This is a genomic window from Mesorhizobium sp. WSM4871 (assembly GCF_055811295.1).
In genome coordinates, this window is the sequence record NZ_JBVVPU010000017.1 from 1 (window position 1) to 114110 (window position 114110).

The following is a 114110-nucleotide window of genomic DNA, read 5'->3' on the forward strand; positions in this document are numbered from 1 at the left end:
CCGCATGCGGAACTGACGAAACTCAAGGACCTGACGCTCGTGCCCGGCATGCCGGCCGAAGCGATGGTCCAGACGGGCGAGCGTACGGCGCTTTCCTATCTTGTGAAGCCGCTGGCCGACCAAATCAGTCGCGCATTCCGCGAGGAATAGAAAATAGGCATTTTCGCCGCTGAACTCTCTATTTTGCCAAACGTTGAATCGGGATGCCGTCCAGTTATCCGAGTTCTCGGCGACCTCAGGTCATTGCTGGTGATGTGAAACGGGCGTACGCTCCCGCCCATTGGTCACTTTCAGTTTAACGAGCCGATCATTGGCCGTCGAGTCAAAGCTGCGGACTCATGGCCGGCGTCCTCACCTGCGTTAACAGCATGCAAGCCGGCGGGAGGAGACGGAGAATACTCGGCCCAGGTGCGATATGCAGCCCAGCGCACTCCTTCGTCTCGCCGTGGCTTGCTTCTCCGGGCCGGACGCAATGACTCGTTTTGGCGACAAGAAGCAAACCCTCTTCCGAGCCCTGGATCCACGCACCAAATCCTTCTGCAGCGGTGGCCTCGTTCGTCAGCGATCCAACAAAGGTGCTCACGTCTTAGCTCCGCATGGGCCGTGCGGCAGGCCGCGAATCGGTTGCCACAGTACCGGCCCATTCAGACGTCCCCTCCAGCGGATGCGCAACAGGCTGGCGTGAGAGATCTCGAGAAACCCGGCAACCGCCTGCGTTTTGCCGACGGGCTGAGGCTTTCCGATGCGCGACAATGGCCACGTTGCGAGGCGAAGGATCCGATCCATACGCGTATCGGTCACCGTCACGATCCGGGTGAGATTGTTGGCCAAGCCGAATTCGATCATGCCGGCGAAGAGCTCGTAGGTTGCTTGGGCAAGGCCGCCTGCCGCCTTGGGCGTTGATGGGGGCAAATCGAGCCCGAAACGGCTGCTTTCCCATATGTCAGGACTCGCGGGCTGGGCGCGGTCCGCATCGACTATCCATGGTATGGATGCGCTCATCGAAACAAACTATTTGATCAACCTTCCGGGATCTCGCATTGACAAGAGCCCGGACACGCACCGAGAACCCGTTGCCTTTGTCGCTTGAAAAAGGACCCGAAAGGGAAAATCTTTGAATGAGCTCAGACGTGCGCTGGAAATTGTTCTGGGAATGAGTTGCAGAAGGTCAACGATTTCGAACGCCGACCTCTCTTTCACGCAGCTGAATTAGCGGAGACAGCCCATGTTTCCGCCCATCATTGCCCTCGCTGGTCGGCAAGGTTTTCCCGACTGACCGGGGCCGGACGCCGGAGCTGCTCTTTCACTCGCAGCCGCGACACTGCAAAATTGCCAGTCACGTTTGCCGCTTAATCGTTCAACGGATAAGACGGGAGGCGCCAGCTTGGCCGGCCTACTGTCGGCATTTTCACCGCGTCACATCTACCGGAGGTTTGGGGGTTTCGTGGTCCCCTGGTCAGCATGCTTATGAGCGTTGTTGAATGTCGCGAATGTGGTCTCGACAAAGTGCGGCGCTGTCCAGTCAAAGTCCGCTGCAAGTTCGACATCACGCCCGATCTCGTGATTGCCGAGGTAGACGCCTTGATGAATTATTGTAAGGGGCGCGACAAACTTATTGTGGCTCCCGGGTGTGCGGCCAGCACGACCGTCGCGCGCGAGGAGGCAGCTTAGTGCGCGTGTCGTGACGCGGCCGCTCGATTCAGGTCATCTTGTGGAGCGCCAACCATACGGGTCGCGGCAGCGATCGCCTGTCGACGGCGGTGTTTGATATCCGGCACCCTCAGCCGACTGGCGATGGCTTGGACATAGCCATAGCCCCACGCCCAGCCCAAGAGGAATGCTGTAGCGAAAGCGGTTCGTGGCGCTGAACGTCTTCCTTGGGCGATCAGATATTCCGGCGCTGCAGGCCTGAAAGAGTTCGAGCGAATCGATGTTTCCGAAGCCCGACCCACAGGATGAACCCGCCCCGCGGATCGGTGACCTTTGTGCTTTGCGCGATCCGCCCGCGCGCTTCGTTGAACCGGAGAGCGAGTGTGAGGCGCTGAGCATCTAGCAGCGACCGAGACGTGCCGAGCTGTTGCGCGGAGTGGCCATGCGGGATGGCTCCTGCAACCAGAGGCTTGCTGCGTCATTGAAACGTATCCCTATCCACAGCGTGGATGCGTCTTATCGAAACAAATAATTTTATCAATCTTCCGGAATGTCGCATTGACGACAGCACCTCACACACACCGATCACCCGCTACCCTTCGTGTGACGACTGCGAAAGAAGAGCCCGAAAGGAGAAAATCTTTCCATGAGCTCAGACGTGCGATGGAAGTTGTGCTGGGAAATGAGTTGCAGCTGGCCGACCATTTCGAACTCTCCGACTTCTTCCGAAAGCCGAGATTTTTGACGACGGTCCACTTTGCACATTCGAGATGCTGCTGGCGCAAAATCGGGTGCCGGCAACGTTCTTCGTCATCGATGCCTACGCCGCAGACCAACCGGAACTCATCCGGTCTCTATAATGCGATTGGTGTTGGCGAGTGGCACAAGCCTGGTCAGGGACGATTTTCGCGACGTGACTGGCAGAGGCATGGCGCCGCGCCCACGTCAAAAGGCATTACTATGGAAAGGAACAGAATGGCTGATCAACTCGCAACGGAAATCATTGCCATGATCAAGAACCGAGTCGAATCGGAGAGCGGCGAGGGAAAGAGTGTGTCCATCATCGGCGAAATAACGACTGCCACGGAACTGACCTCACTCGGAGTCGATTCGCTGGGTCTGGCGGATCTCCTCTGGGATGTGGAGCAAGCCTACGGCATCAAGATCGACATGAACTCGGCCGACGCCTGGTCGAATCTCAAGAGTGTCGGCGACATGGTGGAAGCCGTCCGCGTTTTGCTCGCGAAGGAGGTCTGACTTGGACAGGCGAGTCGTCATTACTGGGATGGGCGGGCTTTGCGGCCTAGGCAACGACGCCGCCTCTATCTGGAAAGAGATGCGCGAAGGCCGCTCCGCCATCCGCCCGATGGTAACTTCCGAGATTCATGAGCTGAAGGGCACTGTCGGTACCGAGATCAAGGAGCTGCCCAACCACGACATCGGCCGCAACCAGCTCGTCTCGATGGACCGCCTCAGCTTGCTCGCTGTGCTTGCAGCGCGCGAAGCCATGCAACACGCCGGACTTTCCTGCGATGAGGGAAATCCGTATCGCTTCGGCGCGACAGTGGGCGTCTGCGGCTGGGGCTGGGGAACGGTCGAAGAAACCTACCGCGCCCTCCTTTTGGGCGGCGCGAAGCGTGCTGGCATTTACAGTGCACCAAAGGGGTTGCCGAGCGCCGCTGCCAGCCAGGTCAGCATGAGCCTCGGCCTGCGCGGCCCGGTCTTTGGCATCGCCTCCGCATGCGCATCGGGCAACCATGCGATTGCGTCGGCGGCTGATCAGATCAGGCTCGGCCGGGCCGACGTGATGCTTGCCGGAGGTGCCGAAGCGCCACTCGTATGGGTTCAGCTGAAGGCATGGGAAGCAATGCGCGCGCTCGCTCCGGATACGTGCCGGCCTTTCTCCGCCGATAGGAAGGGAGTGGTGCTAGGCGAGGGTGCGGGCATGGCCGTGCTAGAAAGCTATGAGCATGCCGCGGCACGCGGTGCCACGATGCTTGCCGAGATCGCAGGCATCGGCCTTTCCGGCGATGCCTTCCACATCGTCGCGCCGTCTATCGAGGGGCCGGAGGCCGCGATGCGCGCTTGCCTTGCCGACGCCGGACTGAATACCGAGGACGTGGACTACCTCAACGCCCACGGCACCGGCACTAAGGCCAACGATCAGACCGAGACAGCGGCGATCAAGCGCGTCTTCGGACACTATGCCTATTCGATGTCTGTCTCGTCCACCAAGTCCATGCACGCGCATTGCCTCGGCGCAGCGAGCGCACTTGAAATGATCGCCTCCGTGATGGCGATCCAGGAGGGCGTCGTGCCGCCGACCGCCAATTATCGCGAGCCAGACCCCGATTGCGATCTCGACGTCACGCCCAATGTGGCGCGCGAGCGCAAGGTGCGCGTGGCACTGAGCAACGCCTTTGCCATGGGCGGCATGAACGCAGTTCTGGCGTTCAAGCAGGTGTAGAAGCCATGCGAGATGCCTCCAGCAACAATATCTTTCGTGTCAAAATGCCTGCCGGATCACGATTGTGAAGGACGTGCCCTTGGACCGCCTCGGTGAATGCGCCAAGTGACAGCGGAAGCTGACGAGCGAGGCCCCGTTTTTGTTAAAATTCTCAACTGTTGAGGCGGCGGGGACCTGCCGCTGCCCGGAAGGTTAAGCGAGGCCCTTCGGGTTCGGCTAGAGGGTCTGTCCAAAGCTATACCCGATAATGTCTGGAAGGCGCAGGGCCGCCGGTGACCGCCTCCGTGCGAAGCCGGTCCTTAGAGAGGGAATCGATAACAATGTTCGATCTGACTGGCCGCAACGCGCTCATCACCGGAGCAAGCGGTGGAATCGGCGAGGCCGTGGCGCGGGCGCTGCACGCGCAGGGCGCAAACGTCGGCCTGCACGGCACCCGTGTCGAAAAGCTCGAGGCGTTGGCTGCCGAGCTTGGCGGGAGGACAAGACTGTTTCCGGCGAACCTCTCAAACCGCGACGAGGTGAAGGCGCTGGGCGCAAAGGCGGAAGCCGAACTCGAAGGCGTCGACATACTGGTCAACAATGCCGGCATCACCAAGGACGGGCTTTTTATCCGCATGTCGGACGCGGATTGGGACGCGGTACTCGAGGTCAACCTGACCGCCGTGGTCCGGCTCACCCGCGAACTGACCCATTCGATGATGCGCCGCCGCAACGGCCGCATCATCAACATCACCTCCGTGTCCGGCGTAACCGGCAATCCCGGCCAGGCGAACTATTGCGCCTCAAAGGCTGGCATGATCGGCATGTCGAAATCGCTGGCGCAGGAGATCGCGACTCGCGGCATGACTGTGAACTGCGTGGCGCCAGGCTTTATCGAATCGGCCATGACCGACAAGCTGAAGGACAAGCAGAAAGAAGAGATTATGGCCGCCATTCCGGCCAGGCGCATGGGCACCGGCGCGGAAGTCGCCGCGGCTGTCGTCTACCTGGCCTCGAACGAGGCCGCCTACATCACCGGCCAGACCATTCATGTGAACGGCGGCATGGCAATGATTTAGCCTAAAACGTTCAGTGCGCCCGACGAGGCGTATCAACGGTGGATGAAGGTTCCCGCCCAGATAGCAGTCGGTTGGTCTAGCAACGCAACTGACGAGCGGCTCGGTCGGGCAACTGGCCGGGTCGAAGCCTCGTCATAAAGGCCGCCTTGGGCGGAGGTTTAGATCAAGCTCTTTGAGCGCCTGGCTTTTCCTATTCATAGCGTGGATGCATTCATCGAAACAAACGATTTTGCCAATTCTGCAGAACGGCATAGCAAGATCAAGGATCTAAGCCAAAAGGTACTTATGGATGTTTGTATTGGCTCCGAGCAGCAATTTCTGGTGCATCGCCTCCCGGTGTGCTCCGAACACAACGAAGTCGCATGTTCATTGCGGCTAGTTTCTTCAATGATCTGCGCAAGCTACATCGAGCCGGCATGATACGACAGCGTCCTTAAGGTAGGGCTTACCTCAATCAAACAGCAACAAAGATGAGGTCTTTCATGTGCTCTGACGTGCAGTGGAGGTTGTGCTGGGAAAATGAGTTACAACAGGCCGAACATGTCGAACTCTCCGAATTCTTCCTGAAGACCTATGGACCGACTGGGGCCTTCAACGCAAAACCATTCGAAGGCGGCCGTAGCTGGGCCGGTGCGAGGCCAGAACTCCGCGCAATCAGCTACGATGCGCATGGCGTAGCGGCTCATATCGGCATACTACGCCGCTTCATCAAGGTTGACGAGGTCGAACTCCTAGTGGCCGACCTGGGCTTGTACGGGGTGCGTCCGGATCTTGAGGGACAAGGGATCAGTCATTCAATGCGCGTTGTGTATCCAGTGTTGCGGCAGCTTGGGGTTCCATTCGCTTTCGGCACCGTTCGGCACGCGATGCGGAATCATTTTGAGAGGTTCTGCAGAGACGGCCTGGCGGCGATTGTGTCGGGCGTTCGCGTGCGGTCCACTCTCGCAGATGTATACCTCGACCTACCCCCCACATGCGTCGAGGACGTGCTCGTCGTGGTTGTGCCGATTGAACGCTCGATGAGCGAGTGGCCGTCCGGCACCCTGATCGTTCGGAACGGCCCAGAGCTATGAAACATCTTGAAGTGCTGGGTGATCGCGCCGAGGGCACCAGAGCGGCGGGGTTTTTGCAGAGCTACTCGGATTGCATAGGCGTTCCCATTCACGTTAGCTGTGGGTAATTAAGGCTGAAATAACATGCATAGTCTGCGCATCTAAATCGATCCGAGCGCGATTTCCGCGCGCACGGACGTGCCGGACCTGAATCGCCGTCCCCTGAAATCGACAAGGCGTCGGCTATCCCAAAAACAGTGCTTGACGTTGCGTAAGGCCCCGTGTTTTCAGATACGCGGGAACGACTTCCAGTCTCACCCAAGGCAACGAAATAGGGGCAGCAATGGTGGCTGGCGAACCTAATGACGTGCGCGTCAAGCGTTGCGGTGGGGGATGGATCGTTCATACTGTCCAGGACGGCAAACTGACAGTTCTTCGGTTCAAGACGCAGTCTCCCGCCGAAAATTTCGCCGATGCCCAACGAACCAGGCTCGGCCTTGCTGCCAAGCCACCGATCGACCGGCGCTGATATGTGACCGGATTGGGCGTTGGATGGCTGGTGAGGGCTTGGCGCCGGCGGGATACACTTTGCCGAAGGCCCGCTTCAATGGTGCGTTTTGATTCGGACACTCAGACATGCAAACCGCTGTTCGCGGGCACGAAGGCCCGCCGTACCGAAGGCGCAGTGGGCATGGGGGTTTCGAAGCTCGAGTCTTAGACGCTCTTCAGTGCCCAGCAAGTTGCAACGGGGCGAAGAGGCTCGCACATCTATCGAGCGCGGCTCACGCCCCGGAGACCAGGGCAGGAATGACCAAAGGCTCATTCGCCTCGTCAAGAATGGAGAAACTGTAACGGCCGTCTGTGTCGACATCGACTGAGTAGCTCAGGCGGTCGAGTATGTGGTTATCCTGGTCAAACGTGACGATCCGCGGCTTCAGCGAGGTGATATGCGCTTCGTCCAGGTAGATGGAGTTGCAGACAATGATCTGGTCGTCGGGCTGACAGGTGCGAGCCGCCGCTCCGTTGAGGATGCAGCACCGTGAACCGCGCTCGCCGAGGATGACATAGGTCGAGATCCGCGCTCCGGAATTCTTATTCCATATCTCCACGAATTCCATCGGCAGGATCCCGGCTGCCTCGCAGTGGTCGGGGTCGAGCGTTATCGAACCATGGTAGTTGAGGTTCGCTTCGGTGACGTGGATGCCGTGCAGCTTGCCGGCCACTATTTTTCGCATTGGTTCTGTTGTCCTCATCATCATACAAGGTGAATCTTGGTAACTGGTTCGCGCGGCTAAATCCCGAAGACGAGAGCGCCTCCGCTGAGACCCGCACCTGCCGCTGCCAGAAGGATTTTCTCGCCCTGTTGGAACGGCTCCGCCTGATGGGCCAGAGAGAGCGACAGCGGGATCGTCCCGGCGGAAGAGTTGCCATACTCGGCGATCGTCTTGACGATCGCGTCATCCGCGATGCCGAGGTTTCTCCCGACGGCATCGAAAATGCGGGCATTGGCCTGGTGCGGCACAAACCGATCGATGTTCTGTGGCTGCATGCGGGCAGCAGTGAGCGCTTCCTGCGAGCAGGCAGTCATCATGTCCACGGCCTTGGCAAATACTTCGCGGCCGTCGGTGATCGTCATCCGGGTCTGCTCGAGGTCGAGGTCGCCATGGAACGGAGTGTTGCTTCCGCCGGCGGGAATCTGGATCAGCCCGTAGCGCGAGCCGTCCGAATCCACCGAAGCGCCGAGAATGCCCCGATCCGGGTCATCGCATGGACCAATCACCACGGCGCCGGCGGCATCAGCAAACAGCACGGCGCTGGCACGCTCGGCCGGATTGATGCGACGGCTGAGGATGTTGGCGGCAATGACAAGGCTCGCCTTGCCATGCAGGCGGGTGAAGCCGTCGGCGAACATCAGTGCATAGATGAAGCCGGCGCAGGCGCCGGTCAAGTCGATCGCACCGGCACGGCCCAGTCCCAGTCTATGTCCAACCAGCGGCGCGCTTGGTGGAAGGAGGTGATCGGGCGTCGAGGTGGCGAGCAACAGCAAGCCGATGTCGCTGCGGTCGATGCCGGCGTTCGCCAGCGCCATGTCGCCTGCATGCGCGGCAAGGCCCGACAGCGTGTCTTCGTCGTTTGCCCAGAAGCGCGACCGTATCCCGGTGCGTCGCTCGATCCAGCCGGGCTCGAGCCTGAGACGATTTTCGATTTCCGGATTCTCCACCTTGCGCGAGGGCGCATGATGACCAAATCCGAGAACGCACGACGACCTGCTCATGATCTCGAACCGAAACGTTCGCCGGCCTCCTCGATGGCGTCATAGAGCCCGTCCAGTTCCTCGCCGGTGATGCAATAGGGTGGCAGAAGATAGAGGACATTACCGAGTGGGCGCACGAGCAGACCGCGCTCGAGGAAGAACGCGCGCAGCTTCGGCCCGATCTCGGCCAGGTAGCCGGCAGATCCGGCGCGCAGGTCGAGGGCCGCGATCGTGCCGGTCGCCCGGCTGTCGGCGAAGTAGGGACTGTCGCCAAAGCGCCGAAGTCCGGCGGCCTGTCTCGCGCTCAGGGCCGCGATGCGCTCAGTCACCGGCTCGTCACGCCAGATCTCGACATTGGCGAGTGCCGCCGCGCAGGCAATCGGATTGGCGGTGTAGGAGCTCGAGTGGAAAAAGGTCTTCTGCCGATCCTCGGAATAATGGGCCTGGAAGATGGGGTCGGTGGCGAGCGTGACGGCCAGCGGGATGGCACCACCGGTCAAGCCTTTCGAGGTGCACAGGATATCTGGAGAGATGTTCGCCTGCTCGCAGGCGAATATGGTTCCGGTGCGCCCCCAGCCGGTCATCACCTCGTCGGCGATCAGCAGCGTGCCGGAGGCCTCAGTGATCTTCTTCAATTCGGTGACAACCGAGGCCGGATACATCAGCATGCCGCCTGCGCCAAGCACCAGCGGCTCTACGATCAGCGCGGCGGCGCGCCGGTCGCGGCTCACCGCCTCGAACCGATCCAGCGTGTCCTGCTCGCGGCCGACGGCCGGGAAGGGGATGGTGTCGACCTCGAACAGCAAAGGCTCGTAGGCGGCGTTGAACACGCCACGGGCGCCGACGCTCATCGTGCCGATGGTGTCGCCGTGGTAGCTGTGCTCCATGACGACGATGCGCGAACGCGGTGCACCGATGTTGCGGAAATAGCCGAGCGCCATCTTCAGCGCGACCTCGACGGAGGTCGAGCCGCTGTCGGAATAGAACACCCGGTCGAGGCCGGCGGGAGCGAGGCCGACAAGCGCCTCGGCGAGCCGTTCGGCCGGCTCGTGAGTGAAGCCCGCAAAGATGATCTGGTCGAGGCTCGACGCGGTCGCCTCGATGGCCTTCATGATGCGGGGATGGCGATGGCCATGGGTGACGACCCACCAGGATGAAATCGCGTCCAGGATGCGCGTGCCGTCGGCCTTGTGGAGATAGGCGCCTTCCGTCCGCACGATCTCGGGGATCGCGGGCTCAAGGGCGTGCTGGGTGAACGGATGCCAGACTCTAGACTGCGACATCAGTCGCCTCCGGCAATCAGGGTAGGGTCGAAACCGGCAACCATCGCATCTCTCAGCGTTTCACCCGTCAGCGGATTGAGGTGCGGCAGCCTGCCAAGCTGCGGCATGCCGCCGAATTCCACGATTGTACTTTGTGTCTCAGCCACCTCTTCGCCGATGAAGGCTATGCCGATGAGCGGGATGGAGCGGGCCCGCAGAGCCTCGATCGACAGCAGGGTATGGTTGATGGTGCCGAGCGCGGTGCGGGCGCAAAGGATGACCGGCAGCTGCCATTGCGCGAATATATCGATGAACCTTGTCCGCCGGTTGAGCGGCACCATCACCCCACCCGCGCCCTCGATGATCAGCGGTCCCGGCACGGCGGGAACCGAGAGGTCAGCCGCCTCGATCGAGACGCCGTCGATTTCGGCCGAACGATGCGGTGACAGCGGCATCCTCAGACGGTAAACTTCCGGCAGGACGCGCCCGGCCGGTAGACCGGAAAGCCGGGCAACGACCTCGCTGTCAGTCTCCTCGTCGAGGCCCGATTGCACGGGCTTCCAGTAAAAGCCGTCGAGCAGGCCGGCGAGCCCGGCCGAGAACACTGTCTTGCCGATTCCGGTGTCTGTTCCGGTGACGACGATGCGTTTGGTCATGCCGGGGCCAACACCTCGACGAGCGCCTCGACCATGGCGGAAATGTCGGCTTCGTCGACGTTGAGCGTCAGGGAAATGCGCAGGCGCGACGTGCCCTCGGGGACCGTCGGCGGACGAATGCCGCGAATGTCGAAACCGCGCGCCTGGAGCGCCGCCGCCACCGCCATGGTGCGTCTGTTGTCGCCGATGGCAAAGGGCTGAATCTGCGAGCCGCTGGGTGCCACGCCGCAGCGCTCGGCCAATTGCCGGCCGGCGGAGGCAACGCGTTCGTGCAGTTGAACGCGGCGCATGGGCTCATCAGACAGCATGGCAAGCGCTTCGCGTACCGCCACTGCCATCAGCGGCGACGGCGCGGTGGCGTAGATGAATGGCCGGCACCGGTTGACGAGATAGTCGCACAGCGTTCGCGGTCCGGTGACGAGCGCGCCCGACGCGCCGAGCGCCTTGCCGCATGTGTGGAGCGCGATGATGTTGTCGCGGCCCTCGAAAGCGGCGGCCAGTCCGCGGCCGTCCGGTCCCCAGACGCCGGTGGCATGCGCCTCGTCGACGACGATGAATGCCTCGTGCCGATCGGCAAGCGCGACGAGGCTCTCGATCGGCGCGCGGTCGCCATCCATGCTGTAAAGGCTTTCGACCGCGATCCAGACGCGCCCCACGCCGCCTTCAGCGCGCCAGCGGGTGATCGCATCCTCGACAGCGTCGACGTTGTTGTGCGCGGCCAGCCCGAACTCAGCGCGCCCAGCCTGTGCGCCCTCATGCATGCTGGCATGGGCGAGTTCGTCGAGGACCAAAAGGTCGCCCTTCTGCGGCAGTGCGGTCAGGAGAGCGAAGTTGGCGATGTAGCCGCTGCCGAAGAACAGCGCGCGATCGGCCCCGAAAAACGCCGCCGCGTCCGCCTCCAGCTGCTCATGTTCCGGCGCGTTGCCGCGCAACAGCCGCGACCCTGTGGCGCCGACCGGTGTTCCCCGGGCAATCGCCGCCGCAACCGCTTCGCCAAGTCTTTTGGAGGCGGCAAGTCCGAGATAGTCGTTCGACGAGAAGTCGAGGCCGGCGCGCGGCGCAAGCGTCCGCAGCCGGTCCTTGCGCGCCAGTCCGCGCAAGGATGCCTCATACCGGGCAAGCGGTGCCTCGTTCATTGCGTGCCGATTTCCATCGGCTCGATGCCAAGACGCTGCAATAAAAGAGTATCCTTGCCTTCGCCCGGATTGTCCGCCGTTAGCAGCGTGTCGCCGACGAAGATCGAGTTGGCGCCGGCAAGGAAGCACAGCGCCTGCATCTCGTCGGTCATAGCGGTGCGGCCGGCGGAAAGGCGGACGTGCGATTTCGGCATCATGATGCGGGCCAGCGCGATCACGCGCACGAATTCAATCGGCTCGATGGGTTTAGCCTCGGCCAGCGGAGTGCCCTCGATCGGGATCAGCATGTTGATCGGAACGCTTTCGGGATGCTCCGGCAGATTGGCCAGCGTCACCAGCATGTCGATCCGGTCCAGCGGCTCTTCACCCATGCCGACAATGCCGCCGCAACAGACCTTGATGCCGCTGTCGCGGACATTGGCGAGCGTATCGAGACGCTCGGAAAACGTGCGGGTCGAGATGATCTCTGAGTAGTAGCGCTCGGAGGTGTCGATGTTGTGGTTATAGTAGTCGAGACCGGCCTCTTTCAGGCGAGCGGCCTGCTCGAGATCGAGCATGCCCAGCGTCATGCAGGTCTCCATGCCGAGCGCCTTGACGCCCTCGACCATCGCCACCACGGCATCCATGTCGCGCGGCTTGGGGTTTCGCCAGGCAGCGCCCATGCAATAGCGGGTGGCGCCGGCATCGCGCGCCTTGGTCGCCTCGGCGATGACGCGCCGGACCTCCATCAGCTTCGACGTCTTCAACCCGCTTTCGTGATGCGCCGACTGGCTGCAATAACCGCAATCCTCCGGGCAGCCGCCTGTCTTGATGCTGAGAAGGCGGCTGAGCTGGACCTTATTGGGATCGAAATTCTCGCGGTGGACCGTCTGAGCCCGAAAAAGCAGGTCGTTGAAGGGCAGGTCGTAGACCGCCTGAGCTTCCGCTCGCGTCCAGGGGGGAAGCGCCCATCCGATTGGATCCGAGGTCAGGTCTGGGCTGAGTTCGTTCATAACGGTCTTGTTCTCCATAATCTTCCGTCCTTGACCGGGAGCGTTGCAGTGGATGCTGAAGACAAGGCGCATGCCCAGCGGGAAGTCTTCTATCGAAATGCGATTGGTGGCGCGCTCGAGCGGACTCTCCAACTGCTGCCCGCAGGCTCAACTCACGTCATCCGCGGGGATTACAGTTTCCATTGTTTGGCTCTGAGCACAGGAATGCTCCTTTCTGATCGCGTCGCAGGATTCGGTGAACGCGACGTCCAGCAGATAACCGAGAAGTTCCAGCCCATGAGAGGCCGCCAACTGGCGCATCTCGTCGAGTCGGCAGATGATGACGCCAAGGGCTTCAACGCGTCCTTCTGTACCTTGCTGGTCCGTCGATCCCGCCTCCGTCGTTGAAGCGTGTCGCTTGGCACCGTGCAGGCTTGCATCGGCTGTTGGTGGAACCGGGGACGTGCTGACGCAAGTTAGCCTGCGACCAAAGGAGTTCCTGCGATCCCGGTTCATGTCCTCTCCCTCAGTTCAGATGTCTGTTGCAATTTCGGTCGGCCGGCATGTCGAGACCGATGTCGAGAATGGGCGCGCTGTGGGTAAGCCAGCCGACCGATATGAGGTCGACGCCGGTCGCCGCAATTGCCGCGGCGCTCGCCCGCGTTACCCGGCCTGAAGCCTCCGTGATCGCACGGCCCCCGACCATAGCCACTGCCTGCGCAAGGTCCTCGACTGACATGTTGTCGAGGAGCACGGCGTCGACGCCCGCTGCAAGCGCTATCTCCAACTGATCCAGCCTGTCCACCTCGACCTCGATCTTGACCATGTGACCTATGGCGCTACGCGCCCGCTCGATTGCGGTGCGGATATCGCCGGCAATGGCGATGTGGTTGTCCTTGATCAGCACGGCGTCGTCGAGCGCGAAGCGGTGATTGGCCCCGCCGCCCGCTCGTACCGCATATTTTTCCAGGACACGCAGGCCGGGCGTCGTTTTGCGTGTGCACACGATCTTTGCGTTATGGCCGCGCACCGCGTTTACGAGCGTAGCCGTTGCCGTTGCGATGCCGCTCAGCTTGCACAAGAAATTGAGCGCCGTCCGTTCGGCCGTCAGCAGGCTGCGCGCCGGCCCGTTTACGATCGCGATGGTCTGGCCGGTCGAAATCTTGCCGCCCTCAGGACACCGCAGCTGGATACTGATCCCGGGATCGACCAGCAGGAAGGCAAACATCACCAAGTCGAGCCCGGCAACAACGCCCGCTTGGCGCGCGTTCAGCGAAAGCGTGGCTTTGCAATCGGCGGGGATGATTGCATCGCTCGTGATGTCGCCGGCTCTGCCTAAATCTTCCAGAAGGGCATTTCGTACGATCGGCTCCATGATGATCTGGGGAAGTGGTGCAAGTGAAGTCATATCAACGGCTCCGTTCGGATGCTTGCCATCTGAGCGTGACGGCATTCTCAAAAGCTGTGCAGAGCGTCAGTCGTGAGGGGCAGGCGGCAGCATCGCGCCCGGGGAAATCGGATCGGTAATGCGAACCCCGGCTCTCCTCGCGCCGAAGGGCTGAGATCGCCATCAACAATGCCACCAGGGCCGGATCGGCCGCGGCCGTCTCGCCAACGGCCAATGGCAGCAGTGTCGTGATTGTTTCGCGCAGCCTCTTGCCGTTGCGGACTATCCCGAGTGCATCGGAAGCGACCTGGCGTATAGATGACGGGTTCGGTCGCGCGGGCACTATCTCGGGAAGCCTGGGCCATTGCCACCCCGCGCAAGTGCCAGCGACGCTTGCCGCCACCCAAGCCGATGTTGCGACCGCTTCGGAGAGCGAGTTGCTGGCCAGCCTGTTGGCGCCATGCAATCCGGTACGGGCGACCTCGCCGCACGCCCATAAGCCAGTCACGGAGCTCCGCCCCTCGGCGTCAACGGCCACTCCGCCCATGTGATAATGTGCCGCCGGACGCACGGGGATTGGCTCCAGGGCGGGATCGATACCGGCCTGCTTGCAAACAGCGTCGATTGCTGGAAAGCGTTTTGCGAATTTCGGCCCGAGGCATTGTCGTGCATCGAGATACACACGATGCCCGGCGGCGAGCTGATCGGAGATCGCCCTCGCGACCACATCGCGCGACGCGAGTTCTGCCCCGGGCGTGTCTGCCAGGAAGCGATGGCCGTGCTCATCGATCAGCACCGCGCCTTCGCCGCGCACCGCTTCGCTGACAAGCGGCATTGGCCGGCGCGGACCATCGAACGCGGTCGGGTGGAACTGCACAAATTCGAGATCGGCGAGCTCCGCTCCAGCACAGGCCGCAAGCGCAAGACCGTGGCCGAATGAGGAGAGCGGGTTTGTTGTGTCGCAAAAGAGACCACCTATACCACCGGTGGCCAGCACCACACGGCGCGAGGGCAATGCGAACACGCCGCCGTGCAGAACAGCCAGCAAGCCCACAATGCTGCCCTGGGCGACAACCAGGCGAAGCGCTGTCATGCCTTCCATGATCGTGATCGAACGGGTTCGCCGCGCCACGCCGAGCAGCACCCGAAACAACTCGCGGCCGGTTGCGTCGCCGGCGGCGTGGACGATCCGGCGACGTGAATGCGCCGCTTCCAGGCCGAGCCGCAGCCTCCCGTCTAGCGAGCGGTCGAAGGGAGCACCAAGACGAATGAGGTTCTCGACGGCTTGAGGTGCGGCCTCAATCACCCGCCTGGCCATTTGTTCGTCGCAGTGTCCGTCCCCGGCAGCAAGCGTATCGGCGAGGTGGAGTTCCGAGTTATCGTCCTCGCCGAGGCTGGCTGCGAGCCCGCCCTGGGCGAGCGTGCTGGAGGCTTCGGTCCCGAGCGGAGTTCTGGAGAGAAGAACTACCGGTTGTGGCGCCAGATGCAGCGCCGTGAGAAGGCCGGCGAGGCCAGCGCCGACAATGACCGGCGCCCCGCCAATGTCAATGTCCTGCGTCATACGAAGAGCATGCGCTCGACAGCCCAGCGGGCCCGGTCAGCAACACGCGGGTCGATCGTGACGACGTGGCGGTTCTCCTCGAGCGCGGTCCGGATATTACGAAGCGTGATCCGCTTCATGTGCGGGCACAGATTGCATGGGCGCACGAAATCCACGTCCGGATGCTCGACCGCGACGTTGTCGCTCATGGAACATTCCGTCATCAGCATCACACGCGCCGGCTTATGCCGGGCGACATAATCGGACATCGCTGCTGTCGAGCCGGCGAAATCGGCTTCCGCGACCACTTCGGGCGGACATTCGGGATGGGCAAGTACACTGATGCCGGGATGGGCCTCACGCAGCTCGCGGATGTCGGCCGCTGTGAAGCGCTCATGCACCTCGCAGCGCCCCTTCCAGGCAATGATCTCGACCTTGGTCTGCGCCGCGATGTTCTTCGCCAGATATTCATCGGGCAGCATAATCACACGCGGCGCGCCAAGCGATTTTACGACTGCAAGCGCGTTGCCTGAGGTACAGCAAATGTCTGACTCGGCTTTCACCGCGGCGGAGGTGTTGACGTAGGTGACGACCGGAACGGACGGATAGCGCTGCCGCATCAGGCGTACGTCTTCGGCCGTGATCGAGTCGGCAAGTGAGCAACCGGCCTCGAGGTCCGGTATGAGCACTGTCTTGTCGGAATTGAGCAGCTTGGCTGTTTCCGCCATGAAATGCACGCCAGCCAGAACGATGATATCGGCATCGACCGTCATTGCCTTTCGGGCCAACGCCAGGCTGTCGCCGACGATGTCAGCCACGCAGTGAAAAATCTCCGGCGTCTGATAATTATGCGCCAGTATGACCGCGTTGCGCTGTCGCTTCAGTTTCAGGATAGCGTCGATGTCCTCGACGAAGAGTGGCCACTCGATTGGTGGGATAACGCGCCGAACGCGGTCGTATAGTGAGGCGCTCGAAGGCAGGACGGCGCTCATCGAGCCTCCAGTTATAGTCAACGCGATTATAAGGCCTATATAATCGTTGTGACTATAAGTGGTGTCAAGCCCGTGCGAGCGGCAATTTTGTGCCGGCCACAGGCCTCTCGTCTAGAATAGCATGGTGGAAGCGGTAGAGCTGCGCCGGCCGGCCGCCGGTCTCGGCGGTCGTCGCCCCGGTCTTCTCAACCAGCTCCTGCTGCTCTATGAGCCGGCGAAAGTTCGGCTTGTTGATGAGCCTGCCGGAGAGCGCCTCCACGGTTCTTTGTAGCTGTAAAAGCGTGAAGAGCGGCGGCATCAGTTCGAACACAACAGGCCGGTATTTGATCTTGGAGCGCAGCCGCGCAATAGCCGTGGCCAGAATGCGGCGATGATCGGCGCTCATCGATCTGCCCGGCACCGGAGCGAGGATGGCCGAATCTCCGCCGCGTTTTGCTTCCTCTACCAGGGCGGCCTCATACAGCAGCTCATAGCGCTGCAGCGCGAGCTCTTCGTTCCATGCCCGGTCGTCCAAGGCAAAGGCGACCGCCGCTCGCCGGCGGCGATCGAAGCGCGTCGCGCCGTCGTCCGCGCCGTCCGCCCATTCGATAAGGCGCGGCCACAGTTCTTCCAGCATCGAAGGCCTGCCGGAGCGATGATCCTCCCAGGGGAAATAGTCGTACCAGCTGGCCCAGCTGCGCCTGCCCGAGGCGCCCGCATCGTCTTCGCGGGTGAGTGCGAGATAGCTAATCGAGATCACGCGTTCGTTGGCGCCGATCCGATCGCGATCGGCGAAGGTGTAGAGCTGCTCGATATAACCGAGAGGCTGACCGGTCTGCAGTTCCACCCATGCCCTGAGGCCCGACTGGAGCGAACGATGAGCGAGCTCAAACGGGCCCGAGGGAAGGGTGTCCCCCTGTTCGATGGTCAGAACACAAGGTCCTGCGTCGTTCACGGCAACGACGACTGCGATGAGGTCCGCGTTGACGTCGTTGGTCTTGCCTGTGACTCTGCCTTTCCTTGGTCCCTTTGCCTGATCCATAGTTCCTGACCTACTTGGCAGAGCTCCGCCTGTCTAAACCGATTTAGTTCTGTTCTTTATCATACCACCCGTCGCGTCAACACCACGCGCTCTGGCGATTTTACCTCTTCGCACCTCGACAAAAATATGCCAAACGCGACACTGGCCGGGGTGACGTTGGGTGAGGAGAGACGTGGATTGAGCGCCGCTGGTGTCGTCAAGGCGATCACGCCGCCGAACATCCGTGCGCGAAAGGGCAGCACGCCGCTGGTCTGCCTGACGGCCTACACCACGCCGGTCGCAAGGTTGGTTGACGGCCACTGCGACATCGTTCTTGTCGGCGACAGCGTCGGCATGGTTCTCCACGGCCTTCCCTCCACGCTCGGTGTCACGCTCGATATGATGATCATGCACGCCAAGGCGGTTCGGCGGGGAATGGAGCGGGCGCTCCTGGTCGTCGACATGCCGTTCGGCTCGTACGAAGAAAGCCTAGAGCAGGCCTTCCGCAATTCCGCGCGCCTTATGGCGGAGACCGGATGCGCTGCGGTCAAGCTCGAGGGCGGCGCGACGACCGCCGAGACGATCCGCTTCCTCACAGCGCGCGGAATCCCGGTCATGGCGCATGTCGGCCTGACGCCGCAGGCGGTCAACGTGTTTGGCGGATATCGCGTGCAGGGCAGGGGCGAGGATGCCGAGCGCATTTGGCGCGATGCTCTTGCGGTTAGCGAGGCTGGCGCCTTTTCCGTCGTACTGGAAAAAGTGCCCGAACCGCTCGCCCGCCGCATCACCGAGGAAATCCCAATCCCGACGATCGGCATCGGCGCCTCCGCGGCCTGCGACGGGCAGATCCTGGTCGTCGACGACATGCTGGGCCTGTTCGGCGACTTCCGGCCGAAATTCGTCAAGCGCTATGTCGAACTGGGAGAGGTCGCTTCGGCAGCGATCGAGGCCTACGCGTGCGACGTGAAGGAGCGCCGGTTTCCGGCGGCCGAACATGTCTTCGGCGATGAACCGAAAGCCATCAAAGGAGGAGAAGCGACATGAGCACACGGGTCGTCCGGACCGCCACCGAGTCGCGCAAATCCGTGGCGGCATGGCAGGCTGGGCATGAAGGTCGCGCCCTTGCATGAAGGCCCTCTCAGCCTGGTGCGCGCCGCACTTCAACGCGCCGACCGGGTGATCCTTACCTCTTCGCGAAGCAGTTCAACGACCGCCGCCGACGTTGCCGCCTATCCACCCACGGAGCATGAGGATGCTGCCAAGCTGCTAGGCGCCGGATGCTTTACGCGCCGCAAGAGAGATGTATCTCGAGTGGTTGCCACCGCTGTCGCGGTGAGCGGGGTGAGCGAAGGCTGTGCGTCGCGTTCGGCGACGGCGTGGCGCGATTGGTGACGAAGCTCTTTTCCAGACCGCTGCTGGTCCGGCCTTCTTGGCGAGAAAGATTTCCAGCAGTTGAAACTCGTGCGCCGTTCTGCCCGCTTTCTCGAGATCATCGCCTTTCCGAAAAGGCGCAAAGCCATGGATGGGCGATCGCAATTCTCAGCTGCCGGCCGCGCAGCGCGTGGCGATCCCCCAAAGCGAAATACTGTTAAAGCGGCCGAGAGGCTGGCCAAGGCACTGCGAGAGGCGACGCCATCCTAGCCGCCGGCTACAGAGAAGTCGAATATCTCGGACTACGGGCCGACGATGATCCCGATCTGTTTTTACGGACCAGCCGACCGAGCTGCAACTACAGCATGTCCTGTGATGATGACTCGATGGTCATGTGACAGTTGCTTTGGTGCTGATTCAAAATCCTTGAACGGAGGTGAGCAGTCGGTGCGGATCAGCCAAAGCGCCTTGAGCGCCTGCCTTCGCGGGTCCGGCGAAGCTTGTGTTGCTGGACGAGACCGACCTCTCATGCGACGCAGAATGACGGCGAGCGCGCGGGCAACAGCAACAAAGGCCGGAGGCATACTGCGCAGTTGGCGACGTTCATGCCCCACGCTCTGAGGCCCGACCCTTTCTTGCTGAGCACGAGCAGCGAATAAGCCGCCTCGGAGAGCCGTGCTGGCCAGTTGGTCACTGCATCGGCCCAATGGCCCTTTGGCTACAAGCTGGCAGTCCTGCGCGGGCATCGCCAACGTCCTCGTCCAGCGGCTTCGCGCGTCGAATGTCGCCAAGTGCAGGCCGCCGCGGTCCCGCCCGTCACTGAAGGCAGCAGGGCGAAGAGCACGTGAAAACATCCATCCGGCAAATGCATTCATAACGGCAAACGATTACCGCAATGGCTCGGTGAGCGGTATACGAAGTGCTTCGTCGCGGCAGCATCGGGAGACTGCAATGAGAAAGCTTATCCTGCAGCTAAAACAGTTTCTTAGGGGTCAACCAACTCCCGAAGCAATCGAAAATGAGCGGCACGATGTGAGCGTGGGACCTGACCGCAGTGACAGAACCGACGCTTGTCGAGGCGACTCTCAATCTTTAGCCCGCGAGGGCGATCACCGACCCTACGGTGATAAGGCATGCACGAACTCTCCGGTGACAGAAGCCGCGACAAACCGCACGTTTTTGGGGAAAACAATAACATGCTCTGCGGATTCGGCGAACGGCAGCAAGGATTACCTGACCGCGGGCGTTGACTCACGTTTCCAGGATCCGACGAACGATTTCGATCCGAGATTAGGGTGGAGGCCGCACGTCATCGCTCTCGTTGATATCGAACGCAATAGCTTCATCTTTCAGACGGTGGGGTACTACAGGGACGGTTCCAACGCGAACTCCGTCGACAACGCCGGCGCACTGCCCGGCTACCCGGCGAACTGGTTTTACACAGGCAAATCCTCATTGCACTAGTTCGCAGAGCCGATCGACAGGACCGACAGAGCGACCATAACGGTGCTGCGTTCCCAACCAACTTGATCGGGCGGCCGTGCGGGCCGTTCTTGGCGCCGGTAGGGGGCTGGACCGCCTCGCGGAGGTCCGTGCCGAATGAACCAACCCTTGATTTGACCCAGCTATTCGCCTCGCTCGCTCTGTCGCGCGGCCGCCACATATCGAAAGTTCGACAGCTCGTTCAGAGACACTTGATCTCGATACCGTATTTCCTCAGCGCGTAGCCAATCTGGCGCGGCGTCAATCCAAGCAGGCGCGCTGCCTTTGCCTGTACCCAGCCGGATCTTTCCATCGCCGCGATGAGACGCTCGCGATCGGTCATCTTCCCGTCGCTCACGAGGCCTATCCGATCAGGCGCTGGCAGTGCCTGCTCGCTGTCAACAGGCGGGGTCGCAACGGCGGCCGATGCAAAGGCACCAGATGATTTCATGGCCGGGTTTAGTGGCGATGGTGCGATCGCCTCGAATTTCGGCGAAGTCTCCTTAGACGCGTGCTTCCATAACATCGCGGAAAGGCATCGGCCGTGTGAGCAGTCAAAGTCGTTTCTGACGATTGGCGTTCCCGCTGCGAGGGTCGCTGTCCGCTGCACGCAATTTTCAAGCTCGCGGACATTTCCGGGAAAAGCACAGTTCATCAGCACTTCAGTCGCACTCGCATCGAAGACCATCGTACGGCCGTTCTCGCTGTTGAAATTCTTGAGAAACTCAGCGGCAAGGAGCGGAATATCACCGCGCCTTTCGCGCAATGGCGGCACCAGCAAGGGAACAACGCTGATGCGGTAATAAAGGTCGGCGCGAAACTCGTTCCTTGCAACCGCGTCTTCCAGATTCCTGTTCGTGGCGGCAATCACGCGAACGTCGACCTTAATCGTCTGGTTGCTGCCGACGCGCTCGAACTCCTGCTCCTGCAGCACGCGCAGCAGCTTTGCCTGGAACGAGGCCGAAATCTCACCGATCTCGTCCAGAAACAACGTCCCCTTGTCGGCGAGCTCAAAGCGCCCCTTGCGCGTGTTGAATGCACTGGTAAAGGCACCCTTTTCGTGACCGAACAGTTCGGATTCCAAGACCGTCTCAGGGAGCGCTGCGCAATTGAGCTTGATGAACGGCCGCTTGGCGCGCCCCGACAGCTCGTGAACGGCCTTGGCGACCAGCTCCTTGCCGGTCCCGGATTCGCCGCGCAGCAAAACGGTGCTGTTGGACCTGGCCACTAACGCGACCTTCTCGAGCAGCCCGCGCAGCGCCGGGCTGTCGCCAATGATCCCCTTAACATGAGCCCTCTTGCCCTCATGGCCAGGCTGCTCGAGTTCGCCGAATTGCTTTTGCATCCGGATTCTCTCGGCCATCAGTCGCTCGGGGTCGGACGCGAACATGCGATGCAGCTTCACTGTCTGCCCAACCAGATTGGCGATTGTGGTGAGGAGGCGGAGGTCGTGATCGAGAAGGGAACCTGATTTGTTGTCCAGGATGCGGTCGATGGTCAGCGTGCCCACGACGTTCGCATCGACGCGAATGGGTACGCCGATGAACGACACATTCATGTTGTCGGACACCCCGAGCACGTCCTTGTCGGCGGCGTTAAAGGCCGGATCCAACGCTATGTTCTCGGCGACGAGTGCCATGCCCGTCGTTATGATCTGGTCGATCGCCGTCCGTGGCAGATGCTTCCGGTAGCGCACATCGCTGTCTTCGCTCCAGCCGGCGCCGACGGTCATGTCCGGTATGCCGGCACCGCCGCAGAGCGAGATGATGCCGTGCCGCACCTGCACCAACGATGGCAGGAGATCGACGACGTTGGCCAACGTGGCTTCCAGTCCAGACGGAGCGGTGAGCGCTTTTGACGTTTCAAAGATGTCCAGAGCCCTCTCGTGCAACGGCACAACAGGGACCACGTCATTCATCTCGGACTTTGAATTGGGCCTTTTCATTTTTCGAAGCGATATGCAGCGTGACGAGATCCGCCTGGCACTTTGCTCGGAGTTGCGAGCATCGTGTTGCATGTGATCATCCATCTCGCGCCATGAAATCGATGCCCGAGGCAAGTGCGCCGGTCGTCCAGCGCGTGGATGTCCATGGCGAATCGCATTCGTCGGCGTCTTCGCTCCGCAGGCCGCCGCACAATCGACGAGTTTGCTTGCCTTGATCTGGCACGCCGGGATTCATTGAAGCACAAAAAGGCGTTGATGGAGACAGTCATAACGATTGGTCCGCCAGCGAGACGGACGTCTGCAGCGGGTTTTTCGCGAGTAAGGAGATTGCCGTCGGGATGATAGTTAATGTCGCTGCCAGTCAGGCCCGGGCCGCGGGCAAGTGCGGCCTTGGCAAGTTGGGGCGGCGCTATGCGGTCGATCGCAAAGCGGAGCGATGCTCGACGCATGGCTTTCCTTTCTCTTCCATGAAGTGCGGGTCATCGTTCTCGGCTGACTGGATTCCGCCGCGCAGCAATCATTCTTTGTTAAACGAGACCGGAATGAGGGAGTTGAGTCAACCAAACTCCCGCTGCTTTTCTTTCATCGACGAAAGGAAATTAGGCCTCTCATGATAGTATTTTATCAGTTTTTCAGATGTTTTCGGGCAGATAGATTTCGAACGGCAGAAAAGTCTGCCCAAGCGTCTCCGAAGTGCCGACCTTGATGGCCTTGGCCATTAGCGTCATCAGTTCCTGGCAAAGCAGGCGCTGGGGTGTGGCGACCGACATCGTGATCATGCCATCTGCGAGTGCTGCCCGCGACTCCGGCGTGATCTCATTAACGATCGCGACGAGACCCCGGCTTTCGCCTTCTTCACGGAGCGCGGAAATCGCTCCCTCCATACCTCCGCCGGCCACATAAAAGCCGGTGAGTTCGGGTTCCCGTTGCATGAGGTCCAGCGTGACCTCGTAGGTGATCTGCCGTGCCTCAAGGTTCACGAGCGGATCGAGCAGCTCGAATGTCGGTGCATTCTCACGGAAATAGGAGCGAAAGCCGGCCTCCCGCAGCTCCTGCCCCTGAAAACGGTGGCTGCCGACAAAAACCGCCACCTTTCCCGGCCTTCTTGCGATCTTTGAAAACATCCACGCTGTCGTCCGCCCGACCTTGCGGTTATCGAGGCCGATATAGCCCTCACGAACACCTTCCGCGAAATCGGAAAGCAGCGAGAAAACGGGGATGCCTTTCGCCTTGAGTTCTTGGACGGCTGCCGTGATCGCCGGATGGTCCGGCGCCACCATGGCGATCGCGTGGCAGCGCGCGCCGAATTCCTTGAGCAGTGGAATAAGGTCGCACGGCATGTGCGACGGCGCGAATTCGATGAGCGAAGTGCCATGGAAGCAATTCGCCGCGTTGACCGCCGCTTCGACCTCACGCGCTAATCCTTGGTAGAAGTGGTGAGCCGGTTTTCTCAGGATGAAGCCAAGCCGATATTGCGGCAGGTCCCGCTGCAGGCGCTGCTTGATGAGACCTGCGGCGTGATATCCGATGGCCTGTGCCGCCGCTAAGACCCGCCGCGCAGTCTCCTCCCGCACCGGATGACGGGCATTCAGAACTCGGTCAACGGTGGCAACACTGACCCCGGCTTCCCGGGCGATATCAGCAATTATGGGTCGCTTCGCCATTGTCCGACTCTGATCAAAACGACATCAGGAAGAAACCCGGTAAAGGTAAGATTCAGTAAAATCTGTCATTCCTGCATTGATCCTGTTCGCTAGCGGAATTCTTGTCGTGGCGTGGCGCGAGGGAGCAGCCGAAACGTAGAACCCACGCGCCATCCGATCGTCTTCGACATCATCGATGCCCATAGATCATTGATTCCTCTATGCCAAGGTCGCTTTCGTTGCGTAGAGCGTTGGCGAATTGTTCAGCCGTGCCGACGAGAGTTGACCGCGGCGGCCTCCGATCGAGCTCCGCGCCCGGTTCACGAACCTTCGCAATCTTCGGAAGCATTAAGCGGTTCATCGATGGCTTGTGTGTCGTGACCGGTGCGAGTCCTTCGCAAGGCGCACATGATTTCGCACCCACCGCATTTCGGGATTCTTGATTTCATCGGCCCGCGAGGTTCTGTTTGGAACCCGCGGCTCGATTGTCCGGCGTTTGCGACCAGCCAGGCGCTTCAATCGGTAGCGATGCTGCCGACTCGCCCGGCGCGGGCACTATCAGTGGCTGGCCGGTTGATGTCTCGGCAGGCTGGTGGCCGCAGAAGGCAGCTTCCAATTGCGCCTGGTCCAATTCGCCTTCCCAGCGGGCGACGACGAGCGATGCCACCGCGTTACCGACCAAATTCGTGAGTGCCCTGCATTCCGACATGAAGCGGTCGACGCCAAGGATCAGCGCCATTCCAGCAACGGGAACAGCCGGCACTACCGAGAGCGTAGCGGCCAACGTGACGAAGCCGGCACCTGTGACACCTGCTGCACCCTTCGAGGAAAGCATCGCGACGAGCAACAGGAGGACCTGATCGCTAACTGACAAATCCGTATTCGTCGCCTGCGCGATGAAAAGGGCCGCAAGGGTCATGTAGATATTGGTGCCATCCAGATTGAAGGAATATCCGGTCGGGATGACCAGGCCCACGACCGAGCGCTTGGCGCCGGCCTTCTCCATTTTCTCCATGAGAGAGGGCAGCGCGGCCTCGGAGGAGGACGTTCCGAGGACCAGCAGCAGCTCTTCCTTGATGTAGCGGATAAGAGAAAAGATCGAGAAGCCATTGTAACGACAGACTGCGCCGAGAACCCCGAACACGAAGAGGAAGGCCGTGAGATAGAAGGTCCCGACCAGCATCGCAAGGTTGGCCACCGAGCCGATGCCATATTTGCCTATCGTGAAGGCCATTGCTCCGAAAGCGCCGAACGGCGCGGCTTTCATCAGGATGCTGACCAATTTGAAAACCGGTGCAGTGAGGTCCTGAAGGAAGGAAAGAACCGATTTGCCCGATTCTGCGACCATCGCCAGCGAGATGCCGAAGAGGACGGAGAAGAACAATACCTGTAGAATGTCGCCTTCCACAAAGGCGCCGACAATCGTGGTCGGGATCATGTTCATCAGGAAGCCGGTCACGGACTGCTCATGGGCCTTTGAGGCATAGCCACTGACGGCCTGGACGTCGAGCGAGATCGGATCGATGTTGAGGCCGGCGCCAGGCTGAATGACATTGCCGACGATGAGGCCGACGATAAGTGCGAGCGTCGAGAAGGTGAAGAAATAGACCATCGCCTTGCCGGCAACACGGCCGACCTTCTGAAGATCGCTCATGCCGGCAATTCCAGTCGCCACAGTCAGAAAAATGACGGGCGCGATGATCATCTTGACTAGCTTGATGAAGGCATCGCCGAGGGGCTTCAGGTTTTCTCCGATTTGCGGATAAAAATGGCCAACTGCAACTCCGAGGATGATTGCGACAAGCACCTGCACGTAAGGCTTGCCACAAAGGGTTTTGCGGGGTGCGCGTTTTGCGCTGGGGGGCAGTGGGGCCAACATGTAAGTTTTCTCTCCCTGACCGGGTCGGGCGGGCTCTTCCTCCCCGCGGCTTCTCCCATCGCGGCGCTCCGGTCAAACGCTGCTGCGATGTTGGTCGCAAGAGCCGTGCCAAGCCAAGAAACGCGGAATTCGTAGGAGTCTCGGGTATTTGCTACAATTTGCGCAGTTAGATTGTGTGGTTTTCCGCACTGATCGCTTTCCCTTCTGGCGGAACCCCGCACTATGGTTCGTCAATGATCGGTCTGAAGAATGCGATGGCAGAAGAAGACATAGGCAACGGCGCCTTCCAGCGCGCCCCATGGGTCTTCCCTGGCAGATGGCTGGCGGTCGATCTGTCTGGCTTGCGGTTTTGCTTGCAATTCTTGGTGCAGCGCTCTGTTTAGTGGTCTTTGCAACGGGCCGCATCGCCGGCACCAGAGCACAGTATGCCCTACGCGACCGTGCTCTTGCCGCGTTCCCACTTGCGGCCGACAGTTTGAAAGGGGAGGTCGAGAAGCAGCGAGTGATTCCGCTCGTCCTGCACCGAGGCCATGGCGGACGACGCGGCTATGCAATACGCGCTCGGCACGGTTAGCGCACGGCCGGGGCTCTATCTGTCGAGCCGGGTCGATGGATCGGAGGGGCCGGGCGGCCCGGCAGCGGCAGAAAGTGCTTGTGTTCCTGAATGCGGAACTGGAGCATCGCGTTGAACTGCGCACTGCGGAGCTCCAACGCTCGAACGAAGCGCTCGCCGGTGAGATCGCCGAGCGAGAGAACGCAGAGGCAAGAGTGCGCGCCTGCGCAATGAACTCGCCCAGGCGAACCGCTTGTCAATCTCGGGACAGAGAACAGCCGGGGTCACCCACGAGGTCAACCAGCTGATCGCCGCAATCCGCACCCATGCTGAAAATGCCGCGCGTCTTCTTGGGGCCGGCCGGTCGCAAGGTACCGGCGAGAATCTGACCTCGATAGCCGCCATGACCGGCAGGATCGGCACGATCACCGAAACGCTAAGGTCCTTCTCCCGCCGCGCCAGTGGATCGATGGAACCGATACTGGCGGAAGACGTGATCGACGACGCCCTGTCGCTTCTTTCAGTCCGAATTCGCGATTCCGGGGTGACGATAGAACGAAAGCGGATTGATCCATCTCCAATTGTCATGGCAAACCGCATGCGACTGGAGCAGATCCTCGTCAACCTTCTCCAGACCGTGCTTGACGCTCTGAAGGATCAACCGGAGCCCCGGGTCGAGATAGCGTTCGCCGATAACGGGGAAATGGTCGCTATTTCCGATCGGGACAACGGCCTCGGCCTTGCCCCCCAAGATTCGCAGGAGCCTCTTCATGCCGTTCATCACCAACAAGGAAAAGGGTCCCGTCTTGGCCTGGTCATTTCGGAGGAGATCGCACGTGAGCTCGGCGGCTCGTTGCGGCATGATGATGCCGGCCAGGAGAGAGGGAGTTCCTTCACGGTCGAGCTGAGGCGCGCGGCATGAATGCTGAAACAGGACCGGTCATTTTTATTGACGATAATGAGGATCTGCTCCGCGCAGCCACGCAGATGCTGAAGCTTGCCTCCTTCTCACCGAGCGTGTTCGGTTCGGCCGAGGCCGCGCTCGCCAGTATCGACGAGAACTTCGATGGCCCTGTTGTGAGTGACATCCGCATGCCCGGACTGAACGGCCTTCAGCTCTTCGAGCGAGTGAAGGCGATCGACCCGGACATTCCGGTTGTTCTCATCACCGGGCATGGCGACGTCGAGCTAGCCGTTGCCGCGGTCAAGAACGGCGCCTACGATTTTATCTCAAAGCCTTATGCGAACGACCGGCTTCTAGTGACGCTGCATCGCGCTTCGGAAAAACGGCGCCTGGTCCTGGAAAACAGACGTCTTAGGGATGCAGTTGTCCGATCTGCGGGCGATATCCCGCTGATCGGGGAGGCACCGACCATGATTCGACTACGCGAAACTCTCCGTCAGATCGCCGATACCGATGTGGATGTCCTTGTGGAAGGCGAGACGGGCACGGGTAAGGAGGTGGTCGCGGATCTGCTTCACCGCTGGAGCAAACGACGCACGAAGCCCTTCGTTGCCCTGAATTGTGGAGCGCTGCCCGAAAGCGTCATCGATAGCGAACTTTTCGGGCACGAGGCAGGCGCCTTTACTGGCGCGCAGAGGCGCAGGACCGGTCGCATCGAGCATTCGAACGGAGGGACGCTCTTCCTCGACGAAATCAAGTCGATGCCGCCAGCACTCCAGGTGAAGCTTCTGAGGGTGCTTGAGACCCGGCAGATCACGCCGCTCGGCACGAACGAAACCCGCAGCATCGACCTTCGTATCGTGTCGGCTACGAAGGCCGATCTCGGCGACCCGGCCGCCCGCGGAGATTTCCGGGAAGACCTTTATTTCCGGCTGAATGTGGTGACGCTCCGCATCCCGGCGCTTCGTGAAAGGCGCGAAGACATCCCGATACTCTTTGGACATTTCCTGGAACGCGCCGCCAAACGTTTCGGCAGGCCAGTTCCCGACACAAGCGCTGGCGTGCGCGATCGCCTCATGAGCTACAATTGGCCCGGCAATGTCCGTGAACTCGTGCATTTCGCCGATCGCGTTGCATTGGGACTTGAAGAGGTAGACACGCCCATTGCGCCCGGTCGAAAGGAACAAGCGGTATCAAACCTCCCGTTGTCCGAAAAAATTAGCCTTTATGAAGCGACCGTCATCCGGGATGCCTTGCAGGAATGCGGCGGCGACGTGAAGCGGACGATCGAAATCCTGGGAGTGCCGCGCAAGACCTTTTACGACAAGCTAAAACGACATGGGATAGACGCGGCCGATTATCGAAGAAATGCCAGTGTCTGAAGCCTTCTTGCTCGGGTACCTGGAAAGGCTGCGATGATGTGTTGGGTCCAGTGCATCGGAATTGCTAAAGTGGAATGATTTAGCTGCGGTCTCAATCTGGTTGACGAAGACGTTTCGCCATTCTTGCAAAGTGACGGTTTCGAGAATCGAGCGATGGCGTCGCAGAACGGCATTGACAGTTTGGCGGCGGCGTCGCGCAGAGGTGGCTCGAGCCGGCGAGCGAGAACAACGGGTGTTGCGGCTGCGGGTTCCGCAGGACCGAGCCGGCCTCTTCTCCACCGAGTGCTCGAGCGCTACCAACGTTCGGAGCGCGCCTTGGTGGCCACCTAGCGGAGGTGTATGTGCAGGGCGTGTCGACCAGGAAGGTCAAGGCGATCACGGCTGGCTGTGCGGCCATGCGTTCTCGGCCATCAACAAGCGGCTGGACGAGAGCCTGAAGCCCTTTGTCGAGCGCCCGTTTCGCGAGCTGCTTGCTTACCTCATCCTCGACGCCCTCTGCGAGAGGCACTTATCCATAGCGTGGATGCTCGCGATCTAAACAATCAATTTTACCAATCCGGGCGTGTCGTTCATAGATCGCCACGTGACATGCACCGCCGCTGCTTCTATCGCGTGAGGTGCACAAAAGAACCCGAAAAGAGGAAGTCTTCGCATGCGCTCTGGCGTGGGTCGAGGTTGTGCTGGGAAAATGAGTTGCAGCTTGCCGATCACCCGAAATCTCTGAGTTTTTGAGAAAGACCTACGACCCGACCGGGGTGTTCACGCAAAACCATTCGAGGGCTCTCGAAGCTGGCCGCTGCTAGGCCTGAGGTCCAGTGAAACGATGCTCGCGGATCTGCTCATCTCAACGACGCCGGCAGATCAGGCGTGAAGTTCTCGAAAAGGAGCAGCGGCAATTGCGGAAGCAGCGCCGCGTTCGGTTGCATCACATAGATGCTGATCGCATCCATCAAGACTTCGGTCAAGCGCTAAAGCATAGCAGTCAATACTAATATGGCCGTGGCCCGGCTCATGACCGTGATGCGAAGCTTATTCCCATGAAATTGGCAACGACCACGATCACCGGTGGCTGGTCTGTGTGTGGGGCCAGACATATTCAAGCCCATTAATGCTTGTGGTGTTCTGAAAAGAGGCAATGTAGATGCTTATCGACAGTTCAAGGAAGGATCGTTTCGTTGTTTCTCGACGGCGCACCGGTTTCGGTGATTGCCTGTGGTCCCTCGCGTCGGCTTGGGACTACGCACATCGAACGGGGCGAGCTTTAGCAATAGATTGGCGCGGCTCTTGTTACCTTGACAACCCTTTTTCGAATGCCTTTGCGGTTTTCTTCAAGCCAATTGAGGATATCGGTGGTGTACCGGTCATTTGCGATGACCAGATTAACAACGTCTCATTCCCTGGCCCCTTTTTCCCGTCGTGGTGGAACAAGCCATCCATCGACTGCGTGTACCGTCCGGATGAACAGATTTTCCAAGAACGTGACGAGCTAATCGATCTTTTACAGGCCCAAGATGATTGTGAAGCCGACACGGTAGTGTGTGATGCTTGCTTGATGTGGCGCTGCGATGAGAAGGCAGAGCGAACCATATTTCGAAGCATCACACCGAGGTTCGAAATTGAGAATCGCATTGAAGCGCTCTACCACGAACACTTTGACGGGTACAGCATTATTGGAGTCCATGTCCGCCACGGTAACGGCGAGGATATTATGGATCATGCACCTTTCTGGGCTGATCCGAAGGTTGCCTTGGAGCAGGTATGTACTGCCATTCGTATGGCCAAAGCGCAACCGCATCCGAGACCTGTAAGGGTGTTCTTGTGTTCGGACAGCGCCCAGGTTGTTGATCACTTGTCGGGCGTATTTCCCGAACTTTTCACCGTTCCAAAACGCTTCCAGGCGGATCAGTCCGGCCCCTTACACAGTGCAGCACTGGGCACCGACGGGGGTTTTTCCGCTCTCGTTGAAATGTATCTCCTCGGCAGGTGCGACACTGTAATTCGCTTTCCTCCGACTAGCGCCTTCACCCGCTATGCCCGCCTCTTCGTGCCACGCATTATTGAATTCGATTTGAATGACCCGCGTCGTTTGATCTTGATTGATAATTCTTCCGAACGCCCCCCGGCACCATGAAAGGGTTGGCATCCCACTCGAACTCTCCCTTGCCTTCGCGCAGAGGCCCCGTTGCCCTGCCCAAAGCGCCCCCTTTTCGCCACGCAATCCCGCCGCAGGCGAGCATCTTCTTGGGCGCGTCAAAATCAAAAAGGATTCAAGCTTGTCGCAGAGAAAAGTCGCTTTAATCACCGGGATTACGGGGCAAGACGGTTCCTACCTCGCAGAATTGCTTTTGGAAAAGGGCTATTCTGTGCATGGGATAAAAAGACGATCGTCTCTTTTTAATACGGGCCGTATCGACCATCTCTATCATGACCCTCATGAAAGTGGCGTTGATCTTACCCTTCACCACGGGGACTTGACAGATTCGTCCAGCCTTACGCGCGTCATACAACTGGTGCAGCCGAACGAAATTTACAATTTGGCAGCTCAGAGCCACGTGGCAGTCTCCTTTGAAGAACCAGAATACACCGCGAACTCCGATGCCTTGGGTGCGCTGCGTATCCTCGAGGCAATTCGGATCTTGGGGCTCGTCGAGCATACGCGCTACTACCAAGCCTCGACGTCTGAGCTCTACGGGCTGGTGCGGGAAACGCCACAGACCGAGACGACACCTTTCTACCCCCGATCACCCTACGCTGTTGCCAAATTGTATGCTCACTGGATCACCGTAAACTATCGAGAAGCTTACAATTTGTATGCGTGTAACGGCATTTTATTCAATCATGAGTCACCCGCGCGCGGAGAAACATTCGTAACACGCAAAATCACGCGCGCCCTGGCTCGGATCAAGCTTGGAATGCAGCAGACTCTATTCTTGGGCAACCTTAATGCGCGTCGCGATTGGGGGCACGCTCGAGACTACGTCCAGATGCAGTGGTTGATGCTGCAGCAGGAGCAACCTGAAGACTTTGTGATCGCTAGCGGTGAGCAACATTCGGTGCGCGAATTCGTCAACGTCGCGGCCGCTGAACTCGGCATCGGTGTTCGTTGGGTGGGGGAAGGGGTCGACGAAGAGGGGTACGATGCAAAGACGGGAGCTCTGATCGTAAAAGTAGATCCCCGTTATTTTCGTCCTGCCGAGGTCGAGACACTTCTCGGCGATGCCCGCAAGGCCAAAGAAAAACTTGGGTGGGAGCCCAAGATATCCTTCATCGAATTGGTTAGGGAGATGGTTCGGGAGGATTTGCACATGGCAGAGCGTGACGCAGTGCTGATGAAGCAGGGTTATTATTCACACAGTCCACAAGAGTTATGCTGACAACGGCCGCGCCATGCTGACTTATTGTCAGTGCCATGGTGGCCTTCTTACGGAGCGTCCAGAGCGTTATCAATGGAAAACAAAAAGATGAAGAAAGTCTACGTGGCAGGTCATCGCGGCCTTGTGGGATCCGCCACCATGAGAGCCCTCGAGGCGTTAGGATCCTATGAGATAATAACACGCACTCACGACGAACTGGATCTATTTGATCGGAGCGAGACGCGCAGCTTCTTCATGTCGCGGCGACCTGATTACGTCGTTATGTGCGCCGCGAAGGTTGGTGGTATACTGGCGAACGCTACCTCCCCTGTCGATTTCCTTCACAACAACCTCGCGATTCAAGTCAGTGTTTTTGATGCCGCTTACGCGTCCGGCGTCGAACGGATGATTTTTCTTGGCTCCTCGTGTATCTATCCACGCGACTGTCCACAGCCGATACGGGAGGAATACCTTCTCACCGGTCCGCTTGAAGCGACAAATCGTCCCTACGCTTTGGCAAAGATCGCCGGTGTTGAATCATGCTGGTCTTTCAACCGGCAGTACAAGGCGCGCTATCTCGCGTTGATGCCGACCAACTTATATGGTCCGGGCGATAATTATCACCCCGAAAATTGTCACGTTCTGCCTGCTCTGATACGCCGTTTTCATCAAGCTAAAGTAAACGGCGACACCTCGGTGGGGGTCTGGGGATCCGGAAAGCCTCGGCGAGAGTTTATGTATTCGTCGGATCTAGGTGATGCCATAGCGTTCCTGCTTGGCCTGCCAGATTCGGATTTTGACGCCTTGACAGCCGCCGACACTGCGCCCCTGATTAATGTTGGCGTTGGTGAGGATGTCACAATTCGCGAGGCAGCGGAACTCGTCAAGGCGGCAGTCTGCTGGGAGGGCAATCTGGTATTCGACTCGACGAAGCCAGACGGTACTCCGCGCAAGTTACTGGACGTAACGCGCTTGCGTAACCTTGGCTGGAAAGCCAAGACGTCTCTTGGTGCCGGGTTGCAAGCTACGTATGAGGATTTTCTTCGCCTTCATGGGGCTTGATGTGGATGCGTGCATCTTGGTTGGACTGCATGTCCGACCTGGTGCAAGCTTATTCAGTCAGGCGAAACAGAAGAGAGGGACACATACTCGGCAGGCATGCGCCATGATGCGGCCGTTTACAACCCATGCAGCAGCGGGTCTCGTTGAAGACGAAGCGGCTTGCCCTGTACCAACCGTTCGAGAGCGTCTGCAGAGCGCCAAGCTCGATTGGCATCGGCCCCAACGCGCTCATGATCATCGTGCCGCGCACGGCTTTTGCCTTTTGCCGCCAAGTGAAGCCGATCATCTGCGAGCGCTCGCCGCGACAATATTCCATTATGCGCATTCCGCATCGCCGACCTTGGTGCGGCCGGCGGGCGATGCTCCGCTCGGCGGGTTAGAGCCAGGTGCTGGCTCGAAACAGCAGCGCCTCTCGGAGTTGTTGAAAACCCCGCAAGTGAATTGCCCGTTTTCCTTTCGGCAATCGCTGTTGAGACGTCTGGGAATGACTCAAACGATTGCCCTTTTGGCTTCATGCAATGTCTCGCCCAATCCGACGAGACGGGCCGCGGCTTGACCCGTCGGCATGTCAATGACCGTGATTGCGCTTGCTGCAAGGAAGCGGCGCTCGTTCTTGGTCAGCGTCGCTGTATCCATTGCCGCAAAATGTGGGCCATTGGAGCGCTTCATGATCTGTCGGGCATAGGTGCGCAGCATCTGATCGTTGAAGCGGCAGCCGAGGAAGAAAAGACCACGGCTGGCTCGCCGTTCCTTCACAAGGTCAGGGATCGGCGTCTGGATATCGATTTCGCTCAGCACTTCGACATAGTCGGAATCTGCGACGAGGAAGTTTGCGGCCGGCCTGGCGCCGCCGTGGGGGGCGTAAAGAACCGTCTTCGCCGTCGGTGCGGATTCGAGTAATATCCCGGACAAATCGTAGGCTTTCGTCCAAATGTCGCCGGTCTCGTGCGCCCGTGGGACGCCTTGTATTTCAACGACGTCCGTTCGGCGGGCCTGTATTAGGGCCGCGCGCATGGCACCGTCGTACCAGCTGTCGATGATCACGGAGAGCGGCAGCGTTGCAAGCCAGGCATGGAAGACGGTCGGCAGCACCGGGACGGCGAATATTTCGGCCATCCAAACTTTAAGCGTGCGGCGGTGCCGGCGCTGTTCGATATACTGCGCAACCGACCACATGTTGGTGCGAATCTTCGAAGGGGCCGGCGTGCGCTTGTGGAGCGCTGCGGCAACGGCTTCGGGGGTATTCGGTACGAGCGGTTCGGCGGAGCTGGTCTCAAGCAGACCCGGCCCGAGATAGGGAATTACGTGATCGGCCGCGAGCGCTGCCTTCAAAAGGTCAAGTTGCCTTTCAGCAAAACTGTCCCGAATAACGACGAGGTGGCCCGAGGTCATCGTGTTCATGCTCGTATCCCTTTGCCGCTCTCTTTGTGTCAACCCGAAGATCAGCTCTCGTCGGGAATCTTCCTTGCCTCGACGGTGATCGGCAAAGGCGTTTCCCGCGGAAGGTCGGGCAGGACTAACCGCCAGCCATTCTTCAGCGTCACGACCCCGCCCCATAAGTGTTCGTTGTCGGCCTTGATGATCGGCTCTTCGAGATCCTTTTTGGGAACATACGCCGACAAGCCATCACCGGTCCTGCGGATCATTACCTTCATCCGGCCGTTCCTTCGTTAAAACCAGCACCGATTTCGGCACTGCAAGGAGTCCGAGCCGTCTCAAGGCTCATGAGTTCACGGGCACGCATGCCGACGACGGTGCCGCGATCGATCCATTCGACTGCATAGATGTAGAACTGCTGGAGAAAGGTGCCGATGTCGCGCACATAGCCCTCGTCGCCTTTGCGCACCAGGTTTTCACCGATCTCCTTGCCAGGATAGGTGCCGTCATTTTTTATATGGCGTGTGGCGCGGACCCGCTCACCCGGCGCGAATCGCGGAGGTGTACGGATTTCGATGTCCTGTTCGCGTTCGAGGCCCATGGCCGTTCCTTTCTCCCGTCTGCAGCTTTCCAACAGGAGGTCAATGATTCTGATGAGGCGCCTCGACCGTGTCGGTAGCCGAAATGGAGGTCAGGCGGGGACGCAAGTCTTCGACACCGGACACACCGAGGCGCATTGCTGCGTTTCGAAGGTGCCCTCGCATTCGGTGCACTTTTTCGGATCGATCACATAGGTCTCGCCCTTGAACTTGATCGCGCCGGAAGGGCATTCGAACTCGCAGGCGCCGCACTGGGTACATTGGGAAGCTATGATCTTAAAGGCCATTTTCATCTCCGGTTCGGTTAGAATGAGGCGGCTCAGGCCGTCGCAGCCAGTGGCTCGCTCCCAAACTCGGCGGCGTAAAGCGCGCCGATCGCGGTCTCGATGTAGTCATAGCCGTAAGCATCCGTTGCTCGGATCCCACTTTCCTTGAGTCGATCCTCGGGGCTATTTCCAATTCTCGCGCACAGCACGATGTCTACGCCTTCGAGCGTAGAGATGACGCCGTCGAGGCTCTTGTCCTCGGCCCGGCCGCCGAGGCAATACTGCTCGACTTTGCGATGACCCACGAAGCCGATCCCTTTCGGCGAGGCCTCATAAATCTGGAACTCCTTCGCATGGCCGAAATGCTCGTTGATGCGACCGCCTCCCTTGGTCGCCACCGCGACCAGAAGCGATTTGCCGGAGCCTGCGGTCTTGACCCTCCCGAGCGCCTCGCTCTTGGCCGCCATGCGATCGCCCCGCTCGCGCGCGACCACTGCCCGGTAGGTCTCGCGCTTGCTGGCGTCGTACGTGACCTTGTCGGGAAGCCGGTCGAGGGTGAATTCCTTGCCGCGATCCTCACCGAGCAGCCCGACAGCATCGGCCCGGCACTGCCGGCAATGGCGCATCAACTTGGCGCCGCCTTCGAGACGATCCTGAAGGGCCTTCAGCTCCATTGCCTTGGGGCCGCGCTGCCCGCTCAGGCCGTAATGCGTACCGTGCGCCGGGTCGGAAATCAGCGGCATGACATTGTGCAGGAACGCGCCGCGCTCCTTGACCCATTTATTCACCTCGATCAGGTGCTCATCGTTTACGCCGGGGATCATTACCGAGTTGATCTTGGTGAGGATGCCGCGCGCCGTCAGCATCTCCAGCCCCGACATCTGTCGTTCGTGCAGGATCGTGGCTGCCTCAACGCCCGTATAACGGCGGTTGTCATAGAAGATCCACGGATAGATCTCGGCACCGATCCGCGGATCGACCATGTTGATGGTGATCGTCACGTGATCGACATTCATTTCGGCAAGCTCGGCGACGCGGTCTGGCAGCGCGAGACCGTTGGTTGAGATGCACAGCTTGATGTCGGCGATTTCCTTGGCGACCCGTTCGAATGTGGCCTTTGTGTTCTTCCAGTCGTAACAGGCATCGCCCGGTCCGGCGATGCCAAGCACGGAAAGCTGCGGCACTTGGTTGGCAACCTCGATCGCCTTGCGCAGCGCCTGGTCGGGCGTCAGTCTTTCCGAGACGACCCCAGGCCGGCTTTCGTTGGCGCAGTCATATTTGCGATTGCAGTAGTTGCATTGAATATTGCAGGCCGGGGCGACCGCCACATGCATGCGCGCGAAGTAGTGGTGCGCTTCCTCTGAAAAGCAGGGATGATCCTTGATCTTCTCCCAGACAGCCGAGTCCATCTCGTGCGGCTTTGCGGAGGAGCCGCAGGATGAAGATGCGCAGCCACCGGATTTCGCTCTCGCCGGCGACTGATCGAAGACTGTCGTGCCGGAAAGGCCCTGTAGCGAAATCATCGGTGCAGACATCGAACGGCTCCGTGCGTGGTGTGAACATCGCACTTCAGAGCGCAAGAGATATGCCAACTCGAAAAGTGGTCTTTATCGTTATGTTGGCTTTTGCGTCGTGCCTTTTGTGTCCAATTGTGTCTGTTTCCTGCGACACATCTTGTCAGGTCGCCGACAACGTCAAAAAAGGTACCGTCTTGTCTCAGTTATGCCCAGTGCGGGAAGCAACCGCGCAACCACGTTCGATGTCATCAGGGACGTTTAGAACTTCTTCACTCCGATACGATGCCGGCGCAAAGCATAGCCGACCTGCCGCGGCGTGAGACCGAGAACACGAGCCGCCTTGGCCTGTACCCAGCCGGCCCTCTCCATCGCATCAATCAGCCGGTCGCGTTCCGTCAGACGCGGGTTCATTGCAGGACAAACGGGATGGTGGGGGTCGCAGGTCTCGCCGGGCGATGCCTCATTCTGTGAGGCGCCGACCCGCATGGGAGACGGCCGCGATCCAGCCGGCATCACATTGGCACGTGGGAACTCGTCGACGGCATAGCCGCCATGCGAACGGCCGACTCCTTTCCACAGAAGCGCAGACAAGCACTGGCTGTTCTTGCAGGCGAAATCCGACGCAGTTATTGTCGTTGAACGCGCAAGTGTGGCCGTCCGTCTCACACAATTCTCCAACTCACGCACGTTGCCAGGGAAATAGCATTGCGACATTAGGTCAAGCGCCGACGGCGTGAATGCAAGATCGCGATGGTTCTCCTTGTTGAATCGCTCGAGGAGAGCTTTCGCAAGGCGTGGAATATCGCCCGGCCGTTCTCTGAGGGGAGGCAGGACTATTGGCACCACATTGATGCGGTAATAAAGGTCAGCCCTGAACTCTCCATTCCGGACAGCCGTCTCGAGGTCCTTGTTGGTGGCGCATATGAGCCGCACGTCAACTTTGAGGGTCCTGGTGCCGCCCACTCGCTCCAGTTCTCCTTCCTGCAAGACGCGCAACAGCTTGGCTTGAAAGGCAGGCGAAATCTCGCCGATTTCATCAAGCAGCAGGGTTCCGCCATTCGCCAATTCGAACCGGCCAGCGCGCTGCAGGATAGCCCCGGTGAAGGCGCCTTTCTCGTGGCCAAAGAGCTCTGATTCCAAAACGCTTTCGGGCAGTGCGGCGCAGTTCAATTTGACGAAGGATTTGTCCTTCCGATGTGAAAGCTTATGGATAGCCTGTGCAAAGAACTCCTTGCCGGTACCGCTTTCGCCTCGCAGAAGCACGGTGGAATTGGTCCTGGCCACGACCGAGACGATATCGAGGACTTGCTTGAGGGCGGGACTTTCTCCGATAATTCCGTCGATCTTGACATGCGGATGTCGGGCCGGATGGGTCCTGTCCTCGTCGAGCGACTGCTCTGGTCTCGGTTGCTTTTCCACAAGTCGCTGACGACATGTGCTCAAAGTGCGATGGAGGCGGATGGTCCGGCCGACCAGATTGGCGACCATGGCCAGGAAGCTTAAGTCCTCCTCGTAGTGGAACCTGGTGGTACCGTTCCTGACGCGGTCGATCGACAGCGTCCCGAAGATCTTTTCCTCAGCCTTTAGCGGGACACCGATAAAGGCAGTTGCGATCGTGCCGCTGTTCGATCGAGGATCAGCCTGAAATAGCTCGGACGTGCTTGTGTCTTGTATGACGATCGGCAATCCGGTAGCGACGATTTTGTCTATTACGGCCTGGGGAATGACGCTGCCGGCGGCTGATTGAGGCACAGTGCCGCCGGTAGTTGCGCTAATCTGCGGCTCTCCTTCAGCGTCCAGGACGACGATTGCGCCATGACGCATTTGCACAAACGAGGAGAGGATATTCGCGACATTGGCAAGCGTAATCTCCAGCTGGGCCGGGGCAGTCAGAATCTTCGATATCTCGTAGATTCCCCTGAGCAAGCTGTCCGCATTGCTCACCGCTTCGACCGCAGGTTCGGGCGGGGTGTTCCGAGATGCGATTTCACCGACCTGATCTGGAAGCATGTGAGCCATGCAAACACCTCAAGGATTGTCCAAGGTGCTCCGCCCAAGCCCTTTTTTTGTATTTTGAGTTCCAGAAACTTTTTTTCAGCTTTTCGGTAATTGTGAACACTATTGACGGTATTAACCGCAATTGCGAGCCTCTCATTTCTCGCTCTGCGCCAGTCATCCGAACTTGAAGAGAACGCCGAAGCCGCCGCGCGGGTAATTCCACACGATCTCACCGCTGGCCTCGCACAGCACGCGACAGGTGCCGCATTCCATGCAGCCGTCGGGAGTGGTCTCCACCTGTCCCTTGTCGTTCAACTCATAGCACTTAGCCGGGCAGATGTGTGTCAGCGCGAGCAGGTTCGCGCTCGGCCTCTCGTGCGGTCGCACTTTGATATGCGGGCGGCCCGGATCGACCAAATAACGGTTCTGATAAAGCTTCTCCTCGACGCGTAACTTCGTCACGGCCATCGTCATTCTGTTTCTCCTTCAGCGCCACGCCAGTGCCAGGCGGACCACATCGCTGATCAGCCCCCAGCGCGAACGCGCCTTGATGAAGGCAGCAGTGGTCGCCTTTTCCTTCTCGATTTTCGGGGTTCCGTCGACCCGCATGAAGTTCTGCGCGGCCTGCGACATCAACTGCGGGTAAGTCATGAAGAAATTGCGGGAATTGGTGTGTATCAGGTCCGGCATGTCCTTATATTTCATCAAGTCTTTGACTACGAAGGACTTGTCCAACATGGTCTTGTAAAGGGCGAGATTCCTCCTGATCATCGGCTGGTTGCGGCCCTTGATCTCAATGATTGCCTCGCCCGCGATGCGACCTGAAGTCATGGCCAGGTTCGAACCCTCGCGGTGAATGGCGTTGTTCAGTTGGGCGGCATCGCCGACCGCGACCCAACCGTCACCGAAGAGCTGCGGAATGGCCTTGTAGCCACCTTCGGGAATGAGATGCGCGGAATACTCCTTGACTTCCGAGCCCGCGATCAGCGGCCGAATCGAAGGATGGTGCTTAAAGGCGTCGAGGAGGACGTAAGGGCTCTCCCTTGTCTGGGCGAAATCGGAGACGAGGCAGCCAATGCCGAGAGAGATCGACTCCTTGTTGGTGTAGAGGAATGCAAGTCCGGCCATGCTGCGAGAGATCGTGCCCGCCGCTTCGATCACGCAGCCTTCGTCGCCCTGGAGGCCGAACCGCTGCTCAATGACCTCGTCGGGTAGGAAATGCATTTCCTTGACAGCGAGCGCCACGCTTTCTGGCTTCGGCATCTTGCGCAGGCCGGCCCGTGTACCGAGCAGTCCGTTGACACCTTCTGCGAGCACGACGACGTTCGCATAGATCGGCCCGCCAGCCCGGTCGGTGCGCACGCCGATCACCTTACCTTTGGCATTGCGGACGAGTTCGGTCACCGTCGTCTCGCACAGAACCGTCGCGCCGGCCTCGCGCACCTTGCGCGAAAACCACTTGTCGAATTGGGCACGGATGATGGTGTAGCGATTGGGCCTCGCCTCGTTGAAATCATCCGATCGATACTGCATCCCGGTGTGGGAGGTGTCGTCCATCACCCAGAATCGCTGCTCGACCAGATGCCGCTCGAGAGGCGCATCATTCCGGAAATCCGGGATGATTTGCTCCAACATGTCGGCATACATGATGGCGCCCTGGACATTCTTGGAGCCCGGATACTCGCCGCGCTCTAACTGCAGCACTGCCAGGCCCTGGCTTGCCATAGTATAGGCGGCCGCGTTTCCGGACATACCGGCCCCGACGACGATGGCGTCGAATTCTTCCTCGATCATGGCCGTCTCCCTTAGCTCGCAAGCTTGTCGTGACTGTGCGGCGACAGCCGCCGGGTGAAGGCGTCCGTCAATGCCGGCAGGAAACGGATCGCATCAGTGACGATGCCGAGGTGGGCAAAGTCGAAGATCGGGGCGTTCGGGTCGGTGTTGATGGCTACGACCAAATCAGACCCCTCCACGCCAACCCGATGCTGAATGGCGCCGGAAATCCCGGCCGCTATGTAAAGCTTTGGCCGGATGGTCTTGCCCGTTTGGCCAACCTGCCGATCAGCCGGCATCCAGCCCTTCTGGACCAGCGGGCGCGAACAGCCATATTCGGCGCCGATTGCCCGCGCTAGATTCTTCACAAGCTGCAAATTTTCCGCCGAGCCGAGGCCCAGGCCTCCGGCAACCACGATGTCGGCGTAGGCGAGATTTGCCTTTGCCGATTGGCGATCGAGGTTGAAGCCAAGGACTTTGGTGATGATCTCTTCCTCGGTCATCGACAGCTTGTGCCGGATGACACGCCCAACCGGCTTATCCGCCCGCGGTGGCATGGCCATAACTCTGGGTCGTACGGTGGCCATCTGCGGCCGGTAGTTGAGCGTATAGATCGTGCATAGCAAGGAACCGCCGAAAGTCGGACGGGTCGCGGCGAGCGAACCGTCCACATCCACATCGAGTTCGGTACAGTCGGCAGTAAGCCCTGTCAGCAAGGTCGTCGCTACTGAGCCAGCGAGATCCCTGCCGAGCGTGGTCGCACCGAGAAGCAGGATCTCCGGTTTGTGGGTATTGACCAGATCCGTCATCGCCTTGGTGAAAGGCTCGTTGCGATAGTCGGCAAGCAGCGGTGCTTCGACAAGGTAGACAAGGTCGGCGCCGTAAGCGAAGGCCTCGGCAACGGCATGCTGGGTGGCCTCACCCGGCGGTCCGAGCACGATGCCCGCAAGCTGGATGCCAAGCTTGTCGGCGAGCTTGCGGCCTTCGCCAAGCAGTTCGAAGGACACGGGATGGACCTCGCCGCGTTCCAGTTCGATGAAAACCCAGACGTGCCGATAGTCCCTAAAGTGCTCAGGCAATTCCCTCTTGATGCCGGCACGGCCGGCGGAAGGAGGGGCTTCGCGGTTCGCGTTCGACATCGTCTCTCCTTGCCGTCCCGTCACTGGCCGCCGTCAAAGGCGAGTTCGTGTTCGAGCGCTGGCTGGCGGGTGAAGATTGCGGCGATCAGTTCGTCAGCGGCGTCATGCTGTGTCTTGTCGGTCATGTCGATTTGCGTCGCCTTTTCCGCCCGCGTCGTAGGGGCGAAAACGCGCTTGACGACCGTCGGCGAGCCGCGCAGGCCGCATTTGTTGAGGTCCTCAATGCCAGCTTCGGCCGCGCTCCACTTCACGATCTGGCTACGCGCGGCGCGCATGGCGTCGTCGAGCGAGCCCCTGCGGATTTCGTTGGTGCCTTCCAGCATTGTGATGAGGCAAGGCAGTCTGCTTTTCAGCATCTGCGTACCGCCTTCGGAACGGCGGTTGACGGTGATCTCGCGCGCATCGAGATCGATAGAGGCGATCTTCGCCACATAGGTGAACTGCAACAGGCCGAGGCGCTTGGCGATGCCGGGCCCGACTTGGGCGGTATCGCCGTCAATCGTCTGCTTGCCGGCGAAGACGATGTCCGGCGCGCCGAAGGTCTCGCCAATTCTCACGATTGCCCGAGAAAGCGCGAAGGAGGTCGCTAAAGTATCGGAGCCGGCAAAACAGCGGTCGGTCAACAGGACCGCGCGGTCGGCGCCATAGGTGAGCGCCTTGCGCAGCGCATCTTCTGCCATCGGCGGACCCATCGTAAGCACGGTGACCTCGCCGCCATGGGCGCCGCGCAATCTAAGTGCCTCTTCGAGGGCGAACAGGTCGTAAGGGTTGATGATGGTCGGTACGCCCTGGCGCATGATCGTGTTCGTCACCGGGTGGACACGTATCTGCGCGGAGTCCGGCACCTGCTTGATACAGATTACAATGTGCATTGCATCTCTCTCGGCTCCAATCCGCAAGCGCCCGTGGCGTTCATCTCCTTCTCAGCATCATTCGTGCCAACCCTCTTGCGTTGCTCTGTTCCCTTTGACATGGGGTTGTTTTCTTCCGAAGGTGCCGTCGTGATGACCGGACTTGTCGGCTTTTCGACATTGTCGCGTCGCAACCGTGTCGCGCTCAGTCTGTCTCGAACCGCCTCAGGATCGAATCGAACGGGACAAAGGTGTGGTCCCGAACGGCCGGTTTGTCCGGATCGTGCTCTTTGAGCACCTTGAAGACCCGGTGCGTGAGGGGCGAGGATGTCGCGAAATCCTCATAGGCGCGTTCCAACGTCGCACGCGCCCGCGCGGCGATCACCCCGTCGGGAAGGCCGGCGAAATCCTCTTCAGCGAGGTATTGGCCCATGCGCTTCATGATATGCAGGCGTGAGACATTGAGCACCTTCGGATCATAAGAGATGCCAAGGACTGCGAAGAACTCCTCCGCAGCCGACAGGCTCATCAGCCGGGCGAGGATGTCGGTGACATCGATGGCACAGCTTTCAGCGAAACAACTGCGCATTGCATCCTCCTTGGCCCGAAACGGTGCTCGGGGGTTGCGTCGTCGCCCGGAGCTGGAGCTGATTGAAGTCCTTTCGCCTGGCTGGCGAAGACGGGGAAAGGTCATGCAGCTTCTTAACGATCCCGGGCATGACCTCGAGCACCCGGTCGACGTCCTCCTCGCCGTTGTTGCGCGAAAAGGAGAAACGGATTGCGCCGTGTGCCGCGCTATTGGGGATATTCATCGCCACCAAGACATGGCTCGGCTCCAGCGAGCCGGAGGCGCAAGCAGAGCCGGAGGAGCAGGCGATGCCCTCGCGATTGAGGAAATGCAGTATGCCCTCACCTTCGATATGTCCAAAGGCGATGTTTGCGGTGTTCGGCAACCGCTTTAGTAGGTCGCCGGCCACGAAGGCGTGTGGGATGCGCTGGAGAAGTTCTTTCTCCAAGCGGTCGCGCAACGCCTTTACCCGTGTGTTCGCGTCGTCCATGAATTTCAAGGCAAGTTCGGCTGCCATGCCGAGACCGACGATGCCTGGCGTATTCTCCGTGCCCGCGCGGCGGTTGCCCTCCTGGCGCCCCCCCTTGATCAGCGGACAGAAGCGCACGCCGCGCTTTGCATAAAGTGCGCCGACCCCTTTCGGTCCGTGTAATTTGTGACCGGAGAGAGACAGCATATCGATTGCCGTCGATTTCAAGTCGATCGCAAGCTTGCCGACCGCTTGCACCGCGTCGGTATGGAAAAGGGCGCCGACTTCCTTGGCCAACTCAGCAAGCTCGGGCACCGGGAAGATCGTTCCGGTCTCGTTGTTCGCCGACATGATCGAGACGATCGCCACGCGCGGGGTGAGGGCGGCCTTATAGGTGTCGAGGTCGATCCTGCCGTGGCGATCCACCGGGATCCTATGCACCTTTATGCCGCGCGCCTTTTCAAGGTGGGCGCAAAGCGTCAGCACGGCCGAATGCTCGACTGCGGAAGTCACGATCTCAGTGCGCTCAGGCATCACCTCGAGCGCCGAAAGGATCGCCGTGTTGTCGCTTTCCGTCCCGCCCGAGGTGAAGGTGATTTCGTCGTCGAACTCCGCGCCGATCAGCGTTTGCACCTGCAGGCGCGTCTTTCTCACCGCCGCCCCGGCGGAAGCGCCAAAATCGTGGTTCGACGACGGGTTGCCGTAATGGTCCGTAAAAAACGGCAGCATCGCTTGAACGACTTCAGGATCGACCCGTGTCGTTGCGTTGTTGTCCAGATAAACAGGCCTCATGGATGTGATCCTTCTCCTGAGCGCAATCACGCAAAAGCGCACGCCCGGTCTGTCATGATGATGGCTAGCCAAAGGAGTTGCCGCGGCCACATTCGGCCCGCGCTTCTTGGACCCAGCGCGGCCGCTCGCCTCGACTTGATGCGCCAGCCTTGCGCCGGCCCGGGAAAGCGCGGTCTTTAGGCCACGGCGTTTTCGGTGCGCTGGATCATGGACTGTTTCTCCTTCAGGCCGGGGCGCGTTCTCGAACAGCTACGCATGGACCGTGCCAAAGAAGGAAATCATTTCAAAACAACAGATGTCTTCAACACTGCTATGTCGCATGTCCGACATCGGCCTGAATTGTTCAACGCGGAACGCCGTTGAATCGGCGTGAATTCCGCTTCGCGTGAGGAGCAATCCTACGTCGTTCGCCCAGGGTGCCCGCGCGATCGATGCGTCCTGTCGGGTTTGTCGGGTTCGCGACGCGGCACTGTTCCGCCCCGTTGCCTGCTGAGATCTCGTTTGTCATTGAGGAATATGCAGAAAATCCTTCTGAGCGTCTTCTGTGCCTTTGGCACGGCTATTGCGGTTCTATCCTCGTAAGAGCGGCGCGTGCTCGCAGCCGATATTCATCTCGCGGGTGACATCGCGATCGATGGAACGAAGGAAAGAAAGAAAGCAACATGCCAGGTCCAGATCAGCTACCCGCATTCCGCATGTTTTCGTCCTCACGCAGACCTTCCATTTCAGCTTTCTTGAGACCGAGCGTCCTGCTGCGCTCGTACAAAGCCAAGCGTCGTTTTCACATCGATCTGCGCGGCGCCGCCTTTCGCGACGTTTTCGCCTTCACCATGCGCCACTGGAGCAGGCAGCCGGTCCGGCTCGCGATCATTATGATCGCGGTGCTTGTCGCAACGCTCCTTGACGTCCTGACGCCGTTCTATTCCGGACGGCTCGTAGACGCGGTCGCCCAAGGGGCGGCAGCAGAGGCCGTCGTGTGGGATGCGGCTCTTGCGGCCTTTTCAATGTTGATTGCTCTCACACTCGGCGCCGTCGTCTTGCGCAACGTCGCCTTCATTGCCGTCAATGACTTCATTCTGAAGATGATGTCGGACATCGCCTGCGACGCGTTCCATCGCGTCCAGCGCTTTTCGACCAATTGGCATGCGAAAACCTTCGCCGGCTCGACGGTGCGCAAGATCACGCGCGGCATGTGGGCGCTCTGCCTCCTCAACGACACGATGCTTTTTGCGTTGTTCCCCTCGCTCATCATGCTCGTAGGGTCGAGCGTCCTGCTCGGCTGGTATTGGCCAATGATGGGGCTGATCATCGCCTGCGGCTCGGTTGGCTATGTGGCGCTGATCATTATCCTGTCGCTTGGCTATGTGGCGCCAGCGGCAAGCCTTGCCAACGACTGGGATACGAGGCTTGGGGGCTCGCTTGCTGACGCGATCAGCTGTAACGCCGTGGTCAAAGGCTTCGGCGCCGAGGTGCGGGAAGATTATCGCCTCGCGAAAGTCATCTCTAAGTGGCGGCACCGCACCCGCCGGACCTGGGTGCGCGGGACAACCAGTGCTGCATTCCAAGGAATCATGCTTCTTGCGATGAGAGCGGCTTTGATCGGCTATGCCTTATTTTTGTGGTCGCGCGGCCAGGCTACCCCAGGTGACATCGCCTTGGTGCTCGCGTCTTTCACCGTCCTGTATGGCTACTTGCGTGATGTTTCCATACACGTGCGCAACATCCAGCGCTCTGTAAATGAGATGGAAGAACTGGTCAAAACCTACAGCCAGCCGCCCGACGTGGCCGATGTTGCCGGCGCCAAGCCGATCCGGATCACGAAGGGTCACATCGATTTTGAGAGCGTCCATTTCCACTACGGCAATCATTGGTCGCCATTTTACAGCGACTTGTCGATTTCGATTGAGGCCGGCGCACGGGTCGGTCTGGTCGGCCCCTCTGGCTCCGGCAAGACCACCTTCGTCAAGCTCATCCAGCGGCTTTACGACCTGGATGCTGGACGAATCTTGATCGATGGGCAGGACATCTCGCGGGTGACGCAGGCCTCGCTGCGCTCGCAGATTGCGATCGTACAGCAGGAGCCACTTCTGTTCCACCGCTCGCTGGCCGAGAACATAGCCTATGGGCGGCCAGGTGCTTCTCGGACCGACATTGAGCAGGCGGCGCGGCTCGCCAGCGCGCATGACTTCATTGCGCGCCTGCCGAACGGCTACGGTACGCTGGTCGGCGAACGCGGCGTGAAGCTTTCAGGCGGCGAGCGCCAGCGTGTGGCGATAGCGCGCGCCTTTCTCGCCGATGCCCCGATCCTGATTCTGGACGAGGCGACATCGAGCCTCGACTCGGAATCGGAGGTACTGATCCAGAAGGCAATGGAGCGGCTCATGGTCGGGCGCACCACGCTCGTCATTGCGCACCGGCTCTCGACGGTGCGCGAACTCGACCGGCTGCTTGTCTTCGACCGTGGTTGCATCACCGAGCAGGGCGACCACGCCGCGCTGATCCGTCGCGACGGCATCTACCGCCGCCTGTTCGAGCGGCAGGCCTTGGAGCTGACAAAGGGGTGGGGTGGGACCGATGTGCAACGCGGTTGAACACGGCGTAGATTCAGCTCGCCTCCCCAGCAATCCTGTCGGGCCGTTCCTGAAAAGGCGGCCGCAACCTGTCGTCGGGTTTGTCCAATCCACGACACGCCTGGTGCCGGCCTGTCTTCCTGCCGCGCTCTCGAGCAAACCAATGAATGGGATGAAGACAATTTTTTATGAGCTGCGTCCTGCGTTCCCGGCACGGCGCTTGAGGCTTCAACCTGAGGCGGCCGCCGCCGCGCGATCATTTAGATCTTGGTTGATGCGATCAATGAAGCGAAGGAAAGCAACGCGCCGGGTCCGCGCCAGATCCGCGTTCTCTGGCAGAGAGGTGTCGCCAAATCGACGCCCTCCCAGCATGCGCGCACGGCCCGCGTCGACATGGGGCACTGATCGTGATTGTCGGCTGCGACCCACCGCTCTTATGCCGAACTCGAAGGTGCAGGATACGGACCTGCGTCTCGCAGCGCGGGATTGCATAAGCTGGCTGTAGCGTCTCCTATGCACCATCGCCATCATCGGTTCGGCTTCGAGACGTTCCGGAAACTCGCCGAGGCCGGCACGCCGGCGATGCGGTCGCGGCCATAGAAGCGCGTCCGACATGGCGCGGGGGTAAGAAAACCGGCTTGCGAGGAAGGGGATCATGTCAGACCTTGAGCTGTTGCAGAAGAAGGTCCGCAAGCTGCAGTCGCGCGCGGGAGCCGCCAAGATCGAATTGCACGACCTTGCCAAGGACCTGCGGGTCAACTGGACCGAGATCAAGGCGGTCGCCAGGGAAACCTTCGAGATTTTTGCCGAGCTGGATGCGGCAAAGGAAGAACTCGCGGCGTTGGAGAATTTACAATGACGAGCGCTTTTGTCACCCGCGACGGCTCGCCATGGACGCCGCACTATCTGACGGCGATCAATAGCGCGACCTGCATCGGCTGCGGGCGCTGCTTCAAGGTCTGCTCGCGCGAGGTCATGCACCTTCATGGCGTCGACGACGCAGGCGAAATCCTCGGCATCTGCGCGGGCGAGGACGACGACTTCGATGGCGAGCTCAACCGCATGGTCATGATCGTCGACCATGCCGGCCACTGCATCGGCTGCGGCGCCTGCGGCCGCGTCTGCGCCAAGAACTGCCAGACCCACCTTGCGGCCGACAAGCTTGCTGCATGAGCTGGGGACGAGACCAGGAGAACGGCGCCACAGTCGCCCATCACCGTGTCTGTTTCAGCACCAGCCAATGGCCGCCGACAGACCTGGCGGCGGCGTTCGACCGGCATGCGCTTGCCTGTGTTGTTTACCTCGCGTTCGAGGAGGTCGGGGCCGGCAAGGCGACCGCGACCGAAGCAACCGGCCTTTCGCGTGCCGACCTGCGAGATGTCATGACACACTATTTCCCGGCTGTGCCCGTCACCGCCTTGGCGCTGGAAAAGCTGACCGATCCCGAGCCGGATATGGAGGAAGGGCTTCTGCGCGGCCTGCTCATTGGGCATGCCAGGCCAGACGATCCGGCGAGCATCCTCTTCGCCAAGATCATCGCCAGGCGTAGCTTGCGCAATGACCATCTGTGGCAGGACCTTGGCCTTTTCAATCGGGCCGAACTCAGCCGCTTGATCGCCAGGCATTTCCCGGCGCTGGCGGCCGGCAACACCAAAAACATGAAATGGAAGAAGTATTTCTATCGTAAGCTCTGCGAAGATGAAGGCTTTTCGTTATGCACCGCGCCCAGTTGCCAGGAATGCCGCGATTTCGAAAGCTGTTTTGGCCCGGAGGAAGGCGAAAGCCACTTGGCCCGGATCAAGAACGGGTTCGCTTTGGATTAAGAGCCGCTCTCGTCGGCGCCGCCGCCCTGGCTTGATTGGCATCGAAGCCGCACGCGCTTTTCCCGGCGACGGCGCGCGGAGGACGGGATGTTCAGCGCCTCACGATATTTCGCAACTGTTCGGCGAGCAATGTCGATCCCGGTTTCCTTGAGCCGGGTGGCGATGTCGTCGTCGGAAAGCACTTCGTCGGGCGATTCCACGGCAACCATCGCCTTGATTTGATGGCGGACGGCTTCAGCGGAGTACGCGTCGCCGCCTTCGGAGGAGCCGATCGCGACAGTGAAAAAATACTTCAGTTCGAACACGCCGCGCGGGGTCAGCATGTACTTGTTCGACGTCACCCGGCTTACCGTCGACTGGTGCACGTTGATCGCCTCCGCGACAGTCCTGAGATTGAGAGGCCGCAGGTGGGCGACCCCATGTTCAAAAAAGGCGTCCTGCTGGCGGATGATTTCAGCCGCTACCTTGAGGATCGTCTTGGCGCGCTGATCAAGGCTGCGGATTAGCCAGTTCGCGTTTTGGAGGCACTCGTTGAGAAATGACTGGTCTTTCGAATTTTGGGCGCTTAGGCGTGAGACCTCGGCAAAATAGTTTTGGTTCATCAGCAGCCTGGGCAGCGTGTCTGGATTGAGTTCGATTTGCCACCCACCTCCGGGCGAGGGCAGGACCAAGACGTCGGGTATGATCGATTCAGGCCCTCCGGATTGGAAGCGATTTCCAGGCTTGGGATCGAGCGCGCGGATTTCTTGCAACATGTCGAGAAGGTCGTCTTCATCGACACCGCAATGGCGCTTCAATGTTTGAAAATCGCGTCGCGCTAGCGCTTCAAGATTGGCGACGAGCGCTGCCATCGCCGGGTCGAACCTATTCAGCTGCCGCAACTGTATCTCAAGGCATTCGCTGAGAGTGCGCGCAAAAATACCCGGTGGATCGAACTGCTGTAAGGTTCCAAGAACTTGTTCCACAACAGCCTCCCGGACATTCAGGCTGCGGGCCAGTTCCGAAAGGTTCACCGGAAGGTATCCGGTGTCTTCCAGATGACCGGCAAGTTCGCCAGCTATTCGCCGCTCCAGCGGCGCGAATGCGCTGAGAGCGATCTGACGAGCGACATGGTCGTGCAATGTTTCGATGGAGGTGCAGGAATCTTCGAAAGCATGGTTTCCCGCCGGTTGGACATTGTTTTTGCCGCGGATTGATTTCCACTGCGAGGCCCGATCCGATGCTCCGCCCGTGGTCGGCCCGATGCGCGGGTTCCCGGCCGAAATCGACGGAATGTCCTTCGGCGCCCGGTTTGATGCCCGTTCCAGAAAGGGGTTCTTCTCGATTTCTTGCTCGACGAACTGATGCAGTTCGGGATGCGCCAGTTGCAACAGGCGAATGGATTCCATCATTTGCGGCGTCAAAACCAACGATTGCTTCTGACGCTGAAGCAGGCTTGCTGAGGACTCCATGGTTAGCGTGAAACTCCTACCGAGCGATCCTTCGCCTTGTGCAAGGGGATTTTCGAGACGTTGACTCGTCTAGATCATGCCGCCGTCACGGCTTCAGCGGCTTTCAGCGTTTCAAGGACGTTCTGCGGCGACGATACGCCATAGGGATCGGTCTCGCAGTTGTCGCAGAAACCGTCCTCCTCGAACCACCGCTCCACTAGGCCATTATTGATCACGGCAGCGTAGCGCCAGGAGCGCATGCCGAAGCCGAGATTGTCCTTGGCAACCAGCATGCCCATCTTGCGGGTGAACTCGCCCGAGCCGTCTGGGATGAGCTGGACTTTCTGCAGCCCCAGGGCCTTGCCCCAGGCATTCATGACGAAGGCATCGTTGACCGAAACGCAGTAGATCGCGTCAATTCCCTCCTTCTGGAACTCGTCGTAGAGCATTTCGAAATCGGGCAACTGGAAGGTCGAGCAGGTCGGGGTGAACGCACCGGGCAGCGAGAACAGGATGATGCGCTTGCCGTTGAAACAGTCGTCGGATGTCTTGTCTTCCCAGCGGTACGGGTTTGGCCCCTCGATGGACTCATCGCGAACACGCGTGCGAAAGGTGACGAAAGGAACCTTTTTTTTGACGGTCATCAATGTGCTCCTGGAGGAAGACTGGTCCGCTGCTTTTTTGGTTGAAACTGACACGGCATCGACCTCGGCCGGCAATTCGGCCGAGCGCCGCGCGTTTTGTGTCGGCCTTGGATCAGCCATGGCAAAACCGCTCGCAAGCGTGGGCGTTTGAAGAAACGAGGTCTCGATTTGCGGCGGCAACGAGAACGGTTTCACTACGCGCTTGTACGGGACGTCGCGATGTCTGCAATGGTCTTGCTCCCGGCCACCTTGTGATGGGTTCTACCGAGTCCGACGCAAGCGCCATGCCATTTGATTTAGGCAGAGGTTCACACTGATTTTTTTGCAGCGACACTCTTTGCCTTGAGCGGCCAGGACCATGCCTTCGCCGAGGTCGAGCGCGCCCATAATCACCTGATCGTGAGCTCTGGGCAGAGGGCATCCCCTTTATGCGTTTCAATCCGCGAACCTCTTTGTCCGAAGCTGGACAAAAATGTCGGAAGTCGGACCGGAAGGTCGCCGGGTCGCACAGAAAATAGGTGGCTCGTATTCGGCGCGGTCGGGGCTAACCTGACGAGGGTCCCTCCGGCCTCCGGCCTACGCGCTTCGGCCTATCGACGCCCCCAGACAGCTTCGAAGTCGACGATGGGTAAAAAAGCCAGCACGTCCATTGGCAAACTGGCCATGTGCATCTTCCTGAACTGCGCTTGCGTGAGGCGGGCACGGTCCCAAGTGACGGAAAACCGCCTTGTGCTCTCGGAGCATTTGAAGCTGCCGCGACTTTGCTGTCGGGTATGTCAGGTCCGCGACACGGCTGTGCTCCGCCAGGCTTGCGGCTGCGCATTCGTTCAAGCTGTTGAATGATACGCAGAAAATCTCCTGCAAGGCTCTTTCCGCGCCGTTGGCACGACTTTTGAAGCTGTGTTGTTGAGACGGCAGGAGATACCGACTGGCGTCCATTCGTGAGTGAAATCGCGCTCAATGCAATGAAGGAAGACAACATGTCAGGCCAGCGTCAGTTCAAATTCTATCCGAAACGGGCATTGCCTTTGGAATGCAATATCGACCGGCGTGGCTTGCGTCACCATCACAATCGCCCGGCACCGGCCAATGGCCACCGATCGACCTGGAGATACGATTCGACCAGCATGTGCTTGTCCCTGTCCTCTCGCCGGCGCTCGAGGAGACCGGCGAGCGCGTCGGCGGCCAAGCGGCCTTTCGCGTGCCGCGCTGCGGATATCCTCGATGAGATGACTGACCCCGAACCGCTTTGGAGCAAGAGCTTCATTCCGGCTCGCAACTCGAAGCTGGAAAACGCCGCGTCTCCGACGATTTCGCTCGTCGGCTCTTTGGCGGCCAGACAGCGGTCTGGCCAAGAGGGTTACAAGTTGCCGGATGGCCAAGATGCAATGCCGCGCAGCCTGGTTGGTGGTTAGACGGCAGAAAAAGTCCAATGGCGCTCAACCAGGTTCCGGATCATGTCCCGCCCGAAATGGTGGGGGACTTCAGCCTGTTCACGTCGCCTGGCATGCTGCCGACGCCCGACGGGGACCCGCAGGCCGCTACTGCTTGCGTTCATGCCGGGCCACCGATCTTTTATTCCCCCTTTAACACACGCGATGGCCGAGGCACCTGAGGCTGCGCTGCGCAGTGCGTATTGGCCCGATGCGCATGACAATCACGGTGCCTATTGCGGCTCAGCCGAGGGCTTTTTTGAGGTTGCGTTTGGTCTCTTCAAGACCGGACCGCGCTTAATCCACCAGATCACGAACGTATTGATCGAATTCATCGACCCGGCGGAGGCCGTGGTCGAAAGCTATTTCACCGCGCTCCAACGCGGACCAGACAACGACGGAGAAGCACGCCAGGTGCTCCTGTGCGGCCGTTACTGCGATCTGTTTCAGAAGAGGGAAGGGGCGTGGCGCATTGCCGAACGGACCGTCGTTTACGATTGGATCGAAGAGCAGACCCCACCAGCGGTCCCCGAGGCAGAACGGTTCGGCTTACGGCAACCGATCGGAGCAGCGCATCCCAATGACCCGGTTTACGCGCTCAAGAAGCGCCGCAGCTCGTCATCAAGATGAAAATGCAATGCTGACACCACAATGCTTTCCAAGGCTCCCACTGAAGAGCCGCATCGCGGGAGCGGTCCTGGAACGCAACACGTCTACCGGTATGGAAACTTGCGGTCACCAGGACGTCTTGCAATGCCGCGACCGGCTAGCTCGCGTCGCTGACGCTGGCTGCGGAGAGGTTCATGTGGAGCGGGCAGGACGGGTCGTCATCATTACTGGAGCGGCAGGCGGGATCGGCCGCCGAACGATAGGCAGCTCTGCGCAAGATGGTCGATTACGTCGCCGCCGGATCGATACCTCGGCCCACCCGCAATCGGCACAAAGAAGGCTTGATTGGCCACTTTGTGTAAACGAGGAAACGCCATGGAATTCGCGACATTCATCTTGGCGGCCCAGCGAGGCTATCATCAATCGTGCGACAGCGTCATCGGTAACTCCATAGAACAGGCAATCGCTTCGGAGCAGGCCGGCTTCAACACCGCATGGTTCGCCGAGCACCACTTCAACAATTACAGCCTGGTTCCCTCGCCCTTGATGATGGTGGCACACTGTGCTGGCCTCACGAGCACCATCGGCCTCGGCACCGGCGTCTGTGTGCTGCCGCTATATCAACCGCAGCGCCTGCTCTCCGAGATCGGCTTTGCCGATATCGTTTCGAACGGCCGCCTCGAACTCGGCGTCGGCTCGGGATACCAGCAGTTCGAGTTCGAGCGCTTCGGCGTCGATGTCGATCAGGCGCCGGCCGTGTTTGCGGAATACCTGGATATCCTTCTCAAGGGCCTTAACCAGCAGGTCTTCGAGCACAATGGCCAGTATGAGAAGATACCTTTAACGGCGATTTCGCTGCGCACCATCCAAAGGCCAGCCCCACCGATCTGGATCGCCTGCGGTTCCGCGCGAAGCATGTGCCGTGCCTATCGTGAGGGCCACAATCTTTTCGTCACGGCGTCCCACTACGGCTTGGAAAACATAAGAATGCTGCGTGAGACCATCGAGGCGGCAGCGGCCTCGCGGGGTAAGGATGTCACGGCCGCCAAGATAGCGCTTCTGCGCTGCTGCTATGCCAGCGACGATCAGGCTGAGATCGACAGCTATCTCGACAACGCCCGCTTCCAGCGCCGGCTATCTGAAGCACTTCATCAGCGCCGCCAGCAGAGCCGGGACGGCTATCTGCTGCAGGAAACACCGACGCAGCAGGACCTGTCGTTCGAGACCATGCGCCAGAACCTGCCGATCGGCAGCGTAAGTCGCGTCATCGATCGCCTGCTGGAAGAGATAAGTGTCCTTAAGCCGGACCAGATCGCAATTCAGACCCAATTGGGAGATTTCGACCAAAAGACGATGCTACGCCAGATTGAGCTCTGGGGAGACAAGATCATTCCAGCCATCAACAAGGCGCTCGGTTACGTCAAGGCTTGAAGTTCCGGGCGGCCGCTGGGGTTGTTGAAATCTCGCGTGCCGATGCTCGGCAATTCGTCCATGCGGCCTGGATAGACAATCAAGCCGCCTGGCGATTGCCGGGATCGAAGACCAACGCCGTCCGTCACCTTGCCTGCACGGACCGCAGGTCTTCCGCTCCTTGGGCCACCCCGCTTGAGATCGTTGATCGGCAGCGTGGCGGGCCAGCCGCCACGGCGCAGACGAATAGCCACTCCCACGACCCCTCTTGTGTCCGAAGTTGGACGAGGATGTCGCAAGCCCGACCAAAGGGCCTGGCACGCGTATGGAGAATTGGTGCGGCGCAGGTGGGGCGCCATTTCGGCACGCGCCTTGCTTCATTCATTCTGTACGGTGCACGACAGTGGCAGATCGCCGATCGGTGGGCAGAGCGGTTCGTCACTGAAAGTACTTCGTGCGGCAGCAATGACAGGCTTGTCGGCTGGATAGCGTCGGTGGAGGTGAGACCGCATGGTGGAGAGGCAGTCTGGTGCGCAGACGCGCGAGAGCTTGCGCCGAATGATCTCGTCCGGTGAACTCGACTTCGCAATGGAGGCTCATGACGGCCTTTCGGCTGCGATTGCCGAGCGCGCTGGCTTCAAGGCGCTCTGGGCGTCCGGCCTCTCGATTTCATCCAGTCTCGGATATCGAGATGCGAACGAAGCTTCCTGGTCCCAACTCGTCGATGTCGTTGAGCGAATTTCCGACACGGTGGACATTCCAGTCCTCGTCGACGGGGACAGCGGGTTCGGGAACTTCAACAATGCCCGTTTGGTCGCCCGCAAGCTGCGCCAACATGGCGCGAGCGGCATATGTCTCGAGGACACGGCGTTCCCGAAAATGAACTCGTTTATCGGTGATCGGCACCCGTTGGCCGATATTCCCGAGTTCTGCGGCCGGCTTAAGGCGGTGAAGGACCAAGTGCCGGATGCGGAGTTCGTTCTGGTCGCCCGGATCGAGGCGCTCATCGCCGGCCGCGAAGAGGATGAGGCGCTGGCGCGAGCACAAGCCTACGCTGAGGCCGGCGCCGATGCTATTCTGATTCATTCCCGCAAGTCCAACGCTGAGCAGATTTTCGCCTTCACGCGCGCCTGGCAGAACCGCCTTCCGGTCGTGATCGTGCCTACGAAATATTACCGCACACCGGTCTCCGCGTATCGGGCGGCCGGAATCTCCACGGTCATCTGGGCGAACCACAACATGCGCGCGGCGATATCGGCCATGCGCCAGGTCTGCGACCGCATCCTCCGCGAAGAAAGTATCGCCGGTATCGAGGACGAGGTGGCGACCCTCGATGAACTCTTCGATCTGCTCAATTACCAGGAACTCTCAGCGGCGGAAGAGAAATATCTGCCGCAGACGGCGACCGGCGTGCGGTAGCAGCCCCAGCCCGTCTTTTGAAAGCAAACGAAAACGGGAGCGCACATGCTTGCGCATCGGACAAACCTGTTCGCTACATCGGGTACCGCCGCAGCGCGCGCTGCCGCAAAAGCGGCGGCCGATGCTGGCAGGGAGATCATCGATCTGACCGCCGGCGAGATCTGGAGCGAGCTTGCTCCCACGATTCGCGACGGCGCGATCGACGCCATCAATAACGGCGTCAATCGCTATACCGATACCGTTGGCAATGTGGAGCTGCGCGAGGCACTGTCGCGGAAGATATCCCGCGCTACCGGCCAGATCTGGAAGGCCGAGGAAGTTGCCGTGACGTGCGGAGCGAAGCAGGCCTTGTTCAATGCCGCAATGGTGCTTCTAAACCCAGGCGACGAGGTCATCATCCCGGCGCCTTACTGGACAACGTTTCCCGCCCAGGTCCTAATCGCCGGCGGCACACCGGTATTCGTCGACACCAAATCAAACGGTTACGTCCCCCGCCCCGAGCACATCAAGGAGGCGGTCACCGAACGCACGCGGGCGATCGTCGTCAACACGCCCAGCAATCCGGGCGGTGCGGTCTACGATGTTGAGACCCTGATGGCCATCGCTCAACTGGCAGTCAGCCGCAACCTGTGGGTCATTTTTGACGAGTGCTATGGCGACTTCATATATGGGCATCATACCCACCACCCGATCGTCTCGGTCGCTCCCGACATTCGAGCACGCGCGCTGATCGTCAACTCCTTCAGCAAATCGCTGGCATTGACCGGTTGGCGCATCGGTTATCTGGCGGGTCCAAAAGAGGTGATCAATGCCGTCAAGGCCCTGCAATCGCACACCACTTCGAATCCAAACGTAATTGCCCAGCACGCGGTGCTCGCCCACTTGCAAAGGGGGGGCTCGGACTATGAAAGCAAGCTGCGTTCACGCCTGACAAGCACCAGGCGGGTCGGTCTCGACGCGCTTTCTTCGTTGACGCGTGTACCGGTCGCCAAGGCGCAAGGGGGCTTTTATTTCTATCTCGATCTTTCCCGTCTGCTGCGACCGGGATCGAAAGACGGTGCCTCAACGACGGCCGACGATATCGTGACGGCTCTGCTTGCCGAAACTGGCGTCGCAGCTGTGCCGGGCACTGCGTTCGGTGACCCCGCCGGCCTGCGCCTGTCCTATGGAATTCCACCTGAAAAACTCGCGACCGGCCTGGCCCGGCTCGTCGAATTCCTCAATGCCTGGAAATGACACACACAACGAAAGAGGTCAATGAGATGCCTCCCGCTGCTCCCAGGAAAGCCGTCATTCTCGCTGCTGGCTTCGGCTCCCGCCTGCGTCCGCTGACCGATCTGTGTCCCAAGCCCCTCATCGAAGTCAACGGCACACCGATACTTCACAATGCCCTGTGGAACCTCCAGGCGGTGGGAGTTGAAGAGGTGACGATTGTTGTCGGCTATCGCAAGGATGCCATTCGCCATGCGTGTGGCAAACGCTTCGGGAGACTTGAAATCAACTATGTCGAGTCCTCGGTCTTCGACAAGACGGGGAGCGCCTACTCGCTCTGGCTGGCGCGCGACACGCTTCTTTCGGGCGACTGTTATCTCCTCGAAGGTGACGTCTTTTTCGAAGAAGATGCGCTGAGCCACCTGATCTTGGGGGAGGCGGCAAATGCCGCCGCGGTCGCGCCGTTCGATCCATCCATGGAAGGGTCGGCAGCCGTCCTTTCCAGCGACGGCTTCATATCCGAAGTCCGATTGAAGCAGACGGCAGCAAACCTGGTATCAGGCAGCCCGGCGCTCTTCAAGATGATGAACCTCATCCGGTTCTCTGGAGCCGAACTCCAAACGGTGATCGTGCCGGTCCTCCACGACCTGATCGGCTCGGGCGCGATCAAAGCCTACACCGAGGAGTTGCTCGCGCATCTCATCGAGCAGCGCGGACTGCAACTCGCGGCGGTGCGATGCGACGATTTGCGATGGTACGAGATCGACAGTGAACAGGACCTGCGGGTGGCGGAAAGGATTTTCGCCTTCGAGCGACCTCACGGACATAGTACCGGCGCGCCGGCGCCGTGGCGGGGGTAGGACGATGATCCGCTATCTGTTCGACGCTGCAAATGCCATTACGGCCCTTGGGCTGACCTTGGCCACCACGGCGATCTACTTTGCTTTGATCGGGCGCTTCGAGATTGGCATCTGTTTCGGCTTGTGGGCTCTTTTGGCGGATGATGCCGACGGCATGGTCGCAAAGAGTTCGCCGAACCGGTCCGCTTTGACGGCACAACTGGGTGGCGCGTTGGACGGGCTGCTTGATTTGGTCTACGCAGCCGTCTTTCCAGCGGTTCTGATTTTGTCCTTCAACGCGTTCTCCGTTTCCGCATTGTTGGCTGCCAACTGCCTCATCCTGTCGGGCGCTCTACGCCTCAGCTACTTTTCGACGTTCGGACTGGACGCTGACGGATTCGGCAGAGGATTGCCGTTGAACAATAACCTCTTCGTGTTGGCGTTGCTCTTCGTCGCCGACCATCACTTGCCGGTGCAAGGCCTGGGCAACCTATGTCGGTGCAGGATTTGTGCTGTCGGTCCTGCATCTTTCAAACTTCAAATTTCCCGGTACCGGCAATGCGTTGCGCTTGGCCAATCTTACACTGGTCGCAGCCGGATCTGTCGCCTTGCTCACAAAGTGAATCAGTTTGTAGCTATAGGGAAGAGAATACATGGAAAGCTCTTTCGAGATCGAAACTCGCACCGTCTTTGATCGCTACCAGCGCCAGCAGGAGAATGACGACCACATATTCGACAGGTTGGTCTCTCTGATCGAGGAGGAATATTTCGGCCTGCCAACCGGTAGCTTCCGCGGCCTTGATGTCCTGGATGCGGGCTGCGGCTCCAATGCGAATGCGTCCTATGCGTTTCTCTACAAGGGGGCCCGAAACGTTGTTTCGCTTGAATTGAGCAATGATTGGATGGATTGCGCGCGCAAGCGGCTCAGCCGATTTGGGCCGCGCTCGGAACTGGTCGCTGGCAGTGTGCTCGATCTGCCGTTTGACGACTTTAGTTTTGATTTTGTCCATTGCGCAGGGGTTTTGCCGCACACCAGTGATCCGAAAAAAGGCTTTGAAGAGCTTGCCCGTGTAACCCGCCCCGGCGGCAGCTTCTTCTTGACGATTATGGGTACCGCCAACGGCGTCATTTACCGATGCATCAATCACTTGCGAGAACTCTACCAAAGCGACGAACAATTCCGCAGTTCCATTGACAATCTAGATGCATCCACCGCACGCGAAGCCATCGACTGGCTGTTGAGAACAAAGGACGGCGAAGAAAAGGAATATATCCCTGGCGAAAACGAATTCTTTCGGACTCTTTTTGATGATGATTTGTTCGTGACGATTCGGGATCGCTTCCAGGCGCCGACCTATCACGAGTTCGCCTTCACAGAGCTGCAAATCCGAGGCTGGTATGGCGAGTGCGGCTTCGAGAAGATCCGCAGGATCTCAAGGTATACAAAAAATTTCCATAATCTTCGGCGCTTTCTCGCTCCGATGTACCGTCATTATGACCACCCGCTGGCCCGCTTCTGGTTCGGCGATGGCTGCATCCAGATGATCGGCGAAAAGCCGAGCACGTAGTTGGCGTTAATCGTGCCAAGAGAGCGACCCCAATGTGCGGAATCTTTGGGATAGTCCTCAAAAACGAGGGAACACCCGTTTGTGCCGAGGCCGTTGAGCGTTGCGCTGACGCTCTCGCTCATCGCGGGCCTGATGCCAGCGGCTTATACATTGATCAATCGGTCGCATTCGCGCATCGACGGCTATCGATTGTCGACGCTCATTCTCGCGCCAATCAGCCCTATCGCGATGACAATACCGGAGTGGTGGTAACGTACAACGGCGAGATATTCAACTATCGGGAAATTAGAGCTGAATTGAGGGACATGGGTTTTTCCTTTTCGACGGTGTCCGACACCGAGGTTCTAATTCTTAGCTATATTGCTTGGGGAAAGTCATTCCTGAACCGCCTTGACGGGATGTTTGCCTTCGCGCTTTTCGATCCCCGGAACTCGCTTGCTCTCATCGCCCGAGATCGTTTGGGGGTAAAACCCCTTTACTACACGATCTGCGATGTTGGCCTTCTCTTCGCATCGCAGCCGAACGCTCTCATTCGCTGGCCGGGCGTGATGCGCGGACCCGACATCATCGGCGCGCTCAGTTTTCTTTCCTATCGCGCGGTTGTCGGCGCCAGAACGCTGTTTGCCGGGATTTCCAAGTTAGAGCCCGGCAACCTTCTCGAAATAACAAACGGGCGACACACGTCGGAGCGTTGGTGGAATCTGTCCAAGCGCATTTCGCGATCGAAGCCGGACTATTCCGACATAAGGAGACTATTTGGAAGCGCCGTCGAACGTCAGCTGGTGGCTGACGTACCGGTCGCCGCATTGTTGTCCGGTGGACTTGACTCGAGCATCCTGGCCTATGAGGCATCCGTTCGCTCCCAAATCCGTCCGATTTGCTATACCGGCAAGGTCGAGGCCCCCGATTATGACGAGACGGCTTATGCGATGGAGGTCGCCGCTGAATTCGGGCTCATTCACCGGGTCGTTCCAATTGGAGAACCTTCCGATATCAACGCTGTGTCAGAGCTGGTTCGCCTGCGCGGACATCCACTTGGGATGCATAACGAAATCGCAATGTTTACGCTCGCAAAGGCGATTTCGAAGGAGCATAAGGTCGTCCTCACCGGCGAGGGTGCCGATGAGATTTTTGCTGGCTACAGCCGATTGTTCCGTACGCCGTATGACTACAATCGAAGCAAGATCATCGCCGCATTGCCACGTGCTCTTGCCCAGGTCGCACGCCGGCGCCTCGGACTCGACGTCCACTGCTCTCAATTGCAGTTCTTCCTGGCGCGTTACAGCTACTTCCCGACCGATGAAATCCGCTCGCTTGCCATCGATGGGCGGATACGAAGGGAGCACGAGATGGCTCTGTTCGATCACTTCTCGACTCAATTTGCAGAGGCCGGCGGAGATTTCTTTAGCAAGATCTCATATGTTCTCGTCTCTACGCATTTGCCCGCATTGCTGGAAATGGTTGACAACACCACAATGGCAGCTGGGCTTGAAGCTCGCGTTCCTTATACCGATCACCAGCTCGTTACCGCCGCAATGGCGATGCCCGGCTCACAGCGGTTGAGGTGGAGGACTCCAATCGCTTCGGTCCAGGCACTGTGGCATCCGGTTGCTTCCTTCAGCGAACGTCTCGATGTCTCAAAATTCCCCTTAAGAAGGGAATACCGCAGCGTCTTGCCCAGATCTGTTCTATCTCGCAAAAAGATGGGATTTCCGCTGCCACTGGGTGAGTGGGCCGTTGGCGAGGGAGCAACGGAATATCGAAGGCTGCTGTTTGATAAGGACTCTCCACTGGGAGATTTGTTCGATCCTGCTGCTTTGCGGCGTTGGTTCGAGGAGGGACAACGAAATCCATCAGATTCATTTGGCCGGAAATTCTGGCTGCTCGCCAACCTTGGGATATTCTTCAATGAGGTATTCTCATGACGAATATGCGAGCCCGCAGGCGGGCGGCTGCGGGCATTTTACAGAAGACCCTTTGCCGAAAACGGGGCGTTGGACAATCCCAAGATCTGAGCAATGGTTGGCGTGAACTCTTCAGCGGAGCCCCAGGCAATATTGCAAGGTTGCATTCCAGGGATGCTCAACAGGCATATGCGATCGTCCTCCGCGCTGCCCGGTCGAAAACCGTGGGTCGACAAGTATCGAGGTCTGCCCGTCGGGCCAGCTTCTTGCGTGTCTCCAACGGTCTCCTCGAAGGAGTGTCCAGGAGGTGCGACATAGGTCGCTATGCAATCGCGTTCATTTACCGGAACATGGTCGCTCGACCACGGCTCCACTTGGAAGCGCGCCAACAGTCCGTCTGCGATTCTGCGGTCATGAGCTCCGTCAACCAGGACATGGAGCGTCGCTCCTTCACTTTCCCAAAGCAAGTCAGGGATGATCGCATCCGGATAAATGGTTGTGTGGACGGCGCTATGTCCATGGTCACTTGCGACTACGATCGCGTAATCGTCTTCCCGCCCGACTCGCCTCAGTCCTTCGATGAGAGCGCCAATCATCATGTCGGCCGCGGCGACAGACCAATGTGCCGCCTCGCTTTCGTATCCGAACTGATGCTGAATCGAATCCGTCATGTCGATCTCGGTCAAAATGAGATCAGGCGGGTTCTCCGAGCAAGCCAGCGCTCCTGCAGCCCCGATCATGAGATGATCCGCGGCCAGGCCCGCAACGAGAGCAGTGCTCGCAACGGTGTCACTACTGGACGGGAAGCCGAAGAGATCGAACACGCCGGCGGCTCGCAACCGTCCATTTGGATCTTTGATCATGCGCGAGCGAGCGATGCGGTTTTCGGGCAGGCTCTTAAATGACCGGCTTCCCTGGAGAAACCCTCGTTCCCACCAGGCCGGCACGAAGACATCGCAATCGGCTGGGTCGATCAACCCAGCGCCGATGGACGCGACATCAAGCCCGCTATTTTTGGCAAGCTTTGCAATGGTCGGAACCCGCAGATCAGACGCGTCGGCGCAGACAAACGAGCCATCTCGCACAATGTGGTTTCCGTAGATCCCGTTCGCTTGAGGCGCCGCGCCGGTTAGCATGCTCGCGCGCCCCGGCATCGACGTTCCCGGCACCGTTGAGCGCAGGCGAGTGATGGACAGACCGTCTCCTGCCAAACGAAGAAGCGTCGGCAACCGATGTTTGTGCTTTTCGAAATAGTCCGCGCTTACGCCGTCCATGAGGATCAGAATCGCTTTCGTAGGAGCGCGCGGCTTTATCGAGGCAGGCGTGTGAAAACGAGCGGTAGGCCTGGATGGATTGGTGTGGGTCATTTTGCACCTGGAAGAGACCGATCGAAACCAAAGCCCCCTATAGGCTTCGGATGACGCCGGTATGAACGCATCACGGGATTCTTCGAGCGCCCGTGGGTCGTTTTGATTTTTGGGAATGGGCGCTTCTAGGCGCTCTTTTTGCTTCCTTCAGAAGAAAGGAGTCCGAGATGGCCGATACGACCCGTGCTATTTTTATCCTCGATTTCGCAGGGCCAAAAATACATCTGTGGAGTGGCAGCTACGATGCACCGTTGGTTCCTATCAACGGTCAGCCGCTCTTGGATCGTCTCGTCAACGCCTGTGTCGAAAACGGCATTGAAGATGTCACTTTCGTTGAAAATTTGAGCAGCGGCACATTCGATGGGTTCCGCCTGCAGGACAGCACAAATACGCTTTCGTGGCGCGACACGCATGACGGCGATCTCATTGAGAAGTTCCGCCAACATGAGGGCGATACTCTCCTGATATGGGGAACACCGCTTTTCGACAGTGAGGTTCTTGACGGTATCAATACCAACAAAGGTTTGCGCGGCTCCGCTTGGCGGCCCGACGCGCCGACCGGGATTTATCGATTGAGTGCTGATGTTCTACGCAATCTTCTGGCCGAAAGCCGCGCCGCGGCATCTCTGCATCAGGCCTTCAGCTGGTTAGTCGCGGGCCTGTCCCAGCTGGACGTAGCGTTGCCTGACAATGTGCTGACTGCTGGCTCCAAGCTGCTCGATATTTGCGACGGTGTCGACGCATCCATCGCGGAATTTCGGTGTGACAAGGAGAACGTGCTGTGGCGTCTGGAAACGAGCGTCGGAGGTTATTGGCGCAAGCCAATCGCTGAGCACATGCTTCTTTGCAATACCCGTTTCCCTCCCAAGACTTTTTACGATCGGCTGGCGGCGAGGCTCGAAGGCGTGTTGACATGCTATCCTTCTCAGCAGATCGATATCGCTTCAGTTGTTGGCACGATGACCTCGCAGCAGCCGGACTTTATTGCAGTCGGAAACGGGGCGACCGACCTCATCCAGGCGCTCTATTCAACGCTGAACCCAACAATCGCGATTCCCGTGCCGACGTTCGCCGGCTTTCAAACACCTCTCGATGACGAACAAAAGAACAACTTCGTCCTCACCCCGCCCTATTTCGATCTCGACGTTCGAGCCTTCCTGGAATTCGTACTGGCGACAGGCGCGGATACGGCAATCGTTGTAAATCCAAACAATCCGACCGGTCGACTTGTTGATCATGCTGACGTGGCATGGCTGGCGGAGGCCCTAGGATCTCGAGGGCGACGGCTGATCGTGGATGAATCGTTCATTGATTTTCCCGCTGATGGCCGACCAAACAGCGTTGAGAATCTGGTTCCGTCCTGTGCCAATTTGATCGTGGTGAAGAGCCTTGGAAAGGTCTTCGGACTTGGCGGAATCCGGCTCGCCTATCTCATGGCTGGCGATCCCACCCTCGTTGCCGCCGTGCGCCGGAAACTGCCGCTGTGGAACATTAACGGCATTGCGGAATACACACTGTTCCTGCTTCCCGAATTTGCAGAGGAATTGGAACACAGTCTAGAGATGTTGCGAGAAGATAGAGAGCTGTTCATCGAGGAGCTGCGGACGGTACCGGGCCTCGACGTCGTACCTTCGCAAACGAATTTCATCTTGTGCCGGCTGCCTGAAAATTCGGTATCCGCTGCCGAACTCAAGCGCCGCCTCGTTCTATTCGAATCCGTCCTCGTAAGAGAATGCGGCTATCAAGCCATGAACGAAGCAGATCGATATCTGCGCCTGACGGTTCGAAGTCGGACGGAAAACGAAAGGCTGGCAAAAGCTCTGCGGCGCACCTTAAGCCGCTCAACGGCCTGTGAGAGTGACGCCCTGGCGTGACATTTGCGCAGCGAACTGAATGGTCTTTTTTCGAATGCCGCGAGAGAGAGAAGCATGTCGCTTAGTTACAATCGTCATAAAAGGCTCGTAGAAATCGTCCAGGCGAATGGCGAAGTGCGCATCCGAGATTTGATGCAGCGGTTCAATATTTCAGAAGAGACTGCGCGGCGGGATATCAAACGGCTCGAGCAGGATGGCTTGGTCGCACGTGTCCATGGCGGCGCGGTCGCAACGCAACGGCCCAAGTTGCTGGCCATCTCATCGCGAGCTGTTTCCGAGCGCGCGGAAAAAAGCACCATCGCTGAGATCGCCCTGGGTCTTCTGAAGCCCGGTCAGAATCTCTTTTTCGGGGGCGGCAGCACCATTCTGTCGTTGGCCAGCCGCATATCGGCCCTCCCAGAAATGCGCGTCGTCACCAACATGGTCGATACTGCCATAGCCGCGGCCGAAGGCCATCGGCATCGCGTCGTCATGCTGGGAGGCGATTTCAATGTCGATTTCCGGACCGTAACCGGATTCACCGCCTTGCGTACACTCCGCGAACAGCAGATCGACATCGCATTCATCGGCGTCAACGCGGTGCATCCGAATGGCGTCTTCGACCATGAACAGGTCGGACAGGAGCTTGCTGCGACGCTCTGCGAGCAAGCGCGGAAAATTGTCATTCTCGCAGATCACAGCAAATTCGGCTTGTCGGCGCGCTACCGCATCCTGCCCTATTCGGCGATCACCGCGATTATCACCGACCGGAAGCCTGCATCGGACATGCTGGACAAGATCGAGGCCGCCGGTGTTGAAGTTCTATATCCGCAAAACCGTCACAACCCCGCACCGGTCTCTACTTGATCATCTGCGTTCAGCCAGCAGGCTGCCCCAACCGTGAAAGATTTTTTTCCGTTTGATTTCAAGAACCAACACAATCCGTCTCAAACCTGCAAAAAACCGTCACATAACCGCGCTATGTCTCAGCCCGTCTCGGGAGCGGATTTCGTTCGCTCCGATTGTCATCCCGACTGAAAGAGAGGGGATTTGATATGCAAACGACACGTCGCAGATTTCTCGGCATGACCGCCATGGCGGCTGGCGCGATAGCATTGCCGAACACGATCATGGCGGCAACCGCCCGGCGGCCGAACCTCAATATTGCCGTTCAGGACCTGCGCACAATTCTGGAACCGGTGGACGGCTCCTCCATCGCCAACGTTTCCTGGCGGGTGCAATACAGCATTTTCGATCAGCTTTTACGGACCGACTACATCGACAATTTTCGCCTGAATTTCGCGCTTGCGACATCATTGAAGCAAATTGACGCCACGATCCATGAGATCAGGTTGCGCGACAATGTGAAGTTTCATGACGGTTCCACAATGACGGCGGATGACGTTGTCTTCTCGCTCGGGCCGGATCGTCTGCGCGGCGAAAATGCGCCGGGCGCGGCCGTGTTTGCCAACTTCCTCTCCTCGCTCGCCGATGTTCAGAAGATCAATGACCGCACTGTCCGTTTGATCACCAGGACAGAGGATCCGGTCTTTGCCCAGCGGCTCGGCGCCTGGGGCACGCAGATCATCAGCGCCAGGGCACGGGCTGGCGCAAGCAGCTATGACGCCTGGGCGGCGAAGCCGATCGGCACCGGCCCTTACAAGATCGGCGAGGTTCGCAATGGCGACGAGATCACGCTGGTGGCGCACGACGAATATTGGGGAGGTCAGCCGCCATTTGCCTCGATCCGCTTCAAGCGGCTGCCGGAAATCGCCGCGCGCATCGCCGGACTGAAGTCGGGCGATTACGATATCGTCACAGACATCACTCCGGACCACATTGCCGAAATTGAGGGAGTCAACGGCCTCTCGATTGTTGGTGGCGAAGCCATGTGGTTCCGCTTTCTCACATTTGCTCCACTCAGGACTCCCATCCTGAAAGATGTCGATCTGCGTCGCGCACTCGCACTCGCTATCGATCGCGGTGCGCTGGCGGACGGCCTCTGGGACGGCCGGGCGAAAGCGCTGACCAGCTGGCAGCTACCGATCTTCGGCGAGATCAACGACCCCAACCGCAAGGGGGTGTCCTATGACCCGGCGCAGGTCAAGGAACTGCTCGCCAAATCATCCTACAGAGGCGAGGAAATCCCATACCCTTCCGTCGGCACCTATTATCCGATGCAGCTCGCCGAGAACCAGGCGCTTGTCGAGATGTGGAAGGCTGCCGGAATCAACGTCAAGCTGATCATGTGTGAAAACTGGACGCAGGTCGGCGACATTGGCGGCATTAATGACACGTCCGGCGGCGCTTTCTACGCCGATCCCGTTTCCATGCTGTGGCAGATTATCGGTCCGACCAATGACCTCCAGTCGACAGGCGGCTGGACCAATGCCGAGTTCAACGCGCTCGGTCACGAGCTTGAAACGACGACCGATCTCGCCAAGCGCCAGGCGGCCTTCAAACGGATGCAGGACATTGTCGGGATCGAGGACCCTTGCATCACGCCGCTGCACTCCATGCCCTTCATCTATGGGCAGAAGGCGGATGTCAGCTGGCGGCCCAACCCGTTGCCGCAAATGTATCTCGGTCCGAAGATGCCGCCTGAGCCGGTGGCCTGAGTTCCATGCTGCATAAGTCTTTCCAGAACAGCGCGGGCGCCGCGCTGTTGCCGGCTCATCGCATCGGGGCTTCCGCCACCAAACCTGCCATCAGCATTGCTGGCTTGAGGGTGGCGTTCGGCGATGTGCCTGTGCTGCACGGTGTCGATCTCGCTGTGAACAAAGGCGAGGCCTTGGGTATCGTCGGCGAATCCGGCTGCGGCAAGTCCGTGACTTGGCGGGCGGTTCTTGGCCTGCTGCCGAAATCCGCCGAGATCGGGGGCGAGGCCAGGATTGGTGATCTCGATCTTGTGGGCGCACGACAATCCGTTTTGGATCGGGTGCGCGGCGGACGCATTGCCATGATCTTCCAGGATCCGGCCAGCGCGCTGAACCCGGTGCATCGCATCGGCGCGCAGATCACCGAAGCGCTTCGCCTGCACCGCGGCCTCAGCGGTGCCGCCGCCCGTGCCCAGGCCTGTCGCCTGCTCGATCAGGTCGGGATAGCCGCTGCGGCAAGCAGGCTCAACACCTACCCCCACGAACTGTCGGGCGGCCAGAACCAGCGGGTTATGATTGCCATCGCGCTCGCCGGCCGGCCCGAACTGCTGATCGCCGATGAGCCAACGACCGCGCTCGACACCACCGTGCAGGCGCAGATCCTGCTGCTGCTCAAAGATATTCAACGCGACACAGGCATGGCGCTGGTCATGATCAGCCATGATCTCGCCGCGGTGGCGGCCGTCTGTGACCGGGTATGCGTCATGTATGCGGGCCAGATCGTCGAAACGGCACCGAAACACACGCTTCTGACCGCGCCGGAGCACCCCTATACACGCGACCTGATCGGTGCCATTCCGCCCTCGCACGGTCCGCGCATGCGGTTGACCGCCATTGCCGGCGCGCCGCCACAACGCCATCTGTCGCCGGGATGCGCCTATGCGCCACGCTGCCGGCACGCGATCGCGGTATGTCGCACGAGCCGACCGGAACCGCGGCAGGTCGCCGCGCGGCATTCGGTGCGTTGCCTTCGTTTGGACGCCGGCACGTATCAATGACCCTGCTGCGTCTCAACAACATCACCCGTCGCTTTCCGCTCGGCTCGCCACTCTACGGACCGCGGAAATATCTTGTAGCAGTCGATGGCGTGTCGCTGGATGTCGAGATGGGCCGGACGACCGGCATTGTCGGCGAATCCGGATGCGGCAAGTCCACCACCGGCCGTATTGCGCTCGGTCTGGAGCCGCCGGACAGCGGAGGTGTGCTGTTTCAGGGTTTGCCGCTGCCGCGCATCGACAGCAACAGGTGGCGCGCGCAGCGGCGCCAAATGCAGCTGGTCTTTCAGGACACCTTGGCAGCGCTTGATCGCCGAATGACTGTCAGCGCTCTCATCGCCGAGCCGCTGGCGATTCACGGGATTGGCGATTCGGCAAGCCGCAAGCAACGTGTGGCGGAGCTTCTCCACGGCGTCGGCCTCGGCGAAGACCATGGCGTGCTCTATCCGCATCAGCTTTCCGGCGGCCAGCGCCAACGCGTCGTGCTTGCGCGGGCGCTGGCGCCAAAACCCTCGCTTCTGGTTTGCGATGAGCCGGTCTCGGCGCTCGACCTGTCCGTCCAGGCGCAAATCGTCAATCTGCTCATGGATCTTCAGCAGGAGCTCGGGCTCGGCCTCTTGTTCATCAGCCATGACTTGCGGGTCGTTCGCCATGTCAGCGACCGGATCGTCGTCATGTATCTTGGCCGCGTCGTTGAGCAGGGGCGCGCCGACGCCATTATCGATCAACCCGCCCATCCCTATACGCAGGCGCTCGTCTCGGCCATGCCGAGGCTTCCGGGCGGCTTCGATCATTATGTGGCGTTGCCAGGCGAGCCGCCGAGCCCCACCGATAGGCCGTGCGGATGCCCGTTTCATCCACGCTGTCCACTTGCGCGCGACGTTTGCCGCCAGAGCCTGCCCGAACTCCTGCCGCTAGGAACGGAACGGCAGGTCGCCTGCCATTTGGTGAGGCATTGATGAGTGCTGTGTTTCGTTTCGCCGGCCCCAAGATCCTGCGTGCCGGCCTGTCGATCCTGATCGTGGTGACCTTTACATTCGTGGTGCTGCGGGCCTCTGGAGACCCGGCGCTGCAGATACTCGGTCCCAGCGCCCGCGCCCCGGATCTTGAGGCGTTTCGCCGGCATTGGGGGCTCGATCGGCCTCTGTATGTGCAATATGTCCGCTATGTCCTGGCGGCACTCCACTGCGATTTCGGGAATTCCATGCTGGCTGGAAAACCGGCCCTTCAGCTTGTGTTCGAGCGCGTGCCCCTGACATTGGCGCTCATGCTGCCGGCACTGGCGCTCACGATGCTGATCGGCATTCCGGTTGGCGCCTACGCCGCCATGCATCGCGACACCTGGGTCGACCGATCGGTGATGATGCTGACCGTGTTCGGCTTCACCGTGCCAAGCTTCGTGCTCGGGCTATTGCTGATCCTGATCTTTTCCGTGACGCTCGGCCTGTTCCCGTCCGGCGGCGCGGATCGGCCGGAAAGCTTCGTACTGCCGGTGCTCACGCTTGGTTTGGGCGGGGCGGCCATTATCGCGCGCTTCACGCGTAGCGCCATGATCGAAGTTCTGTCGCAGCTCTACATCGTGGCGGCCAGCGCCAAGGGCGTGACGTGGCGGCAGGTGGTTCGCCACCATGCCTTTCCGAATGCGATCATTCCTGTGCTGACGCTGTTCGGCCTGATGCTCGGCGGGCAGGTCGCGGGCGCCGTACTGGTGGAAAGCGTCTTCGGCTGGCCCGGCATCGGCCAATTGCTGGTGGTTTCGGTTGCGAACCGTGATCTCGCCGTGGTTCAGGTCATCCTCCTTCTCGTGGCGCTGACCATGACGTCGGCCAACCTGCTGATGGACCTGCTTTATGGCGTGTTCGATCCGCGCCTGCGTGGAACAAACTCAGGATCGCAATGAAAACGGCAACTGTAGAAACCAACCGTCCGACGGCTCGCTCGGTGGACCTGCCGACACTCCTTGCGGGCGGTTGGGTTCTCCTCATGCTCTTCACGGCGCTCGCCGCGCCGCTAATGGCTCCTTATGAGATTACTTCTATCGACCTGCGCCATCGCCTGGCGCCGCCCGTCGGCTTTGGCGGAACGATGCTACACGTCCTGGGAACCGACGATCTGGGCCGTGACGTGGCCTCGCGTCTTTTCTACTCGATCCGCACCAGCTTGCTGGTCGCCTTCGGCGCCACTGCAATCAGCGTGTTGGTCGGTACCGGGATTGGCTTCATCGCCGCGTATTTCCGCGGGCTCGTCGAGCATGCCCTGCTGCTAATGATCGACGTACAGGCTTCGCTACCGTTTCTAATCGTGGCGCTGGCAATGCTCGCCTGTTTCGGTAATTCGCTGACGCTGTTCGTCGCCCTGATGGGACTTTATGGCTGGGAGCGGAATGCGCGGTTGGCACGAGGACTGGCAATCACCGCCAGCGCGCAGGGCTATGCGAGCGCAACGCGCCAGCTCGGTGCCCATCCGCTGCGTGTCTATCTGCGGCATATCCTGCCCAACAGTGCGGCGACGCTTCTCGTGGCGGCGACGGTGACCTTTCCGGAGATCGTCCTGGTGGAAAGCGGACTGTCCTTCCTCGGCCTCGGCGTCCAGCCGCCGATGACCAGCCTGGGTGTCATGGTCGCGGCCGGCCGCGAGTATATCACCCGCGCCTCCTGGATGCTGCTCGCTCCAAGCCTCGTCATTGTCATCACGGCCGTTGCCGTTAGCGTCCTCGGCGACTGGTTGCGCGATAAGCTCGACCCGACCCTCAAATAACGGTTTCCCAGTGCAAAGGAAGCTGATCTCCGTACTTGTCGAGGGCTGCGCTCTCGCACGTAGCGGGGTGCCGAACCTTCGCCCGCGGCCGGTATCGACGTAACCGGAATACAGCATGTGGATCTCGTCGCGGGCCCGCGTCAGGCCAACATAGAACAGCCGTCGGCTTTCGCGTCGCGCCGCCGGCTGCTCGTTGCGCCAGGGCAAACCGCCCAGATCGAGTCCCACCATGATCACGACATCATATTCGCAGCCCTTTGCCGAGTGCGGCGTCAACAGATTAAGATGGAGAGGCGACGCGTCGCGTCCACCGAGGCTCGCCAGATCCAGGTCGGCGAGCGGCCCGCCGACAGCGAGCGCCGCCGACATGCGCACCACCTGTTCGCGCTGATCGGCGAGGCTTGGCTCTACCGCCATCAGCGCATCGAGCATTCCCGGCCGCAGCGCGCCGATTGGCGAAGTTTGTAATTTTGATCCGCGAAATTCGCACGGCGACATCGTGCCAGTGACGAGCAAAGCGATCGCCGCGCCGGCGCTCCTGCAGGCAGAAGACATGGATGGCCGTCGCCTTCTCCCAGAAGGGCACCTGCACGCGGAACCCGTCCAGCAGGCGTTGTGGTCAATCATCGCCGCGCGAATCGACCAATCCCTGTTTCGCGCCGTTCGCCAAACGAGCCTCGCCCGTCCTGGGGCCGACGCCCTCTGGTCGGCGCCGAGATATTTCTCTTGTCAGCGCAAAAAATCCGACGCTGAGGCCGTAAAAAAGTTACGCCCTTGATTCAAAGGGAAAATTGCCGGAAACATTCTTTTGAGGTTTCGCCAACCATCGGCACTAGATCGGACGATCTTTACACCTCGCGTCGGCCGGCGGCTGCTCGACGCTGGTCAACAAGTACCGTCGCGTAACATATATCACGCGTCCACCGATGCCATTCAACCGAAAGAGCGCACTGCCCGGACTGCCTGCACCTTGATCAAACCCAGCATTCTGGTTATATTACTGGAAATAAGTCGGAGATAACTATGGGCAGCTCGCAAAAACGCGCCATTCAAAACTATCGATCTCGCCTCAGCGAGCGCGGCTTGGCGCGCTTCGAGGTGCTTGGCCGCGATGCCGATCGCGACCTCATTCGATCTTTGGCTCGCCGCCTGGCCGAAGATGGACCGGATGCCTCTAGCCTGCGCGCTGCTGTCAGCCAGACCATCGCCGGCGAGCCACCCAAGCTTGGCGGGATTCTCGCCGCATTGCGTCGTTCGCCGCTGGTGGGAGCTGACCTCGATCTTTCCCGCCCCCATGAAGAGGGACGGAAGATCGACCTGTGACACGCTACCTCCTCGATACCAACATCATCAGCAATGTCGTGAAATCGCAGCCGTCGGAATCGCTCCTGGCATGGATGTCGAGACAGCGTGACGAGGATTTGTTCATCGCTTCGCTGACCGTTGCGGAAATTCTTCGCGGGGTTCTGGAGAAGCCACGCGGGAAAAAACGCGACGCACTCGACAAGTGGTTCTCTGGGCCCGAGGGGCCGCAGGCGCTGTTTGCGGGCCGCATCCTTTCGTTCGACGACAAGGCAGGGCTGATCTGGGCGCGGCTGATGGCAGGAGGAAAAGCGGCCGGCAAGCCGCGCAGCGGGCTCGACATGATCATCGCCGCTGTCGCCGGAGCGAACGAGTGCGTGCTGGTAACGGATAACGAAAAAGACTTTGCCGGGCTCAAGGTCGTCAATCCGATACGCGGAGCGGTCTGATGCGGCGTCAGGTCAAGGAATGCTCGGGAGGGCAAGATGGCTGAAACTCAGATAGAGTGGACAGACTCCACTTGGAACCCCGTCGCAGGATGCTCCATCGTCACCGCAGGCTGCACCCATTGTTATGCTATGGAAATGGCCAAACGCCTTGAGGCCATGGGCATCGCAAAATATGCGGGACTTACCCGTAAGACGGGAAAGCGCACGGTGTGGAATGGCGTCGTGCGGGAAGACCGCAAAGCGCTGGCCATGCCCTACGGATGGAAGAAACCGCGGAAAATCTTCGTAAACTCTATGAGCGACCTCTTCCACGAGGGTGTCAGCGACGAATTCATCCTTGAGGTCTGGAAGGTCATGCGCGAGACCCCGCGCCACAACTACCAAATCCTTACTAAGCGTCCCGAGCGAATGGCAGCTCTCGTCGCCTCGCAGTTGGGCGACATCCTGCCCAATGTCTGGCTGGGCACTAGCATTGAAGACGCGAACGTCGTGAGTCGAGTCGACTATCTCCGCCAGGCGCCCGCAGCCATTCGCTTCATCTCTTTTGAGCCTCTCATTGGATCGGTCGGCGCCGTCGACCTCCGCGACATCCATTGGGCCATCGTGGGCGGTGAAAGCGGCAAATCCGCTCGACCGATCAGGGAAGAATGGATCGACGAAATTTACGGCCAATGCCTGGCGGCCGGTACCGCCTTCTTCTTCAAGCAGTGGGGAACCTGGGGCAAGGATAACAAAAAGCGTTCCAAGAAGGCCAACGGGCGCGAGTATCGGGGCCGGACCTGGGACGAGATGCCGACCACCCAGCAAGGCACGGTTACAATGTAGAGCAACATCCGTCGGGGGGAGCAAAGTGGTCGAAAAACGATATGAATGGGCCGACGGAGCAAAGCTGGAGGAACACTCTCGCCGCAAACATAAAATTTTGCGAGAATATGTATTCGACTACCTGACGGTCCGCTGTAGGCTGCCTCAGCAGGAGCGATTTCGCCTCGCGATCGTCGACGGTTTCGCTGGCGGCGGGCGCTACCAGTGCGGCTCACCTGGATCGCCGTTGATTTTCATCGAGGAATTAAAACGAGCAGTCGAGGCTGTGAACACGCAGCGCGCCGTCCAAGGGCTTGGCGCTGTCGAAGTCGAATGCCTCCTCGTATTCAACGACGCCAACCGCGATGCGATCGAACTTCTGAAGACGCATGTCGCACCGATGCAAGCAGAGGCTAGCCAGAGCTGCCCCAAGCTGCATCTGCGGGTCGAATATCTGAACGAGTTCTTCGAAGCCGCTTATCCCGATATCAAGAGCCTGTTGGGGCAAGGCCGCTATCGGAGCGTCATCTTCAACCTCGATCTATGCGGTCACAGCCATGTCGAGCGAAACACCATCCTCGACATTATGCACTCTTATCCCGCGGCTGAGATTTTCTACACCTTCGTCATCAGTTCGCTGCTCGCATTCCTTCAAAAGGACCAGCCGGAGCGGCTTCGCGCCCAGCTCGATCATCTCGGGCTGACGAGCAACGATATCCAGGCGCTCGATGCGTTAATGAGCCAAAAGGACTGGCTCGGCACAGCCGAGAAAATCGTCTTTGACGCTTTCCGATTGTGCGCCCCCTATGTCAGCCCGTTCTCGATCAATAATCCCGGCGGGTGGCGGTACTGGCTGATCCACTTTGCGAATGCCTATCGGGCAAGGCAGGTCTACAACAACATTCTTCACGACAACGCCAGCTTACAGGCACACTTCGGTCGATCCGGCCTCAACATGCTCTCCTACGATCCAAAGCATGATGAAGGAATGCTCTACCTCTTCGACATCAGCGGTCGCGTATTGGCAAAGAACCAGCTTCTCGGAGACATTCCGCGCCTGATCATGGAATGCGGAGACGCCATGCCTGTCATGGACTTCTACGAAAGCATATACAACATTACCCCGGCGCACGCCGACGATGTCCATGCAGCGATCATCGAAAACCCAGACCTTGAGGTGATAACGCCCGCCGGCGGGGAGCGACGGAAGGCCAATACGATTGGCGTTGATGACGTCATCAAAATGAAGAAGCAGATCAGCTTCTTCCCAATGTTCCTGAATGCCGGGACAAGAGGCGGTCCAAAAGAATGACCGCGAACCGACATCGGGATACCGAATGGCGCGAATTCGAACGCCTGATCGCGCGGATCGAGGCCGACGCAGGCCCCCGGGGGCTGATCGTCAAGTCACCGGATCGTCTGCGTTGCAAGCTCACAGGTCGGCTGAGGGAAGTGGATGCCAGCATTCGTGCCAAAGTCGGCACGACCGAAATGCTTGTCACGATCGAATGTCGACGCAGATCAAGACTGCAGGATGTCACCTGGATCGAGCAGCTAGCCACAAAGAAGTCTTCGATTGGCGCGGATCGAACCATTGGCGTCACCGCATCTGGTTTTTCCCCGGAGGCTCAGATTGCCGCGTCTCATGCGGGCATCTCCCTGCGGAAAATTTCGGAAATTACGGTTGCGGAAATCAACTCGATCTTGTTGCGACTAGACTTTGTGCTCTTTTGGCATAGGGCCTGCGGCATTGCACGGATCGGCATCCGGAGGTTCCGTTCGCTCGATTGGAAAATTCCCAGTACGCAGGACGTGGATTTTACTTTACCGGAGGATACTGATCCGCTCGCGCCCATCTTTCGCAACACCGAGTCCGACACAACTTGGTCTTTAACTGATCTGTGGCACCAAATCCAAGGGGCTGCAGATCCGTTTGACGGCATTCAAAAGGCGCAACCGCCTGCGTTCCGCACCGCATGCTTTCCTTATCCCGGCTCAGTCAACCTCACCACCGCCGACGGCCCCTGCGTGCTCGGTGACGTCCTACTGACGGTCGCGCTTTGGATAGAGGCCGAGCAGATCACTCTCGATGCGGCGCACAAGGTCGAGTACGCATCCGACGAGATGGCCGCGATCCAGCGCGTCGAATTCGCCTCGCGCCGGCGAAAAACGAACGATTGGCGCATCTCCCTCCAGATCCCAAAAGACTCCGAGGATCCCGCCGATCTCCGAACAGGAAGCAATTGGTTTGATGCCGAGAAATAGCGACACACATTGCCTTTTGAAAAACATCGACCAGTTTGTGCCCCCGCCCGACCCTGCACATGCGCAGCAATCGGACAAGCTGCTGTGAGGGTCCTGGCTAGGGGCGTGCGTCCCAGGAAAGGATCTCTATGAGCATCGCCCAGACAGTTCGACCGATTCATTTCGAGGATTTCAGTGGGTCCGAGTTCGAACGACTTGTCTTTGCCTATCACCTCTGTGAGGGATGGACCGACCTCGCATGGTACGGCCAGACCGGCAGCGACCAAGGGCGAGACATCGTCGGCACTCGGCCATTCGACGACCGGCCGGACGAACGGACTGTCATTCCATGCGTAAACCGCGCAAGTCTTACTCAGACAAAGGCCGAGAAGGATATGTCAGCGGCAATCGGTGCTGCCTTCGGGGCGCCCGGCGACCTTTAAGTTTGTTTGTCGATGCAGCGTCTCCGCTCAGCGGCGGGACGAAGTGAAAGCTGCGGCCAACAAGCTGGGAGTGGCTCGCGTCACGATTTGGTCGGGCTCAGAGTTTGAAGAACATCTGAGGCTCCGCGCCGAGTTCCTCCTTCGACGTCTGGTCGAAGGGGTCCCTTTCCCGACACCGCGGCTGAACTGCGCGACTTCGTTGACCGGTTCTCGGCTATTACCGATGACCAGACACTGGCGATGCTTGCACGGGCCTTCGATAGACCGGCCTTTCGAACACCCTTTCAGCAGGAGAGTAACCTTCCAGCCTTCCTACAGGCCGTCGAAGACACCATTCGCGTGCTGAGCACCGGCATCTGGCAAACCCGTGAAGGCGTAGAAATCCATCGCCTTCCCTCGTTGCATCACATCCGTGATCCAAGCGTCCGATCGGCCCTCGAAGCGACGGTGCGTGAACTAGATCACCTTCGTCGCCGCTATAAAACCTTGCTTTCAACCGGTGCGATCAGGCCGTGCGGCTGTGGCGATCCGTCCTGTCCGACCTTCATGTTGACCGATGCCGCTGCCCGGGAAATGGACCGCGCCCGCGATCGCGTCCTTACTGCATTTCGAAAGCCATATCCGAGCTTCAGCGTAACTCTGGAATAAAGCAGGCTGATGAGCGACACGTTATACATCATCGGCAATGGCTTTGACCGCTATCACGATATTCCATCGGATTACCTGGACTTCGGCCGATATCTCAAGCAAGTCGATCTGGCCACCTATCGCGAAGTCGAGACATATTTTGCAGTCGACGACGCGTTCTGGTGGGAATTCGAGGCGAGGCTGGCCGACTTCGATGTCGACACGGTTATTGACTATGCCTCTCAATTTCTCATGTCCTATGGAGCGGAGGACTGGAGTGATTCAGGCCATCACGACTATCAGTATGAACTGAACCGCGTCGTCGAGGCTATTTCTTCTACAATGCGTGCACGGTTCGCCGATTGGATTCGACAGCTTCGCATCCCCGCAGCCAATTCATTCACCGGCAAGCCTTTACCGCTCGACCCGACCGCGCGTTATCTCAACTTCAATTATACGCCGACACTTCAGAAGGCCTATGGAATTGCCGATAGCCAGGTTCTGCACATTCACGGGCAAGCCAGTAGCTCAGCCGACCAACTCGTGCTCGGCCATGCATGGCAGCGCACTTTGGCGGACTCCCTCAATCACGGCGTTGATGTCGAGGCTGCGGACACACGCGTCCTTGAGGGCAACAGGATCGTCGACGACTATTTTTCGGCGACGTTCAAGCCGACCCACAAAATCATCCTGCAGCAGCAGCCGTTCTTCCATAGCCTGAGATCAGTGCGTCGAATCCTCGTCATGGGACACTCCCTTTCGGAGGTGGACGCGCCATATCTCGAGGAAATAACCAAGCACATCGATGCAACAACGGTGACGTGGAAGGTTAGTTATCACAGTAATCCAGCGGCGGCGCAGGCTCCAATGTCGGAGCTGGGAATTGATCCTGGTCTTATAAGCCTCGCACGTTTGATCGATTTCTGAACAATTCTGATCCTTTCCAAGAATGTCCCCTTTTCAGCGACCAGACCGCTGTGGCTGCCATACGACCCTTGCTTGAGTCCAGGCCTGACCCGCGAAATTATCCGACTTGGCGCCCGATGGCCGCAGCTACAACCTCGACGGGCAAACCGACCAAATCGGGGTGAAGACGCGAGGGGGCATCTACTCCATCAGATTTTGACAACTAGCTTCCTTCCGGGCTCCGCGGCCGACGTCTCACTCAACGCCATCCGACATCTCCTGTCGCCTTTGTCGGGCCCGCGACACAAGTTTATTTAGCCAATTTAATATTTTTGCCAAATGTTAAACAGCTGAAAAGCAATCATAAAATTTCTTCTTCGATCCAGCCGGCCAAATTGGCACGAGTTTTGAAACGATCGGTGCGAGGCGGCGGGATCTGCCGACCGGCATTGAAGTCGCGGTAACCGCTATGGATGGAAAGAAGGAAGGAAGCAACATGTCAGGTCTGCGTCAGATCGCATTCTACGGAAAGGGAGGCATCGGCAAGTCCACCACCTCTCAAAATACGCTAGCCGCCCTGGTCGACCTCGGACAGAAAATCCTGATCGTCGGCTGCGATCCCAAAGCCGACTCCACCCGCCTGATCCTGAACGCAAAGGCGCAGGATACCGTTCTGCATCTCGCCGCCCAGGAAGGTTCTGTGGAAGACCTTGAACTCCAGGACGTGCTCAAGATCGGCTACAAAGACATCAAGTGTGTGGAGTCCGGCGGCCCCGAGCCGGGTGTCGGGTGCGCCGGCCGCGGCGTCATCACCTCTATCAACTTCCTCGAGGAGAACGGCGCCTATGACAATGTCGACTATGTCTCCTACGACGTGCTGGGCGACGTGGTGTGCGGCGGCTTCGCGATGCCGATCCGCGAAAACAAGGCCCAGGAAATCTACATCGTCATGTCCGGCGAGATGATGGCGCTCTACGCCGCCAACAACATCGCCAAGGGTATCCTGAAATACGCCCATTCGGGTGGCGTGCGGCTCGGCGGGCTGATCTGCAACGAGCGCCAGACCGACCGCGAGCTCGACCTCTCCGAAGCGCTGGCCGCCAGGCTCAATTCCAAGCTCATCCACTTCGTGCCGCGCGACAACATCGTCCAGCACGCCGAACTGAGAAAGATGACGGTAATCCAGTATGCGCCGGACTCCAAACAGGCAGGGGAGTACCGCGCGTTGGCCGAGAAGATCCATGTCAATTCGGGCCAGGGCACCATCCCGACCCCAATCACCATGGAGGAGCTCGAGGACATGCTGCTCGACTTCGGCATCATGAAGACGGACGAGCAAATGCTTGCCGAGCTTCAGGCCAAGGAAGCGAAATTGGCCGTCGCTCAGTAACCACCGTTGCCGACAGGGGGCGCCGACCGTGACCTGGCGCCCCCTTCTACGAAACAAGGCCTCGTTGGCGAGGCGTTACCCGAACCTTGAAAGGGGCAGGTCCCATGGGCCTCGACTATGAGAATGACGGCGCTTTGCATGCGAAGCTTATCGAGGACGTGCTGTCCCAATATCCAGACAAGGCGGCGAAGCGACGCAAGAAGCACCTCAGTGTCGCAACGAGCAAGGACGAGGCCGGCGGGGAGGACAAGGGCCTTTCCGAATGCGATGTCAAATCGAACATCAAATCCATTCCGGGCGTGATGACGATCCGCGGCTGCGCCTATGCCGGCTCCAAGGGCGTGGTGTGGGGTCCAGTCAAGGATATGGTCCACATCTCGCACGGGCCGGTCGGCTGTGGGCACTATTCCTGGTCGCAACGCCGCAACTATTACGTCGGCACGACGGGCATCGACACGTTCGTGACAATGCAGTTCACCTCCGACTTCCAGGAGAAGGACATCGTTTTCGGCGGCGACAAGAAGCTGGAAAAGGTCATCGACGAGATCGAGGACCTGTTTCCGCTCAATGGCGGCATCTCGGTGCAGTCCGAATGCCCGATCGGGCTGATCGGGGACGATATCGAGGCCGTGTCGCGCAAGAAGGCCAAGGAGCACGAAAAGACGATTGTACCGGTGCGCTGCGAAGGTTTCCGCGGCGTTTCACAATCGCTCGGCCACCACATTGCAAATGATGCGATCCGCGATTGGGTCTTCGACAAGAACGATGTCGCGTCCGAGTCCGGCCCATACGACGTCAACGTCGTCGGCGACTACAACATTGGCGGCGATGCCTGGGCCTCGCGAATCCTGCTCGAGGAGATTGGGCTTCGGGTGGTCGGCAACTGGTCGGGCGACGCCACGCTCGCCGAGATAGAGCGCGCGCCCAAGGCCAAGCTCAACCTGATTCACTGCTACCGGTCGATGAACTACATCTGCCGGCATATGGAGGAAAAATACGGCATCGCCTGGATGGAATACAATTTCTTCGGACCCTCCCAGATCGAGGCCTCCCTGCGCAACATCGCCAAGCATTTCGGTCCGGACATCGAGGAGAAGACCGAAAAGGTGATCGCCAAGTACCGGCCCTTGGTAGATGCCGTCATCGCCAAGTACCGACCGCGCCTCGAAGGCAATACGGTGATGCTTTATGTCGGCGGCCTGCGCCCCCGTCACGTCATCACTGCCTACGAGGACCTCGGTATGGTGATCGTTGGCACCGGCTACGAGTTCGCCCACAACGACGACTATCAGCGCACCGGCCATTACGTGAAGAATGGCACGCTCGTCTATGACGACGTCACCGGTTATGAGCTGGAGAAGTTCATCGAAGGCATCCGTCCTGATCTCGTTGGCTCCGGTATCAAGGAGAAGTACCCGGTGCAGAAGATGGGCATCCCGTTCCGCCAGATGCACTCCTGGGACTATTCCGGCCCGTATCACGGCTATGACGGCTTCGCCATTTTCGCCCGCGACATGGATCTGGCCATCAACAACCCGGTGTGGGGTCTCTACCGCGCGCCGTGGAAGAAGATGAAGGACGCGCCGCTGAGGGCGGTCGCCGCCGAATGAGGACTGGCCACCCTGCCAGGCAGGGAGGCCGATAAATGCTTGGGGCGCACTCGATCCGCGGGAGGCCCCTTAACGTCTCGATGTCCCTGTGCTGCCGCTTGGCGCGGCCAGATGGAAAAGGTGACCACCATGCCGCAATCGGCCGAAAAAGTTCTCGACCATGCTCCCCTGTTCCGCGAGCCGGAATACAGACAAATGCTTGCCGAGAAGAAGCTGAATTTCGAATGTCCGCACCCTGATCAGATCGTCACCGATCAACGCGAATTGACCAAAACTTGGGAATACCGCGAAAAGAACCTCGCTCGCGAGGCGCTTGTCATAAACCCCGCCAAGGCCTGCCAGCCGCTCGGTGCCGTGTTCGCGGCCGCGGGGTTCGAGAAGACCATGTCGTTCGTTCACGGTAGCCAGGGCTGCGTTGCCTACTACCGCTCGCATCTGTCGCGACATTTCAAGGAGCCTTCGTCAGCGGTTTCCTCCTCGATGACCGAGGACGCGGCAGTGTTTGGCGGCCTGAAGAACATGGTCGACGGGCTCGCCAATACCTACAAGCTCTACGACCCCAAGATGATCGCCGTCTCGACCACCTGCATGGCCGAAGTCATTGGCGACGACCTGCGGAGCTTCATAGAGAACGCCAAGAACGAAGGCTCGGTCCCCTGCGACTTCGACGTGCCTTTCGCTCATACGCCTGCCTTCGTCGGCAGCCATGTCGATGGCTATGACGGCATGGTCAAGGGCGTGCTCGAGCATTTCTGGAAGGGCAGCGAGCGCTCGCAAGCCGCTGGGACCCTCAACATCATTCCAGGCTTCGACGGATTCTGCGTCGGAAACAATCGGGAACTCAAGCGCCTCCTCGACCCGATGGGTGTCACCTATACCTTCATTCAGGACGCCTCAGACCAGTTCGACACGCCGTCGGACGGCGAATACCGCATGTATGACGGTGGCACCAAGATCGAAGACCTGAAAGGGGCACTCAACGCGGAGGCGACACTGTCGCTGCAGCATTACAACACCCGCAAGACGCTGGAATATTGCAACGAGGTCGGGCAGGCGACGGCATCCTTCCACTATCCGCTGGGTGTCCAGGCGACCGACGAATTCCTGATGAAGGTCTCGGCGATTTCCGGCCAGGAGATCCCCGAGTCAATCCGGATGGAGCGCGGCCGACTGGTTGACGCCATGGCGGACAGCCAGTCGTGGCTGCACGGCAAGAAGTACGCAATCTATGGCGATCCCGACTTCGTCTACGCCATGGCCCGCTTCGTCATGGAGACCGGCGGCGAGCCGACACATTGCCTCGCGACCAACGGCACATCGGCCTGGGAGGCCGAGATGAAGGAATTGCTTGCATCCTCGTCCTTCGGCCAGGATGCCCAGATCTGGGCGGGCAAGGATCTCTGGGCGATGCGTTCGCTGCTGTTTACAGAGCCGGTGGACCTGCTGATCGGCAATTCCTATGGCAAGTATCTGGAACGCGACACCGGCACGCCGCTGATCCGGCTGATGTTTCCAATCTTCGACCGGCACCATCACCATCGCTTTCCCCTCATGGGCTACCAGGGTGGATTACGCGTGCTGACGACGATCCTCGACAAGATATTCGACAAGCTCGATCGCGAGACGAGCGAAACGGGCGTGACGGACTATTCGTATGACCTCACCCGCTAAGTCCGTGCCGGCTTTTCGTCGAGGCCGTCCATTGCCCAATGGACTTCGGAGACTGACGCAATGACCTCGCTCAGTGCCAAGATCCAGGACGTTTTCGACGAGCCCGCCTGCGATACCAACCGCGGCAAGGATGCCAAGGCGCGCAAGGAGGGCTGTTCGAAGCCGCTGACCCCCGGGGCGGCAGCCGGCGGCTGCGCCTTTGACGGCGCCAAGATCGTCCTGCAGCCAATCACCGACGTTGCGCACCTGGTCCATGCGCCGCTCGCCTGCGAGGGCAATTCCTGGGACAACAGAGGCGCAGCTTCGTCCGGGCCAACCCTGTGGCGCACAAGCTTCACAACCGACCTCACCGAACTCGACGTCGTGATGGGGCGGGGCGAGCGGAAGCTCTTCAGGGCGATCCGCGAGATCAAGGAAACGTATGCGCCGCCGGCAGTCTTCGTCTATTCGACCTGCGTGACGGCGCTGATCGGCGACGACATCGAGGCCGTGTGCAAACGCGCGGCCGAAAAATTCGGCTTGGCCGTGGTGCCGATCAATGCGCCGGGCTTGGCCGGCTCCAAGAACCTCGGCAACAAACTCGCCGCCGAAGCGTTGCTCGATCATGTCATCGGCACGGTGGAACCCGACGACGCCGGGCCCTACGACATCAACATCCTTGGCGAATTCAACCTCTCGGGCGAATTCTGGCTGGTGAAGCCGCTGCTTGATCGGCTCGGCATCCGGGTGCGCGCCTGCATTCCGGGCGATGCGCGTTACCTTGACGTTGCATCCGCGCACCGCGCCCGGGCGGCTATGATGGTGTGCTCGAGCGCACTCATCAATCTGGCACGCAAGATGGAGGAGCGCTGGGACATCCCGTTCTTCGAAGGCTCCTTCTACGGCATAACCGATACGTCGGAAGCACTTCGCAACATTGCTGAGCTGCTGGTGAGGAAGGGCGCCGATGCGGAGATCCTCGATCGCACAGACACGCTGATTGCTGAGCAGGAAGCGATTGCGTGGAAGAAGCTCGAGGCCTACCGCCGGCGGCTTCAAGGCAAGCGGGTGCTGCTCAATACAGGCGGTGTGAAGTCCTGGTCAGTCGTCCACGCGCTGATGGAGACCGGCATGGAGATCGTTGGCACCTCTGTCAAGAAATCCACAGTCGAAGACAAGGAGCGGATCAAACGGATCCTCAAGGACGAAAACCACATGTTCGAGCAGATGGCAGCGCGCGATCTTTACGCCATGCTCTCAAACCACAAGGCCGACATCATGCTGTCGGGCGGGCGCACGCAATTCATCGCGCTGAAGGCCAAGACACCCTGGCTCGATATCAACCAGGAGCGCCAACATCCTTATGCCGGCTATGACGGCATGGTGGAACTTGTACGGCAGATCGACCTCGCCATTCACAACCCGATCTGGGGTCAGGTACGGGAGCCGGCGCCGTGGGATTGCCCGCCTGCTTTGGAGGACGATCTGGCGAGCACGAAGAACGGGACCGCGACTGTGAATGCTTTCAATGAATTCGCTGGCGCGACGGCTCACCGCTTCGACAACCGTTGAGGAAATCCGATGGTCCGCATCCTTCGCAAAATCAAATCAGCGGCGGTCAATCCGCTGAAGTCGTCGCAGCCACTGGGTGCCGCCTTCGCCTTTCTTGGCGTCGATGGTGCGATGCCCCTGTTCCACGGCAGCCAAGGCTGCACCAGCTTCGCCCTCGTGCTCTTCGTGCGGCATTTCAAGGAAGCGATCCCCTTGCAGACAACGGCGATGGACGAGGTGGCAACTATACTGGGCGGAGCGGATCATCTGGAAGAGGCGATCCTCAACCTCAAAACCCGCACAAAGCCAAAGCTGATAGGGGTGTGCACGACCGCGCTGGTGGAGACCCGTGGCGAAGATTGCGCGAGTGATATCGCCAACGTCAAGCTGAAGCACGTGGAAGAGCTCGCGGGTACGGAGGTCGTGCTGGCCAACACGCCAGATTTTGACGGCGCGATCGAAGAAGGCTGGGCCAAGGCTGTCGCGGCGATGATCGAAGGGATTACACGGTCTGGCGCACGGACCCGGCACCCGAAGAAGATAGCGATCCTGCCCGGATGCAACCTCACTGTCGCTGACGTCGAGCATTTGCGTGACGTGGTTGAAAGCTTTGGGCTCAAGCCGGTTGTTCTGCCGGACGTCTCCGGCTCTCTCGACGGAACGGTTCCCGACCGCTGGGTAACGACTACCTATGGCGGCACCAGCGTCGAGGAAATCCGCGAGCTTGGCACGGCCGCGCAATGCATCGTCATCGGCGAGCACATGCGCCACCCTGCGAAAGTGCTGCACGGGTTGACCGGCGTGCCGTTCGCGGTGTTCCAGTCGCTGACCGGATTGAGGGCTGTCGACCGGTTCGTCTCGCTGCTATCGGCGGTTTCGGGCGCGGCGGTGCCGGCCCAGGTGCGCCGTCACCGGGCGCAATTGCAGGATGCGTTGCTCGACGGACATTTCCATTTCGGAGGCAAGAGAATTGCGATCGCTGCTGAACCAGACCAACTCTATCAACTCGCAACCTTCTTCACCGACATGGGCTGCGACATCGCGGCGGCGGTCACGACGACCGATATGTCGAAGATTCTGCAAAAAGTACCGGCGGAGTGGGTTCAGATCGGCGATCTCGGCGATTTGGAAGCTCTTGCAGCGGGCGCGGATCTTCTCGTAGCACATTCCCACGGTCGCCAGGCGTCGCAACGCCTTGGGATTCCGCTCATGCGCGTCGGCTTCCCGATCTTTGACCGGCTGGGCAGCCAGCACAAGCTCACAATCCTGTATCGGGGGACCCGCGACCTGATCTTCGATGTTGCCAATATCTTCCAGGCCAACCAGCGCGCGCCGACACCTGAGGCGCTTGACCCATTCCGTAACCGAGAAATGCCAGATGAGCTCCGTTCGTCGCCTCTCACTCGTCACTGACGAGGTTCACGCACCGATGCCTGAACGACGAGCAGGCGCATTGCGCGTAGCCATCGCCACGCAAGACATGAAGGGTCTCAATGCCCATTTCGGGTCGGCCAAGCGCTTTGCTGTTTACGACGTGACGCGCGAGGAGTGGCATCTCGTGGAAGCCGTGGCCTTCGATGACGTTTCCGATGAGAGCGGGAAGCGTCGGACCGAGGGCGATGACCGCATCACGCCGAAGGTGGAGGCGCTGAGGGGATGCCACCTGCTGTTTTGTCTGGCCATCGGCGGGCCTTCGGCAGCCAAGGTAGTTTCGGCAAAAATCCATCCCATTAAGGTGCCGCAGCCACAAACCATCCAAGAGGTGCTGTTGCGCACTCAGATGATGCTGAGGACATGTCCTCCTCCCTGGCTGCGAAAGGTGCTGGCCGAAGCCGGTGTCGCCGAAAAGAAACCCTCCTTCGAGGACGAGGACTGAAACGAGGAAAGAGCAAAATGTTTGAAGTCGCGATCAGCCCTGCTGTCAACGATGACGAGGCGGCCCTCGCCAGCCCGTTCGTCAAATGCCTCGTGCGGCTGATCCGTGCTCAAGATACCCACGGGTCGTGGGACGGCAAAGCGGACGCCGAGTTGCTGGCCGACTTCATCGTCAGCAAGGAACAGCGTCGGACGATTCCAATCATCGGCGATCCCGATCCGGACGTGCTGTGGAGGCTCGACAAGTTTTACACTGCCGTCGCCCTTGCGATCGAGGAGCGCTCCGGCCTGATGGCATCGCCGATGATCGAAATGAGCCATGAGGGCTTCGGGCGCGTGCTTTTCACCGCCGGGCGGCTGGTCGTTCTATCCAAGACCCTGCGCGACGTCCATCGGTTCGGCTTCGAGACGTTCTGCAAAGTCGCCGCGGCCGGTACGAAACTGGCCGACGATGCTATCGCAGCCATCGACGCCTATCCCGAGGTGGCACGGGCATGAAACCGATTTTCGAGCAAGAGGATCATGTCAGGCCTTGAGGAGCCGCGACGGCCAGCCTACGCGGCCGACGCAGTCGAGGCCAATTTGGTTCTCGGGGTAGCGCTGATGAAGCCACTCGTCCTGATCTGTTCGCAAGATGCGGAGTTCTATCTGTTCCTCAGCCACATACTGGAAGTGGACGGGTTCGCCAGTGAGCCGGCAGGTGGCGCGAAGGAAGCACTTGCAATGGCCGACGAACGGGAATTCCAGGCCGTGGTGCTGGACTGCGGTCCAACGAGCCTTACCGGGTCCGCAATCTGCGCCCGGCTCAAGCGCGAGCCCCAGACCGGCGGCCTGCCCATCATTGCCCTGATCGCGCCCGGCGCCGAGAACCAGCAACTCGATCTGTTGAAGGCCGGCATTGACGAGAGCTTTGTACGGCCAATGGCGCCGGCCAAGCTGCTCGATTGTTTGCGGACGAGGCTGGCGCTGCCGAAGCCGGGTTCAAACGGGATTGAAAACGGCAGCTGGCTTTCCTGTGGCACCCTTGAGATGAAGCTCGATGCCCACCGGGTTTGCGGCAATGGCCATGACATCCATCTCGGACCGATCGAGTTCAACGTGCTGCGGCATTTGCTCGAGGCTCCCGGCAAGGTCTTCAGCCGGGACGAGTTGATCGGCGCGGCCTGGCCGGCCAATATCCACGTCGGTGTACGCACAGTCGATGTCCATATCAGTCGGCTCAGAAAGGCGCTGGAGACGGCCTCGACCGGCATCGTCATCCGTACCGTCAGGTCGGCCGGCTACTCGCTCGAGAAGCCGGACGGCTGAATCAAGTGCCGGGTGTGGTGCCCTCTTTTCCTCGGTCTTGCGGCCTGAAACGCCCTCAACGAATACTCAGGAAGAAGCAGGAAAATGGGCTTTAAAACCGTACTCTGTTTGACCGGCGCCGACCATTCCGATCAGGACGTCACAACTGCTGCCGGCTTGTGTGCGGAAATCGGCGCGTACCTTTCCGTACTGATCATGCCCCTCCGACGCTCCTTATGTCGCATCGGCGGATCGAGGATGGTGTCCCCGAGTGGCCGATAGGACGTGGACAGGCAATTACCAGATTGAACGATCGGTTTCGGCAAATCGATCGATTTACACAGGACGCGGCCAGACTGGAAAAACGCTCCAGAGATATTCAGAAACTGCTGGAATCTATGTCGCTCGCCTATGACGTTGACACCGACTATTACGGTCGGGCCAGCCTCGGTGAAGTGGCACGACAGCGGGCGCTCTGCGCCGACCTCACTATCATCGGACCGGGGCTCCTCAACGACGAGAATCTCGGACCTCCTGTGGTCAACGGCTGCTTGTTTGATACCGGAAGGCCGGTGCTCGTTGTGCCGGAGGGCGCTGAGGCGACGCTGTCGCCACGGCGCGTCCTAGTCGGTTGGGATTCCCGAGCAGAGGCGTCCCGTGCGGTTCGAGAAGCGCTGGGTCTCCTATGCCTTGCTGAGGAAGTTCGTGTCGCCCTGGTCGATCCGAAGGCCAACGACAACGGGAACCGCGCGGAACCTGGAGCCGACATCGCTGCCTATCTCACTCGGCACGGTGCTCGCGTGTCGGTTGACGTACTGCCAAGTGCCGGCAAACCGGCGGCCACGGTGCTTGCGCAGCACGCAACCGACATTTCTGCCGACATGATAGTCATGGGCGCTTATGGCAGCCGCCGGCTGCGTGAGCGGCTCTTCGGCGGCGTGACGAGATGGATAGTCGAAAAGCCGCCATTGCCGCTATTTTTGGCTCGCTGACGGTTCTGGACCCGCACCGATGCTGTTCAAAGCTCTACTGTGACCCTGCATTCATTCGTAGATGGGCTCCATCGAAATAATCGATTTTACGAAGAGTAACGAACTGAAAAGCATTGCTCGGGAGGCGACGCCCGCCGGAAATCTCTCCAGTCATGCGCAAGGCGGAAGGTAGAACGGAGTCCTCCCAGTACTGATGCCCAGGGTCTCGCGGGCACGTCGTTGGCGATCGATGACGCATCGGCCAACGAGGCTGCTCGTTCCATGAAAAGCGACAAGCGCGAGATCAATGGGCAACCTCGTCGGGATCGAAAAGAGCGCTAAACCGGGTTGCTAGATCAATCCAGGGTGCCGCGTCGCCGCTCTCTGAAGCTGTTCGAACGACCGCCGCCAGATAATCGGTAAAAGCCTTCAGTCTTATGGCGCCTTGCTCTGAGAGGCAGTCAATGGCGTCAAGCCGCTGGTAAACGGCAGCGAGCATATGTTGCACCAAAAGCAGGGAGGATGGGCAAGGGCAATCGCTCTTACTCGCGAGGCGCCTGCACTCGCCGCAAAGCGGCGGAATGTCCTCTAAGGCTAGGTCGCTGGAAAGACGTTGTATGAGATTGTCAGTGGCGTTCCTTGTCGAGAAGTCGGCCACCAGCTCCCCATCGCGTTGGTTCAATGAGATATCACTGTAAAAGTTCATGGTTTCTTCCTTTCCGATGGCGAGGCTAGGCTTGCGCGAGATAGTCGTGGACGACCTTCCCGAGCGCGAGCGTGAGATCTGCAACGAGGTGTACTGCCGAGACTACTTCCAGCACCGGCAGTTCGGCGACGGGGGCAAGCGCATGCGACCACAGGTTCAGGGCTGCCGGGCCGGTCCAGGCGCCCCTCAGATGGACGTCCTCTAGATGATATTCCACGAGCTCACAGATGCGCGGCGTGCCGTCGACATGCGGGATAATTTTGAGGAGGAAGTTCGGTTCAGCGAGCGAGGCCCTCACGCTCGCGAGGTCGGCGGCTCGGTGCTTGTAGCCCATGGTACCCGTCGCGACGCGGACCGGCCCGTAGTCCAGCGTGCCAACGAGGGTATCCGTCTCCGTTCGGAGCGTTGGGCTAGCGAGCTTCTTGGGAAAGCCCCACAACTCGCGTCCGCCCGCTATCGGCGGATGGTCGTCGAGAAACATGCAGAGGGTGTAGCTCCCCCTGCGGCCACAGAAGGAGACAGGGATGACCCGTCCGCCTTCCGTGTAGTCGCCGAAGCCCGTCGAGTCCGGCATGCGAATGAACTCGAATTTGACCAGAGGCTCGCACACGTGAAGCGGCTCCGGCACGATGTCGCGCAGTTTCTGCGGATCGGTGCGATATGTGATGATCAGATACTCCCGGTTGCGGAAGCGATATGGGCCGGCCGGGTAGGCCGGGCTGGTCAGGGGCATGGCGAAAGCTCTCCCGCGGACGGTATCTTGGTGCATGTTTTGAAATTCCTTAGTGCTGGATCAAGTGGCCCCAGATCGGTCTGCATGATGGCGGCGAGGCTCTCCGAGGTGCTGTCGTAGCCTCGTAAGGGATGCATGGCGCAATCGCGCGTAGCCATTTTGCGCTGGGCAATTGCCCTGGGGCGCGATCATTGGCGATGGTCGCGGACGCGGTTCCATGACTGCGGTTGTGGTCGAGAGGCAAGATTCGAGGCAAAGTCATTTTGTTCCTCATTTGAAGGCGCTGCTTCCCGTCTGCCCTCGTGGCTGAAGGAGGTAGAGTGGCGGCCAGCTCGGATTTCTCCTCATGACCGGGTTTGCGGATCGAGGCGCATGCGCCATGCCAAATGAGAAATCGCCGAGGCCCGCAGGACAGACGGCCTCAGCGAGCCAGTCGAGAGAGAAGGTCTTCGCCTCACGCGGATCAGATACGAATTCCCGAGCACTGCGGTTATGTAGCAAGAAGGCCTGCGACGCCACCAAACCTCTGTCGCGAAAATATGGAGGTGACGCGGTATCCGCGGTCTAGCGAGACGAGAGCAGCATCCGGCAGCACGCACTCAACGGCCTGTTCTCATTGCCGGCTTCAGGAGAAAAGATCAGCTATGAGCCGACAGGCAATCGCTGCACGCGGCGGTCAGGCCGTGTAGATCTTCCGCGCACACAGCCGGCGCCGAAATGATGCCAGATGATGAGCCGACGCCAGCATTGCCGCAGGGGAGACAGCCAAGTCTGTCCTCAAGCGTCTGACGATGAGTGATGCATGTCCAAAAGCTGACAGCATGTCTGGTCCAAAACAACCGGCCGCCTTGGGCGTGAGGTTTCTCGAAGCCTACTCATGCCGTTGCTGCGGCTAAGCGCGCTGGCACGGCCTTTGCTGGAGATGCGGCATTGAGTGGGGGGCTGACCGCATGAGAAAGCGCGAGACGATTGATGGTCTGCTACACCATCTCGGCGGCGCGCCCGCTCAACGGTCACGGCTACACCTTTGGCAATGGCTGACGCGCGACATTGCGGTTGCACCGCCCTGTCGCGCCGATGCGCCCAAAGTTCGTTGATAGTTCGCTCGGCAGATTGAGGAAGCCGCTGTTGACTGCTGCCCAGGCGGAGATGGCTGGGTTCATTCGGAACGTCTTGACCGTCGGTGTCATGAAGCCAACGACACCATGCTGGACGTTACGCATGACCAGACGAGTGGGAGTCATAACGAATGGTTTTACCGGAACTGCGCTCTGCTATCCCAGCCGGAAGAGTTTTGGAGATAACGACGACCACAGGATGCATCGTGGGATGTTCATATTGTCCGCAGGACAAGTTCGCTGACCGGCAAAGAAAAGTCTCTGATACGAAGCATCTTAGTCTTGGAGATTTCAAGCGCTGTCTGGCGCGCGTACCAACCTCCGTCGACATTGGTTTTGCCGGGTATTCTGAGCCATGGCTCAATCCAGATTGCACCGAAATGGTCGAGCACGCTGCCGCCAAAGGCCACGGCATCAGGATTTTCACGACGCTTGTGGGAATGAAGGGGCAGGATCTGCAACGCTTGCAAGCGCTGCGTTTAGGCGTATTCGTTGTCCATGTTTTCGATGATGGCACCCACATGAACAGCCGCCTCGTTGGAGACAACTATCGCGATCTGATTCGTCAACTCGTCCACGCCAACATCCCTTCGATCCGATTCGTGGTTTTGGGCGAGCCCCACCCAGAAGCCGACATTATTCCTGCCGAAATACTCATTCGCGCGCAACCCGTGAGCAGCAGGGGTGGAAGCGTCGACCCCAAGATCGTTGAACCACGGCAGCCAGTCGTCGGAGCGCTAACCTGCGTGGACGAACGACAGTATCGGAATGTACTCCTTCCAAACGGCGAGGTTACCCTCTGCTCCATGGATTTTGAGCGGCGTCACGTACTGGGCAACCTTCTATGCGACGAATACGGCGATCTCTTTAAAAGCCCATTTTTTTGCGAAATCGTCGATCGCATGAATGGAGCGGCTGGCTTTCTGCTTTGCAGGATGTGTGAATTTGCCGATCCAAACGATAGGAACTGACTGATGCCGGCTGACGCGGCGGGCCGACGGCCCTGAAACGGCAAGATGCACATGCCCGCGAAGTCATCGTGTTTTCACGTCACGCTAACACGATCCCGTAGGCGCGGCAGTCGGCCTCGACCATTTCCGAGACGAGCTCATCGAAAGTGGTCTTCGGCTTCCAACCGAGTTTGGTCGGCTGCCTTGGAGGCACCGCCGATCAGCAGGTCAACCTCGATTGGCCCGAAACAGCGTTTGTCGATCCGGATCAGCGCTTGATTACTCATGCGTTCACGGCCCACCTCGTCAACGCTTTCGCCCTCACAGACGATCTCCTTTTCGACTCGCCTGAAGGCAGCCCCGACAAAGGTGCGGACCGTGTGTGTCTCGCCGGTTGCCAGCACGAAATCGTCAGGTTGATGCTCACATGCCCTCGACATAGGCGCGCGCCGAGCCCCAGTCGCGCTTTGCTTCCAGGTCTGCGAGATAGAGACAGTCCTGTTTGCCGGCCATGATCGAGCCACGGCACGCGTCACCTTGCGCGTGATGAAAGTTTCGCCGCGCGTCGGCCCTTTAATTGAACAGGATGCCGTTGCTTGCATAGAGCCCGCACACCTTGCGGTAGTTCATGGTGGTAGAGCTTCGCCACCGCATAGGCCGAGCGTGGATAAAACGGAGTGGTCTCCTGCTGCGGCACGCCCTGGACCGAACCAAAGAGTTCCGAAGTTGATGCCCGGTAGAACCGCATTTCTTTCTCGAGACGAAGAATGCGGATCGCTCAGCAGCCCAGCGTTCCGAGCGCGGCTGCGTTTCTTGCCGGAGACGGATCAGCTTTGCCGCATCCGTCGTGTCGCCGTAATGCAGGACCATGTCGGGATAGTCCCCATGAGGATCTTGATGACGGAATTCCTCTTCAGGGATCGACACTCGGCGCCGAGGCCATTCCTCGATGACGACAGTATGGAAAGTGCCAAGAGCGCCTGCAACGCTATGAAGTCGAAAAAGTACGATTACGTGCAAACGTGGGCGCCCGTGCAAGGTTTCGGCCTCAATGTCGGATACTCGACAGGATTGCAAACCTGCCTTCCGTTGCTTTTGCTGATGTTTTGCTCTGGCACATTCGATGCAGGGGACCTCCCGAACGCAGCAGCGGATGTCTTCAATGATCAAACCCACGGAAAAATGCTGTCGCCGCACTCATGTGCGTGCCCTCGCTGGTCGCCAAGCAGGCCGAAGGTCGGCTCATCGTGGTCGAGGCGGGCAACTGAGCCCTGTTGCAATGCGGGACAGGCTGCGAAAGCATGTCACTGACCACGCGGGGGTTATCGAGGCGGGGTTCTCGATGCCAGCCACGCGCAACATGTCACCGGCATGAGTGCCGATCTCATCAGAGAGCCGGAATCCGCGGGCGTCACACCCGACGATATGAACGCGCGGACAAGCTGTCGCAAGTCCGGCGGTGTCGACGATGAGTTCGCGGAGGGGAGGCCCAACGGCTATGGCCGACATTCGCCGCATACAGCGCCTGAATGGGACACATCAGTAGGAGTAAGACAACTGGAGCTCTCTTGCATTGGGATCGGTGCTGGTCCGTCCAATTTGAGCCTTGCGTGTCAGATCCATGAGCAGGTTGGGCACGGGGCACTGTTCTTGGATCGGCAAGTCGACTTCCGCTGGCATCCAGGCAGCGCATTCGAGTCCTCAGAACTCCAGGTCAGCCACTTCAAGGATCTGGTCACGCTGGTGGATCCGCGGTCAGCCTATACTTTCATAAATTTTCTGCACGAGAACGGGCGTCTATACCACTTCCTGAATGCACAGTTCGATTCTGTGTTCAGGGCTGAGTTCGGACAATACCTGAATTGGGCGTTCCGCAGGAACCCACTTGTCCGCGGCGGCGAGACTGTCCACGAGATACGGTACGATGGCGAGTTTCGGGTGCGGACGGACGACGCGGTGCTTAGTGCCAGAGACCTGGTGGTCGGCATCGGCAAGCAAGCGCGGATTCCACCTCAATTTCAGGGCTGGATCGGACGCAACCTGTTCCATTCATCCGATTTGCTGCACATCCATCCTGAGGTGCGGCAAAAACATGTTTGCGTCGTTGGTGGAGGCCAGTCGGGAGCCGAGGTGCTGTTGCATCTGGTGGGTGGGCCAAGAGAACGGCGGCCTGCCTCGATCACCTGGGTCTCGCAGCGCGAAAACTACCTGCCCCTCGACAACAGCCCGTTCACAAACGAGTTGTTCATGCCCTGTTTTTCGGATCGTTTTGCGGCAATGAGCGAGACGCAGCGCAAGCTGTTCCTGCAGCGTTTCGTGCTTGCCTCGGATGGTATTTCGGATCGCACTTTGCGCGCCGTCTACCAGGCGCTGTATCGCCACGAATTTCTTGAGCCAGCCCTATGTGACATCGCACTGCGGCCGGGTTGCAACGTTTCACGCTGCATCAACGACGGCGCGGGTCATAACTTGACGCTGCAGTGCGGCTTGGGCGACGTCGAAGAAGTCACGGCCGACATTGTCATCCTGGCCACCGGTTACGAGAACGCTGTGCCAAGCTTTTTGGAACCGATGGCGGACCGGCTGCAACAGACCGACAATGAGTTGGTCATCAACCAGGATTTTTCGGTTTGCTGGGACGGACCGCGCGACAGACGCATCTTCGTACAGAACGCCAATCCCGGGCAGCGCGGGCTGGCCGATCCGAACCTAAGCCTGCTGGCCTGGCGCGCTCGCCGCATTCTTGACAGCCTTCTACAGCGCGCGCCGTGCGCGAAGCCCGAGCATCCTGGCTTTATCAGCCGTACCGCCGTCGAAAGCTGCCCCGACCCGGTAGCCGAAGAAATGGGCAGGGGGATATGAGTCATCGACTACTGATCATCGGCGGTGGCATCCAAGGAATGATGTCCGCCTCCGCTGCGGCGACGGCCGGAGCCCCCTCCGAACTCATCGTGAGTGAACCTGCCCTTGGACCTATGGGCGCATCGCTTTATTCTGCGGGCGTCCATTTGCCCCACGGTCGTCGAAACCGTACCAGGTCGCTCACACTGGCCCTGGCGGCCATGACTGCGTCGGCCGGCAGCGGAGGCCTCCGGCCCGTAGCGATGCGTGTGGTGGCCGGACTGGGTGAGGTAAGTGATCGGGACCAGCTTAGGGAACCCCTGGACCCGGCTTGGCCTGGGATTGGCAGTCTAGCGCCGAACTTCTGCGGACAATACCCGTTTTTGGAGCATCGATGGACTCGATGCCGACGTGCCCTCCCTGATCGCCCCGAACGGAACTTGTCGCAAAGGTTCGCGTGGCGCGGCTTGCGTCGCGTCAGGCTGCACGAAAGGTCGTCCATCGGGCAGTCGCACCATCAACAGCATGTTCGGCGGTGACTACTATGCAGACGTACCGGATCGACAGATCTTTACGGGCCTGGGCGATCTCTCCATTGAGGAGGGACAACAACGCCGTGCAATCCACCCGGAGCGGAACGCACCTGGCGTCGCCGTCTGCATGTCGTGGAGTATCGTTCTCCGTGGGTCCCCACCCTGACAGCGCCCGACTGCCCCTAACCGGAATGTTTGACCAACCACTCTTTCCAACAGGAGGCTTTTCGCATGTTGACCGATGCACAAAGAGAAAAGTGGCAGAGAGACGGATACGTCAGGCTCGAAAGTTTCTTCGAGCCCGCGGCTCTGGAAGGTATTTCCAGCTTTGTTGAAGACATATCACGCTGGGATGTCAGCGATGATAAATGGCTCATGTGGTTCGAGAAAACGACGGACAATCGGAAGATTATCTCCAAAGCCGAGAATTTTCTCGACTTCCATGACCCATTGCGTCTTCTCCTCCTAGAAGATCAGCGCATTAAGTCTGCGGTCGAGGATTTGCTTGACGAAGATTCGCGCAGGCTCAAGGAGTTGCTGATCTTCCACTATCCCGATAGCGGCGGCTATCGCCCGCATCAGGACATTTATCACATTCCACACAGGCTGCCCGACCGGATGGTCCATGCGGTCGTTGCCATAGGCATTGACGACTCCAACCCGGACAACGGCGGGCTTTTCTTCAGTCCCGGCAACCACAAGAAGGGGGTATTTCCCATGGATGCCGGCGGGGTGATCGATCCTGAGGTCGCCGAAAGGTTTTCCTGGGAGCCAATAGTATGGAAGGCTGGCGACATCTTCATCTTCGACGATTACGCACCGCATTACTCACAACCCAACAAAAGCAATCGTTCTCGGCGGACACTCTACTTGGTGTTCCAGCGTGCTTCGACCGGTGGACCGACCCGCGCTGAATATAACGTGCTTAAGCGCGCCCTTAATCCGCCAGAGGGCAAAGTGGCCGATCTCGACAACCTCAAGCCCCCAAACGGCATTTTCTATCGCGAGGCGCCCGTCGTCGCCGGCCTGGGCCCCAGAGAAGGATTATTCTGAAGGAGGCGGCCAACGTTTCGGGCTACCGCCTCTCTTCGCAACTTGCAGCAGAGGCTGTTGCGTTGGCAGCCGAAGACACCACTGTTTCAATAGCTGAGGTTCGTCATGCGCAAATCCACGTTTTCTCGAACGGAGCTGTCGCGGGCGTTCGGTATTGACACGGCCACGCTCGGAACGGGAAGCGCGGGCACCGGGTTTTCATTCGGCAAGGTGGCACCGGGCGTCACATCCGAGCCCCATCGGCACGACGAAATCGAGGCCTTCGTGGTCCTGTCTGGAGCGGGCAAGGTCAGGACCGATCTTGGGGAAATCCCGGTCGCGGCCGGCGATGTCGTTCTGTTCCACCCTTTTGAAGCGCATGTGCTGCACAACGATGGGGACGAAGACCTAAATTTCGTCGATGTCTACTGGCGCGACGGCAAGGCCGCCCTCGAAGCTGCTGCACAGACCGCGACTCCGCGCGGACCGATCTTCGTCTTCTCCGCGCCACCGACGCCTAATGGCGATCTGCATCTGGGGCATCTTTCTGGCCCTTATCTTGGCGCTGATGTCTACACGCGGTTCCTGCGCATGAAAGGGGCCGAAGCCTATCACCTGACGGGAAGCGACGATTACCAGAGCTACGTCGCCACGCATGCAGATGCCGATCAATCGACGCCCGCAAAGGCAGCGCGCCACTACGCCGACGAGATTCGAGCCACGCTTGCGCTTCTTGACTGCGACGTCCACAGCTTCCTCCCCACCTCGGCTGATAGCGCTTATGCAGAGTTTCAAGCGGCGCGTTTCCGTAGTCTTCTGAGCAGCACGGCGGTAGATCTGCGCCAGAGCCCTGCGCTCTTCGATGCTGTGACAGGCGACTACCTTTACGAACCGGATGTAAGCGGCCTCTGCCCCGATTGCGGCGGCTCCGCTGCTGGCAACATCTGCGAGGAATGCGGCGCGCCGAACCTATGCCACGACCTGGGTGCAGTCCGGTCGCGGCACTCGGCCGAGGCGCCGCTGGTCGGCTCCGTGTGCCGTCCCGAACTTGCTCTGGAACGGTGCTACGTCAATATCGACCGGCATTTAAGGGCGTCGGGCGCCCCCGTTCGGATCATGGACCTCTTCGCGCGTCTACGCCAACGTGGCGACTTTTCCGTGCCCATCACCCACCCGTCGGACTGGGGGCTACCGGCCGAAGGGTTCCCGGGGCAGGTGACCTGGGTCTGGCCAGAGATGGCGTTTGGTTTTCTTTACAACATCCAGGCGCTGGCTAGCTCGCTCGGTCGAGACTGGAATGCGGCCCTGCCCAGCAATGACTGGCAGATTGTCCATTTCTTCGGCTTCGACAATTCCTTCTACCACGCGCTACTTTGCCCCGCCGTTTATGCCGAGGTCTTCTCCCACTGGACGCCACGCATCCGGTATCATGTGAACGAGTTCTATCTGCTCGACGGCCAGAAGTTCTCGACCAGCCGCGGCCATGCGGTCTGGGGCAAAGAGGTTCTAGGCCCAAAGACAGTCGATGTTGTCCGTCTTCATTTGGGCCTGACACGTCCGGAAGGTGAGCGGACGAACTTCACGCTGGACGCGCTGCGCGGCACCGAGAACGAGGTGTTCCGAGGGATCTGGCTGAATTGGCTTGATGCGCTGCACCGGGAAATCAAGCAGGACTTCGGCGGTTGTGTGCCCGACGCAGGCGACTGGGCTCCCGCCGATCGCGCTTTCTTTGCTCGGATAGAGCTCCATCGCGCGGCGATGGAACGCGCCTATTCGGACGATGGCTTCTCGGTCCGGCGCGCAGCCGCGCAGGCCTGCGATTTCGTGAGCGAATGTGTAGTCTACCGACAGGCGCAAGACTATGCAGCGGCGCGACGTCTCTATCCCGCCCGTATCCGGACTTCGCTCGCCGTTCAGACCACGGCCGCTGCGATCCTGGCACAGACACTCGCGCCGCTGATGCCCCGATTTGCCAGCACGCTGGCGCGAGGCATCGACGGCATCTCAACCGAAACATGGCCGCGGTCGGTCCAGAGGCTTGCGCCCGCAACGACCTTTGATCTCGAACCCGTGCTGACGTTCTATGCCAGAGCAGACATTCCTGTTCCCAATGAGGAGGAGGCATAATAGCTATCGTGATTTCGACTATCGTGATTTCGACCAGATTCTGGCGGCAATCAAAGCCGATGTTGCCGAAGCTTTACTCGCTACCACTGGCTGCCGAAGGCCACTCTGAGACCATAGACACAAACACTCGCCTTAACCAAAATGTCGAGACGCTGGCCCGCGCCTTGGAGGATCGCTCGGTTGACAGCTTTCCAGCGCTTGCCATTCGTGCGGCAAATGCCGAGCGGGCCCCACTGCGCTGACCAACTTTTCGGAATCGCGGAATTTCCGACCTATTGCCAGCCGGTCAAGAAGGTCATGCGGTTCGGGGCGCTGGGTCAGGCCAGCGCGCCCGCGCATCGCCGGCGGCGAATGATGCTGGATGAGCCGACGCCAACATTACCGCAGGGTAGAAAGCCAAGCGGTTCTCGCCCTCAAGCGTCTGACGCATGATGCGTGTCCAAAAGCTGACAGCGGCAGAAAACATGTCTGGTTCAAAACAACCGGCCGTCTTGGGCTTGTAAGGTTTTCGAGGCAGAATCATGCATTTACTGCGGGCAAAGCGCTGGCATGACGTTTGCTGGTTGAGATCGGCAATACTGAGTGAGGGCTGGTCGCATGAGAACACGCAAGACTTCGATGGTCTCCCAACCGCTGTGTTCCGTTCTGAGAGAAGAACCAGCTCGCGCAAAACGTCAGGAAAGGTGTTGGAATGGAAAACAACATATTGCGCAGAGAATCCTCGGCTCCTCTGCTCGAAGTGGACGATCGGCTGCGCGGCGAATCCCTCACGAACTTTCAGCCCGGCAAGGAATAGGGATGACAATTGGAAGGGAACCCTGGTCAATTTGCCCATTTTCTGCGGCGCGCCCGCAGTAGCTATGTCCATGGGGCACAGGGTCGACCGTTTGCTGCAGGTCAGGGCTCGGACCTTAATGACCTCCAACCGAATAGCCACGATATTCGACGCGAATTTGGCCCATCGATGAAGACGTCACAGTCCACGACGTGTTCAAGGTCGGCCACCGCAGCATTTACGTGGAATCGGCCTGGCCAGGCCAGACGTCGGTTGCGTAAGCGGCCCCGAAGTCCACTTGCCGAAAGCAGAAATCCTCCGTTGAGGACGAGACCTGAAATTGAGGAAACGAAATGTCTCACGCAGCGCTGGCCTGCCGTCAACAGGACGGCAAGGCCCTTGCCCGCCCGTTCGTCAAATGCGTCCTGCGGCTGATCCGTGCTCAGGACTTCCACGGCTCATGCCAACGGAAACTGGACACCGGGCTGCTGGCCGATTTCATCATCACCAAGGAACTGGGCCGGAATATCCAATCACCGGCAATCCGGATCCGGACGCGCTGTGGAGGCTCCACATGTTTTGGACCGTAGTGGAGCTTGCGATCGAGGAGCGCTCAGGCGTGACATAGTCAACAACAGAAATCAAACCGACGGGTGCTTTCGAACGCGTGCTTTTCACGGTCGGGCAGTTCGAGGGTCTGTCGAGACGTCTACCGTTTCGGCTTCGAGACGTTCCGGAAACTCGCGAATACCGGCGAAAACTGGTCGGTGATGCGACTGCAGCTATTGCCTGTCCCGACGTGGTGCGGGCGTGAAGAAACTGATTTTCGAGGAAGGATCATGTCAAACCTGGATGAGATGGCGAAGAAAGTCCGAAAGCTTCAACTGCGCGCGGCAATTGCCAAGACGAACTTGCGCGACCTTGCCGAGGGTCTCCCGGTCAAATGGATTGAGATAGAGGAAGTCGCCGAGAAAACGCGTGCCGTTTATGCCGAGTTGGATGGTGCCAGGAGAGAGCTCGCCAAAATGAAGACTTTGCGATGAGCGGCACATTCATCAGCCGCGACGGCTCCATATGGGTGCCGGAATATCTGATCGCTATAGATGGCAAGATCTGTATCGGCTGCGGCCGCTGTTTCAAAGTCTGCTCGCGCGAGGTCATGCATCTTTACGGCGTCGATGACGCGGGGGAAATCCTTGGCGCCTGCGACGGCGGTGACGACGACTTCGATAGTGAGCTCAATCGCATGATCATGGTTGTCGACCGTGCCGGCCGCTGCATTGGCTGCGGAGCCTGCGGCCGCGTCTGCCCAAAGAACTGTCAGACCCATGTCGCGGCCGACCAGATCGCAGCATGAATTGCATGATTTGACGAGACAATCTCAGGAGAACGGCATTGCGCCTCATCAACTTTTGTCGGCTCCTCGGGCTGGTCCTGTGCGGCAACGCTGTGACGGTTTACTTCGTCTCGCATTCGTTCCGTCTAGCAGTCGTCACGACGCTGGGCTGTTCGCTACTTCTTCAGCTGGGCTATTTCGCAAGTGTGCTCTTTCTGATTTGGCGATCCAGCTGCGCTGGCAAAGCCGGGCAAGGGGCTGAGCTTTTCGACAGGTCACAGGAAGTTCGGTACCAGTCGCGCGACGATGATGAGCATGCGAATGAAACCCAAGATGTGTCCCAGCGCAATCAAACGCTCGGCATATCGCTGCTCCTCCCTTGAGGTGCCGTAACAAGATCAGAGCTCAGATTCATCACTTTCGGCGTCCGATTTTGAGCCCCGGTTGATGGAGATCTGCGGCCATCCGCTTGTCTCGGCGAGCGGATGGAGGGGATGAATAGGTGGATACGATTGCCCGTGTTCGGCGCGCTTTTTATGTTCAGGGGTGGTCGGTCAAACGGATTTGCCGGGACCTTGATCTGTCGCGCAACACGGTGCGTTAGATCCTTGCCAGCGACGCATAGATGACGACGGCGCTGCTCGACTGGCCCACCTATCACTAAATGAGTCCTCGCGCTTCAAGAACCCCACCTAAAGCGCCCCCACCGCCCGAACAATCTGCACTCGCCGGGCTGCGCAACCCCGACCAGCTCCGCACGGCGAGCGTTCCTCGTCGCGCCTATGCAAGACGGGTCAATATTTGACGCTTTTGGGGAAATTCGAGCGGCATCGACAGTTCGAGGCCAAGACCCAGTTCGCCGTCGTCTTAGGCGAAAGGTTCGTCAGCCAATGACGAGATCGGCCTCGCGCACAGAATTGCCGACAGTCACTTCGTTCGCATCCGAGGCAAACTGCATTATCTCTGGCGAGCTATCCCCAGGCGAAGGATCAAATTGTGCACGCCCGCGGGGCCATTGACGACCAGGTAGGCGCCCAAAGCAAGCACGCCCGACTGCAGCATCATTCTAAGAGATAGCCTCCCTAACCCTGTCGCAACATCAGAGGCGCGCTGCTGGAAATCCATATAGCTTCATTTGCAGCGCTCCAATGGCTTCCTACGCGCTTGGCCATTCCCATCGCACGAACGACTTCAGCGTTGCGCCTGTTTGCTCCTGCAATGGAATTTCTGATGGTCCCGAATTCGGCTGTCTTGCGCGATGGCTCTCGAGTGAGTCGCTCGGTCATAAGCGTCACAAACACCAGAAGCAGAGCCCCGAACAGGACCGCACTGCCTATCCACGCATGAAACATAAAGGAGATGCCAACGTAGAGCGGCAAGCAAGGCAAATCGAATAAAGCTCCCGGTCCCCCATCGAAAAGAAAGTATTTGATCCAGGTCATGAAGAGGCTGAACCATCTCCCCTCTCGTCGTTCACGAGCGGCAGGCCAATCAGCGTCTCGTGCACCCTCCCACTCAACCTCTCGTCAAGAAGTCGGCCGACGCGTGTAAACAGGCGTGCGCGGCCAACATCCAGCCAGCCTTGAAAACGAAAAGACCGCCAGCAAGAATTACGAGACCAACAAGAGTTGGCACGCTACGACTTGGCAGAACCCGGTCATAGACCTCGAGCATGAAGACGCGCCGGTCAAGTGTAGCGAGCTGATCACTCCGCTCATCGCCGCCGTACCTGCCAATGCCCAACGAGAGGCGGCGATAGCTTCGCGAGGCTGCGAACCGGTTGCATGCTTGTTCTGCATAAATGTTATCCGTCGACGCGGGAGAAGGAGTGCGGCGCTGGGGGGAATCCCCCTGACAGCACCATCCAGCCCATGCAGAAGGCGCTGACCCAGATGAACCTGCAGCTCCAGCACGCCGGGACCGACAGCACCGGCCAGACGGGGCTGCGCAGCATGCCGATCAGGGTTGCACCGCCCCGGCAGCCCCTGATCGATCTGGGACCTATGGCTCGCGCCAACGCGAAACCTTCCTTGACGCGAGCACCGTGGCAACCTCTCCAGAGTCGCCTTGGCAAAGGCATGGCCACCCAGACCCTGGCCCGTCCACGACGGACGGCGCCAGGAGCTGGAGCGTCCTCCTTGCACCGTCATAAGAGGAAGAAATACACTTCTGGGTGGGCGTGAACGTCCTCAGCATTCACATCGAGGAGTCGGATCGAGTCGCCATTGCCTAGTTCGACAATCGTGTCGTTGTCGACTTGGTGACTGGCGTCAGCGAGGTCGGCATACGTCTTGATGTTGGTGCCGTTCATCCCCAGGTCGACCTCGAGGAGGTCCTCGCCAGGCGCGAAGTCTAGAACTTGATCTTTGCCGCAGCCGCTCTGGAATATGAACAAGTCGCCGCCCTCACCGCCCCAGAGCGTATCGTATCCGGGGCCGCCCTCCAGGGAGTCGCCCCCGGAGCCGCCAGAGAGCCTATCGTCTCCGCCGCCCCCCCGCAGGGTGTCGACCCCGTTTCCGCCCCAGAGCGTATCGTTTCCGTCGCCTCCAAAAACGCTGTCGTTCCCTTCAAAGCCGTCGAGCTTATCGTCTCCGGGGCCGCCCTCCATGTGGTCGTCCCCTTTTCCGCCCGTCTTCCTATCGGGATACGGATCAGGGGCGGGATCAGGGCTGGGATTGTCGTCGTCGTGAGGGGGACGCCAGGGACGATGATATCCAGGTTCCCAATATATAGGTGGTGTAGTAGGGATATCAGGACGATGTCCACCCTCGGGGTCGGGATGAGCGTCGTCTACACCGAGCCTCTGGGCGGCGACGGCGGCAACTCCGCCGGCATGAAGGTCGAGAGCGTCAATGCCGTCCGATCCAAACGTCGCGCGCAGGATTTCGCTGAAGCCTGCGTCTTTAATCGTAGCCATGCCTATCTCCTTGTTATGCCGCCCGCCGAGAGCCCGCACTGGTGAAGGCGCATTGAGGGGTTTGGGCAAGTGCGCTTTGAAACCCTCCGCGTACAATCCTGCAGAAGCACCCATGCCCCAAATGCAGCATTCCGGAAGAGTGGTAAAATTGATTTCCTGATTGCATCCATCCGCGCCATGGATGAGCTATAGCGGAATGCGTACTGTCAACTTGGACGCCGGCGAGGCAAAGCTGCCGCGGGCGCAGCCGTCACGCGGTACTGTCAAGTTGGCGAGAGGCGGCGATCTTTGGCTTGGTCTTGGGTATGAGCGCGACGTCCAATCCCTACCGGGGCTTCCGCTGTCCGGCCGAGATCACAATCAGGCCGTCTGGTTGTATCACTGCTCCAGCCTGAGCCCGCGTGACGTTGAGCTGATTCTTGCCGGGCGAGTCGTGGTCAGCTACGAGACTATCCGTGAATGGAGCCTGCGCTTCGGCTGCGCCTATGCAAAGTTGCGGAACAGCCCTTCCGACCAGAGCACGTCAGCAAAGTCCGGTCCGATGCCCTTGATGTCCAGCAACACCGCCGCCGAGGCAGGTGTTGCCGCGTCTCGTGTCTCAACGGTCATATGGTGCCGCGAAACTTGAGATCCTGCCGGGCGTGGAGGGCATGGACTGGACGCGCGTCAAGGCTGAACGGATACGACGGCGGACCTCGGCCGGATAGACCCGTGACCAAGTGAACTCAGGTGGTCGAAAGCGGGGCCTCGAATCGGGCTAAATGTGCTTCTGTCGAGCCATGACGCGCGGTGTTTCTGCCCTTCCCAAGATGACGGCACACTGAAGGCGATGCTTGCGGCCGTGGCCTCGCAGAGGGGGGCAGTGGATCGCCGGCCGCGCTCAGCCGGACATAGCGCTCGTCAATATCCCAGAACCCAGCCTGACCTCGCATCCAACGCCCCCGTGCAAATCACCAGGCGAAGTGAATCAAAATGCGTTCTCGATTGCCAGGTTTTTCGAGGTGTCCAGTCGGAGGATGTCGATGCGGCACCCGCGGCTTGGGACGAAACGTTCGACATCGACCGCGACGACCTCGAGAGGCTGCTGCGGGAGGCCGATCTGCAGGCGATGGTGCGCTCGCATCGCATGCTGCTGTGAACATCATGTCCCGCAACAAGATCTCGGTAACGGAAAATGCCACCCCGACGACGCCCGTAGCTGCTTCTCGATCGCAACATCCGCACCTTGCCGGTGATCGGTGCGGACGGCCGGCTGGCCGGCACCGTGGGGCTCCGCGAGCTGACGCAGGCGATCGAAGCGGTGAAGGGCTTGATATGTCGAAGGCGGGCGTCGTCTCGCCCGAGATGCCGGCGATGAGCCTGCTTCCCGTGCTCACCGACGGCCGCAGCCATGCGGTCGTCATTGTCGGTGCCGAGCGGCGCATCCTTGGCCTGATTACCCAGACCGACCTGCTGGCGGCGGCGGGGCGCCTGCAAACGGCAGACACAGCACTTTCTGCAGCGTAAATCATATTCTCGATTTGCTCAAATCCGAACCCCCTTTTGCCGGAGTGGCATCCTATTGCCGGATGCCCACGCCTGTCCGGGAGATCGGGGCGCAGAGCGCCAAACCCGCAAGGGCGCTTCGAGCATGGGATGCCGCGTCGGACGCTATCGCTTTGGGCGGGCATGCGAACGAAATCGAAATGGTCGCCGCCCAGGGAGCAGAATTCTGGGTGTCGCGCTCACTGATGATTACAGTTGGATTGTTTCCGCTGCCCGACCAGCGATCGGCATTTGCCCGATTGTGGCCCGCGAAGCCGAAGTCGGCATGGATGGTCCGACCGCAGCCTTCAGGATCTGCCGGTCCAGGGCAAGCCCGTGACGGTGAAGCTCCTGCTGAGCCGCTGGCGATGTGCACATCAGAAATGTGAGCGACAAACGTTCACTGATCGACTCCCGACGGTTGCTTCCCTTATCCGCGCAGGACGACGAGGGTCGTGGAGATTGTCGGCTTGCGCGGCCATAGCACGGGTGGACGTCCTGGCGAACGCCTCATTCAACGGCTCGGCATGAACGTCAGGTGACGACACCATCCTGCGGCAACCGAAGCGGGATGCTGCGGTTACTCGCCGCGCCTCCGAGATTCGGGTGGTTGGCATCGATGACTGGAGCTGGCGGGGAACGACGCTATGCGGCACTATCATGGTTGATCTCGAGCGTCACTCGCTCGTCGACATTCTCGATGATCGAGTGTCGATAGCGCAGCCAGGTGGCTGCGGAATCATCCCTTCGTCGAGGTCGTCAGCCGAGACCGCTGCAGCCTGTATGCGGGAGCCGTCCGTGAAGGCGCACCGCGGGCTCGCCAGGTGGCCGACGGATTTCATCTGTCGAGAATCTTCGTACGGCAACCGAGGAACAGATGAGCCTTAATGGACGTGCTTCAGGAAGCCCCATCCTGTCCGAGGACGCCATTGTCGACGCTGCGACACATCGCCGGCGTGCCCGTCTTGCGCATAGGCAGTCTCGCCAGGAGATATTCGAGATGCTCCACGCCTTACGCCACTAGCTTACGCCCCCTCCCAAGGCAAAGCCGGCCTGGCAGCGAGCTCAGTCTCTGCCGGGCATGCCATTTTAGACGTACTCGCGTTCAGAACTTCAAATTGGGCGGCGTAATGCCCGGCTGAAGAGGAATTCGTCGAATGAAATATGAGGCCGTTCCGAGGGCTCTCCGATGGCACCTGGCCGGAGCGCGAAGGAAGCGTTGCTGTGCCCATGCGGGTGGGTTCACGCTAAGCGTGTTCGTCGACATCCGACAATTGTGTCGGCTTGTCGGTTTGACGACACAGCCTTGTTTGGCCGGCGTCTCGGACGTTTGGCTAAACCGCTGAAAGCAAACATGCAATTCCTTCCCTGTCGCCGTCATCTAGATTGGCATGAATTTAGCTTAATTCCGCTGAGAGAGCGGGAGCTTCTTGCCAGGAAGAGCGAAGAGATGGCTCGGCAAAGTTGAAGGACGGGAGATCACAGATTTGTTGCGAATGAACACGTTGGCCGCTGGGCGGCCATGCGTCTGAGGCTAGAGCCTCCGGCGGGTCCAACAAGGGGGTTGCAGATGTGCATACGGCTGGCGGCCGGTTACGTCTTGTTCGTGATGGCATTCTTCGTCAGCGCCATGACTGCGAACGGACAGGAGACCAGCCTTGTCGGCATTTATCAAGGTTCGGAGCTGACCGCGGCCGCCAACCATCTGGGACAAGGCGGATACGAGCTGTCGGATGGTACGAAAGTGTCTTTCGAAAAATGGTACCATAGCAACTGGATCGACATGCGATTTGAAATGTTGACGCAGCTCTCGGATGATTTCGGTCTCCTGTGGGGCGCGAGCACCGGCCAACGTGCCGAAAAGATCCGAATCGACCCAGGTGTGAAACTCGGCTTCATTCTGCAAAAGCGACCGACACCGTCCACGACGCTTTCTCTCACCGTCAGTTCGATTTTGGGCGGGAACCTGACGGAACGACCTTGCACGGCTGACTATGGCGCCGTCGGCGGCTTCCATGCAGTGAATTGCCGTCTGGCGGCCTCGCAACTGCGGCCCTCGGATACGTTGAAATACATGACCAACCTCGAGCCAAGCCGATGGAAACTTGACCTTCGGTTCAGGGGTGAATTTTAGCGATGGTGAAAGGCAAGGCCGTAAATTTCGTTGATGAAGAACAATCAGACAGGAAGTTGATTATGCACAAAACACAATTGTTCCCGGCAGGTTTCGTTGTCGGTCTTATAGCGTGCCTGTTGGCTGCACCCGGTTTCGCGGGTGATCTCGATGCCGGTGTCAGCGGCAAAGGAACGACCGGTACTCTAGCCGCGGAAAGCAGTAGCTCGGGCTGTCCACAAAATGCCGACGGCACATTCTGCTGGATGAGCCCAGATATTGGTGAAGCATGGACATCAGGCTTTATCGGTTCCGGCGTATCGATAAATGTCATAGATGACTTCAAGGAACAGCCATTTGACGCAGACCTCGGTCGCGGTACGCAGACGCAGCGACATGGAGATTGGGTCGCTGAAATTGCCGGCATGGTCGCCCCTGGCGCAAACATATTCAAGTATGGCTATCTCGAGGGGTCTTCGATCGGTCTGCAGGACGGCCTCAATATCATCAATGCGAGCTACCGCATTATAGAGCCCCTGAGCCAGCATCCGCGCGAGCAGGCGATCGTCGATGCCGCCTGGGCCGGCACTGCCATCGTCACCAAGAGTGCCGACAACCGCAGCAGCGAGGTTGGTAGGCCGCACGAAGGGGATTTCGATGAGCTAACCCTCGGGCTGATCGGGGCGCCATCGACAATCTTCGTGGGTGCGCTCGACCATAATGGCACTCCCGGGAACAAGACGCGGCTGGCCCGATACTCGAATTATCCCGGCTCAAACCCCGAGGTGCGGAACCAGTTCCTGACCGTGGGTGTCGAGGGTGACAAGACTGGCCTATACGGCACGTCTTATGCGGCACCTGTGGTTGCAGGCTATGCCGCCATTCTGGGCAGCAAGTTCACGTCAGCAACACCGACACAGATAACCAATCAGTTGCTGGATACGGCTAGAACCGACACGCTCGTCAACTACAATCCGGCGACTTACGGCCGCGGCGAGGCCAGCCTTTCGAGGGCATTGGCACCCGTTTCGATCAGGTAACGAGCATTTCCATCGACAACTGAAACTTCTGTGAGGCGTTGAGCGCCACAAAAATCGCCTCGCAGAATTCGGCTCGGCAACCGTGCGGTCCCTGCCTGTCCAATCGCAAATAAGAGCCACTGCGCTTTTATCGAAGTCTGCTGGTTGGCGGTCTGGCTGCGCTCGCAAAGCTGGCAAAAACGCAGATGCCGGCCGCGTGTCGCCGTTGGTTTCCTAGGCAATGGTCGCCTCATGGCAGCATGCCGACATGTCGATCGCTTCGTCTCAATCGCAAGGAAGGCGCTGGAAATCCCAAGGCTCTGATGGGAGGTCGGAGAGCGCGGCCGACCAATCCAAGCAGCGCTTTTGGAACGAGTTTTGCGTGGCTATTTCAGCTGAATGATCATCGCCGGAGAGAATATGCTGGAAAAATTCGAGCGTTACCCGCTCACCTTTGGACCCACACCCATCGAGAAGCTCGACCGGCTCGGCAAGCATCTGGGGGGAAAGGTCGAAATCTATGCCAAACGCGAGGACTGCAACTCCGGTCTGGCGTTCGGCGGCAACAAGCTGCGCAAGCTCGAATACATCATCCCCGACGCGATCGCGTCAGATGCCGATACCCTCGTCACCGTCGGTGGCGTGCAGTCCAACCACACGCGCATGGTCGCCGCCGTTGCCGCCAAGATCGGCATGAAATGTCTCCTGGTTCACGAGAGCTGGGTCCCGCATGAGGACGCCGTCTACGACCGCGTCGGCAACATTCTCTTGAGCCGGATCATGGGAGCGGAGGTGCGCCTGGTCGACGATGGCTTTGACATCGGCATCCGCCGCAGCTGGGAAAAAGCGCTCTATGAGGTCAAGGCAAGGGGCGGCAGGCCCTATGCGATACCCGCCGGGGCGTCTGTTCATCCGAATGGAGGCCTCGGCTATGTGGGGTTCGCGGAGGAAGTGCGCGCCCAGGAGGAACAGCTTGGGTTTGCTTTCGACTACATGGTCGTTTGCACGGTCACCGGTTCAACGCATGCCGGCATGCTCGTCGGATTCGCCAAGGACGGTCGGCAGCGCAACGTGATCGGTATCGACGCCTCTGCTACCCCGGCCAAGACCAGGGCGCAGGTGCTTAGCATTGCCCGACATACAGCGACCCTCGTCGAGCTCGGAACGGAACCTGTCGAGGATGATGTGGTGCTGCTCGAAGACTACGCGTACCCGCGTTACGGCATTCCATCCGAGGAAACCAAGGAGGCGATCCGCCTGTGTGCGCGGCTCGAGGGCATGATTACCGATCCGGTCTATGAGGGCAAATCGATGCAAGGCATGATTGACCTCGTCCAAAAAGGCCTTTTTTCCAGAGGGCTCGAGGATCCTCTTCGCGCATCTCGGCGGCGCGCCGGCGCTCAACGGTTATGGCTACACCTTTCGCAATGGCTGATGCCCGACAGATCTCCACGTATCGTGTCTGCCGTGACAGTGCTGCGCCAAGTTTGACCGAAGGCCCATTGGCAAACCTCAGCGGGCAGCTGTTAACTGCCGCCACGACGTGGGGTCGTGCCGCTGGCATGCTTGCCAGTGTTTGCCCGTGCTCAATGTGTCCTGGAGCTGCATAAGAAGGCAGCAGACATGGCCGTTTGACTTTTTTGTCATGTTGCGGTGCGGCGATAATCGCCGTAAATTTGATGTTGTAAGCCACCGAAGATATCCGCAGGCGCGTGGTATCTACTTGAGCAGGTATGGAAGCTGTGACCAATCGTGCTCGAGCGGGTCGTCGTCGGCGAGCACATCGCCGGACACCCCCAGCGCGGCGGTGAACTGGGCCAGCATGGGGGAGGGAAGAGGCGTCCCCCGCGATGTGACAGCGGGCAGTCGGTATCCGGCTTAACGAGGCCTTGCTCATACCTATTGGGAGCGTCGACGAGACTGTCGTCCCTTCGGCAATTTTGACCGAAACGGCGCGTTCAGCCGACGCGTTGCCCTCGGGCGGGCTCGTCCACCTGGCGCTCAGCACTACGTGCGGAGGGGGCTACGAAGTCGCGGAGCCGCTCTATACGGAAGGGCGCGCGCGAGGCGACGATGAGGTCGAGTTGTCCCACGATCGCGTCTACGCAGCTCTAAGTGTCTACATATCGGCCTGATTCTAGATCGTCGAGACAGAGGGCTGCTTGATCTTGAGGATCGAGGCGATCTCTGCCTGGGCTTCCCAGCCGCACGGCGCAGCTCGCCGAGGCTCTCGACCTCCGTCCTTTAACTCTTCGAAACGTGCATCGACACGCTCCCGACGCTCCTCAGGGAGGGCTGCGATCACGTCATCAAGCCTGCGTTCCATCACTTCCTCTCCTTCTTGTTCGCCGCCGCCCGGCGGTGAGATGCCTTGATGGCATTTGTCCAATGGCGTGTTGATTGGTGGCCCGGAACGGGAAGTCGCATCTGGCCATTGCCATCGCCCGGGCGCTCATCCGCGACAGCGGGCGCGGCTACTTCGACGGAACAACGGACCGCACTGCTCGAGCCTCTCACTCATCATTGCGAGATCATCGAAATCGGACATGAATCCTGGCGCTTCAAGAACCGCGCCTGATCAACACATCGCCCAAGACGATCCGCGCTCGCCGGGCTTCGCAACCCGGACCAGCTCCGCCCGGCGAGCGCTAAACGCGATGCGCTGCCGCCAATTTTTACCGGGATATTCGCTGCGGCCAAGCAAGAGGGACATCTTCTCAAAAAAAGCAAAACTGGGCTCATTATCGATGTAGCACCGCCAAAGTGCTCTACTGGGTGCATTTGCAGAGCGCGATTGACGAGTATCTGGGAGGGTTTTGCGCCGAGCTGGAACGGTCCGTGCAGTCCAAAATGCGTTCATAGGAAACATGATCACTTGGCGAAAACGGCTGTTTGACCCGAATCTTTCTTTCAGTGGCTGAGCGGAGTCAGATTGGTCGATGTCTGCATCGTCATGGGTGTTGCAATCAACGATGCCCAAAATGGCGAGCAGCATCTGGGGGTCAAAGCCCTCAAGGGATTTGGCGGCCGAATCCTTGCGGTGGTCGACGACTTAGACAGGGATACTTATCGCCCGTCCATGCCGTCGCTTCGCTGGTGTGATCTGCATCTTTGCTTCCAGAAGAAGGGCAGGGACACGCCCAAGTGCGAAGTCGATCTCGTTACAGCGATTGAAGGTGGCTGGGACGCACGATCGCGAAAACTATGGGAAAGGAACACAGTCATGACTGAAGAATCACCGGCGAAATGACCAGCGGCAACGTGTTTGCGGATTTGGGCTTTGACAATTCCGAAGAGGAATTGCGGAAAGCCAAGCTCGCCCGTGAGATCCGCGCCATCATTACGCGTCGTCGCCTCACTCAAGCCAAATCAGCGCAATTGCTTGCTATGAAACAGCCCGACATATCCGCCGTAGTCATGGGCGAACAGGCTAGTTCTCTATAGATCGCCCGGTGCGCTGCCTCGATCGACGCGCTTATAAGGTGGACGTTGTGGTGCGCCACAAGCCGCGCAAATCGGCGCCGACGGCCGATGCAGCCTAATCATTGGCGCAAGTGTGGGGTCCAGCTCTCGACAGGATCGTCTTCCTCGGAGATTTCCATCTCGTCCTCCTGGCCTATTTCGGTTGCTACGAGGATCATGAGTGCCGAGCTGCCCTTTGCGCCCCACTTTTACTCCACGAAGCGGTTCGCTTCGCAGCGGCACGGATGCCCTTATCCGGACGACGATGGCTCTTCCGATTCTTAAGTCCAAATGCTCTCTGGCGTGAGGATCTCGAACGGAACAACCCGCTGTTCGATTAGCCGTGTGTCCGTGCGTTCGATCATGCGCAGCATCACGTCGATGAGTTCTTCAGGCATCCTGTCGACGGGATGGCACAAGGAAGCAGTAATCAGGCCTTCGCTCAATCCCTTGCGTGTCTCAGGCCCGATGTCGCGGCAGACGACCCGGATTCTGCAATGCTCCACAGCGAGCTCGCGCATGGCACGCAGAACGCCGGAAATGCCGCCGCCATTGACGAAGATGCCCCTGAGCTCCGGCTCCTCCGCTATCAGCCTGCGAACGATTGCATAGGCGTTCTTCGGCGCCTCATGGGTCAGGAGGGTTTCGCTGACGTGGAACTCGGGCGCGTGCTCGCGCATGTAGGAGCGAAAGCTCGCATCCGAGATGTCTTGGAACTGATAACGGTTGCTGCCGATGAGAGGAAAGACCTTGCCGGGCCGACCGGACGTCTGGCTGATAAACCATGCGGCGGTGCGGCCGGCCTTCCAGTTGTCGGTTCCCACAAAGCCGGCCCGGCTGGCGGCGGACAGGTCGGTGACGTAGGCGATTACCGGAACGCCTTTGACGCGCAACCCATCAATCGCCTGGCCGACGAGCGGGTGATCGGCCGAGATCACCGCGATTGCATCGGCGCTTCCGCCCATCTTGAGCAGATTGGCAGCAACCGCTTCGGGGGAAGGGTCGTCCTCGAAGAGCACGTCTGGCTCAATAACCGCATCTGTGCGTCGCGCGCAGGCACCGAGAAGCGCCTGGGCCCGGATCCGACAGAGCGGCCGGTGCGATTGCTGCATGAGAAAGCTCAAGTGCCGATGCGGGAGATTGTCCCGCCTGCGTTCGTGCAGCGGCCCCGAACTGCGGAAGCCAATCTGCTGCGCTGCGCTCAAGATGAGGTCGGCCGTCTGCGGTCGCAGTGTGCCAGTTCCGTGCAAGAGCCTGTTGACCGTGGAAACACTTACGCCCGCGGCTTTCGCCAGATCGGCGATCGTTGGCCTGTTCATTAGCCCCCTCCCATATGCAATTCGTGAATGACGTCTTCCAAGTACAAATGCCATGTCAGCGGCAAAAGAGGCGTAGGTCTCCGGATCCTTCGAGGAGAGGCCTGACATGTTGGACGAAATCTCCGCACCGCCTGACGCCAATCGGCAAGATTGTTCGCCCGCGGCCGCCCGTTTTTCCCGATGGCACCACGCGCGCTGCGGCTGCGCGATCCGAAGCCGCGCGGCGCGCTGCAACGCGAAGGCGCCAATCTGGGCGACCTCAACGGACAGCGCTTTCGGGACCTCAACAACACTTTCGCCATCCTGATGCATAGGGATGGCTTTGCCCCGGCGCTTGAGGCGGCGCGTATCGTTCGTGACGGCAGCCGCCCTTTCCAATTCGACGGCACATGAGATCGACTTTGCTGAATTATCCTGCTCGATTGTCTTCCGGCGGTCGAGCAGATCATTTCGTCAACTTCGACACTGAGGCTGTGACGATCGCCATCAAGACGGCACGCGCATTCACCACGAGCATTGCCAGACCGAAGGCGCTTATCAGGAATCCTTTGATTGGGCCGAGGCAGGCCAGGGGAGGGATATCCGCAACATCGCCTCGCCGCAGGCGCCTGCGCCCATGCCGGCTTTCGCAGGCGCCGGCATCGATTGCCGATGAGGTCGTCATTCGCCGCTTCAATGATGCCGATGGTGCGGCCATGCTGGTTATGGTCGTGCATGGACGATCCTCCAGATAAGGGCAGGCTCGGGCATCAACGCCTCTCGTCGAAACCACAACCTCTTCTCTTTCTTGGCAGTACGCTCCACGATCAATCCGATCGGGACCAAGGATCACAACCGCAGCCTGCTCGCCACGGTGCTGCCCAAACAGACCACGCAAACAGCGATGATCATCAAGGTCGATGTGTAGGGAACAGCCCTTCGAAACGGCATCGAAGGCGCCCACCCTGGTCGTGCTGAACACCACAAAGAGAAGGAAATGATCTATGGAACAGATTGCCACCGTCGGCCTGGATCTGGGCGCTCACGTCATTTCATGGGCGGCCACGGGTGCCTCTTTGCAGGATTGGAATTGCTCCCATCCTGCTGCGCGAAGATGACACTCGATGCAGGTCCCGCAACCGAAACCCCAGCTATGTCTATGCTCACGGTCTCCGCTATAGCAGGTGTGGCTTCCCTCGCAGATGAGCTTCACCAGCGCCTCGCCGCCCAGACAATCCGCCAGCGCCCAGGTCTGCGCCTTGTCGCGCTGCATGAGGGGTGTGTGAATGATGAAACGCTTCTCCATTCCAAGATTCAGGGCAAGTTGCATCGCCTTGACTGCGTCATCTCGACAATCCGGGTAGCTGAAACGATCCGTCTCGGACACGCCGATCACGAGGTGTTTCGCGCCCATCCGGTAAGCTATCGCGGCCGCAAAGCCGAGGAACAGAAGGTTGCGGCCAGGCACGAAGGTATTTGTTAGACCGTTCGCGTTCAGTGCGACCTCGACGTCGCGCGTGAGCGCGGTATCACTGATTTGGCCGAGCACGGTCATGTCGATCATGTGGTCCTCGCCTAGTCGCCCACGCCAGGCCGGAAAGTCTGTTCGAATGCGCCCGAGCAGGTAGGGCCGCACATCGAGCTCGATCCGGTGCCGCTGCCCATAGTCGAAGCCGATT

Annotated in this window: 104 protein-coding genes and 11 pseudogenes (1 of these 115 running past the window's edge); 72 read left to right on the forward strand and 43 right to left on the reverse strand. The window is 59.6% G+C overall.

The genetic code is table 11. The features are described from left to right. Positions 1–150 (forward strand): annotated as a pseudogene (locus AC0L2H_RS28340) (HlyD family type I secretion periplasmic adaptor subunit); the annotation flags it as partial. Positions 151–579: 429 nt separating this feature from the next. On the opposite strand, the pseudogene AC0L2H_RS28345 reads toward AC0L2H_RS28340, so the two are convergent. Further along, positions 580–957, reverse strand: a pseudogene (locus tag AC0L2H_RS28345) (acyl-homoserine-lactone synthase); the annotation flags it as partial. A gap of 1433 nt (positions 958–2390) precedes the next feature. On the opposite strand from AC0L2H_RS28345, the pseudogene AC0L2H_RS28350 reads away from it, so the two are divergent. From AC0L2H_RS28350 to AC0L2H_RS28370, 5 genes and pseudogenes are all read left to right on the forward strand, one after another. Next, positions 2391–2507 (forward strand): annotated as a pseudogene (locus tag AC0L2H_RS28350) (polysaccharide deacetylase family protein); the annotation flags it as partial. Between the two features lie 118 nt (positions 2508–2625). Next, complete coding sequence (locus tag AC0L2H_RS28355; RefSeq protein ID WP_019863252.1) at positions 2626–2907, forward strand: acyl carrier protein; 282 nt, start codon at positions 2626–2628, stop codon at positions 2905–2907. A gap of 1 nt (position 2908) precedes the next feature. After that, positions 2909–4117, forward strand: a complete 1209-nt coding sequence (locus tag AC0L2H_RS28360) for a beta-ketoacyl-[acyl-carrier-protein] synthase family protein (protein WP_019863253.1) — start codon at positions 2909–2911, stop codon at positions 4115–4117. 320 nt (positions 4118–4437) lie between these two features. Then, entirely contained in the window at positions 4438–5175 is a 738-nt protein-coding gene (fabG, locus tag AC0L2H_RS28365; RefSeq protein WP_019863254.1) for a 3-oxoacyl-[acyl-carrier-protein] reductase, read from the forward strand. Positions 5176–5657: 482 nt separating this feature from the next. Next, positions 5658–6248 (forward strand): NodA family N-acyltransferase, encoded by a 591-nt coding sequence (locus AC0L2H_RS28370; protein ID WP_027047768.1) that lies wholly within the window; start codon positions 5658–5660, stop codon positions 6246–6248. 761 nt (positions 6249–7009) lie between these two features. Here the strand turns inward: AC0L2H_RS28370 and panD are convergent. Genes panD through bioB form a run of 6 tightly spaced genes read right to left on the reverse strand, consistent with a single transcriptional unit; the run spans position 7010 to position 12527 of the window. Then, positions 7010–7462: an aspartate 1-decarboxylase gene (panD, locus tag AC0L2H_RS28375; protein WP_019863256.1), complete on the reverse strand. Its 453-nt coding sequence runs from the start codon at positions 7460–7462 to the stop codon at positions 7010–7012. 56 nt (positions 7463–7518) lie between these two features. Continuing rightward, entirely contained in the window at positions 7519–8502 is a 984-nt protein-coding gene (locus AC0L2H_RS28380) for a beta-ketoacyl-ACP synthase III (protein WP_019863257.1), read from the reverse strand. After that, the gene (locus tag AC0L2H_RS28385; RefSeq protein WP_019863258.1) at positions 8499–9764 is read right to left on the reverse strand and encodes an adenosylmethionine--8-amino-7-oxononanoate transaminase; all 1266 of its coding nucleotides are present in this window, start codon (positions 9762–9764) and stop codon (positions 8499–8501) included. Before AC0L2H_RS28385 ends, AC0L2H_RS28380 begins: the two co-directional genes overlap by 4 nt. Continuing rightward, the gene (bioD, locus tag AC0L2H_RS28390) at positions 9764–10399 is read right to left on the reverse strand and encodes a dethiobiotin synthase (RefSeq protein WP_019863259.1); all 636 of its coding nucleotides are present in this window, start codon (positions 10397–10399) and stop codon (positions 9764–9766) included. Before bioD ends, AC0L2H_RS28385 begins: the two co-directional genes overlap by 1 nt. Continuing rightward, positions 10396–11535, reverse strand: coding sequence for an 8-amino-7-oxononanoate synthase (locus AC0L2H_RS28395; protein WP_019863261.1), 1140 nt, complete (start codon positions 11533–11535; stop codon positions 10396–10398). The genes bioD and AC0L2H_RS28395 overlap by 4 nt, the downstream gene beginning before the upstream one ends. After that, the gene (gene bioB / locus AC0L2H_RS28400) at positions 11532–12527 is read right to left on the reverse strand and encodes a biotin synthase BioB (protein ID WP_032921514.1); all 996 of its coding nucleotides are present in this window, start codon (positions 12525–12527) and stop codon (positions 11532–11534) included. Before bioB ends, AC0L2H_RS28395 begins: the two co-directional genes overlap by 4 nt. A 48-nt stretch (positions 12528–12575) precedes the next feature. Between bioB and AC0L2H_RS28405 the strand changes: the two genes are divergently transcribed. Continuing rightward, entirely contained in the window at positions 12576–12914 is a 339-nt protein-coding gene (locus tag AC0L2H_RS28405) for a hypothetical protein (protein WP_019863263.1), read from the forward strand. Between the two features lie 118 nt (positions 12915–13032). Here AC0L2H_RS28405 and nadC read toward each other — a convergent pair whose 3' ends face one another. From nadC to AC0L2H_RS28425, 4 genes are all read right to left on the reverse strand, one after another. Then, complete coding sequence (nadC, locus tag AC0L2H_RS28410; RefSeq protein WP_019863264.1) at positions 13033–13914, reverse strand: carboxylating nicotinate-nucleotide diphosphorylase; 882 nt, start codon at positions 13912–13914, stop codon at positions 13033–13035. A gap of 1 nt (position 13915) precedes the next feature. After that, positions 13916–15454, reverse strand: coding sequence for an L-aspartate oxidase (locus AC0L2H_RS28415; protein WP_019863265.1), 1539 nt, complete (start codon positions 15452–15454; stop codon positions 13916–13918). Next, positions 15451–16425 (reverse strand): quinolinate synthase NadA, encoded by a 975-nt coding sequence (gene nadA / locus AC0L2H_RS28420; RefSeq protein WP_019863266.1) that lies wholly within the window; start codon positions 16423–16425, stop codon positions 15451–15453. The genes AC0L2H_RS28415 and nadA overlap by 4 nt, the downstream gene beginning before the upstream one ends. Positions 16426–16489: 64 nt before the next feature. Continuing rightward, positions 16490–17446, reverse strand: coding sequence for an NUDIX hydrolase (locus tag AC0L2H_RS28425; protein WP_019863267.1), 957 nt, complete (start codon positions 17444–17446; stop codon positions 16490–16492). A 177-nt stretch (positions 17447–17623) separates the two neighbouring features. On the opposite strand from AC0L2H_RS28425, the gene panB reads away from it, so the two are divergent. Next, positions 17624–18469: a 3-methyl-2-oxobutanoate hydroxymethyltransferase gene (gene panB, locus AC0L2H_RS28430; protein ID WP_019863268.1), complete on the forward strand. Its 846-nt coding sequence runs from the start codon at positions 17624–17626 to the stop codon at positions 18467–18469. A gap of 1278 nt (positions 18470–19747) precedes the next feature. Beyond that, positions 19748–20260 (forward strand): hypothetical protein, encoded by a 513-nt coding sequence (locus tag AC0L2H_RS28435; RefSeq protein WP_019863269.1) that lies wholly within the window; start codon positions 19748–19750, stop codon positions 20258–20260. A gap of 220 nt (positions 20261–20480) precedes the next feature. On the opposite strand, the gene nifA (AC0L2H_RS28440) is transcribed toward AC0L2H_RS28435, so the two are convergent. From nifA (AC0L2H_RS28440) to AC0L2H_RS28450, 3 genes are all read right to left on the reverse strand, one after another. Continuing rightward, positions 20481–22196 carry a nif-specific transcriptional activator NifA gene (nifA, locus tag AC0L2H_RS28440; protein ID WP_155249244.1) on the reverse strand — a complete coding sequence of 572 codons (1716 nt, stop codon included), beginning with the start codon at positions 22194–22196 and terminating at the stop codon, positions 20481–20483. 659 nt (positions 22197–22855) lie between these two features. After that, complete coding sequence (locus AC0L2H_RS28445; RefSeq protein WP_019863271.1) at positions 22856–23887, reverse strand: LacI family DNA-binding transcriptional regulator; 1032 nt, start codon at positions 23885–23887, stop codon at positions 22856–22858. 424 nt (positions 23888–24311) lie between these two features. After that, on the reverse strand, positions 24312–25745 hold the full coding sequence (locus AC0L2H_RS28450) for a dicarboxylate/amino acid:cation symporter (RefSeq protein ID WP_019863272.1): 1434 nt from the start codon (positions 25743–25745) through the stop codon (positions 24312–24314). Between the two features lie 806 nt (positions 25746–26551). On the opposite strand from AC0L2H_RS28450, the gene AC0L2H_RS28455 reads away from it, so the two are divergent. The 6 genes and pseudogenes from AC0L2H_RS28455 to AC0L2H_RS28480 all read left to right on the forward strand — a co-directional run bounded on the left by AC0L2H_RS28455 (position 26552) and on the right by AC0L2H_RS28480 (position 32999). Next, positions 26552–27220 (forward strand): sensor histidine kinase, encoded by a 669-nt coding sequence (locus tag AC0L2H_RS28455; RefSeq protein WP_223217812.1) that lies wholly within the window; start codon positions 26552–26554, stop codon positions 27218–27220. Further along, positions 27217–28584: a sigma-54-dependent transcriptional regulator gene (locus tag AC0L2H_RS28460; protein ID WP_019863273.1), complete on the forward strand. Its 1368-nt coding sequence runs from the start codon at positions 27217–27219 to the stop codon at positions 28582–28584. Before AC0L2H_RS28455 ends, AC0L2H_RS28460 begins: the two co-directional genes overlap by 4 nt. A gap of 235 nt (positions 28585–28819) precedes the next feature. Next, positions 28820–29089 (forward strand): annotated as a pseudogene (locus tag AC0L2H_RS28465) (transposase); the annotation flags it as partial. 636 nt (positions 29090–29725) lie between these two features. Beyond that, positions 29726–30715 (forward strand): nodulation protein NodZ, encoded by a 990-nt coding sequence (locus AC0L2H_RS28470; RefSeq protein WP_019863275.1) that lies wholly within the window; start codon positions 29726–29728, stop codon positions 30713–30715. A 142-nt stretch (positions 30716–30857) separates the two neighbouring features. After that, positions 30858–31958, forward strand: coding sequence for a GDP-mannose 4,6-dehydratase (gene gmd, locus AC0L2H_RS28475; RefSeq protein WP_019863276.1), 1101 nt, complete (start codon positions 30858–30860; stop codon positions 31956–31958). Positions 31959–32030: 72 nt separating this feature from the next. Next, the gene (locus tag AC0L2H_RS28480; RefSeq protein WP_019863277.1) at positions 32031–32999 is read left to right on the forward strand and encodes a GDP-L-fucose synthase family protein; all 969 of its coding nucleotides are present in this window, start codon (positions 32031–32033) and stop codon (positions 32997–32999) included. A 49-nt stretch (positions 33000–33048) separates the two neighbouring features. Here the strand turns inward: AC0L2H_RS28480 and AC0L2H_RS28485 are convergent, their stop codons facing one another. The 13 genes from AC0L2H_RS28485 to nifS all read right to left on the reverse strand — a co-directional run bounded on the left by AC0L2H_RS28485 (position 33049) and on the right by nifS (position 44348). Beyond that, positions 33049–33285 carry a hypothetical protein gene (locus AC0L2H_RS28485; RefSeq protein ID WP_155249157.1) on the reverse strand — a complete coding sequence of 79 codons (237 nt, stop codon included), beginning with the start codon at positions 33283–33285 and terminating at the stop codon, positions 33049–33051. A gap of 203 nt (positions 33286–33488) precedes the next feature. Next, the gene (locus AC0L2H_RS28490) at positions 33489–34400 is read right to left on the reverse strand and encodes an SIR2 family NAD-dependent protein deacylase (protein ID WP_019863279.1); all 912 of its coding nucleotides are present in this window, start codon (positions 34398–34400) and stop codon (positions 33489–33491) included. A gap of 41 nt (positions 34401–34441) precedes the next feature. After that, on the reverse strand, positions 34442–34654 hold the full coding sequence (gene nifT, locus AC0L2H_RS28495; protein ID WP_019863280.1) for a putative nitrogen fixation protein NifT: 213 nt from the start codon (positions 34652–34654) through the stop codon (positions 34442–34444). Next, positions 34651–34977 (reverse strand): nitrogen fixation protein NifZ, encoded by a 327-nt coding sequence (locus AC0L2H_RS28500; protein ID WP_019863281.1) that lies wholly within the window; start codon positions 34975–34977, stop codon positions 34651–34653. The genes nifT and AC0L2H_RS28500 overlap by 4 nt, the downstream gene beginning before the upstream one ends. Before the next feature lie 90 nt (positions 34978–35067). Then, complete coding sequence (locus AC0L2H_RS28505; protein WP_019863282.1) at positions 35068–35268, reverse strand: 4Fe-4S binding protein; 201 nt, start codon at positions 35266–35268, stop codon at positions 35068–35070. A 26-nt stretch (positions 35269–35294) separates the two neighbouring features. Further along, positions 35295–36776, reverse strand: coding sequence for a nitrogenase cofactor biosynthesis protein NifB (nifB, locus tag AC0L2H_RS28510; protein ID WP_019863283.1), 1482 nt, complete (start codon positions 36774–36776; stop codon positions 35295–35297). Positions 36777–37016: 240 nt separating this feature from the next. After that, the gene (nifA, locus tag AC0L2H_RS28515; RefSeq protein WP_019863284.1) at positions 37017–38777 is read right to left on the reverse strand and encodes a nif-specific transcriptional activator NifA; all 1761 of its coding nucleotides are present in this window, start codon (positions 38775–38777) and stop codon (positions 37017–37019) included. Positions 38778–38930: 153 nt separating this feature from the next. Further along, positions 38931–39230, reverse strand: coding sequence for a ferredoxin family protein (locus AC0L2H_RS28520; RefSeq protein WP_019863285.1), 300 nt, complete (start codon positions 39228–39230; stop codon positions 38931–38933). 12 nt (positions 39231–39242) lie between these two features. Continuing rightward, positions 39243–40550 carry an FAD-dependent oxidoreductase gene (locus AC0L2H_RS28525; protein WP_019863286.1) on the reverse strand — a complete coding sequence of 436 codons (1308 nt, stop codon included), beginning with the start codon at positions 40548–40550 and terminating at the stop codon, positions 39243–39245. Between the two features lie 11 nt (positions 40551–40561). After that, on the reverse strand, positions 40562–41668 hold the full coding sequence (locus tag AC0L2H_RS28530; RefSeq protein WP_019863287.1) for an electron transfer flavoprotein subunit alpha/FixB family protein: 1107 nt from the start codon (positions 41666–41668) through the stop codon (positions 40562–40564). A gap of 20 nt (positions 41669–41688) precedes the next feature. After that, positions 41689–42540: an electron transfer flavoprotein subunit beta/FixA family protein gene (locus AC0L2H_RS28535; protein ID WP_019863288.1), complete on the reverse strand. Its 852-nt coding sequence runs from the start codon at positions 42538–42540 to the stop codon at positions 41689–41691. 184 nt (positions 42541–42724) lie between these two features. Continuing rightward, positions 42725–43108 (reverse strand): nitrogenase stabilizing/protective protein NifW, encoded by a 384-nt coding sequence (nifW, locus tag AC0L2H_RS28540; RefSeq protein ID WP_019863289.1) that lies wholly within the window; start codon positions 43106–43108, stop codon positions 42725–42727. Beyond that, entirely contained in the window at positions 43089–44348 is a 1260-nt protein-coding gene (nifS, locus tag AC0L2H_RS28545; protein WP_155249158.1) for a cysteine desulfurase NifS, read from the reverse strand. Before nifS ends, nifW begins: the two co-directional genes overlap by 20 nt. Positions 44349–45043: 695 nt before the next feature. Between nifS and AC0L2H_RS28550 the strand changes: the two genes are divergently transcribed. The 4 genes from AC0L2H_RS28550 (at position 45044) to AC0L2H_RS28565 (ending at position 48741) form a co-directional block, all read left to right on the forward strand. Beyond that, positions 45044–46939 (forward strand): ABC transporter ATP-binding protein, encoded by a 1896-nt coding sequence (locus tag AC0L2H_RS28550; protein WP_019863291.1) that lies wholly within the window; start codon positions 45044–45046, stop codon positions 46937–46939. Positions 46940–47573: 634 nt separating this feature from the next. After that, the gene (locus tag AC0L2H_RS28555; protein ID WP_019863293.1) at positions 47574–47777 is read left to right on the forward strand and encodes a CCE_0567 family metalloprotein; all 204 of its coding nucleotides are present in this window, start codon (positions 47574–47576) and stop codon (positions 47775–47777) included. Then, entirely contained in the window at positions 47774–48091 is a 318-nt protein-coding gene (gene fdxB, locus AC0L2H_RS28560) for a ferredoxin III, nif-specific (RefSeq protein WP_019863294.1), read from the forward strand. Before AC0L2H_RS28555 ends, fdxB (AC0L2H_RS28560) begins: the two co-directional genes overlap by 4 nt. Further along, complete coding sequence (locus AC0L2H_RS28565; RefSeq protein ID WP_019863295.1) at positions 48088–48741, forward strand: nitrogen fixation protein NifQ; 654 nt, start codon at positions 48088–48090, stop codon at positions 48739–48741. The genes fdxB (AC0L2H_RS28560) and AC0L2H_RS28565 overlap by 4 nt, the downstream gene beginning before the upstream one ends. Here AC0L2H_RS28565 and rpoN read toward each other — a convergent pair. Together rpoN and AC0L2H_RS28575 are read right to left on the reverse strand one after the other, a co-directional pair. Then, positions 48738–50192: an RNA polymerase factor sigma-54 gene (gene rpoN, locus AC0L2H_RS28570; RefSeq protein WP_019863296.1), complete on the reverse strand. Its 1455-nt coding sequence runs from the start codon at positions 50190–50192 to the stop codon at positions 48738–48740. The genes AC0L2H_RS28565 and rpoN overlap by 4 nt on opposite strands. Before the next feature lie 74 nt (positions 50193–50266). Beyond that, entirely contained in the window at positions 50267–50815 is a 549-nt protein-coding gene (locus AC0L2H_RS28575; protein ID WP_027047771.1) for a peroxiredoxin, read from the reverse strand. On the opposite strand from AC0L2H_RS28575, the gene AC0L2H_RS28580 reads away from it, so the two are divergent. From AC0L2H_RS28580 to asnB, 11 genes and pseudogenes are all read left to right on the forward strand, one after another. Further along, on the forward strand, positions 50805–50966 hold the full coding sequence (locus AC0L2H_RS28580) for a hypothetical protein (RefSeq protein WP_155249159.1): 162 nt from the start codon (positions 50805–50807) through the stop codon (positions 50964–50966). The genes AC0L2H_RS28575 and AC0L2H_RS28580 overlap by 11 nt on opposite strands. Positions 50967–51756: 790 nt before the next feature. Further along, entirely contained in the window at positions 51757–52230 is a 474-nt protein-coding gene (locus AC0L2H_RS28585; protein ID WP_155249160.1) for a hypothetical protein, read from the forward strand. A gap of 17 nt (positions 52231–52247) precedes the next feature. Beyond that, positions 52248–52427, forward strand: a pseudogene (locus AC0L2H_RS28590) (cytochrome P450); the annotation flags it as partial. Beyond that, positions 52414–52878 carry a nuclear transport factor 2 family protein gene (locus tag AC0L2H_RS28595; RefSeq protein WP_019863299.1) on the forward strand — a complete coding sequence of 155 codons (465 nt, stop codon included), beginning with the start codon at positions 52414–52416 and terminating at the stop codon, positions 52876–52878. The pseudogene AC0L2H_RS28590 and the gene AC0L2H_RS28595, both read left to right, overlap by 14 nt. 354 nt (positions 52879–53232) lie before the next feature. Continuing rightward, positions 53233–54288: an LLM class flavin-dependent oxidoreductase gene (locus tag AC0L2H_RS28600; protein WP_019863300.1), complete on the forward strand. Its 1056-nt coding sequence runs from the start codon at positions 53233–53235 to the stop codon at positions 54286–54288. 489 nt (positions 54289–54777) lie between these two features. Continuing rightward, entirely contained in the window at positions 54778–55686 is a 909-nt protein-coding gene (gene aepX, locus AC0L2H_RS28605) for a phosphoenolpyruvate mutase (RefSeq protein WP_027047772.1), read from the forward strand. Between the two features lie 45 nt (positions 55687–55731). After that, complete coding sequence (locus AC0L2H_RS28610; protein ID WP_019863302.1) at positions 55732–56922, forward strand: pyridoxal phosphate-dependent aminotransferase; 1191 nt, start codon at positions 55732–55734, stop codon at positions 56920–56922. Between the two features lie 26 nt (positions 56923–56948). Further along, positions 56949–57758: a phosphocholine cytidylyltransferase family protein gene (locus AC0L2H_RS28615; protein WP_027047773.1), complete on the forward strand. Its 810-nt coding sequence runs from the start codon at positions 56949–56951 to the stop codon at positions 57756–57758. A gap of 4 nt (positions 57759–57762) precedes the next feature. Then, the gene (locus tag AC0L2H_RS28620) at positions 57763–58431 is read left to right on the forward strand and encodes a CDP-alcohol phosphatidyltransferase family protein (protein WP_223217811.1); all 669 of its coding nucleotides are present in this window, start codon (positions 57763–57765) and stop codon (positions 58429–58431) included. Then, positions 58391–59305 carry a class I SAM-dependent methyltransferase gene (locus tag AC0L2H_RS28625; RefSeq protein ID WP_027047774.1) on the forward strand — a complete coding sequence of 305 codons (915 nt, stop codon included), beginning with the start codon at positions 58391–58393 and terminating at the stop codon, positions 59303–59305. The genes AC0L2H_RS28620 and AC0L2H_RS28625 overlap by 41 nt, the downstream gene beginning before the upstream one ends. 32 nt (positions 59306–59337) lie before the next feature. Next, positions 59338–61230, forward strand: a complete 1893-nt coding sequence (gene asnB / locus AC0L2H_RS28630; protein WP_027047775.1) for an asparagine synthase (glutamine-hydrolyzing) — start codon at positions 59338–59340, stop codon at positions 61228–61230. Between the two features lie 38 nt (positions 61231–61268). Here asnB and AC0L2H_RS28635 read toward each other — a convergent pair whose 3' ends face one another. Continuing rightward, the gene (locus AC0L2H_RS28635; RefSeq protein ID WP_027047776.1) at positions 61269–62576 is read right to left on the reverse strand and encodes an alkaline phosphatase family protein; all 1308 of its coding nucleotides are present in this window, start codon (positions 62574–62576) and stop codon (positions 61269–61271) included. A 167-nt stretch (positions 62577–62743) separates the two neighbouring features. Here AC0L2H_RS28635 and AC0L2H_RS28640 point away from each other — a divergent pair, with 167 nt between their 5' ends. The 7 genes from AC0L2H_RS28640 (at position 62744) to AC0L2H_RS28670 (ending at position 70838) form a co-directional block, all read left to right on the forward strand. Continuing rightward, entirely contained in the window at positions 62744–64450 is a 1707-nt protein-coding gene (locus AC0L2H_RS28640) for a pyridoxal phosphate-dependent aminotransferase (protein ID WP_019863308.1), read from the forward strand. Between the two features lie 3 nt (positions 64451–64453). After that, positions 64454–65296: a DeoR/GlpR family DNA-binding transcription regulator gene (locus tag AC0L2H_RS28645; protein WP_223217810.1), complete on the forward strand. Its 843-nt coding sequence runs from the start codon at positions 64454–64456 to the stop codon at positions 65294–65296. A 188-nt stretch (positions 65297–65484) separates the two neighbouring features. Further along, positions 65485–67047, forward strand: coding sequence for an ABC transporter substrate-binding protein (locus AC0L2H_RS28650; RefSeq protein ID WP_027047777.1), 1563 nt, complete (start codon positions 65485–65487; stop codon positions 67045–67047). A gap of 5 nt (positions 67048–67052) precedes the next feature. Continuing rightward, complete coding sequence (locus AC0L2H_RS28655) at positions 67053–68084, forward strand: ABC transporter ATP-binding protein (protein ID WP_019863311.1); 1032 nt, start codon at positions 67053–67055, stop codon at positions 68082–68084. Then, positions 68081–69040, forward strand: coding sequence for an ABC transporter ATP-binding protein (locus AC0L2H_RS28660; protein WP_019863312.1), 960 nt, complete (start codon positions 68081–68083; stop codon positions 69038–69040). Before AC0L2H_RS28655 ends, AC0L2H_RS28660 begins: the two co-directional genes overlap by 4 nt. After that, complete coding sequence (locus AC0L2H_RS28665; protein WP_019863313.1) at positions 69040–69981, forward strand: ABC transporter permease; 942 nt, start codon at positions 69040–69042, stop codon at positions 69979–69981. The genes AC0L2H_RS28660 and AC0L2H_RS28665 overlap by 1 nt, the downstream gene beginning before the upstream one ends. After that, positions 69978–70838: an ABC transporter permease gene (locus tag AC0L2H_RS28670; RefSeq protein ID WP_019863314.1), complete on the forward strand. Its 861-nt coding sequence runs from the start codon at positions 69978–69980 to the stop codon at positions 70836–70838. Before AC0L2H_RS28665 ends, AC0L2H_RS28670 begins: the two co-directional genes overlap by 4 nt. Before the next feature lie 165 nt (positions 70839–71003). On the opposite strand, the pseudogene AC0L2H_RS28675 reads toward AC0L2H_RS28670, so the two are convergent. Then, positions 71004–71336, reverse strand: a pseudogene (locus tag AC0L2H_RS28675) (3'-5' exonuclease); the annotation flags it as partial. Continuing rightward, positions 71278–71418, reverse strand: a pseudogene (locus tag AC0L2H_RS28680) (nucleotidyl transferase AbiEii/AbiGii toxin family protein); the annotation flags it as partial. The pseudogenes AC0L2H_RS28675 and AC0L2H_RS28680, both read right to left, overlap by 59 nt. A gap of 443 nt (positions 71419–71861) precedes the next feature. Between AC0L2H_RS28680 and AC0L2H_RS28685 the strand changes: the two are divergent. The 17 genes from AC0L2H_RS28685 (at position 71862) to AC0L2H_RS28765 (ending at position 87968) form a co-directional block, all read left to right on the forward strand. Continuing rightward, on the forward strand, positions 71862–72161 hold the full coding sequence (locus AC0L2H_RS28685; RefSeq protein ID WP_019863317.1) for a hypothetical protein: 300 nt from the start codon (positions 71862–71864) through the stop codon (positions 72159–72161). Continuing rightward, positions 72158–72589: a PIN domain-containing protein gene (locus AC0L2H_RS28690; RefSeq protein ID WP_019863318.1), complete on the forward strand. Its 432-nt coding sequence runs from the start codon at positions 72158–72160 to the stop codon at positions 72587–72589. Before AC0L2H_RS28685 ends, AC0L2H_RS28690 begins: the two co-directional genes overlap by 4 nt. Before the next feature lie 36 nt (positions 72590–72625). Continuing rightward, positions 72626–73414, forward strand: coding sequence for a DUF5131 family protein (locus AC0L2H_RS28695; protein ID WP_027047779.1), 789 nt, complete (start codon positions 72626–72628; stop codon positions 73412–73414). 25 nt (positions 73415–73439) lie between these two features. Next, positions 73440–74705 (forward strand): three-Cys-motif partner protein TcmP, encoded by a 1266-nt coding sequence (locus AC0L2H_RS28700; RefSeq protein ID WP_027047780.1) that lies wholly within the window; start codon positions 73440–73442, stop codon positions 74703–74705. Continuing rightward, positions 74702–75658, forward strand: coding sequence for a restriction endonuclease (locus AC0L2H_RS28705; protein WP_019863322.1), 957 nt, complete (start codon positions 74702–74704; stop codon positions 75656–75658). Before AC0L2H_RS28700 ends, AC0L2H_RS28705 begins: the two co-directional genes overlap by 4 nt. 128 nt (positions 75659–75786) lie before the next feature. Further along, positions 75787–76080, forward strand: a complete 294-nt coding sequence (locus AC0L2H_RS28710; protein ID WP_019863323.1) for a hypothetical protein — start codon at positions 75787–75789, stop codon at positions 76078–76080. 240 nt (positions 76081–76320) lie between these two features. After that, complete coding sequence (locus tag AC0L2H_RS28715; protein ID WP_196772420.1) at positions 76321–76728, forward strand: hypothetical protein; 408 nt, start codon at positions 76321–76323, stop codon at positions 76726–76728. A 9-nt stretch (positions 76729–76737) separates the two neighbouring features. Continuing rightward, positions 76738–77634 carry a bacteriophage abortive infection AbiH family protein gene (locus AC0L2H_RS28720; protein ID WP_019863324.1) on the forward strand — a complete coding sequence of 299 codons (897 nt, stop codon included), beginning with the start codon at positions 76738–76740 and terminating at the stop codon, positions 77632–77634. Positions 77635–78109: 475 nt separating this feature from the next. Then, positions 78110–79003: a nitrogenase iron protein gene (gene nifH, locus AC0L2H_RS28725; RefSeq protein ID WP_006331760.1), complete on the forward strand. Its 894-nt coding sequence runs from the start codon at positions 78110–78112 to the stop codon at positions 79001–79003. 104 nt (positions 79004–79107) lie between these two features. Beyond that, complete coding sequence (gene nifD / locus AC0L2H_RS28730; protein ID WP_019863326.1) at positions 79108–80613, forward strand: nitrogenase molybdenum-iron protein alpha chain; 1506 nt, start codon at positions 79108–79110, stop codon at positions 80611–80613. Between the two features lie 129 nt (positions 80614–80742). Next, positions 80743–82284, forward strand: a complete 1542-nt coding sequence (gene nifK / locus AC0L2H_RS28735; protein WP_027047781.1) for a nitrogenase molybdenum-iron protein subunit beta — start codon at positions 80743–80745, stop codon at positions 82282–82284. Between the two features lie 60 nt (positions 82285–82344). Continuing rightward, positions 82345–83835, forward strand: coding sequence for a nitrogenase iron-molybdenum cofactor biosynthesis protein NifE (nifE, locus tag AC0L2H_RS28740; protein ID WP_019863329.1), 1491 nt, complete (start codon positions 82345–82347; stop codon positions 83833–83835). 9 nt (positions 83836–83844) lie between these two features. Continuing rightward, positions 83845–85227, forward strand: coding sequence for a nitrogenase iron-molybdenum cofactor biosynthesis protein NifN (nifN, locus tag AC0L2H_RS28745; protein ID WP_019863330.1), 1383 nt, complete (start codon positions 83845–83847; stop codon positions 85225–85227). Next, the gene (nifX, locus tag AC0L2H_RS28750; RefSeq protein WP_019863332.1) at positions 85193–85690 is read left to right on the forward strand and encodes a nitrogen fixation protein NifX; all 498 of its coding nucleotides are present in this window, start codon (positions 85193–85195) and stop codon (positions 85688–85690) included. The genes nifN and nifX overlap by 35 nt, the downstream gene beginning before the upstream one ends. Positions 85691–85707: 17 nt before the next feature. Further along, positions 85708–86187, forward strand: coding sequence for a NifX-associated nitrogen fixation protein (locus AC0L2H_RS28755; RefSeq protein ID WP_019863333.1), 480 nt, complete (start codon positions 85708–85710; stop codon positions 86185–86187). A gap of 24 nt (positions 86188–86211) precedes the next feature. Further along, positions 86212–86997, forward strand: coding sequence for a response regulator transcription factor (locus AC0L2H_RS28760; RefSeq protein ID WP_019863334.1), 786 nt, complete (start codon positions 86212–86214; stop codon positions 86995–86997). A 284-nt stretch (positions 86998–87281) separates the two neighbouring features. Further along, positions 87282–87968, forward strand: coding sequence for a universal stress protein (locus AC0L2H_RS28765; protein WP_223217808.1), 687 nt, complete (start codon positions 87282–87284; stop codon positions 87966–87968). Positions 87969–88251: 283 nt separating this feature from the next. Here the strand turns inward: AC0L2H_RS28765 and AC0L2H_RS28770 are convergent, their stop codons facing one another. Together AC0L2H_RS28770 and AC0L2H_RS28775 are read right to left on the reverse strand one after the other, a co-directional pair. Further along, positions 88252–88653 carry a hypothetical protein gene (locus AC0L2H_RS28770; protein ID WP_019863335.1) on the reverse strand — a complete coding sequence of 134 codons (402 nt, stop codon included), beginning with the start codon at positions 88651–88653 and terminating at the stop codon, positions 88252–88254. Positions 88654–88678: 25 nt separating this feature from the next. After that, positions 88679–89422 (reverse strand): acetoacetate decarboxylase, encoded by a 744-nt coding sequence (locus AC0L2H_RS28775; protein ID WP_019863336.1) that lies wholly within the window; start codon positions 89420–89422, stop codon positions 88679–88681. Between the two features lie 1213 nt (positions 89423–90635). Here AC0L2H_RS28775 and AC0L2H_RS28780 point away from each other — a divergent pair. After that, positions 90636–91475, forward strand: coding sequence for a radical SAM/SPASM domain-containing protein (locus tag AC0L2H_RS28780; protein ID WP_027047782.1), 840 nt, complete (start codon positions 90636–90638; stop codon positions 91473–91475). Between the two features lie 137 nt (positions 91476–91612). Here the strand turns inward: AC0L2H_RS28780 and AC0L2H_RS28785 are convergent, their stop codons facing one another. Then, on the reverse strand, positions 91613–92056 hold the full coding sequence (locus AC0L2H_RS28785; protein WP_236952158.1) for a GDP-mannose 4,6-dehydratase: 444 nt from the start codon (positions 92054–92056) through the stop codon (positions 91613–91615). Next, positions 91987–92202: a GDP-mannose 4,6-dehydratase gene (locus AC0L2H_RS28790; RefSeq protein ID WP_236952156.1), complete on the reverse strand. Its 216-nt coding sequence runs from the start codon at positions 92200–92202 to the stop codon at positions 91987–91989. The genes AC0L2H_RS28785 and AC0L2H_RS28790 overlap by 70 nt, the downstream gene beginning before the upstream one ends. An 809-nt stretch (positions 92203–93011) precedes the next feature. On the opposite strand from AC0L2H_RS28790, the gene AC0L2H_RS28795 reads away from it, so the two are divergent. The 3 genes from AC0L2H_RS28795 to AC0L2H_RS28805 all read left to right on the forward strand — a co-directional run bounded on the left by AC0L2H_RS28795 (position 93012) and on the right by AC0L2H_RS28805 (position 97987). Next, complete coding sequence (locus tag AC0L2H_RS28795; protein ID WP_027047784.1) at positions 93012–94316, forward strand: lysine N(6)-hydroxylase/L-ornithine N(5)-oxygenase family protein; 1305 nt, start codon at positions 93012–93014, stop codon at positions 94314–94316. Between the two features lie 743 nt (positions 94317–95059). Next, on the forward strand, positions 95060–95881 hold the full coding sequence (locus AC0L2H_RS28800; protein ID WP_019863339.1) for a phytanoyl-CoA dioxygenase family protein: 822 nt from the start codon (positions 95060–95062) through the stop codon (positions 95879–95881). Positions 95882–95986: 105 nt separating this feature from the next. Next, a complete protein-coding gene (locus AC0L2H_RS28805; protein WP_019863340.1) occupies positions 95987–97987 on the forward strand; it encodes a class I tRNA ligase family protein in 2001 nt (666 codons plus the stop codon). A gap of 295 nt (positions 97988–98282) precedes the next feature. Here the strand turns inward: AC0L2H_RS28805 and AC0L2H_RS28810 are convergent, their stop codons facing one another. Then, entirely contained in the window at positions 98283–98822 is a 540-nt protein-coding gene (locus AC0L2H_RS28810; RefSeq protein WP_155249161.1) for a hypothetical protein, read from the reverse strand. A 293-nt stretch (positions 98823–99115) separates the two neighbouring features. On the opposite strand from AC0L2H_RS28810, the gene AC0L2H_RS28815 reads away from it, so the two are divergent. The 5 genes and pseudogenes from AC0L2H_RS28815 to AC0L2H_RS28835 form a co-directional block, all read left to right on the forward strand. Next, positions 99116–99352, forward strand: coding sequence for a hypothetical protein (locus tag AC0L2H_RS28815; RefSeq protein WP_394811820.1), 237 nt, complete (start codon positions 99116–99118; stop codon positions 99350–99352). A gap of 249 nt (positions 99353–99601) precedes the next feature. Continuing rightward, positions 99602–99805, forward strand: a complete 204-nt coding sequence (locus tag AC0L2H_RS28820; protein ID WP_019863342.1) for a CCE_0567 family metalloprotein — start codon at positions 99602–99604, stop codon at positions 99803–99805. Next, the gene (fdxB, locus tag AC0L2H_RS28825) at positions 99802–100119 is read left to right on the forward strand and encodes a ferredoxin III, nif-specific (protein WP_019863344.1); all 318 of its coding nucleotides are present in this window, start codon (positions 99802–99804) and stop codon (positions 100117–100119) included. Before AC0L2H_RS28820 ends, fdxB (AC0L2H_RS28825) begins: the two co-directional genes overlap by 4 nt. A gap of 38 nt (positions 100120–100157) precedes the next feature. Continuing rightward, a complete protein-coding gene (locus AC0L2H_RS28830) occupies positions 100158–100481 on the forward strand; it encodes an exopolysaccharide production repressor protein (RefSeq protein ID WP_019863345.1) in 324 nt (107 codons plus the stop codon). A 119-nt stretch (positions 100482–100600) separates the two neighbouring features. Then, a pseudogene (locus AC0L2H_RS28835) lies at positions 100601–100699 on the forward strand (terminase gpP N-terminus-related DNA-binding protein); the annotation flags it as partial. A gap of 481 nt (positions 100700–101180) precedes the next feature. Here AC0L2H_RS28835 and AC0L2H_RS28840 read toward each other — a convergent pair. The 3 genes from AC0L2H_RS28840 to AC0L2H_RS28850 form a co-directional block, all read right to left on the reverse strand. Continuing rightward, complete coding sequence (locus tag AC0L2H_RS28840) at positions 101181–101540, reverse strand: hypothetical protein (RefSeq protein ID WP_155249162.1); 360 nt, start codon at positions 101538–101540, stop codon at positions 101181–101183. A gap of 704 nt (positions 101541–102244) precedes the next feature. Continuing rightward, positions 102245–103015: a calcium-binding protein gene (locus AC0L2H_RS28845; protein ID WP_027047785.1), complete on the reverse strand. Its 771-nt coding sequence runs from the start codon at positions 103013–103015 to the stop codon at positions 102245–102247. A 483-nt stretch (positions 103016–103498) separates the two neighbouring features. Continuing rightward, positions 103499–103624: a hypothetical protein gene (locus AC0L2H_RS28850; protein ID WP_257784413.1), complete on the reverse strand. Its 126-nt coding sequence runs from the start codon at positions 103622–103624 to the stop codon at positions 103499–103501. A gap of 705 nt (positions 103625–104329) precedes the next feature. Between AC0L2H_RS28850 and AC0L2H_RS28855 the strand changes: the two genes are divergently transcribed. From AC0L2H_RS28855 to AC0L2H_RS28875, 5 genes and pseudogenes are all read left to right on the forward strand, one after another. Beyond that, entirely contained in the window at positions 104330–104521 is a 192-nt protein-coding gene (locus AC0L2H_RS28855; protein WP_027047788.1) for a CBS domain-containing protein, read from the forward strand. A 162-nt stretch (positions 104522–104683) separates the two neighbouring features. Then, positions 104684–105557, forward strand: a pseudogene (locus tag AC0L2H_RS28860) (transposase); the annotation flags it as partial. 552 nt (positions 105558–106109) lie between these two features. Then, entirely contained in the window at positions 106110–106673 is a 564-nt protein-coding gene (locus AC0L2H_RS28865) for a hypothetical protein (RefSeq protein WP_019863348.1), read from the forward strand. 2 nt (positions 106674–106675) lie between these two features. Next, entirely contained in the window at positions 106676–107692 is a 1017-nt protein-coding gene (locus tag AC0L2H_RS28870) for a S8/S53 family peptidase (RefSeq protein WP_223217807.1), read from the forward strand. A 399-nt stretch (positions 107693–108091) separates the two neighbouring features. Continuing rightward, positions 108092–109106 (forward strand): annotated as a pseudogene (locus AC0L2H_RS28875) (1-aminocyclopropane-1-carboxylate deaminase). 702 nt (positions 109107–109808) lie between these two features. On the opposite strand, the gene AC0L2H_RS28880 reads toward AC0L2H_RS28875, so the two are convergent. Next, the gene (locus AC0L2H_RS28880; protein WP_065005741.1) at positions 109809–109997 is read right to left on the reverse strand and encodes a hypothetical protein; all 189 of its coding nucleotides are present in this window, start codon (positions 109995–109997) and stop codon (positions 109809–109811) included. A gap of 129 nt (positions 109998–110126) precedes the next feature. Here AC0L2H_RS28880 and AC0L2H_RS28885 point away from each other — a divergent pair. The 3 genes and pseudogenes from AC0L2H_RS28885 to AC0L2H_RS28895 all read left to right on the forward strand — a co-directional run. Continuing rightward, positions 110127–110249 (forward strand): annotated as a pseudogene (locus AC0L2H_RS28885) (ATPase); the annotation flags it as partial. Positions 110250–110603: 354 nt separating this feature from the next. Continuing rightward, entirely contained in the window at positions 110604–110921 is a 318-nt protein-coding gene (locus AC0L2H_RS28890) for a type II toxin-antitoxin system RelE/ParE family toxin (RefSeq protein WP_223217806.1), read from the forward strand. Next, the gene (locus tag AC0L2H_RS28895) at positions 110918–111115 is read left to right on the forward strand and encodes an XRE family transcriptional regulator (protein WP_019863354.1); all 198 of its coding nucleotides are present in this window, start codon (positions 110918–110920) and stop codon (positions 111113–111115) included. Before AC0L2H_RS28890 ends, AC0L2H_RS28895 begins: the two co-directional genes overlap by 4 nt. A gap of 299 nt (positions 111116–111414) precedes the next feature. Here AC0L2H_RS28895 and AC0L2H_RS28900 read toward each other — a convergent pair whose 3' ends face one another. After that, a complete protein-coding gene (locus AC0L2H_RS28900) occupies positions 111415–112452 on the reverse strand; it encodes a LacI family DNA-binding transcriptional regulator (RefSeq protein ID WP_019863355.1) in 1038 nt (345 codons plus the stop codon). Between the two features lie 180 nt (positions 112453–112632). Between AC0L2H_RS28900 and AC0L2H_RS28905 the strand changes: the two genes are divergently transcribed. Beyond that, positions 112633–112845 (forward strand): hypothetical protein, encoded by a 213-nt coding sequence (locus AC0L2H_RS28905; RefSeq protein WP_020629147.1) that lies wholly within the window; start codon positions 112633–112635, stop codon positions 112843–112845. 628 nt (positions 112846–113473) lie between these two features. Here the strand turns inward: AC0L2H_RS28905 and queC are convergent. Then, positions 113474–114110: the 3' portion of a 7-cyano-7-deazaguanine synthase QueC gene (gene queC, locus AC0L2H_RS28910; RefSeq protein ID WP_019863358.1), read on the reverse strand. 101 nt of this gene lie beyond the right edge of the window; 637 of the gene's 738 nt are visible here — the last part of the coding sequence; its start codon lies beyond the right edge, outside the window — the gene reads right to left on this strand; its stop codon occupies positions 113474–113476.

What these genes read in the sequence shown, in the direction of transcription:
- AC0L2H_RS28355 (WP_019863252.1), top strand. Translation starts at nt 2,626, where the DNA reads ATGGCTGATCAACTCGCAACGGAAATCATTGCCATGATCAAGAACCGA.
- fabG (WP_019863254.1), top strand. Translation starts at nt 4,438, where the DNA reads ATGTTCGATCTGACTGGCCGCAACGCGCTCATCACCGGAGCAAGCGGT.
- AC0L2H_RS28370 (WP_027047768.1), top strand. Translation starts at nt 5,658, where the DNA reads ATGTGCTCTGACGTGCAGTGGAGGTTGTGCTGGGAAAATGAGTTACAA.
- panD (WP_019863256.1), bottom strand. Translation starts at nt 7,462, where the DNA reads ATGCGAAAAATAGTGGCCGGCAAGCTGCACGGCATCCACGTCACCGAA.
- AC0L2H_RS28380 (WP_019863257.1), bottom strand. Translation starts at nt 8,502, where the DNA reads ATGAGCAGGTCGTCGTGCGTTCTCGGATTTGGTCATCATGCGCCCTCG.
- AC0L2H_RS28385 (WP_019863258.1), bottom strand. Translation starts at nt 9,764, where the DNA reads ATGTCGCAGTCTAGAGTCTGGCATCCGTTCACCCAGCACGCCCTTGAG.
- bioD (WP_019863259.1), bottom strand. Translation starts at nt 10,399, where the DNA reads ATGACCAAACGCATCGTCGTCACCGGAACAGACACCGGAATCGGCAAG.
- AC0L2H_RS28395 (WP_019863261.1), bottom strand. Translation starts at nt 11,535, where the DNA reads ATGAACGAGGCACCGCTTGCCCGGTATGAGGCATCCTTGCGCGGACTG.
- bioB (WP_032921514.1), bottom strand. Translation starts at nt 12,527, where the DNA reads ATGAACGAACTCAGCCCAGACCTGACCTCGGATCCAATCGGATGGGCG.
- nadC (WP_019863264.1), bottom strand. Translation starts at nt 13,914, where the DNA reads ATGACTTCACTTGCACCACTTCCCCAGATCATCATGGAGCCGATCGTA.
- AC0L2H_RS28415 (WP_019863265.1), bottom strand. Translation starts at nt 15,454, where the DNA reads ATGACGCAGGACATTGACATTGGCGGGGCGCCGGTCATTGTCGGCGCT.
- nadA (WP_019863266.1), bottom strand. Translation starts at nt 16,425, where the DNA reads ATGAGCGCCGTCCTGCCTTCGAGCGCCTCACTATACGACCGCGTTCGG.
- AC0L2H_RS28425 (WP_019863267.1), bottom strand. Translation starts at nt 17,446, where the DNA reads ATGGATCAGGCAAAGGGACCAAGGAAAGGCAGAGTCACAGGCAAGACC.
- AC0L2H_RS28435 (WP_019863269.1), top strand. Translation starts at nt 19,748, where the DNA reads ATGAGAAAGCTTATCCTGCAGCTAAAACAGTTTCTTAGGGGTCAACCA.
- nifA (WP_155249244.1), bottom strand. Translation starts at nt 22,196, where the DNA reads ATGAATGACGTGGTCCCTGTTGTGCCGTTGCACGAGAGGGCTCTGGAC.
- AC0L2H_RS28445 (WP_019863271.1), bottom strand. Translation starts at nt 23,887, where the DNA reads ATGGCGAAGCGACCCATAATTGCTGATATCGCCCGGGAAGCCGGGGTC.
- AC0L2H_RS28450 (WP_019863272.1), bottom strand. Translation starts at nt 25,745, where the DNA reads ATGTTGGCCCCACTGCCCCCCAGCGCAAAACGCGCACCCCGCAAAACC.
- AC0L2H_RS28460 (WP_019863273.1), top strand. Translation starts at nt 27,217, where the DNA reads ATGAATGCTGAAACAGGACCGGTCATTTTTATTGACGATAATGAGGAT.
- AC0L2H_RS28470 (WP_019863275.1), top strand. Translation starts at nt 29,726, where the DNA reads ATGCTTATCGACAGTTCAAGGAAGGATCGTTTCGTTGTTTCTCGACGG.
- AC0L2H_RS28480 (WP_019863277.1), top strand. Translation starts at nt 32,031, where the DNA reads ATGGAAAACAAAAAGATGAAGAAAGTCTACGTGGCAGGTCATCGCGGC.
- AC0L2H_RS28485 (WP_155249157.1), bottom strand. Translation starts at nt 33,285, where the DNA reads ATGATCGGCTTCACTTGGCGGCAAAAGGCAAAAGCCGTGCGCGGCACG.
- AC0L2H_RS28490 (WP_019863279.1), bottom strand. Translation starts at nt 34,400, where the DNA reads ATGAACACGATGACCTCGGGCCACCTCGTCGTTATTCGGGACAGTTTT.
- nifT (WP_019863280.1), bottom strand. Translation starts at nt 34,654, where the DNA reads ATGAAGGTAATGATCCGCAGGACCGGTGATGGCTTGTCGGCGTATGTT.
- AC0L2H_RS28500 (WP_019863281.1), bottom strand. Translation starts at nt 34,977, where the DNA reads ATGGGCCTCGAACGCGAACAGGACATCGAAATCCGTACACCTCCGCGA.
- AC0L2H_RS28505 (WP_019863282.1), bottom strand. Translation starts at nt 35,268, where the DNA reads ATGAAAATGGCCTTTAAGATCATAGCTTCCCAATGTACCCAGTGCGGC.
- nifB (WP_019863283.1), bottom strand. Translation starts at nt 36,776, where the DNA reads ATGTCTGCACCGATGATTTCGCTACAGGGCCTTTCCGGCACGACAGTC.
- nifA (WP_019863284.1), bottom strand. Translation starts at nt 38,777, where the DNA reads ATGGCTCACATGCTTCCAGATCAGGTCGGTGAAATCGCATCTCGGAAC.
- AC0L2H_RS28520 (WP_019863285.1), bottom strand. Translation starts at nt 39,230, where the DNA reads ATGACGATGGCCGTGACGAAGTTACGCGTCGAGGAGAAGCTTTATCAG.
- AC0L2H_RS28525 (WP_019863286.1), bottom strand. Translation starts at nt 40,550, where the DNA reads ATGATCGAGGAAGAATTCGACGCCATCGTCGTCGGGGCCGGTATGTCC.
- AC0L2H_RS28530 (WP_019863287.1), bottom strand. Translation starts at nt 41,668, where the DNA reads ATGTCGAACGCGAACCGCGAAGCCCCTCCTTCCGCCGGCCGTGCCGGC.
- AC0L2H_RS28535 (WP_019863288.1), bottom strand. Translation starts at nt 42,540, where the DNA reads ATGCACATTGTAATCTGTATCAAGCAGGTGCCGGACTCCGCGCAGATA.
- nifW (WP_019863289.1), bottom strand. Translation starts at nt 43,108, where the DNA reads ATGCGCAGTTGTTTCGCTGAAAGCTGTGCCATCGATGTCACCGACATC.
- nifS (WP_155249158.1), bottom strand. Translation starts at nt 44,348, where the DNA reads ATGAGGCCTGTTTATCTGGACAACAACGCAACGACACGGGTCGATCCT.
- AC0L2H_RS28550 (WP_019863291.1), top strand. Translation starts at nt 45,044, where the DNA reads ATGTTTTCGTCCTCACGCAGACCTTCCATTTCAGCTTTCTTGAGACCG.
- AC0L2H_RS28555 (WP_019863293.1), top strand. Translation starts at nt 47,574, where the DNA reads ATGTCAGACCTTGAGCTGTTGCAGAAGAAGGTCCGCAAGCTGCAGTCG.
- fdxB (WP_019863294.1), top strand. Translation starts at nt 47,774, where the DNA reads ATGACGAGCGCTTTTGTCACCCGCGACGGCTCGCCATGGACGCCGCAC.
- AC0L2H_RS28565 (WP_019863295.1), top strand. Translation starts at nt 48,088, where the DNA reads ATGAGCTGGGGACGAGACCAGGAGAACGGCGCCACAGTCGCCCATCAC.
- rpoN (WP_019863296.1), bottom strand. Translation starts at nt 50,192, where the DNA reads ATGGAGTCCTCAGCAAGCCTGCTTCAGCGTCAGAAGCAATCGTTGGTT.
- AC0L2H_RS28575 (WP_027047771.1), bottom strand. Translation starts at nt 50,815, where the DNA reads ATGACCGTCAAAAAAAAGGTTCCTTTCGTCACCTTTCGCACGCGTGTT.
- AC0L2H_RS28595 (WP_019863299.1), top strand. Translation starts at nt 52,414, where the DNA reads ATGGCCGAGGCACCTGAGGCTGCGCTGCGCAGTGCGTATTGGCCCGAT.
- AC0L2H_RS28600 (WP_019863300.1), top strand. Translation starts at nt 53,233, where the DNA reads ATGGAATTCGCGACATTCATCTTGGCGGCCCAGCGAGGCTATCATCAA.
- aepX (WP_027047772.1), top strand. Translation starts at nt 54,778, where the DNA reads ATGGTGGAGAGGCAGTCTGGTGCGCAGACGCGCGAGAGCTTGCGCCGA.
- AC0L2H_RS28610 (WP_019863302.1), top strand. Translation starts at nt 55,732, where the DNA reads ATGCTTGCGCATCGGACAAACCTGTTCGCTACATCGGGTACCGCCGCA.
- AC0L2H_RS28615 (WP_027047773.1), top strand. Translation starts at nt 56,949, where the DNA reads ATGCCTCCCGCTGCTCCCAGGAAAGCCGTCATTCTCGCTGCTGGCTTC.
- AC0L2H_RS28620 (WP_223217811.1), top strand. Translation starts at nt 57,763, where the DNA reads ATGATCCGCTATCTGTTCGACGCTGCAAATGCCATTACGGCCCTTGGG.
- AC0L2H_RS28625 (WP_027047774.1), top strand. Translation starts at nt 58,391, where the DNA reads ATGGAAAGCTCTTTCGAGATCGAAACTCGCACCGTCTTTGATCGCTAC.
- asnB (WP_027047775.1), top strand. Translation starts at nt 59,338, where the DNA reads ATGTGCGGAATCTTTGGGATAGTCCTCAAAAACGAGGGAACACCCGTT.
- AC0L2H_RS28635 (WP_027047776.1), bottom strand. Translation starts at nt 62,576, where the DNA reads ATGACCCACACCAATCCATCCAGGCCTACCGCTCGTTTTCACACGCCT.
- AC0L2H_RS28640 (WP_019863308.1), top strand. Translation starts at nt 62,744, where the DNA reads ATGGCCGATACGACCCGTGCTATTTTTATCCTCGATTTCGCAGGGCCA.
- AC0L2H_RS28650 (WP_027047777.1), top strand. Translation starts at nt 65,485, where the DNA reads ATGCAAACGACACGTCGCAGATTTCTCGGCATGACCGCCATGGCGGCT.
- AC0L2H_RS28655 (WP_019863311.1), top strand. Translation starts at nt 67,053, where the DNA reads ATGCTGCATAAGTCTTTCCAGAACAGCGCGGGCGCCGCGCTGTTGCCG.
- AC0L2H_RS28660 (WP_019863312.1), top strand. Translation starts at nt 68,081, where the DNA reads ATGACCCTGCTGCGTCTCAACAACATCACCCGTCGCTTTCCGCTCGGC.
- AC0L2H_RS28665 (WP_019863313.1), top strand. Translation starts at nt 69,040, where the DNA reads ATGAGTGCTGTGTTTCGTTTCGCCGGCCCCAAGATCCTGCGTGCCGGC.
- AC0L2H_RS28670 (WP_019863314.1), top strand. Translation starts at nt 69,978, where the DNA reads ATGAAAACGGCAACTGTAGAAACCAACCGTCCGACGGCTCGCTCGGTG.
- AC0L2H_RS28685 (WP_019863317.1), top strand. Translation starts at nt 71,862, where the DNA reads ATGGGCAGCTCGCAAAAACGCGCCATTCAAAACTATCGATCTCGCCTC.
- AC0L2H_RS28695 (WP_027047779.1), top strand. Translation starts at nt 72,626, where the DNA reads ATGGCTGAAACTCAGATAGAGTGGACAGACTCCACTTGGAACCCCGTC.
- AC0L2H_RS28705 (WP_019863322.1), top strand. Translation starts at nt 74,702, where the DNA reads ATGACCGCGAACCGACATCGGGATACCGAATGGCGCGAATTCGAACGC.
- AC0L2H_RS28710 (WP_019863323.1), top strand. Translation starts at nt 75,787, where the DNA reads ATGAGCATCGCCCAGACAGTTCGACCGATTCATTTCGAGGATTTCAGT.
- AC0L2H_RS28715 (WP_196772420.1), top strand. Translation starts at nt 76,321, where the DNA reads ATGCTTGCACGGGCCTTCGATAGACCGGCCTTTCGAACACCCTTTCAG.
- AC0L2H_RS28720 (WP_019863324.1), top strand. Translation starts at nt 76,738, where the DNA reads ATGAGCGACACGTTATACATCATCGGCAATGGCTTTGACCGCTATCAC.
- nifH (WP_006331760.1), top strand. Translation starts at nt 78,110, where the DNA reads ATGTCAGGTCTGCGTCAGATCGCATTCTACGGAAAGGGAGGCATCGGC.
- nifD (WP_019863326.1), top strand. Translation starts at nt 79,108, where the DNA reads ATGGGCCTCGACTATGAGAATGACGGCGCTTTGCATGCGAAGCTTATC.
- nifK (WP_027047781.1), top strand. Translation starts at nt 80,743, where the DNA reads ATGCCGCAATCGGCCGAAAAAGTTCTCGACCATGCTCCCCTGTTCCGC.
- nifE (WP_019863329.1), top strand. Translation starts at nt 82,345, where the DNA reads ATGACCTCGCTCAGTGCCAAGATCCAGGACGTTTTCGACGAGCCCGCC.
- nifN (WP_019863330.1), top strand. Translation starts at nt 83,845, where the DNA reads ATGGTCCGCATCCTTCGCAAAATCAAATCAGCGGCGGTCAATCCGCTG.
- nifX (WP_019863332.1), top strand. Translation starts at nt 85,193, where the DNA reads ATGAGCTCCGTTCGTCGCCTCTCACTCGTCACTGACGAGGTTCACGCA.
- AC0L2H_RS28755 (WP_019863333.1), top strand. Translation starts at nt 85,708, where the DNA reads ATGTTTGAAGTCGCGATCAGCCCTGCTGTCAACGATGACGAGGCGGCC.
- AC0L2H_RS28760 (WP_019863334.1), top strand. Translation starts at nt 86,212, where the DNA reads ATGTCAGGCCTTGAGGAGCCGCGACGGCCAGCCTACGCGGCCGACGCA.
- AC0L2H_RS28770 (WP_019863335.1), bottom strand. Translation starts at nt 88,653, where the DNA reads ATGAACTTTTACAGTGATATCTCATTGAACCAACGCGATGGGGAGCTG.
- AC0L2H_RS28775 (WP_019863336.1), bottom strand. Translation starts at nt 89,422, where the DNA reads ATGCACCAAGATACCGTCCGCGGGAGAGCTTTCGCCATGCCCCTGACC.
- AC0L2H_RS28780 (WP_027047782.1), top strand. Translation starts at nt 90,636, where the DNA reads ATGGTTTTACCGGAACTGCGCTCTGCTATCCCAGCCGGAAGAGTTTTG.
- AC0L2H_RS28785 (WP_236952158.1), bottom strand. Translation starts at nt 92,056, where the DNA reads ATGCAAGCAACGGCATCCTGTTCAATTAAAGGGCCGACGCGCGGCGAA.
- AC0L2H_RS28790 (WP_236952156.1), bottom strand. Translation starts at nt 92,202, where the DNA reads ATGCGGTTCTACCGGGCATCAACTTCGGAACTCTTTGGTTCGGTCCAG.
- AC0L2H_RS28800 (WP_019863339.1), top strand. Translation starts at nt 95,060, where the DNA reads ATGTTGACCGATGCACAAAGAGAAAAGTGGCAGAGAGACGGATACGTC.
- AC0L2H_RS28805 (WP_019863340.1), top strand. Translation starts at nt 95,987, where the DNA reads ATGCGCAAATCCACGTTTTCTCGAACGGAGCTGTCGCGGGCGTTCGGT.
- AC0L2H_RS28810 (WP_155249161.1), bottom strand. Translation starts at nt 98,822, where the DNA reads ATGGGCAAATTGACCAGGGTTCCCTTCCAATTGTCATCCCTATTCCTT.
- AC0L2H_RS28815 (WP_394811820.1), top strand. Translation starts at nt 99,116, where the DNA reads ATGTCTCACGCAGCGCTGGCCTGCCGTCAACAGGACGGCAAGGCCCTT.
- AC0L2H_RS28820 (WP_019863342.1), top strand. Translation starts at nt 99,602, where the DNA reads ATGTCAAACCTGGATGAGATGGCGAAGAAAGTCCGAAAGCTTCAACTG.
- fdxB (WP_019863344.1), top strand. Translation starts at nt 99,802, where the DNA reads ATGAGCGGCACATTCATCAGCCGCGACGGCTCCATATGGGTGCCGGAA.
- AC0L2H_RS28840 (WP_155249162.1), bottom strand. Translation starts at nt 101,540, where the DNA reads ATGACCTGGATCAAATACTTTCTTTTCGATGGGGGACCGGGAGCTTTA.
- AC0L2H_RS28845 (WP_027047785.1), bottom strand. Translation starts at nt 103,015, where the DNA reads ATGGCTACGATTAAAGACGCAGGCTTCAGCGAAATCCTGCGCGCGACG.
- AC0L2H_RS28850 (WP_257784413.1), bottom strand. Translation starts at nt 103,624, where the DNA reads ATGACCGTTGAGACACGAGACGCGGCAACACCTGCCTCGGCGGCGGTG.
- AC0L2H_RS28855 (WP_027047788.1), top strand. Translation starts at nt 104,330, where the DNA reads ATGTCGAAGGCGGGCGTCGTCTCGCCCGAGATGCCGGCGATGAGCCTG.
- AC0L2H_RS28865 (WP_019863348.1), top strand. Translation starts at nt 106,110, where the DNA reads ATGTGCATACGGCTGGCGGCCGGTTACGTCTTGTTCGTGATGGCATTC.
- AC0L2H_RS28870 (WP_223217807.1), top strand. Translation starts at nt 106,676, where the DNA reads ATGGTGAAAGGCAAGGCCGTAAATTTCGTTGATGAAGAACAATCAGAC.
- AC0L2H_RS28880 (WP_065005741.1), bottom strand. Translation starts at nt 109,997, where the DNA reads ATGGAACGCAGGCTTGATGACGTGATCGCAGCCCTCCCTGAGGAGCGT.
- AC0L2H_RS28895 (WP_019863354.1), top strand. Translation starts at nt 110,918, where the DNA reads ATGACCAGCGGCAACGTGTTTGCGGATTTGGGCTTTGACAATTCCGAA.
- AC0L2H_RS28900 (WP_019863355.1), bottom strand. Translation starts at nt 112,452, where the DNA reads ATGAACAGGCCAACGATCGCCGATCTGGCGAAAGCCGCGGGCGTAAGT.
- AC0L2H_RS28905 (WP_020629147.1), top strand. Translation starts at nt 112,633, where the DNA reads ATGGCACCACGCGCGCTGCGGCTGCGCGATCCGAAGCCGCGCGGCGCG.